The organism is Coleofasciculus sp. FACHB-542 (assembly GCF_014695825.1).
Taxonomy (GTDB): domain Bacteria; phylum Cyanobacteriota; class Cyanobacteriia; order Cyanobacteriales; family FACHB-T130; genus FACHB-T130.
The window spans coordinates 57,672-154,502 of sequence record NZ_JACJPB010000012.1 but is presented as its reverse complement, the minus strand read 5'-3'; the positions used below and the strand labels follow the sequence as shown (position 1 = coordinate 154,502).

Genomic DNA, 96,831 nt, shown 5'->3' with positions numbered 1-96,831 from the left:
GCGCAGGGGAATAGCAGTAGGCCGGACCAGCCGACAAATACGAAGCGATCGCGCTTGAGCCAGTCGTCAATGGCGTCAAACCACCCTCTTGAACTTGGCGCGCGTCCGACTGCAATGGTCATTTCAAATCCTCTTACTATTGCGTCAAATCGTCTGAACTTGAGCAATTAACATTATTTATTTGACACGACCCACGTCAGACAGTAGTGGGATTATTTTGGAGAAGTTTGCCGGGTTCTGTCTTCAATAGACACACTCGCTTGATTCCCCTGCGTGTCAATTTCCACTAACCTGTCGCCCTGATACCGGGTTTCAGGCTACTGTTATTTGGGAATGGGGCGCTTTTTGTCCCCAAAGTAAAACCCTAGGGTTCTAGCACGTGTCCTCTATGATAAGAAAATATCAGAATTTTTACAATCTGACACGTACTTCTCATTAATCTCTAGCTCAGTTAGATTGCTAAATCAATAGCATAAATCCCTGGGAAGCTAGATAATCTGAATCAGTCCGATCTTAAAAATTTTCCTTAACAACTTTGGCGAACACAGAGTTTTCTTTCATGGCTGCACCGACAACATCCACAAGTAACCGCGTTCTCCGTCAAGAGGTTTTAGGCTCTCGTCGTTTGAGTAACTATTGGTGGGCAACCGTAGTCTCCTTGGGAGCTACAGGCTTTTTATTGGCTGGAATTTCAAGTTACCTAAAAGTCAATCTTCTCCCTTTTGCTGACCCCACCAAGTTACTTTTTATCCCTCAAGGGATAGTCATGGGACTTTACGGGTTAGCTGGGTTACTCGTAGCGCTCTATCTATGGATGATGATTCTTTTAAACGTAGGGGGCGGTTACAACGAGTTTAATCAAGAAACCGGATATATTCGGATCTTTAGATGGGGCTTTCTCGGCAAAAACCGCCAAATTGAAGTCGGCTGTCGCATACAAGATGTCCAAGCGATTCGGGTGGAAATTAAAGAAGGTCTCAACCCACGCCGGTCGATTTACCTGCGCGTCAAAGGACGCCGCGATATTCCCCTGACGCGAGTTGGGGAACCTCTACCCTTGTCAGAGCTGGAAAATCAGGGTGCCCAACTGGCTCGCTTCTTGGAAGTGCCCATTGAAGGTCTCTAACAATTCTTGGTTGAGCCTCCCAATATCTGCATAAGATGATTCAGTAGCTCTGGCTACCAATTAGGTGAAATGAAAATGCAGATACAAATCCGGCACTGGTTTATATTACTTTTTGCGATCGCAGGACTGATGTTGGGGGGATGTACCACCGAGCAGGCTACTTCCTCGGATACCAGCCCCTCAGCAACTGAAACAACCTCAGCATCTGCCACTCCAGCGAGTAGTCCCAAAACAAGCAGTTTGCCCCGCCTAGAAGGTAAAGCCACCGTAGACATGACGGTTAAAGGCTCGCTAATTACGATTGAAGTCGATGGCACTAATGCCCCGATTACATCTGGGAATTTCGTCGATTTAGTTCAAAGAGGTGTCTATAACGGACTGGTCTTTCACCGCGTAGTGCGGCAACCGCAACCCTTTGTTGCTCAGGGTGGCGATCCGCAAAGTAAAGACCCGAATGTGCCCACAGAACGTCTGGGGATGGGTGGTTTTATCGATCCAGCGACGGGTCAAGCGCGTTACATTCCCCTCGAAATTAAGCCCAAAGGGGCGGAAAAACCCGTTCTCAGCGAAACGCTCAAAAGTGCGGGTGTTTCTCAACCCCCGCAGTTGCGACATACTCGTGGCGCTGTCGCAATGGCTCGCTCATCTTTACCCGACTCGGCTTCGTCGCAGTTTTACATTGCTTTAGCCGATTTGCCGTTCTTGGATGGTGACTATGCTGTTTTTGGCTATGTAACCAAAGGGATGGAGGTCGTTGACAAGATTCAGCAGGGCGATCGCATTGAATCGGCTAAGGTGACCAAAGGTGCGGAAAATCTCAAGAAATAGCAATTGGCGATTCGCTGGGTAATCGGTGGAGATTGTCGTTACTGGGATTGGTTTAGTCTCGGCTTTGGGTAACAGCTTGCAGACGAGCTGGCAACGTTTAATCGCCGGTCAATCTGGCATTCAGTTGCATCAACCCTTTCCAGAACTTGCCCCCCGACCCTTAGGATTGATAGGGAAACAACCCGCTGAGTTAGCAACCCTGACTCAGCGGGTTGTCGCTATGGCGCAGGAAGATGCTGGTTTGGTTTCGCCTTTGCCCGATTGTGGAGTCGTCATTGGTTCGAGTCGCTCTTATCAGGCATCTTGGGAGAAATTGGCGCGGGAGTTCTATCGGGATGCCGAACCAGTAAAATCGCCGCTATACAAACACCTGCCAACCCAGGCTTTTTTGGAGACGCTGCCCCACATGAATGCGATCGCAGCCGCTCGTCAAATCGGGGCAACTGGGTCAGTCTTGGCACCAATGGCGGCTTGTGCAACTGGAATTTGGGCGATCGCGCAAGCAGCGTCGCTCTTGGAAACTGGGCACTGTCAGCAAGTCATTGCTGGAGCCGTGGAATCATCGATTACACCGCTGACCCTGGCAGGGTTTCAGCAGATGGGCGCTTTAGCTCAAACGGGCGCTTATCCTTTTGATCGGTGGCGGGAAGGCTTAGCCTTGGGAGAGGGGGGAGCCGTCTTGGTACTGGAATCCGCAGAATTGGCAAAGCGTCGCTCAGCACGGATTTATGGTCAAGTGCTGGGATTTGGCTTGACATCGGACGCTTATCATACGAATACCCCTGAGCCAGGAAGTCGGAGTGCGATCGCGGCGGTCAAACAATGTTGCGATCGCAGCAACCTTTTCCCTGCGGACATCCATTACATCCACGCTCACGGTACCGCTACCCAGCTCAACGACCAAAATGAGGCGCACTTAATTCAGTATCTCTTTCCCCAAACGGTGCCAGTCAGTTCTACTAAGGGAGCCACAGGTCATACATTGGGAGCATCTGGAGCCTTAGGTGTCGCTTTCTCCCTAATGGCATTGAAGCATCAAATCTTGCCACCGTGTGTGGGGTTAAAGGAACCAGAATTTGATTTAGATTTAGTTAAAGTCCCGCGTCAAGGTGAAATTAAACAGGTGCTTTGTTTCAGCTTTGGTTTCGGAGGGCAGAATGCAGTGGTAGCTTTGGGGAAAATGTAGCCGAACGCCTTCAGGCGTTATGCCACCTAAAAAAATAGAGTGGTATATACCACTCTACAAACTCTCTACTAATTTTTAACTGGCGACTACTTCCCAAACAAGCTGTCTTGCTTGTAATTCTTTCCAGGAAGCCTTTAACTAGCCAAACGCTCGGTTGATTGAGGTTGCAACAGCGATACCAACTGCTCAACTCCTCTTTGAAGATGCCGTGTCACCGTCATCGGGCTGACACCAATTCGCTTAGCCGCTTCTTTCCGAGGAAGATCTCGTACCAACACCAACTCAATTGCTGCTTGAGTTTTGTTGTCCAAATAACTCATTGCCCCTTCCAGCTCTTGCCGTTCTTCTTCTTGACTTTGCCAAGATTGATAGCGAGGGTCAGGGAGTGTTTCCGCCAACGTCACCTGAAAGTCAGACTGCTCAAAAACGACACTATCTAAACTTAATGGTCGGCAGTTTTGAGCCGCAACCTTGCTTTCGCTCCACTCTTCTAGAGATACTTTAATTGCTTGGGCAATTTCAGCTTCTTTTGGCGATCGCCCTAAAGTTTGTGCCAACTCTTTTCGCGCCTTTTGTCCTTCCTGCTGGATTTCCTGCCACCGACGAGGCATTTTCATTACGCCGCTTCTGTCGCGTAAATAATGCAGCATCTCGCCGCGAATGTAAGGAACCGCAAAGGAACTAAAAGCATAACCTTGATGGGGATTGAATCGCTCAATCGCCCGAATCAAACCGAGATAGCCGAGTTGTTCCAAATCTTCATAAGGTTCCGCACACTGATAGCTGACTCGATGAGCCATCTTCCGAACCAGTCCAGCATTCAACTGCACCAGTTGATTGCGAACTTCAACTGATGGATTTTTATAGTAAGCAATCAAAAGTTCCATCGAATCGGAGCTGCAAGAAGATTGAGTCGCCATTGTCAAAGCCTCTGTAAAACCACCCCGTTTGGGAGATTGGGAAATCGCTATCTCTTCATTTCGTCTAACTGAATTCATTTTCTGTATAGGCGCTTTCAACAACCATCGTTGGAATACGGAACTCACAGAGAGCCTCTCCCGGAATGTCAGCATATATACGTAAGTTGCAGTTTGATGTAGCCAAAAACTAATCCTTACTTCAAAAACAAACCGTAAGCGTTTGCTTCGTGAAACCCACCCTTCTAAGGACTCCGGCTCTACGTCACAATTGAATTAGACTGGCGATCGCATAAATGTAAATGACTCGTAATATTTCTGAGGAAGCTTCATGAGTAACACCAGTAACTTCCGTCAAGCGATGCGTGAGGCTAAAAATCACGCACTCGTTGGCCCCAATGTTATTGCCAAAGCCCTTCCCTACGTAGGCGCTGGACTTGTCTTAACCGCACTTGGCACCTATGGGGGTCTTGGCGTTCTCCGCTCCAACCCAGGGCTATTCATGCCAACCTTCTGGGTTGCCCTGATTGCAGAATTCGCCCTTTTCTTCGTTGCCCAAAAAGTTGCCATTAATGGTAAGAAAAGCGTTGCTCTGCCCCTTCTGGCTACCTACAGTCTGTTGTCAGGCTATACCCTAAGCGGATTGATATTTGTGGCTCTGAGGACGCCAGGGGTCGGTGTGGCAGGAATTGGTTTTGCCGCCCTCGGCTGTGGCGTTACCTTTATTGCTGCACGACAGATTGGCTCCAATCTGTCGGAGCAAGACGGCATGGCTCTAACTAAAACAGTACAGCTAGGTATTATTGCCCTAGTTGTGGTGCTAGTGGGTCAGCTGCTGTTGTCTTTGTTTGGTGTCTATACACCCACCTGGCTAGAAATTGCCATTTCTGGTATTGGCGTGTTTTTGTTTGCCGGAGCTGCTGTGGTGGATTTCTATATCCTGCCCCGCGCTTACCGCGATGACCAATATCTGCCTGCTGCTTTGTCGATGTATCTGACTTACATCAATTTGTTCATTTTTATCCTGCGGTTGCTGATCGCTTTTAATAGCCGCGACTAACAGGCAAAAGTTTCATTAAGCGCACACATCTTGAAGCCGTGGTTTCCCACGGCTTTTTTTGGGACTGGACATTTAGCAAGAAACTTAGATAAATTTGATTGCAGTGCAATATGAGCAGCGATCAAGAAAAAGCGCTAAAGCAATGCTGGAAATCATAGACATCCAACGTGAAGTAGAAACGTTGTCTTAGCATCTGGATCAAGATCAAGACTATCTTTAACTTTCAGCAGTTACTCCACAAATTCAATCTTAATGGGGTAATGGGTAAAAGATAATTGGTAACTTCCCCTGTTCCTCTCCTTCGCTTTCTTTGTTCAGGTCTTAGTGATTGGGAGAGAGACTCCAGCTAAGATCGAAAAGAGTGCAACTTTACTACCAAGCGCTCATCGGAAAAAGCTCAAAACAATGATTGAACTCCTAGACATTAAACGCGAAGTCGAAACGTTGTGCGATCGCCTGGGTAAAACCCAGGACTATCTTTGACGTTCCTGCTCTAACTGCCAAAATTCAAGACTTGGAGCAAGTCGCGGCGCAACCGGATTTTTGGGACGACCAAACGAGTGCCCAACAAACCCTCCAAGAACTCAATGACCTCAAATCCCACTTGGAACAATTTCACCAGTGGAAAAACAGCCTAGAAGACGCCAGGGCGGTTGTGGAACTGCTGGAATTAGAAGCCGACGAGTCACTGCTTTTGGAAGCTGAAAGCAACATCACCAAGCTCAATCAGGAACTTGAGCGATGGGAATTGCAACAGATGCTTTCCGGTACTTATGACCAAAGCGGAGCCGTTTTAACCATTAACGCCGGTGCAGGTGGCACAGACGCCCAAGACTGGGCGGAAATGTTGCTGCGGATGTACACTCGCTGGGCAGAAAACCACGGTTACAAAGTTACCTTAGCGGAAATCTCCAAAGGAGAAGAAGCGGGGCTTAAGTCAGCCACCTTAGAGATTGAAGGGCGTTATGCTTATGGCTACCTGAAGGCAGAAAAAGGAACCCACCGGCTGGTGCGGATATCGCCTTTCAACGCCAACGACAAGCGCCAAACAAGCTTTGCTGGAGTGGAAGTAATGCCAACTCTGGATAGATCCGTGACTCTGGACATTCCAGATAAGGATTTAGAAATCACCACCTCTAGGGCTGGTGGTAAAGGTGGACAAAATGTCAACAAAGTGGAAACAGCGGTGCGGATTGTTCATATTCCCACCGGGCTTGCCGTGCGCTGTACTGAAGAGCGAAGTCAGCTGCAAAACAAAGAAAAAGGTCTTGCCATCCTCAAAGCTAAGTTGCTGATTGTCGCCCAAGAGCAACGCGCCAAGGAAATTGCGGACATTCGAGGGGATATGGTAGAGGCAGCTTGGGGCAACCAAATTCGTAACTACGTTTTCCACCCGTACCAGATGGTCAAGGATCTGCGGACAGGTGTAGAAACGACTGCCATTAACGATGTGATGAATGGCGACCTCGATTCGTTCATTGAAGCCTATCTGCGCCAAGAAAATCAGCTTACCTAAAAGCTGCGCCGTTGGGTCTTTAGGGTAGCCTCTGTGAGAGGGTTACTTAGCCACCAAGACACCAAGAAATTAGTAACATCGGGTGGACAAAGGAGCGATCGCTCCTTTGTCCTTTACTTGCTGATTCGGTGATTTGCCATCAATTGCGAAACAAACTGTTACATTGTTGGAAGAAAAGTTTATCCCTGGCTTATCATCAGCTGGAAAAACCACTTTTGAGTCTTCAGTAATTATCCTTATGAGTAACTCCTCGTCAACGCCACAAGCGGCATCACAAACTCCAGAACCCATTTCTGAATCGACACCCGCCTCGACAGAGCCTCAACCCAGCTACGTGAAGCTGGCAATGCGAAACATGGTACGAAAAGGAGGCACTTCGTTAAAACATTTTGCCCTGTCAACCATTGGTCTTGTGGCGCTGCTGATCGGTCTTTCTTACCTGACTCGTTAATCCGGAACCCGGTTGTATGGGCATAAACATAGAAGTTAGCATCCAAGACTATTTCTTCTCGTCCAATCCAGCAGATGCCAGTGCCCAAGAAGAAATTTCACCTGAAACTTGGGAAACTTGGTTCCATCGTTGGATGGAAACGCTGCATCTAGATATTCCTCAAGCGGATGCCTATGAACTGAGTTTGCGCCTCACGGACGATAAAGAAATACAGACCCTCAACGCCCAGTATCGTCATCAAAATAAACCGACAGATGTATTAGCTTTTGCATCCTTAGAGGTAGACTGTCCTCAGCCGATGGATTTTTTAGAGGATACACCTCTGTATCTTGGTGATATCGTCATCTCCGTTGAGACTGCGACTCGGCAGGCTCAACAACAGGAACATCCTTTAAAAACAGAGCTAGCCTGGTTAGCGGCTCACGGTTTGCTTCATCTACTCGGCTGGGATCATCCCGATGAAGATAGCCTGACTAAAATGTTGAACCAGCAGGAAACTTTACTCCAGGTTATTGGTCTTACTATCTAGCCTAGCTATACCCAATAGCCTTCATCTGTACTTAGATTCAAGTTTCGCCCACGCGCCAGCCGGAGCGATGGTTCATGCCCTTCAGCCCCGTAAAACCCTTGCCATGTCTCAAGAAATTTCCACACCTTCTTTGAACCACTCAGATGTAGTGAAACCAAACCGGGATTTAGCTTGGCGAATTGCGCCGAACTTAATAATTAGTTTTAAATATGCTTGGGCCGGACTTCGATATGCCTTTATTACCCAACGCAACTTTCGCATCCATGTAGTTATAGGCACCCTAGCTATTGGTTTGGGTGTCTTTTTGCAGTTGAAGGCAGTCGAAATGGCGGTGATTGGAATAACAATTGGGCTAGTGTTGGCGCTGGAGTTATTGAATACGGCAATTGAGTCAGTTGTTGACTTAACGGTTAAGCAGGCTTACCATGAGCTTGCCAAAATTGCTAAAGACTGTGCTGCTGGTGCCGTTCTGGTTTCGGCACTCGTGTCGGTATTGGTCGCTGGTTCGCTGCTTTTGCCACCCCTTGTAATTCGGATTCAGTCGATGCTGCGCTAAGTAGTTTTGAGTTTTGAGTTGAAGGCTTCTGACTCACAAGGAGTTTACATTTGATTCTGGTTATTGATAATTACGACAGTTTTACCTATAACTTGGTGCAGTATCTGGGAGAACTTGGCGCTGAACTGCCCGTAGCATCTGAAATTCAGGTGTATCGCAATGACCAAATCTCCCTTGAGCAAATCGAAAAGCTTAAACCCGATGGAATTGTGATTTCGCCGGGACCAGGGCGTCCAGAAGATGCCGGAATTTCCCTGGAGTTAATTCAAAAGATGGGTTCCGGGGTACCCATTTTGGGCGTTTGCCTGGGACATCAAGGCATTGGTCAAGTATTCGGCGGTGAAATTGTTTCTGCACCCATGTTGATGCATGGCAAAACTTCTCCAATTCATCACACAGGTGTCGGCGTATTTCGAGGATTAGACAATCCCTTTACCGCTACCCGGTATCATAGTTTGGTGATTGACCGACACAGCTGCCCAGATGTCCTGGAAATTACGGCTTGGGTAGACGACGGAACCATCATGGGCGTCCGGCATCGGAACTATCCGCATATTGAGGGCGTCCAATTCCATCCGGAGAGTATTCTGACGGCTTCAGGAAAGCAATTGCTGCGAAACTTCCTGGAATCGCTTTAGTGCTAATGGCTAATGGCTAATTGTTCATCGCTCAATTAAGCATTAGCGATTAGCAAAGGACTAATGACTAATGACTGAGGACTAAATTCTGATGAAACGGCGACAGTTGATGCGCTATGCTGGGGCGGGTTTGCTTACAGCATTAGGAACAGGCTTGGCTTCTGGATTTCAGACTTATCAGGCGGCAACACCTGGTGGATCTGTCTCTGTGAAATGGCTGGGGCATACCAGCTTTTTGTTTACTGGAAGTGGTAAACGAGTCTTGGCGAATCCCTTTCAGAAGCTGGGCTGTACGGCTGGGTATCGTTCATCGAAGGTGCCGGCGGATTTAGTGCTAGTCAGCAGCCTATTACTTGATGAAGGGGCGGTGGAAGGGTTGCCAGGGAATCCCCAGTTTTTATATAAACCGGGAGTTTACCAAGTTGACAACCTAAAAATTCAAGGAATGAGCATTAACCACGATCGCAACGGTGGACGCCGATTTGGCACGAACGTGGCTTGGCGTTGGACGCAAGGAGGAATCAATATTCTGCATTTAGGCGGTGCTGCTGCACCGATTGATATTGAGCAAAAAATCCTGATGGGACGTCCCGATGTATTGTTAGTACCCGTAGGCGGAAGTGACAAAGCCTACACGCCTCAGGAAGCCATGCAGGCAGTACAAGTCCTCAATCCCAAATTGGTGATTCCCACGCATTACCGTACCCAAGCCGCCGATGCTGCGAGTTGCGATATTGTCTCCGTGGATGAATTTTTGGCATTGATGGATGGGATGCCGGTGCGTCGGGTCAATAGTGATACTTTGACGGTTAAATCAACGGATTTGCCAGAAAATGGCACTGCGATCGCAGTGATGAGTTATAAGTTTTAAACAATCATGCGTGATGAGTCCCTAGTTATTATTTAGTGAATGGCTAATGACTAATCAGGATGCCCCGATTGGATTGCCGCATAAAGTTGATTAAAATCCTCATTGGGTAACAATCCGGTGGGGTCTAGGGAAAAGCATTTTTTGAGGCGGGTGACAAGATACATATCAATGTCACCCTTATTTTTTGCATTGACTTTTCCCCGATATTCACAATCAAAAAAATTTTTCACTAACTCAAACGTGGCTTTTGAAATATTAATGTTGCCACAAACTCCACAGGATTCCATTCTGGAGGCAGTATTAACCGTATCGCCCCAAACATCATAGGAAAATTTATTATGACCGATCGCACCCGCTAGCAAGGGTCCTGAGTGGATGCCGATGCGGACTTCCCAATAGGGATGATTATTTTTGATTTTTTCGAGCCGCCGCCATTGCATAAAGGCTTGAATTTGTAAGGCGGCTAGTACAGCATCAATTGCATGAGTGCGGTTAGGAGTGGGAATTCCTCCAACACACATATAACTGTCACCAATTGTTTTTAATTTCTCTAACTTGTGGGTTTCAATGAGCATATCGAAGCAAGAAAAGCAATAATCTAATTCATTGACTAAATCTTCGGGAGTGAGTTGTTCGGCTAATTGAGTGAAATCTTTAAAGTCGGTAAACAATACTGAGGCAGAGTCATAATGCACGGGTTTAACTCTGCCAGTGCGTTTTAATTCATCGGCTACACGTACAGGAAGTACGTTCAGTAACAGTTGCTCAGATTTGCGTTTTTCTGCCTCTAGTTGGGCATATAGCTGATTTAATTGGGCGAAGCCACTGGCGTTGCGAATTGCTGCCGATACTTGCAAGGCTAGTAAATAACTAATGCGTAAATCTTCCAGTGTGTAAGCGTGGGCTTGGGTAGTCGCAAAGTTGATAGTACCAATGACTTGGCGATCGCTCTGTAGGGGGACGAATATTTGGGAAGCATAAGAGTGCAGAAAAACAGATAGAGAGCCTTCTCGAATCAGTTGCGATTGACCTGTTTTCATTGCACGACCTAAAGGGCTGTCCTCTGCGACAATCGTGGCAGTCAACTCTACAGGATCGCCAAATAGGGTTACGAGGCGGCAAGAACTGGTATCGGTGCAGATATAGACGCTACAATGCTCGAAATCCAAGAGCCATTTAGCTTGTTTACCAACAACCCGCAAAATCTCGTCTATATCCAGGGTACGGTTAATCGCTGTCGCAATTTCATTGACAGCGGCGATGCGGCTGGAAAGAGCTTGGGCTTCCGCAAGCAGACGGCGGGCTATCAGCAGTAGTGGTTCGCGAGCTTGTTTTTCTAGCTCATTGCTACTATCAAACGGAGGGAAAGAGTCATGGGTATTGCCCATTATTGGGATGATTCTGTTTTTCCTGAAATTTAACGAACGACATTCTCAAGAAAATACGGACTCACGAGAAAACTGGCAATTTACAATTGGTCAATTTCGAGAGCGATCGCGTCTGTGTATCGATTTATGCTGGTAAATAAGTCAGCAGTGGAAATAATCTCGAAGATTTCTGAGTCATCTAGCCCCAACTCTCGTAGATTTTGGTAATCTTTTGCGGTCAGTTCGTGGGGTTTAGTCCCGGCAAGTAAGCCAAAACGAATGACCGCTTTTTCGCGCTTGGGAAGCGGACAGGCAGCAAAGTCTGAAACCAGTGTCCGGAGAACTTCTTCACTCATTCCTAGCGCTGATAATCCATGCAAGTGAACGTTGAGGGCATAGGGACTGTTGTGAGCCTGAGAGATGGCAACTCCCACCATTTCCTTCAGGGTGCGGGGCACATCTCCTTGCAGGATGGTAGCGCGGAATTTTTTCCAATTCGCTTCCAGCACACCGGGATTTATCGCCATTGATTTGAAAATGTTGGGAATGATCCCAAACCCTAATTCAGACAAAATTTCGTTATATACTGTTTTGACCTTTAAATCTGTGACTTCATCTTGTTCTTGAAGGGGGAAGCGAGTCATAGTTGCCTCTATCATTCGTTTGTAAAATTGCTAAGCGAGATGGAAGCGGTTTTTTTGTTATTTGAAATATTTTTGTTCTCATTTAATAGATGCAAGAGTCGATCGGGAGTATCGTTCCGTCGAATCCAGTCATTAGCGATCGCGCAGCCAATCCCCTGAAAAAATCGCTAACGATTCAGAAAATTTTAATTTGAGTTGTATTCGAGTACACCCTATAAAGATTTGTTACCAAATCTCTCATAGTATAACCTTGAAAATATATTGGTCAATTCGACTGACTCGACCACCTAGAAAAACAAAGATACGTAGTTGAGATTATGCAAGCAGAATACGCAGCGCGTCGCGAGCAGTTGATGGCGAAAATTGGCAACGGCACTGCCATCTTTCGGAGTGCCCCAGTGGCTGTCATGCACAACGATGTTGAGTACACTTTTCGGCAAGATAGTGATTTTTATTACTTAACTGGATTTAACGAACCAGAGGCGGTGGCAGTTTTAGCGCCCCACCATGCAGAACACCGATTTGTATTGTTTGTCCAGCCGAAGGAACGAGAGAAGGAAGTTTGGACAGGATATCGGGTCGGGGTGGAAAAGGCAAAAGAATTCTATGGGGCGGATGAAGCTTACCCGATTGCAGAACTAAATGAGAAACTACCTCAGTATTTAGAAAAAGCCGACCGGATTTATTATCATTTGGGACGCGATCGCGCTTTCAATGAGACTATCCTCACCCACTGGCAGCGGTTGATGGCGGGTTATCCCAAGCGGGGTACGGGACCCATTGCGATTGAAGACACCAATCCGGTGCTTCACGGGATGCGACTGGTGAAGAGTCCAGCCGAGATAGAATTGATGCGTCGTGCGGCTGACATCTCAGCAGAAGCTCACAACTGGGCGCGAGAATTCGCTCAACCGGGGCGTTACGAGTACGAAGTGCAGGCGGAGATAGAACACATCTTCCGAAAACGGGGTGGAATGGGGCCAGCTTATCCCTCAATTGTTGCCTCTGGCGCGAATGCTTGCGTGCTGCACTACATTGAGAATAATCGGCAGATGCAGGATAACGAGTTACTGCTAATTGATGCGGGTTGTTGCTACGACTACTACAACGGCGACATCACGCGCACATTTCCGGTCGGGGGCAAGTTTACGACAGAGCAGAAGACGCTTTACGACATTGTATTAGAAGCGCAGTTACAGGCGATCGCGCAAGTTCAACCCGGAAATCCCTACAACTTAGGTCACGACACGGCAGTGCGCGTTTTGGTCGAAGGTTTAATCGATGTGGGACTCCTGGCGGGTGATATTGAAGAAATTATCAAAGAGGAGAAATATAAACCCTTTTATATGCACCGCACCGGACATTGGCTGGGTTTAGATGTCCACGATGCTGGTGTTTATAAGTACGGGGAAGAAGTTTGGCAGAGTTTGCAACCCGGTCATGTGCTAACAGTGGAACCGGGTCTATATATTGGACTGGATGTAGAACCAGCCGAGGGGCAACCTGCAATTGATGACAGGTGGCGTGGGATTGGTATCCGCATTGAGGATGATGTGTTAGTTACTGAATCAGGACATGAGGTACTGACGGCGGGGGTTCCCAAGTAGATTGGATTAAACTTTAAACTTCATCAAAATCCCTCATTATCCTCAAATCTACGGGTTTAGTGAGGGTATCTTTTTTTTGGAAACAGCCGAGGCGGAATCTGTTTGTTTCCAACTCGCGCCATCAGTCAAGCAGAATTACAGTTTTGTGTCGCAAAGCCCATATTTTCCCCCTGATCTGGGTAAAATCGCTGATAGGGGCAGCGTTGGGAGCAAGGCGGAGGTCTATGGTAATGCAAGGTGTAGAGAATTCCTCTAAGCAGGCGGAGCAGTTTCAACTGCTTCAAGCCCAACTGCGCGATCGCTGGCAGGGAGTCGATTTGTTCGACAGCGATGACTACGATATTTTAGTGATTCCTTCGGTCAGCCTTGACCAGCGGGAACTACTTAAAATTCAGGGCTTTCTCAATTATGAAGAGCGGCTGCTCTTTTCTTTAATTCGCCTGCGACACCCGCGCACGCGGCTGATTTATGTAACTTCACAGCCGTTACCGCCAATTGTGATTGATTACTACTTGCAGCTGTTGCCAGGAATTCCGTTTTCTCATGCTCGCGATCGCTTGTTACTATTTTCTACCTACGATTCCTCAGCCAAACCTCTGACTCAGAAGATTTTAGAGCGCCCTCGCTTGATGGAGCGGATGCGGCAAGCCTTGCGCCCCGAAAAATCTTACATGATCTGCTATAACTCGACCTTGCTAGAGCGAGATTTGGCAGTACAGATGGGCATTCCCCTTCTGGCGCTCGACCCCGATTTACTCACCTGGGGCACCAAAAGCGGCAGCCGGAAAATCTTTGCCGAGTGTGGGGTTCCTCATCCCGATGGCAGCGACAGTGTCTGGAATGCAGAAGACTTGGGCGTAGCAGCAGCCGAATTGTGGGAACGCCAACCGCAGTTAAAGCGGATGGTTGTCAAACTCAATGAAGGATTTTCCGGCGAGGGGAATGCGCTACTGGATCTCAGACCAATCAAAAATGTGGCACCCGGAGAAGCCTCCCATGCCGAAAGGGTTGCCGCGATTAGCGATCGCTTTTCCTCCTTAAGCTTTCAAGCCAAGGCAGAAACTTGGGAAAATTTTTCCAGCCGTATCCCAGAGTTAGGGGCAATTGTAGAAGCTTTTATTGAAGGAGAGCATAAGCGATCGCCTAGCGTTCAAGGTCGCATTGACCCCAATGGAGAGGTAGAAATTCTCTCCACGCACGACCAAATTCTGGGTGGCCCAGATGGTCAGATTTATCTCGGTTGCAACTTCCCCGCCGATGAAGCTTACCGCCTGCGCTTGCAGGACTTAGGATTGCGTGTGGGGCGAAATTTGGCAAAAAAAGGAGCTTTAGAACGCTTTGGGGTGGACTTTATCGCCTGTCATCACCCCGAAAAATCTGGCGAGCAGTGGGACATCCAAGCGATTGAAATCAATTTGCGGAAGGGCGGGACGACCCACCCGTTTATGACCCTCAAGTTTTTAACCAACGGTCGCTATGACAGTTCCACGGGTTTGTTCTACAGCCAACAAGGTCGCCCAAAATACTATGTTGCTACCGACAACCTCCAAAAAGAACGTTATGTAGGGCTGTTGCCGAATGATTTGATGGATATTATTGCCCACCAACGGCTGCACTTTGATACCAGTACAGAAACCGGCACCGTTTTCCATCTCATGGGTTGTCTTTCCGAGTTCGGCAAGCTGGGATTAACCAGTATTGGTGATTCTCTGCAACAGGCAGAAGAAATTTACAACAAAGTTGTGAAAGTCCTAGACGAAGAAACGAAAACTCGCCCTAGTGCTTCTTATTCGGCATCCTATCCCAGCCCTCCGATTGCTTGGAGTGGAAAGAGTTAAAGAGTTTGGAGCTAGCGCAACGCTTGACTGACTCAGATAAAAGTGATGTTAAGCGTTGCAGTGCAAAGCAAGGACTAAGTATATTTCCTTAACGCCATTGAGACTGGAAATAATCACACGAGAATTTCTTTGGGCTGCGCCAGAATAGAAACAACTCTTTTTTCTTGATCGCTAAATAATAGTGCTTTAAACGATTAGTTACTCAGTCCTCAGTCCTCAACCCTCAGCCCTATTTTAAGCGGCAAAAACTGAGCGCCAAAAGCCTATACTAAACATCGCTCAATCGTTGATAGAACAGATTTCGCTAATGATGAGAGGTCATAACCGCCCTCAAGACCAAAAACAATGCGACGAGTTACTTGCAGACAATAATCGGTAAATAACCCATAATCTTGCGGTTGCAGGTTAATACTAGCTAATGGGTCATCTGCATTCGCGTCATAACCAGCACTGACTATCAGCAAATCTGGCTGAAAATTGGTTAAAAAGGGTACAATCTTCTGCTCAAAAAGCGGTTGGTATTCAGTGATTGTGCTGCCAGGAAACATGGGGAAATTCAGCACATTGTTGTGGATACCGCGTTCGGAAGCTTGTCCGGTGCCGGGATAGCAAGGAGATTGATGCAAGGAACAGTAGGCAATTTGGGGGTGGGTTTCTACAATATTTTGCGTGCCGTTGCCGTGATGAACATCCCAGTCGAGGATAGCAACGCGATTGATGCTGGGTTGTTCGAGGGCATAGTAGGCTGCGATCGCTGCATTGGAAAATAAGCAAAACCCCATGCCATAATTGCGTTCTGCATGGTGTCCGGGAGGACGTGCCAGCACAAAAGCTGGGTTATTAGTGGCAAGGACGCAATCTACCCCATCCAGCCACGCGCTGGCTGCAAGCATTGCCACCTCGTAACTCCGAGGAGAAACAAGGGTATCGCCACCATCCAAATATCCGCCACCTTTTTGGGCAATCTGTCGGACTTTCTCAATGTGTTGTTGAGTGTGGACTTGTTGTAAAATCGGCGCGATCGCTCGGTTCTCTACCGGCGTTGGCAGCTGCCATTCAATTTGATCTGCCCAAGGCGCAGCTTTTAAAGCGTTCACAATTGCCGTCAGGCGTGCGGGTCGTTCTGGGTGGGATCGACCCGTGTCGTGATCGAGAAACTCATCTGAGTAGATTACAGGCAGCATAGTCCGAGAAAGGTTGGCAACACCAGGATCAATCATAGGCAGCATCAATGCTTTCTGGCATTATCTGCACCTTGCTTAATCCCGTTTCAAATCATCCCTCAAATCTTCACCTTCGTTGTACATTTGAGGTGCCACCGCCGGGTTATTCTTCAGTTCACCTGGCTCTACATTCAACAGAGTTTCGTTGATTGACGGAGGCTGTTTGATCTTAGCGATCGCTTCTTTCACTTCTGGGTCTAGTGCTTCTTGTTGTTCGTTCATCTCTTCATCTTGAGAAACTTGTTCAGCGCTCATATATATTTACCCAAATAGGTTTAACTGTCCGTGACTCAGCTTAAACTCCTCCGTGGGGAGACATACACTGTCTTGAGGCTTAAATTTTAAAATGCCGTCTGCCTTATCCGTTCTCTCTCGCTTCTCCTGGATCATCCAACAGAAACTTATCGCGTAGATAAGTTGTTCATAACTAACCTCAAAATTTTGTATCTTATGATTCAATTTATGAATAAAAAAGTATAACTTTTACGCCCGATTGCGGAGTCTGGGCGGAGGAGAAAACTCTTTTACCTGCAATAGCGAGGAAATAGCAGTGTCACCAAAAAAGCCCAACCCCCCCGATCGCACTCAACGCTGGAGATTTCCTCAACTTTTTGGCTTGGCAAAGCGAAATCCTCTGATGATTTCACGCTGGGTCTTACGCTGGACGGTTCTCGGTACTGCTTGTGGCTTATTCGCTGGGTTGTACTGGAACGTTCTGGAGTTCTTGATTCACATCCTTAACCGGGTTGAAGGGCCGACTCTACTGCTGGTGATGCCACTTGCCGGGTTGCTAATCGGCTTGGTGATTTATTTTCTAGGGAATCCCGGTGAAATTGCCGTACTTGTTGATAATATCCACTTTCGCGGCGGACGCCTGGATGCGACCAAAAATCCCTCGATGATTCTGGCGTCCCTATTGAGCATCTCGGCTGGGGGCAGTGCTGGCCCAGAAGCACCGCTGGTACAAGTCACTGGCTCCTTGGGAACTTGGGTCGCTGACCGCTTGAATTTGCAGGGGGAAGACCTGCGATCGATGAGTTTAGCGGCGATGGCGGCGGGCTTCACTGCTTTATTTGGCGCACCTCTGGGCGGTGCCATGTTCGCCTTAGAGATTTTGCACCATCAACACGTTTTGGAGTATTACGAAGCAATCCTGCCAGCGATTGTGGCGAGTTGCGCGAGTTATCTAGTTTTTGCGGCAATTACCAAACTGGGGATTGCCCCAACTTGGCATTTTCCCCAGTACACTCTCGACAACATTGATGATTTTGCGATGGCGATCCTGTACGGAGTGATTGGAGCCGTAGCCGGATGGCTGTTCATGAGCATTTTTCGAGGATGCGATCGCCTTTTGGCTCGAATTCCCGGCCCCATTTATGTACGGACGACTTTTGCTGGTTTAGGATTGGGCATTTTAGCGACTCTTTTCCCCCTCACCCGTTATTTTGGACACGAAGAGTTAGCAGAAGTCCTCGATCGTGATTTTTCAATCGCTTTCTTGTTAACCCTAGCGATTGCCAAAATGGTGGCGATTTCCATTACGGTTACAGGTGGTTGGCGGGGTGGGTTTATCATCCCGATCTTTTTCACGGGTGCTTGTATCGGCAAAGCGATCGCTCTATTGATTCCGGGACTGAATCCTGCCCTTGCCATGATTTGCGTTATGGCGGCTTTTAATGCATCGGTAACGCGGACGCCCGTAAGTACAACTTTACTGTTGACAAAACTAACGAACATAAGTCCGTTAACGCCTGTCTTGTTTGCCAGTTTGATTGGCTTTTTTCTGGCTCCCAAAGCACCTCTGATTACGGCTCAACTCAAAACGCAGCAAGAAGCGATCGCCGAGTAACCAGAGTCAGTTAAAAGATGATTAATTACGGATGGTTTGGGGCGCATGGCAAAACGCATTACTAGCCACAAACGATTCGCCATTAATCATTAGGAATTAAGCCTGAACTAACGACCCAGAAAGACCAAAATATGATAAAATTTTAATAGAATTTGTCATTATTTGGAATTAAGGCGGAAGTTATTGCAAGCCTTTGCAGATTATCTGCCATTTTTCTATACTTTTGGAGCTTTTTCACAGTATGACCACTTCCCCGGAGCGGATTATCCCCACGGATTTAGGGAGCGAGATGTCCCGGTCTTACCTGGAATACGCGATGAGCGTAATTGTTGGTAGGGCACTCCCAGACGCTAGGGATGGTCTGAAACCCGTACACCGGCGGATTCTCTACGCCATGAATGAGCTGGGTCTTACCCACGATCGACCTTTCCGCAAATGTGCCCGTGTGGTGGGGGAAGTGCTGGGTAAATACCATCCTCACGGTGATACAGCGGTATACGACGCCCTAGTGCGGATGGCGCAGGATTTTTCCATGCGCGACCCGCTGATTAACGGACACGGCAACTTCGGCTCGGTGGACAACGATCCACCAGCGGCAATGCGATACACCGAATGCCGCTTGCAAGCCCTCACAGGGGTTGCCCTCCTCCAGGATATTGAAGCGGAAACAGTAGATTTTGGGGATAACTTCGATGGTTCCCAGCAAGAACCGCTGGTATTACCCGCACGCATTCCCCAGATGTTGCTCAATGGTTCTTCGGGGATTGCCGTGGGAATGGCAACGAACATTCCCCCGCACAATCTGGGAGAGTTAATCTCTGGATTGATCGCCTTGATCCACAATCCAGAGATTACTGACCTGGAGTTGATGCAGTATATTCCTGGCCCAGACTTTCCGACAGGGGGGCAAATCCTGGGAGTTTCTGGGATTAAGGAAGCCTATACGACTGGGCGCGGTTCGATTACAATGCGGGGTGTTGCCCAGATAGAAACCATTGAACATCGGGGGCGTCCTGACCGGGAAGCAATCATTATCACTCAGTTGCCTTACCAAACGAATAAGGCGGCGCTGATTGAGAAAATTGCCGAAATGGTGAATGAGAAGAGGCTGGAGGGAATTGCTGATATTCGGGATGAAAGCGATCGCGATGGAATGCGGATTGTCGTAGAACTCCGGCGAGACGCTTATCCCCGCGTTGTCCTGAATAACCTCTACAAGCAAACCCCCATCCAAGCAAACTTTGGGGCGAATATGCTGGCGCTGGTAAATGGGGAACCCCAGTTACTCAGTATCAAGAAATTCCTCACCGTTTTCCTAGATTTCCGGATTGAGTGCATCACCCGTCGCACCCGCTACGAATTGCGGAAAGCAGAAGAGCGAGACCATATGCTGCAAGGGCTGCTGATTGCCCTGTTGCACCTGGATGCAATGATTGAGCTAATCCGCAGAGCCGCCGACACCCCAACCGCTAAAGCGGAAATGATGGAGACTTACGGGTTGTCTGAGTCGCAAGCGGATGCGATTTTGCAGATGCAGTTGCGACGCCTGACAGCACTGGAAGCTGAAAAAATTCGCTTAGAACACGAAGAGTTACAAGCGCAAATTGCTGATTTGCAGGATATTTTGGCGAACAAAAGTCGCATCCTGGAAATCATTGAAAATGAAGTGTCGCAAATCAAAACCACCTTCGCAACACCGCGACGAACCACCATCGAACACGCGGAAGGTGAGATTGATGACACCGATTTAATTGCCAACGAAAAAGCCTTAATTCTGCTAACAGAGCAGGGTTATATCAAACGGATGCCAGTCAACACTTTCGAGGCGCAAAGCCGCAATACGAGAGGGAAGAAAGGCACTGGCATGAAAGAGGATGATGGCGTTGAGCATTTCCTCACCTGCTGCGACCACGATAGCGTTCTATTTTTTAGCGATCGCGGTGTCGTTTACTGCCTCAAGGCGTACCAAATCCCAGCTTCGTCTCGCACGGCGCGGGGTATCCCGATTGTGCAAATGCTGCCCATCCCGCGAGACGAAAAAATCACCTCCATCGTGCCGGTTACAGAGTTTACCAGCGATGAATATCTGGTGATGCTGACCAAGGGTGGTTACATCAAAAAGACAGAACTGTCTGCTTTCGGCAATATTCGGGCAAATGGCTTGATTGCGATTTCCCTGGAAGAAGGCGACCAGTTGCGGTGGGTGCGAAGAGCGAGAGCCGATGATAGCATCATCATCGGATCGCGACAAGGAATGGCAATTCACTTTAGAACCAATCACGAGCAACTGCGTCCCCTCGGTCGCGCCACGCGAGGCGTCCGGGCAATGGCTCTCCGCAATGCGGATGAACTGATTAGCATGGATATCTTGCCAAGTCAAGTGGTTGCGAAGATCGTCGAGAGTGAGGAGTCGGAAGCATCGGAAGCATTGGAAGCAACCAGTGAAGACGCCCCCATCACCAATGGTCAAGGGCCGTGGGTGTTAGCGATTACAATGGGTGGATACGGTAAGCGAATCCCGGTTTCTCAATTCCGCCTGCAAAATCGCGCCGGGATGGGGTTAGTGGCGACGAAGTTCCGGAAGTCGAAGGATCGACTCGCCGCATTGCGGGTGATCAATGAAGGCGATGAGCTAATGATGGTGACGAACCGAGGCATTATCATCCGTCAAGCAACCGATGCGATTTCCCTGCAATCCCGGATGGCAACTGGAGTCCGGGTGCAACGCCTGGATGAAGATGATGCGATCGCTGCTGTTGCATTAGTACCCCCCTCGACTGACTCGACTGACTCGACTGATGATGAGGAAGAAGTAGAGAATTAAACATTAAAAATGCAAAATTAAAAATGAAGAAACTACTTTTAATTTTTAATTCTGCATCTTTAATTTCTCTGCTAGGTGGCATCTTGATGGGGGTGACAACAGCTCCCATCCAAGCATGGCCTCTCGCTTGGATTGCCTTAACTCCTCTATGGATTTTAATCGTTAAAAAGGGAGAATTAAAGCTTAAAAAAGGAGGAGAAACTTCTTCATTTTTAAGTTTTAATTCTCCCTTTTTAATTGGTTTAGCGTGGGGGATTGGCTATCACGGCGTTGCTTTATCTTGGATTACCGGGATTCACCCGATGACATGGTTGGGGGTTCCCTGGCTGGCAAGTTTAGCGATCGCATTCTTCTGTTGGACTTTCATCACCCTTTGGGGAGCCGGATTAGTTGCAATTTGGGCGGCTGTTCTGGCTTTCCTCTGCAAGCCAGCAAGCAAAACATCTTCATCCTTGCTTCGTCTTTTGATTGGCATTGTTTTGTGGTGCGAACTTGAAAGCCTTTGGGGTTCTGGATCGCTATGGTGGACTTCCCTTTCTTATACCCAAAGTCCTCACAATCTAGCTATTTTGCACCTTGGTCAAATCTCTGGCCCGAACACAGTAACCGCAGCAATTGTAGCCGTTAATGGCTTAATTGCCGAAGCATGGATTAACCGCAAACAACACATAAGACATAGAGAAGAAACAGATTTTTCCACTCCTTCCTCTGCGTCCTCTGCGCCTAAAGCGCTAACGCGCATGGCTTCGCTAAGGCGGTTCGTTCTTCATCCAGGTTATTTAAGCATTGCGGCTGGGTTATTAGTAGCGTTACATCTAATCGGATTTGGGCTGTATAGCCGTCCCTTAATGCAACCTCCACAAACCGCATTAAAAGTAGGAATTATTCAAGGCAATATTCCCAATAAACTCAAATTCGATCCCATAGGCTGGCGTCGCGCAATCGAAGGTTATACCAGTGGCTACAAAACTTTAGCTAACGAGGGAGTTGATGCTGTTTTAATACCAGAAACAGCCTTGCCAGTCCAGTGGACGCAACCAAGTTGGATTGGAGATTCTGTCTTACAAGCAATTTTGGATAAAGGTGTAGTTGCTTGGATAGGCACCTTTGGGGAAGCGGGAAATGATTATACAAATAGTCTTTATACGATTACTGGTACTGGTGAAACTTTTAGCCGCTACGACAAAACCAAGCTAGTGCCTTTAGGGGAATTTATTCCCTTTGAAAAAGTTTTAGGGAAACTGATTGACAAACTTTCTCCTCTTGATGCTCACCTAATTCCTGGCAAAACAAATCAAATATTTGATACACCTTTTGGACGTGCCATTGTGGGTATTTGCTATGATTCCGCCTTTCCCGAACTGTTCCGTCGTCAGGCGGCTGCGGGTGGGCAATTTATTCTTACAGCCTCGAACGATGCTCATTACACCTCATCGATGATGGCTCAACATCACGCTCAAGATTTGATGCGGGCAATTGAAAGCGATCGCTGGGCTGTCCGCGCTACGAATACTGGATTTTCTGGCGTGATAGATCCTCATGGGAGAACCTTGTGGATATCTAAAATGAATACTTACCAGCTACACGTAGCCACAATTTATCGACGACAAACACAGACTTTATATGTGCGTTGGGGCGATTGGTTAACACCCGTTTTGTTGGTGTTGGGAGCGATCGCTTGGTTCTTCACTATCTTCTGGCGAGATAATCAGCGTGGAAGATGATGGCAACCCTACCGCTACCCGTTTATTTTTCGCTTAGTGTAGTCATAAAGAATAGCGATCTCTCGGTGTAGATCCAGATTTACTAGCTTAACAAAAGACTTTTGGTGAAACGCGATCGCTTACTTCACTCAACTTTATCTATTACTGTTAATAGAATTTCCTTGAGCATCCGCCATCTGCTGCACATCAGCAATGATTTGCCTAACCTTCTCTACAACTGGAGACGTGAGTTGTTGAAAAACTGCTAAAGATTCCTGCAAGTAGGTTAGCGCTGTGGTGAAATCTCCCTGTTTATATGCCAATAACAACCCAATCATCAACAACGTTACTGCCTGGGTTTGATGATTATCGAGTAATTTGCACAGTTTGAGAGACTGCTGATAACACTCAATTGCTTGCTGGTACTGCTCTAGGTCAGCGTAAATACCGCCCAGATCATTCAGAGTTATGACTTCAAATTCACGATCGCCGATTTCCCGTACAATTGCCAAGCACTGCTGATAAAACTCAATTGCCTGCTGGTACTGCTCTAGAGCAGCGAAAACACCGCCGAGATCATTGAGAGTTATACCTTCAATTTCGCGAGTACCAATTTCCCTTGCAATTGCCAAGCACTGCTGATAAAACTCAATTGCCTGCTGGTACTGCTCTAGAGCCGTGAAAACACCGCCGAGATCATTGAGAGTTATACCTTCAATTTTGCGAGTACCGATTTCCCTTGCAATTGCCAAGCACTGCTGATAAGACTCAATAGCTTGCTGATACTGCTCTACCAAAGAGTAAGCCTTGCCCAGATTATACAGAATTATGACTTCAAGCAGGCGATTGCCAGCTTCCCTGGCAATTAAGAGTGACTGTTCTATAAGGGCGAGCGCTTGCTCATTTTGATTATGAAGGGCGTAGACAGCTCCTAATTCATACAGAACAGTAGCTTTTTCATTCTTGAAATCCTCATTTTTATTTACTAACTTAAGTGCTTTTTCTAAGTATTCTGTCGCTATTGTGAATTCACCTCGGCTGCGATAAACCTTTCCTAACTGAGTCAAAATCTGAATTTGTGTCTGTAAATATTCTTCTTTTTCATGACAGCCGGAAGGGCTGTATTCCATCAAAAGTCTCTGTAACAAATCAATTCGCTCTTGCTTTTCAGTGAACTCTAACTCATGGAGTATTTTGTCAGACTGGAGAGTTTTGGAAAGGGCATCATCTTTAGTAGATTGAACTGTATTAAAATGAAAAATGCCTGATTTCCACGCCCAAAAATCAGGTGCAAATTTAGCTAGACGAGTAATCGCATAATCTGGTAAGCAAAAAAGAATAGGATGAGGGACGCTCTTAGTAAAGGAATCCCGAACAAAGTTAAGATCCTGTAGCACGGGTGGGTATTCCCCAAACATCCCAATTGATTTTTCCAACCCTTGCAGGATTAAAACTAATTTTTTATCAGGGTCAATATTTATATTTGGAAGTCTTTGGATTATTGCATCCCTCAAAAAGCGCAGTTCCGGGTCGTTAAAATTTAGCAACTCAAACTGAATATCTTTGCATTTAGGATGCTTCTTGAGTGCTTCAATCAAAGTATCTAAATCTTTTGAAAAGTTAATTTCTATAAACCCAATTATAAAACCTTCTGCAAAATCTATAAATGTTATTAGTTCAGATAATTGCTGCTGATTTATAGAAATAAAACTATTGAAATTTGAAGCTAATTCAGATAGCTTCAGGTAAGCATTAAGGATATTGGAGACCTTGTTTAAGAGCTTTTTGGAAGGCATCTATTTGCTTAATCACTGGGTTAACGTAGTTCCACCGATTGTTGCCGTTATATTCTAAAACAGATGTATTAAACAGCATCAATTGTCCTATTTCGTCTTTATTAATATCTTTATTTATGCAGACTTGTGCTAAAAGAGGATAGTGTTCTGTAGGAATAACCCGCTCAAAATTGAATTGTTCCTGTTTAACTGCATAGGTGACATCTTCAACCGTAATTTTATTGTGACCGCGAGTGCTAGCAGTTTGGCAAGCAGTTCGCATCATCTGCATTAACTGACGGACATGACCACCGCTGGCTTTTGCCAAATCTAGCAAGGGTTCGCGCGATTCAAATACACCCTCAATTTCGACCCGATGCTCAATCAAACTGGCAACCGCGTCTAGTGCTTTTTGGTTATAGTCTAAATCTACGCGATCGCGCTCAAATTCATAAATATTTACCATCGGCACAATATTGGGTTTATCAAAAACATTATTTAGGTTTTTTTCTGAATAAAGTATAGAAATAGGTACCGTGTAGATAATCGTGCAGTGTAGTTCTTGCAACTGTGCTGCATAGTCAAAAAACAAATGATTGCCAACATTCGGTGGCACTCGATCTAAATTGTCAAAAATTATCAAAAACCCTTTGGAATGCGGAAATTTAGTCTGTAATTTTTTATAGCCATCACTCACCAAAAGATTAATATCACTTTTGAGGCGGGAAATATCCCTTTCTAGAGCTTCTCTAATTGATATTTTTTTCTTTTCAGAACCTTTGATTTGAGCAGTTACTTTAGCTAATAGTTTAGCAATAAAAGGAATTTCTGCACCTGCTTCTGCTGTTGTTTCTATACCAACAGAGTTTTCTATAGTTGTTTCCGTCTCTTCAGTAATATCTTTAAACCACGACTCAAAGCTATTTAGAAGTTGAGTATCAAACTTTAAACCCAAAGTGCGTAATTCATACTCAACAAGCTTGATAATCACCAAATACAAATCTGTATAACGAGCATCGTTAATATCAATTTCTTCATCTGATTCTAAGTAAATTACCCGGTAATCAGATTCCCATCGGCTCTTAATGCGTCTCAGCTCTGTACTCTTCCCACAGCCTCTATGTCCTGTAAACAAAAGTGTGGTAAATTCTCCAGCTTCTTGAAAGTCTAAAATAGTGCTAACATCTTCAACCGCCTGAGTTTTCCGTACCGTTGATAGGTGAACATAGTATCGCTGGATATTTTCACCTTCTAGCGGGCGTACATCACAAACCCGATACGCAGCTTTAAGAGTCGTAGCACGATTGGGAGGAAGTGGAGCCATCGAATTAGCCTAATTATTGTAGTAACTGAATAGAGCTATAAAAATTCATATAGCAAAATTCTAGGCGATTTGCTGTGCCATCTCAAACTCTATTGTGTCTTGCGGCAAAATCTACAAAAGCGATGGCGAAGCGCTTGAATCCATACGCTTCGCCATCGCTTCTTTTCAAAAGAGAGCAAAGAGCGATCGCACTCTCCCGTAGGAAAATGCGATCGCTCTATAGTATTGCCCGATGTTACTGGTTCAATGTTACTGGTTCATCTGCGTCCCACGGTTCATCTGCATTGGGGTCGTCTGTGTTCCAGGAGTCATCTGTGTCCCAGGAGTTGTCTGCATTCCCCGGTTCATCTGCATATTCGGGGTTGTCTGCGTCCCCTGGTTCATCTGCATCCCCCGGTTCATCTGCGTCCCCCGGTTCATCTGCATCCCAGACATTCCAGGCATTCCAGGCATCGCATTGTCTGTCTCAGCCACCTTGGCACCTGTCATCGAAGCAGCCATTTCTAAATGACCCTGCACCCTTGGCAAGATTCTGCCAGCAAACGCTTTCAGATCGGGATCTTGTCCCAGTCCAACTTGACGCTGGTACACTGCGGCACTTTCCAAGTGACCGTTCAGCCCACCCTCCATCATATAGGCTTGGTCGAAGCTCTTTCCAGACAACTGCTGAAGCCGCATCATTGCCGCTTCATACTTTGGCCCCGGAGTGGTTGGAGGCGTGACTCCCTTCTGAGCTGCTAACTGCATCAGCTCTTGGTTCGCCCGTGTATGCTCCTGAATCATCTGCTGCGCGAACTGCTTTACATTCGGGTCGGTTGACTTTTCTAACGCCAGTTGCCCAAGTTGTACTTCTGCCATTCCCCCGTGGGCGGCGTCCATAATAAACTGCCTATCTAGGGCAGTCAACTGGCTGTTGCGTGACGGCGTTGCCTGTCGGTTTGACGGCGTTGCCGGTCGGGTTGATGGCGTTACGGGGCGGGTGGTCTGAGCTACGGCTGAGAAGCCCAGAGACGTAAATAATCCAACTGCTACAAGGGCAGCAGTTGCTGTTGTTCGTTTCATCATGGTTAAATCTCCAGGAAATACTTTTGTTTGCTAGGGCTGACCGTAGGTTCGTTAGCCAAAAAAGAGCTAACAAATTCAGGAAAGTCTTGATGCACTAAATTTTTTTTCTCAACTCAGCGATCATTTACATCTGAGCAGGTATACATCTACTAATACTGCTTAATCTTTCTTCAACTACCTCTCTCTTTAGATATGTTTGCTTACCGAGAGAGCTAATCGTATCAATTCATTCTTTAAAACCATACTTGCTGCTAAAAATTACTTTGTAGCTTCACTGGAAATTCCAAAAAACATATTGTAGCGCCGTGTCTATCAGATGCGATCTCTAGCTTGCTCTAAATTTCAACTAAATCTCGATCGATATTTGTTTTTTAGAATAAAAATGAATGCAATCTATTTTTGTTCGGTTTTATACAGGATAATGAAATTAAAAACTAGGCTAAAGTAAGGGATTTTCAGAACTAAAAACATCTCATTAGGTAGAGGCTTATTCAGCGAGTCATTAGGAAATTAGGGTTTATTCGCAGCGCTACTGCAATCAAAATCCGAAGCACTACCAATAGCGGGAATTAGCTGCACTGCTAGCTAAATAGAAAAGTGCAACTGCTGACTTGAATCGCCATCTAATTCAACAGGGGGATTCGAGTAGAGTAATATTTATCGCCTCTTCGGGATAGGCTAGAGCGATCGCTTGTTCTGACTGCCGCCAGAAAAGCTTGCAATGAACAATTTGAGAGTGGTAGCGTCGGAGAGCTAGCTAGATATACGTAGAAGCTGAAACGTCTAAACATGAAGCGATCGCTCCTTAGCCTAACTCTAGGCTTAACATTGCTAGAAGCATTCACTCCACTTGCTTTGGCAGCACCCCCTAGAAACCCCGATCAAACGGTGGAGTGTGAAATTTTGGTCGTTGGAGGGGGACTCTCCGGTGCGGCAACTGCCTACGAAGGCTTATTGGCGGGGCGAACCGTTTGCCTCACGGAAATTACCGACTGGGTAGGAGGACAAATTTCCGCACAGGGAACTTCCGCACTGGATGAACGCCCTACCCAACGGCAAAAGCTGTTATATTCTCGCGGCTACCTGGACTTGCGACAGCGAATCAATCGCAAATATGGAGAACTCAATCCTGGCGATTGTTGGGTTAGTGAATCCTGCTTTCTTCCCCGCGATGCTCACAAACTGCTGTACGACCAATTGCAAGATGCTGCCAAAAGAGGCAGAGGCAAGCTGAAATGGTTTCCCTCGACAGTAATCAAAGAACTGAACATCGACCAAGCGGGCAATTTGATTCAAGGCGCGATCGCTATCCAGCATCGCCCAGCCAAAGGCGCATCCCCTCTCAACACCTTGCCGCTATCGCAAACGATTGAGGATTCTTATCGCTACGAGAACTCGCCTCAGTTTGAAAAAAGCATTGTGCGCTTTGTACCCCAGCCAGCGAAAAAGCCAGCACCCGCAGCCCCAAATTGGTACGTGGTTGACGCCTCAGAGACCGGCGAACTGATTGCCCTGGCTGACGTTCCTTACCGGCTAGGGATTGACCCCCGTTCTTACCTCGAACCTTCTTCGTCGAGTGAAAAGGGCGATCGCTACTGCACCCAAGGCTTTACCTACACCTTTGCAATGGAGGCAACCCAACAACCGCAAACTCATACCCCGCCACCCTTCTATTCTCAATATGAACCCTACTACAGTTATGAATTAAAGCGGCTGGCGGACTTTGGCCTAGTCTTCACCTACCGACGCATTTGGAGTCCTAAAGCTGGAGAAACGACCAAATTTGGGGGCCTCTCCTATACGGGACCCACTCCCGGCGACATCTCCATGCAGAACTGGACTTGGGGCAACGACTACCGCCCAGGAACCGCCGAAGATAACTTAGTTTACACTCGCGACCAGTTGCAAGCCGCCGGACAGCTACAGCCTGGAGAATGGATGGGAGGATTGCGGACAGAAACCCTCCGCAAAGGCGAGGAAAACGCACTCGGATATTTCCACTGGCTGGTTGCTGGAACTACCGACTCTCAACTCGGCCCAGGAGTTAAGCAGGCGAAACCCAATAACCGCTACCTGAGTGGGCTAGATTCTCCGATGGGAACGGCGCATGGGTTATCCAAGTATCCCTATATGCGGGAAGGACGGCGAATTATTGGACGCCCCACCTTGGCTTATCCTCAAGGTTTTAGCATTTGGGAAATTGATATTTCTCGCCGTAACTACAAAGACGACTACTACCGTCAAACATTGTCACCAGATACCTATCGGAGACTACAGGCATCGCTTGCAGGACTGGAAGTAGCGTCTGTACTGAGCGGCACCAAGCCGCCGGAACAAGTCATGCGGCGCACTCGTTCCACCATCTATCCCGACGCTGTGGGGATTGGTCACTATGCCATCGACTTCCATCCTTGCATGACCCAAAGCCCCGCAGAAGCTCCAGGAAACACCGAACGGGAAGGTGAACGACGGGGTGCAGGTCAAGCATATCCGTTCCAAATCCCTCTCAGAGCGATGATTCCCCAAAAAATCAACAATATGCTAGTGGCAGGGAAAAGTATTGCGACCAGTCATATTGCCGCCGCTGCCTATCGAGTGCATTCCTTTGAATGGTCAGCGGGGGCTGCTGCTGGAACGACAGCCGCTTTTGCCTTAGAAAATGCGATCGCGCCTTATCAGCTAGTGGATGAACTGCCACGCGCCGAACCACAACTAGAAGCGCTGAAACGTCGATTGGATAAGAATAACAATCCGACTGTCTTTCCAGACACCTCAATTTTCAACCAGAATTGGGAAGATTGGAAATGATATTTGCGAATCGGGAATGGCTAATTGGAATAGCCATTCCCGATTCGCAATGACTACTTTGCTGGCTTCTCTAGCGACCAAATAGGAAGTTTATTCACCTCTTGGAGGGTTAACTCTACATAAGTCATGTCCTCCGGCTTAGCAACTTCTAGACCAAAATAACCTTCAGGGCCATCGTGAGCGTGGGAGCCACTGCTCCGGGCTGAATAATGCCCTTGCAAACGAGCTTGATTAAATTGGGAACTCACGTTCCACAGCCACCGAGAGGGGAAGACAATACCGCCGAGATCCTCAACCCAGTCTCGACGACCTCGCAGGTGATAGAAACGAGCCGCCTGAAAGCCCGACCTCCCATTAAAGACCCCACCCACAGAGACGATAGTGATTTTTGTATCTAGCCATTGGTTAAGATAGGGAGCCGCACCCAAGGCAACTTGTACACCACCACTCGTTCCAACGAGAATGATGTCAAGCGGTTTACTCTCTGTGCGGGAAATCGGCTTCCCACCATTCATTCGCTCGATGATGGCATTGGCAATCCCCTGATTATAAATAGAGCCATAGCGAGGATCGGCGGAAATCGCAAATCGCCAGAGATTGCGGATTTTGATCAACACGCTGGCGATTCCCATCCCACCATTTCGATTCGCAAAGTGCCATACGGGACTTAATAACCGCTGTCCTCCTAGACCCTTGTTCTCCGCTGAGTATGGGAAAACATCTCCTACAGCTACGCAGTTAGGATGACTCTCAACAATCCGGTCTAAAAAGACTTCTTCCCCCGGTGTTAATTCATTGGCAGAAAAATCTCCTACTCCTGTCAAAAACACAATGTAACAATTGATTGGGGAGGATTTGGCATCAGGATTTGAGTCATTGTTGGGTGGCAAGATCAAGCTTTGGTTTTTCTTCAAACCTAAAGTTTCTGCTCCTTGTTCCAGCCACCATACTACAGTCCCGACTGGCGAAGTAATACCCCAGATTATGAGTATAAAGACCGCTAGGAGCAACAGCTTCAAGGTTCCCCCTCGAAGCCATACAAGTATCCGCCAAATCAATCGCAGCATTCAAGAATATCTAGTTGCTTACTGTTACTGTCTTAACGTCAATTAATTTCGGTCAGGAAGTGAATTTTTTTGGTGATTGGCTCCCTGGGGCATCCCTGACGCAGTATCCTATCCAAAGTTGTCATCAATCGTGAGTAGTAAGGATTCAACGTGAGCAGCGAGGAATCAAAAGTAAGCTTGGGCACGACCCTTTGGAATGCACTTGCTTTAGATGGAAATTTTTATGAAAATGCTCGAAATACGCCTAAAACCTATCGAATTGCCCAAACTATTGTGATTTTAGCAGCACTGTCCCATGCTTTGGGTAGTGCTGTTATTTTATTAATTAACCTGGCAACGCTGCCCGTAATGCTGCTGGCGCTTCTGATTGATGGGATGAGCATTGTGGGAGGCTACTATTTCTGGACGCTTACCATTTGGAAGATTGGGGAGTGGCGAAAACCAAATCACGTTACCTATAGGGATTTGATGATTCCGATTGGCTTTGCCTATGCTCCGCAAGTGCTGAATTTCTTAACGCTGATTCCTTTGTTCGGACAACCACTTGAGCGGGTGCTAGCCGTTTGGAGTTTGCTGGCTGTGATTGTAGCAGTCCGCCAAGGGTTAGATATCAGCACTCGCAATTCGGCGTTAATTTGTTTGGTAGGATGGCCTTTGGTACAGCTGGCGGTTGGATTTATACAACGCTTTGAACAATTCCTGGTAGAGGGTTTCTAGGTTTTGTTGACATTTCGCCAAAACTTTGCACCAAATCCCGCTCTGGTTTTGCTTGGTTGTCACAGGAAACGAAGATGATTCTGACTTAACCTGTTACTTTCGGGGATTCAGGATTGTTAAAATAGAGCAAAATACTTGTAAATTAATTTTGTTAAGGTCTTTTCGCAATCTGCCTTATGACTAGGAGACTTTCAGCCGCTGTTGGCGCGATCGCCTCCGGTATAACTTTACCGACCGCCGCTGCACCGATTCAAGCTCCTGTTCAGACTCCTGAACGATCTAGTCAAGTTGTCCGCAAGTTATATCCTAATTACAAAGTGATCGTGTTGGACGATGATTTCAATACGTTTGAACACGTTCACGAGTGTTTGGTGAAGTATATCCCTGACATGACAAGCGATCTCGCTTGGGAACACACCTATCAAATCCACTTTGAAGGTCAAGCGATTGTTTGGGTGGGTCCCCAAGAGCAGGCAGAACTTTACCACGAGCAACTCAGCCGCGCTGGGTTGACAATGGCTCCTCTAGAGGCGGCTTAAAAGAGTTATGAGTTTGAGTTAGCATTCTTAGTTCAAAACTCAACACTCATAACTCAAAACTTTCCGATTTCCTACGCGGTTACGGTTGCCATTGCCCGTTCAACGGCTTGCAGCGCTTGGTTTACCTCTTCAGCAGAGACAATCAGCGGCGGCACAAATCGAATCACTTTGGGACCAGCAGGTACCAACAATAGGCCGTCGGCGATCGCTGCTTTCACAACATCTGCTGAAGTTAAATCAATCTCTGCCTTCAACTCCATCCCATTGATTAAACCCCAGCCACGCACTTCACTAATTTGGTCGGGATATTTAGATGCGATCGCGCTCAATCCAGCGCGTAATTGTTCGCCCCGATCTTGTACATTTTGCAGAATATTGTCCCGTTCTAGCGTCTGACACACGGTTAACGCAGCCGCACAGGCAAAAGGATTGCCGCCATAAGTGCTAGCATGATCTCCCGGCTGAAAAACATCACAATGTTTCTTGCACAAGGTTGCACCGATGGGAATGCCACCACCTAATCCCTTGGCAGACGTGAAGATATCCGGCTCAATTCCCAAATGCTCGTATCCCCAGAACTTGCCGCTGCGACCCATGCCAACTTGCACTTCATCTAAAATTAGCAAGATGTCGTTCTCATCGCAGATTTTCCGCAATTCTTGGAAGTATTTGACATCGCCGGGACGCACGCCACCTTCTCCCTGCAAGGCTTCCAGCATAATTGCGGTGACACCTTGATCGCCTTCGTCGAGGGTAGCGATCGCATTCTTGATCGCCCCAATATCGTTGTAAGGCACATAGTAAAAACCAGGCATCAACGGGGCAAAATTTTTCTGGTACTTCGGTTGACCTGTAGCGGTAATCGTCGCCAACGTGCGCCCGTGGAAGCTGGCGTGAGCCGTCAAAATAATCGGCTTTTCGATCCCTTTGACCGTGTGGGCATATTTCCGAGCCAGTTTGATTGCCCCTTCATTCGCCTCAGCACCGGAATTGCAGAAAAACGCCCGATCCGCGCAGGAATGGTCGATCAACCATTTTGCTAATTCCCCTTGTACCGGGATGTAATACAAGTTAGAGACATGGTGCAGCGTCTGGATTTGGCGAGTTACGGTTTCCACCAAAGCTGGGTGAGCGTGTCCGAGGGTACAAGTGGCAATCCCGGCAACAAAGTCCAGATATTCGCGCCCCTCGCTATCCCACAGGCGGCAACCCGCACCCCGTTCTAAAGCTAGGGGATAGCGCCCGTAGGTACTCATCACCGAGGCGTCAAAGCCTTCTGGGTCATACGGAACGGACACGCCTGACTCTGCCGGAATTGAGGAATTTTCAACCAGAGTTTCTAGACTCACTGCTTACTCCTGAAATTTTTTATCCTTATTTGGCAATCTTAAAGGGAATTTTCAAAAAGTTCTGTTTAAAGGGAACTATAAACCCTGAGAAAACAGAAACAGCCTTACTTGCGAAAGGTTAGCTGAGGCGGTTAACATCGTCCACGCGACTCCAGGTTGAGTCTAAGATTGACCGCGAGCATTGCACTTGATCCAATCGGCTCGTCTGACAGGATGATTTTGGGAAAGTTTAAGTTGCGATCGCTCCTCATTTTTGTTTGTCCCAATCAGCTAAATCAGATGATGCATCTTTTGTCCTTAGCAAAACTCCCCGTCTGGTGCTTTCCGCAGCCGTTTGTTCTCGGTAATCTTAACCAAACAAACCAGCAGCCTCAAGCAAACATTGCAGAGTTAGTCCCAATTCTGATTATTCTCCTGCTAATTGCCACAGTTGTTGCCCTGGTGACACAGCGGCTTCGCGTTCCCTATGTCACGGGTTTAGTGTTGGCGGGTTTACCAATCACGGAACTATTTTCTCGCCGGATTGGACTCGATCCTTCCTTAGTATTGAATCTTTTCCTGCCAATTCTCATCTTTGAAGCTGGCATCAATACAGATGTTAGCCGTCTCCGAAGCACGTTTAAACCAATTGCCCTTTTAGCGGGTCCAGGGGCGGTACTTTCCTCGGCGATTATTGCCGTTCTGTTGAAATTTGGGCTAGGGCTAGATTGGATACCGGCACTACTAATTGGAGTTATTCTCGCAAACACTGATACGGTTTCCATGATTGCCGTTTTTAAGGAGATACCTGTACCCTCCCGGCTTTCCACGATCGTTGAAGGAGAAACCCTCTTCAACGATGCTGCCGCCCTAGTTTCATTTAACCTGATTCTGACAGTGTATTCGACAGGTTCGCTCACAGTATTAGAAGGAATCCAACAACTATTATTTGTTGCCGTGGGAGGCAGTCTCGTTGGCTTAGTCTTGGGCTATTTAAGCATCCCTGTATTTCTTCGTTTACACGATCCCCTTAGCAGTCTCTTGCTAACCGTTGCAGTTGCATTAGGAACCTTTCAAATCGGGCAATCTTTAGGGGTATCCGGTGCTGTGGCTGTGGTTGTAGCTGGATTAATTTTCGGGAACGTTGGGCTTTCTCGCAGCACGTCTGCTTCCGATCGGATCGCGTTGTTAAGTTTTTGGGACTATGCCAGTTTTGCAGTCAATACCTTTATTTTTCTGCTGATTGGTGTAGAAATAAACCCGGTGACATTCTGGAGGACTTTGCCAGCGGTTCTGCTTGCCGTTTTGGCTTACCAAATTGCGCGAGTCCTCACTGTCTATCCGCTGTTGGCTGGAGTGCGTTGGTTTGACCGTCCGATTCCATTGCGCTGGCAGCACGTCCTGTTTTTAGGTAATATCAAAGGCTCTCTTTCAATGGCTCTTGCCCTTAGCTTACCTACAACACTACCGGGGCGAGAGCAGTTGATCGCTTTAGTGTTTGGTGCGGTGTTGTTATCTCTCGTAGGGCAGGGCGTAAGTTTACCTTGGTTTGTACGCCGGTTGCAACTCTCTCGCTTTTCAGATTCTCGCCAACAAATTGAGGAATTGCAGGCTCAGTTAATTGCTTCTAAGGCAGCTCAAGATGAATTGGATAGTCTATTGAAAAAAGGGGTTTTGCCAAAAAGTGTTTATGAAGAAATGCGAGCCGTTTATCAGGTGCAAGTTGCCGGGGCAGAAAAAGCGCTGCGGAATCTTTATAATCGTCGTCCGGGACAATTAGTTGAAGGCGATCGCTCAAAACTTGACGCCATTCGACGACGATTACTCTTGGCAGAAAAAGGGGCGCTAAATGAGGCGATCCGGCAGCGAATTCTCTCTGAGGAAATTGTGCAAGGGCGAATAAAAACAATTGATGAACAACTGATGAAACTAGAAGATGATTAGGCACAACCATTAATAAAATCAATGGCTTGATGTAATGACCCTGGCTTCGTCACCATTAATATCGTCGCTCCTGGCTCTAATACTGTACTTCCGTTGGGAATTTCTAAATCCATGTGGGGATGGGATTGATAACCAATAATTAAAGAGCCTGTAGGAAATTGGGGTTCTTGAGCGATTTCAGCAACGGTAAGACCGACAACATAGCACTTTTGGGGAATCGAGAGTTTTAAAACTTCAATTTGACCCTGCTCAAAATGCATCATTGATTCTACTTGCGGATACTCAATCGCATTCACCATTGTAGAAACTCCCAAATCAACGGTACTGATGATATGAGAAGCCCCAACAATGCGTAGGGGTTCGGCAAAATCCCGGTGGCGCACTCGACTCACAATATGGGAAACGCCGTAGTGTTTAGCAAGCGTGACCATTGCTAGATTTAAGGCATCATGACGGAGAACGGCTGCGACGGCATCAGCTTTGTGAATCCCGGCTTCTAGCAGCACCTCGGTACTGACAGCACTGCCTTCAAATGCCATTGCGCCGACTTGTTCGCGGACATACCGGCAAGCACTTGGATCGATATCAATTACGGCGACGGTATGCCCCAGGTCTACCAGCCGTTGCGCTAAATCCAACCCAACAAGTCCGGCTCCACCAATGAGTACAAACATAGCTGTCTCTCTAAGAATATTGACTCTGTGCTTCACTTTACAAGTCGAGAGCGGTTATCCTGCGAGGGTATCCTCCACATTTTTTTCTAAAATTGACTTAGGTGACTACAGGCAGTGTAAGCAACGATCGGACAGCACTTGAGCAAAAATATGAACGCCTTCGTCAAGAGTTGATTGGCGGTGCGATCGCACTCTTTGGTGTCGCCCTGCTCGGCACTTTATGGTACAAGCTGGTGGAGGGTTGGTCGTGGTCAGATGCCGCCTATATGACTGTGATCACGCTAGCAACTGTGGGGTATGGAGAAACTAATCCGCTGGGTAATCGCGGTCGCTTGTTTACGATCGCCCTGATTTTAACAGGTGTGGTCAGCATCGGTTACATCGTCAATCGGTTTACAGAAGCCCTGATTCAAGGCTACTTTCAAGAGGGAGGACGACTGAGGCAGCGGCGGCGTTTGGTAGATTCTTTAAACGAACACTATATCCTTTGTGGATTTGGACGCACCGGGCGTCAGATTGCTAAAGAGTTTAAGGCGGAAGGCATTTCGTTTGTAACAATAGATTCTCAGGTGGAGCCGGTAGAGGAGGCGCTACAGTTGGGTTATATCGCGGTGCAAGGCGATGCGACACTGGATGACACGCTTCACAGGGTAGCGATTGAACGGGCGATTTGTCTGGTGGCGGCGCTGCCTTCGGATGCAGAAAATCTCTATACGGTGATTTCGGCGAAAACGCTCAATCCAAACATTCGAGCGATCGCGCGGGCAAGTACAGAAGAAGCGGTGCAAAAAATGCAACGTGCCGGTGCTGATGCGGTGGTTTCCCCCTATATTACCGGCGGTAGGCGCATGGCAGCAGCGGCGCTTAGACCCCAAGTGATGGACTTTGTGGATGGTATCCTGACGGGAACCGATCGAGCTTTTTATATGGAAGAGTTCCTGATCGATCCTCAAAGTTGTCCCGTTGTGAGACAAAGCCTAAGAGAAGCCCGGTTGCGATCGCAATCGGGCGCTTTAGTTCTCGCCATTCGTCGCGCCGATGGCACCCTCATCGGGGGTCCCACGGGAGAAACTCAATTACTGGCGGGAGATTTGCTCATTTGCATGGGTACAGCAGAACAACTGCGAATCCTCAGCCAAATCCTCATTCCCATTAGTTCTGGGAAGCTGCGTCCGCCCAAGCATACCTAATAAAATGCTTATAGCCAGAATTGGCGATCGGCTTCCATCACACTAGGACGAATACCTTGTCAACGCAGATAAGCCATGCGGTCAAAGCAAAAAGTGGCATAGGCAATTAAGTTGTCCGTATCCCTCTATGAGCTGGAATAAACAGCAAACTATCTACATCTATCCACATCTATTCAACATATGTCCTGCCTAGAATTTCAGCATATAAAAAACTTTTTTGTAATAAATCGGGATAATGTATTCGATCTTGATGACGGCTTGACTTACGAAAATATTGTAAATCAGCAACTCCTTAAAAAGTTAGTCAAAACTTTAGGAAAACAAGAAAGTAGAAAGAAAAATCAAAAAAAGGATGATCTAATACAACTTGAGAAAATTTTTGAGAAAGAAAATTTCAAAAAGACTCTTATCCACTTTCCCATAAGTATTAGCACAGAATGTCAGAGCATCTCGAAGGAAAATAGACCTTTAAATGATCATGAATATCCATCAAAGCTTTTAAGCCTTCAAATGCGCTTAGTAAGCATGAAAGATGCCAATGATACCTTAGTTTATACACCAATACATAAACCTGAAGCACCTGAAGCAAAATTGATAGATTCCAATGTAGACTTCATTCCGCTTCAGGTGCTAATTGATTATTTCGGTTTCACAGTCCAAGTCTTGCAAGGCAGACGTTGGTATGATGTGAAAAATAAAAACTATCCTACTATTAACATTGTTTTATACTGCTTTTCCGGAAGAAAAAATATATTTAAACTTTTTCATAGATATACATTTGATCAAGTAAAGCGTGAACATAAGCTAGGTGGGGCTGGTCTTCAGGAGCTACTAAAGAAAGTAAAAAGTGGATTTATTGATGATACTAAATCTTTTCGTGCAGGCAAATATTTTAGCAAGAACTACAGAATTGAGTTGCCTTATCTTTTAATAGGTCCTCCTTCAACTTTGGAATCTTCAGATCAAAAACATGAATTCATACCAAAGTTTAAAGTTAGCCTTAAAGTCATAGATATTTGTGCTATTCATGGTGATGCAAGTTTAGCAGAAATTGCATCTAACGTTGGGTTAAGCTATGAAGACGACATCAAAGATGAAGAAAAAGATGATATTGCATCTATGTATGAGAATAACTGGGGAAAATTTACTAAATGTGCTAAAGGAAAATGTATTAGTCATGAAATAATTGTGAGTTATTATAATCTTATAAAAGAAATTTATGGGGAGCTAGGACTAAAAGATTTTTTAAAAGTACCTATCTTAACAATTGGTGCCACTGTTAGAAATCTTCTTGAGTCAGCAATTGTTGCAAAAGTCAAAGAAAAAATTCCAAATACAGAAGAAAAAAATATTAAGAGTTATTTAAAGCTAGGTTCATCAAGAAGCCTACTTGCGGCAGGTATCATCAAAAATTTAAAAAAGGAGATAGCTGGTGTTGATGAAGAAAGTATTGAAAATTTCTTGCAGTCACCAGCAGCTAAGAAGTTAAAGGACAAATTCATTGTTGACCATGAAATGCGCCTTTTAACAAAGGTAATTGGTGGTAGAACTTACTGTGCCCAGCCTTTACACATATCCAGCAAAAATTTGATCTGCGACTCAGATATTAGTGGAGCATATGCTACAGCACTTTCATACAGTAAGATACCTTTGGGTTCTTGGACAAGTGTCCCGAAAATGAGTTTTAAAGAATATTTAGAAAATCACCATTTATATGCTGCCGAAGGGCTAGAGCTAATTTATGTAACTGTTATGGAGGATGAACAGTCAGAGTCTATTAGTGAATTGCCAGAGTCACAAAACTTCATTCCCTCATTCACAGCCCCAAAAAGTTTCACTGAAGCGGATAGCAACGAACAGGGCGAAACCCGTGTTTACACTCATGAAATCTATCAGGCTCCATTTACCAGTTCAACATTCCTATGGCTAGATAATATCGCGACCAAAAATCTAAGAAACCACATTATTGATAAAGGAATAGTAGTTGCTGGCGGTTACTACAACACAAGAAAATTTAAATCATTAGAGGATTTAGATGGGAATCTTGATAACCTGAATAAAAAGGAGGAATGGACCGCAGTTGACTTGAAACCAATGATCGACCGATTGCGGGAAATGCGGAAGAGTAATCAAAAAAAAGACCAAGAGGGTTGGACACACAAATCATCTGCTATGAATACGTTGTTAAAACTAATGATTAATAACGTATACGGTGTACTTTCTAGCAGCCATTTTGATGTGGGTAACTCCATTGTGGCTAATAATGTAACAGGTGATGTACGGTTACTAGCCTGGTGCATGGAAACTGCTTTAGGTGCTTTTCAAACCATTACTGATGGAGTATCTTGGTGTCTAAACAAGGTGGTAGTGGGAAGAGACAAGAATGGTAGCTTCCAACCCCTGAATTCAAGCCATCATTTGCTTCATAGAACACTCTCTCCAACTCGTACAAACCGTAGAGATCGCCATAGTAAAGGTTGGGATTTAGTAGCTATTGGCGAGGCAGAACGTTATGACTGGGATGGTGAAGATGTTTTGGAATACCGTCCCGGTGAGTCCGAGGCACACCGCCACGATAAATCCGCTCTAATTAAGTACATAGATAATGAGCTAATTCACCAGCATCTTAAAAAGTATTTCCCATCAGAGGAGTTAGCAAAATTTCTAGATCGCTTTGAAATTGAGTCAAAAGGTTTGTACACTGGCATAGTTACTGATGGGGTAGCAAACTATGTCTTAGTACCTCCTGAGCCGTACCAAGACACTGAATTAGTCATCAAACGACGAAGCCACAAAATTAAGCAAGGTGAAGCGAGAAAAGTTTTCAGGCAGTATTACTTAGAAGAGTTGGCTCTAAGTCCAGAGCGCGTCAAGATTCCAATGCCATACATTGATTGTTACATGGTTTCCTGCGGAAGCTACAGACAGCGCTACGAATCGCACTTTCAATATTCAACCCTTATACCTGGAGACTACGAGCCAAAAGTTCGTAGTTTTCACGCATTCAATCTATCCCAGTTTACATTCCGCACGCAAGACCAGTTCCAAGCTAAGAGAAAAGAGCATGAGAGCGCACAGAAGAAATGTGGACTATCCACTGAACGCTACCACCGAATTACTACTAAAGGTGAGGTAGACGATGACCATATTAATTACAAAGAAATGTTGAAACATTATGAGGAAGCAATTTATAAGAAAGAACACTTCTATCTTAAATATCAAGACTATCAGAACATAAAAAACTACCAACGGAAGTATGGGTCTATCCAATTGGAATATCCAAACAAAATCCGCAAAGAGGGATTATTCCGTGAATGTCGTGAGATTTTTGATTACGAATCATCAGAGGTTAAGCAAGTTCCACAAGGATGCAGTAACCACTTAGAAGAAGAAGCATAGTGCAGGGAATTTAAGAAACTTGCTAAGTGTCAGGGGTTAGTTATCGCCTGCAATGTAGCATACGCAAGGGTTACAGTGATTAGCTAACCTCCGTTTGACTAGCAAATACCATAGTTTTTTTGGGTTCCGTATATGATGAACGGGGCAACCTCCGAGCCTCCCTCAATTCTTCCGTGAGGTTCAGTGCATCCACCCCGTACACATCTGCCCTTATCGACTGGGGAATAGCAGAGGATTTGCTCAAGCTTTCCCATCAGGCACCACTATTTGCAGCTTGGTACTACAGCTACGATGACCTAGTTTATCTTTTTCGCCTTGATGAGCATGGGTGTATCAACTCAAAAGCCCAAGTGGTTATCAAACATACCCCAAGAACTTATTTCGATAAGACCAGTGTGGCTAAGAAAGTAGTGGAGTGTCCGTTCCGCTCCTGCTACTCTTACCGTTATCAAGATGGTGTCTTAACTCATTTGAGTAACCCATTGATTTAGTATCACTATCAACAGAGGCAATAGTATATGTCCCACAAAATAAACTCCCCCTCTGACTACAAAGAAATCATTGCGATGAACTTTCAATTCGTGACAGATTTAGCAACGCACATCAACCCTCACTACCATGTTGTTTTTCCCAGCAAGCTCTTTGCCAGACAGTTAACTGCTTTCAACAGTTCCGTATATGATGAACGGGGCAACCTCCGAGCCTCCCTCAATTCTTCCGTGAGGTTCAGTGCATCCACCCCGTACACATCTGCCATAATCGACTGGGTAATAGCAGAGGATTTGCTCAAGCTTTCCCATCAGGCACCACTATTTGCAGCTTGGTACTACAGCTACGATGACCCCAAAAAAAGCCGTAATTACCAGTCACAATCCTTATATATATGTCTGTAAGCCTTGCCTAGTAAACATTTCAGTAGCCTTACTACCTGTGACACGGCTATCGCTATCAAATTTTTGATTGTCTATTGATAATTTTTAGGTTCCCCATGACTAATGCAACGAGTGTAGATTTGTGCGAGTCTAGAGGGCGATCGCTAGTAGAGGAGCTTGGTGTAACGATATCTAACTTGACAAATTGCCTACAAAACCTTGGCTGGATTCACATTACTCCAGGGTGCCGCCAAATTTGTCTGGGGAAGGCTGCGCCAAGTAGGAATAAACGGGCGATTGGGTAGGGAGCGATCACCCCACCCAATCGGTTTTTTTACCCAGCGATCGCTTTAATTAATCCAGCTTCAGGGAATTCACTGGCACCTCATCCCAAGAATCAACCGTTCGCAATCTGGCGATCCAACCGGACTCCTTTTGGAAATCGGTTAAATTTTGCTGGTAGGACTCATGACAATCTTTTGCCTGCGCTTCATCACAACAGGCAATACAGGCATGGATCATCCCAGACGGATCGATCTGTTCGTTTACCCAAATCGTCATAGGGCATTCTCCCTGAATTTTAAATGCATGGACTGCTTGCAACTCGACAAAAACGCTTACCTCTGGGCTGCGATCGCGTTACCGAAGCGAGGCGTTAGCCTAGCGCTGACTTGTCAGTTCGCGCTGGGAAAGAGCAATCTGTTGATTGGTGCTGATTTAATACTTATACCAAGTTGCGTTGTCACATCCTTCAAATCCAATGGCAACGCCAAGGTGTTTTACATTTGTTGGCTCTCTAGCGCTAAGGAATCGACCCGCTTCGATCCCCACACCCTCCACTAAAGATATAGAACAGATGGTGAAAACCCGAAGAAAATCGGGAATTCTAAGAAGGGTACTGATGCAAACTCTGATTATTGCAGGTCTTCCTTTTGGGCGATCGCTCAACTCCTGAGTTAGCGAGAGAAAAACCAACGATGACAAGGCTTTGAGCCAATAGAAGCCCAAGAGTTGGGATCGAACATTCGTAAAGCTGTCAATCGGTTCAGCGATAAAAGGCAGCATAACCCCAGTTAAGTCACAAAAATAGTTTCTATGAAATCTCGACTTTTCCGCTTCGTGTCTCTTTTTTTGCTCAGCATTGTGCTGATCGCAGCTTGTAATAGCACGACAACGGTGACTTCCCAGAAAGAGACTCAGCCCCTTACCGTCGGCTACAATCTATGGCCTGGACTGTTTCCGATCGCGATCGCTCAAGAAAAAGAATTCTTCACAGCTCAAGGGGTCAAAGTCAAACCCGTCTATGTCCAAAACTTTCTAGAATCGGTGTCTGAATTCAGTGCTGGACAATATGATGGAGTTGCCATCACAGTAAGTAGCTTGATGAGCATCATTGAGAAAAACCCGGATTTACAGATTGCGATGGCAACTGATGAATCGGCTGGTTCTGACTCAATAGTAGTTCGCCCAGAGGTTAAAAGTGTCGCTGACTTGAAGGGCAAGCGCCTCGGAGTCAGGTTAGGCGATGGAGAATTATTTGTCAGCGAAATGCTCCAGAAACATGGTTTGACTAGCGATAATTTGACCCTAGTCAACGTAGAAGGAGAAGCGGTTCCAGCACGTTTTAGGAGCGGGGATATTCAAGCGGGACATACTTGGGAACCGTACTTATCTGAAGTAACCAAATCTGGAGGGCGAGTATTATTCACCAGTAAGGACACACCAGGCTTAATTTCGAGTGTAATCGTGTTTCGTTCCTCAGTAGTACGCGATCGCCCAAAAGACATTCAAGCATTTATTCGCGCCTGGTTTCAAGCACAAGATTACTGGCAGGCAAATCCCGAAGAAAGTAAAGCACTGATTGCGAAAACGCTCTCCATCAAACCTGAAGAAATTTCCACTGAGGGTGTCAAGTTGTACACCTTAAAAGACAACTTAAAAGCATTTACTCCTGGTTCTACAACCGAGTCGTTGTACCATACCGCCAAATTGTACGCCGACTTCTATATTCGCACCGGAGGATTAAGCACCGCGCCAGATATTCAAAAAATGATTAATCCTTCTTTTGTGCAGATGTCGCAGGCAGGAAATTAACGAGAAAAAAAGCGTTATTCCATGCAGTTAAACATCAACAGTTTTTCAAGATGAAATCTCGATTTCTCCGCTTCGCGTCTCTTTTTTTGCTCAGCCTTTTCCTAGTTACAGCCTGCAATGGCAGAACCTTTATAACCTCTAAACCTGAGCTTCCACCACTGCGAATTGCCTACAATCTGTGGCCTGGATATTTCCCAATGGAGATTGCTTCAGAACAAGGATTTTTCGCAGAACAGGGGGTGGAAGTTGAACCTGTGTATTCAGAAAACTATTTAGGAGTTGTTTCTGATTTTAGTGCAGGTAAATATGATGGCATCATCGTAACATTGGGTGGTGTGATGAGCATCATTGGGAAAAACTCAGATATCCACATTGTCTTGGAAACCGATCAATCGGCTGGTGCTGATACCGTAGTGGTGCAACGTGATATTAAAAGTGTGGTTGACTTGAAGGGCAAGCGACTCGGCGTGAAGTTAGGCGACTACGGAGAATTGTTTGTTGTCAAGATGCTGGAGAGCAATGGTCTTACTACCGATGACGTGACGCTAGTCGATATAGAAGGGGAAGCAATTCCAGCACACATAAAAAGCGGTGATATTCAAGCCGGACAAACTTGGTATCCCTACACATTAGAGGCAGTGAAAGCCGGAGCGCAGGTACTATTTACCAGTAAGCAAACACCTAGGTTGATTCCGAATGTCATCTTGTTTCGCAGCAATGTAATACGCGATCGCCCTGGACAGATAAAAGCATTTGTCCGAGCTTGGTTCCAAGCCCAAGATTACTGGAAAGCAAATCCCCAAGCAAGCAAATCACTGATTGCTAAGCGGCTGAAGATTAAACCGGAGAGCGTTTCAACCGATAACATTCAGCTGTCCACCTTAAAAGAAAACTTAAAAGCGTTTACTCCAGATTCCACAGAAGAGTCGTTGTACCATACCGCCAAATTGTACGCCGATTTCTCGATTCGTACTGGAGGATTAACCGCTGCGCCAGATATTCAAAAACTGATCGATCCGTCTTTTGTGCAGCAGTTGCAGCCAGGAAGTTGACCGTATTCAGTCACACACATCAACAGGTTTTAGCATGAAATCTCGATTGCTACGCTTTGTATCTCTTGTATTACTCAGCATTGTGCTAATCACCGCCTGCAATGGCACGACAACCGTAACTTCCAGCCCACAGTCTTTGCCTCTTAGGGTCAGCTATAATCTTTGGGCTGGACAGTTTCCGATGGCGATCGCCCAAGAAAAAGGATTCTTCCAAGCGCAGGGTGTTAAAGTCGAACCCATTTTTTCAGAAAACTATCTCCTACCCCTGTCTAACTTCAGTGCTAATAAAAATGATGGGGTTGCGCTGCCATTAGGTAGCGTTATGAGTAGGCTTGGGCAAAACCCAGATGCAAAAATCGTTTTAGTCACCGATCAATCAGCGGGTGCTGACGCAATGGTAGCTCAGCGCCATATAAAAAGCGTGGCTGATTTGAAGGGTAAGCGGATCGGCACTAAGTTAAATGATTTTGGAGAACTGTTTGTCACTAAGATACTAGAAACGAAAGGTCTTTCTACTCAAGATGTCAGCTTAGTCAATATAGAAGCGGAAGCAATTCCAGCTTTCTTAAAAAGTGGTGAAATTCAAGCAGGACAAACCTGGGGACCCCATTTGTCTCAAGCAGTCAAATCTGGGGCTAAAGTGCTATTCACCAGTAAGCAGACTCCTGGGTTAATTCCAGATGTCATCGTGTTTCACAGCAATGTGCTACGCGATCGCCCTCAAGATATAAAGGCATTTATTCGCGCTTGGTTCCAAGCCCAAGACTACTGGAAAGCGAATCCAGAAGAAAGCAAAGCAATAATTGCCAAAACCCTCAATATCAAACCTGAAATTATTTCAACAGATGGCATCCAGTTGTCTAATTTGCAAGACAACTTAAAGGCATTTACTCCAGGTTCAACAACAGAGTCGCTGTATCATACAGCCAAATTGTACGCCGACTTTTATACTCGTACCGGAGGGCTAAGCGCTGCGCCGGATATTCAAAAACTAATCGATCCGTCCTTTGTGCAGCAGTTACAAAAGGTAAATTGACTGTGAAACAGCTCCAACTTTATACCCTACGCACTAAGCTGATTTTTTCTTTCCTGGGTGTGGCACTCCTCCCCTTAGCATTACTAGCCTTCTTGAATCAGCGAGCCACACAAAAGACGCTGACGAACAATGCTAACCAAACCCTCTTAACATCTGCTTCTCAAACTGCCCTGAGTATAGATGCTTTTATAAACTCGAATCTGGATGCTGTCCGGGTTGAAGCTCAGTTGCCAGTCTTCGCCAAGTACTTAAGTTTACCTGCTAACCAGAGACAAAGTATCGCTTCAGAAGTCGAGGGCGCTTTACGTTCGCTCAGCCGTAAAGATACTTTGAATATCTCGTCCTACGCGCTGCTCGATAGTCAGGGGCGAGATGTAATTGATACCTATACACCAGATATCGGTACAGATAAATCTGACCAGAATTACTTTCAGCGACCGTTTAAAACTGGCTTACCCTATGTCTCGCCCATTGTGTTTTCTCCAAGTACTAATGAGATCGGTTTGTACTTCAGTAGTCCGGTACGAAATGCGTCGGGAAATACTATCGGTGTCTTACGTATCCGTTATAACGCTGCTGCTGTCCAGCGATTGGTTAGTCAAAATACCGACCTAGTGAGAGGAAGCGCTTCCTTTGCGATTTTGCTAGACGAAAACCATATTCGTTTAGCTCACGGGAACTCACCTGAGTTAAATTTTAAATCGGTTACACCGCTCCCACCGGCTAAAGTGAAGGCTCTGCAAGCAGAAGGACGGTTGCCCAAGGGGAAAACGGCAGACTTTTCGACAAATTTGCCTGATTTTGAGCAAGGTCTAGATAACGCTGCAACATCCCCTTACTTTACAACCGCCTTATCCTCTACAAACAACGAGCCGAACGCAGCAGCAGTTACCAAGCTAAAGACGCGACCGTGGTTTGTGGTTTTTGTCCAACCGAAAGCGGTATTTCTAGCGCCTATCGAAGCCCAAGCCCGCGACACGCTGTTACTGGCTGCGATTATTGCAGGTGTAGTCATTATCGCGGCGATTACGATCGGAGAACTACTGGCTAAGCCACTGATTAATCTCGCTGGAACAGTGACTCAATTCACTGCTGGCAACCTCAATGCTCGTACTTCTATCCAATCAAAGGATGAAATTGGGGTGCTAGCGTTGAGTTTCAATGGGATGGCAGAACAAGTCGGTAAATTGCTTCAAGGCCTAGAAGAGCGTACCCGCGAACTGGAAGTTAGTCAGCACGTTACGGTTGCCGTCAGCGAGCTGTCGAAAGCGATTATAGACCCGGAAAAGCTGTTGCGCGAAGCGATCGCCCTCATGCAGAATCGCTTCGGCTTGCACTACGTGCAAATTTATCTGTTGGATCAAACCACGAATCAACTCATCCGGCGGGCTGACTCTGGCAATCAGGGTATGCTTGGGCATGATGAAAGCGCCTGTCTGTCTCTTGACGATCGCAGCTTAGTCGCCCTTGCTGCCCGAAAGCAGCAAACGATCTGGGTGGATAAACAGGACAGTGCAGGGCTAGCAGGAGACTTGAAACCCATCCAAATGGGTTCTTCCGCAGTGGTGCCCTTAGTTGCTCGTGGGGCGCTACTAGGAGTGCTGGACATTCAAGACAAGGAAAGCGATCGCTTCAGTCAAACGGATCTAGAGACGTTCAACACCCTCGCCGGACAAATCGCCACGGCTTTAGAAAATGCCCGCTTGTTTGAAGAAATTCAAAAGGCTGAAACCCAATACCGAGACAAAGCTCAAGAGTTACAACAAACTCTATCTGAGTTGAGACAAACTCAAACTCAATTAATTCAAACTGAAAAAATGTCTAGTTTGGGTCAACTGGTGGCTGGAGTTGCACATGAAATTAACAATCCAGTCAACTTCATTTATGGCAACATCACTCCTGCCAATGAATATCTGGAAGATTTGCTCAAACTCTTAAAGTTGTACCAACAATGCTACCCCAATCCTACCCCGGAAATTCAAGACTATATCGAAGAAGTCGAACTCGACTTCCTGCTCCTTGATTTTCAGAAAATTCTATCTTCCATGAAGTTTGGAGCCGAACGGATTCGTCAAATTGTTCTATCTCTAAGAAACTTCTCCCGTTTAGATGAAGCGGAGATGAAAGCCGTTGACATTCATGAGGGTCTTGAGAATACGCTAGTAATTTTACAGAATCAATTAAAAGATAAGCCGGGACATCCGGAGATTCAGGTGATTAAAGAGTATGGCAATTTACCTTTAGTAGAATGTTATGCCGGACAACTAAATCAAGTGTTTATGAATTTACTTACAAATGCAATTGATTCTCTCGATGAGTTTAATCATAAACGCTCGATCGAAGAAATTAAAGGCAATCCCGCTACCATCTTGATTCGCACCAAAGTCGCAGGGAACAATCAAGTAGAAATCCGAATAATTGACAATGGTTCAGGGATTTCAACTGAGGTTCAGTCAAGACTTTTCGATCCTTTCTTCACAACGAAAAACGTTGGCAAAGGGACTGGGCTGGGTCTAGCGATTAGCTACCAAATTGTAACCGAAAAACATGGGGGACAGTTGGAGTGTACTTCAACACCCGGGCAAGGGGCTGAGTTTGCTATCAAGATTCCAATTAGAGTTTAAGCTAACAAATCTTCATCAAGCGCGATCGCACTGACGAGAAAGTTAGAAACCTTAGCTGGATAGAATTTTAGCAACTCATTTTCTAAAAAATCCCTAAATCTACAGCATTATTTTAAAACCCGATTTCAAAATCGCTCGAAAACATATATATAGCAATCCTATTTTAGTTGTGAGACAAACCTTCAGATCCTAACTTCTTTCTCGAAGTCGGGAATCGCACCTTCACGAATCATTTTAGATTGGTATAGAAACTAATTTTTAAAAAAAGTTCCATATTTTCACGTATGGCTGAACTTAGTCAGTACACCGAAAATAGATACAGTGCGGAAAAAGGCACAAATATTATAAGCGTAGTGGATGAAAAAATGACCATCAGTAAAAATACGCAAGTTTTAAAGCCAGAATTACAGTCAGAATTAGAGCGGGAAGGATTGCTGCACCGAATCACTAACCGGATTCGTCAATCCTTGGAATTACAAGAAATTTTAATCGCAACGGTGGCAGAAGTCAGTTCGTTACTAGAAGCAGACCGAGTCATGGTCTATCGGTTTCATGCTGATGAAAGTGGAGAAGTGATTGCCGAATTTATTTATAAAAATCGCCTTCCGTCTTTAAAAGGTTTGAACTTTCCAGCGGATGACATTCCTCCCCAAGCACGCGAACTCTATCAGAAAGTGCGTCTGCGTTCGATTGTGAATGTTGCGTCAGGACTCATTGGTTTATCGCTAATGGATTCTCCAGAAACCGGAGAATCCCTAGAAACCAGAAAGATCCACTATCGCCCTATAGACCCTTGCCATGTGGCATATCTCAAAGCAATGGGCGTGCAGTCTTCTCTGGTGGTGCCGATTCTGCATGGCGATCGCTTGTGGGGGCTTTTAGTCGGTCACTACTCGCAACCGCAAGTAATCTCAGAACGGGAACTGGAAATTGTCCAGATGGTAGCCGATCAAGTGTCGATTGCGATCGCTCAATCTACTTTACTCACCCAAACCCGCGAAAAAGCTCAGCGGGAAGTCACGCTTAACCGTGTCGCTACCCTGCTGCATACACTCCCTACCATTGAGCTGCAATCCGCCCTGGAGGAAACCGTTAGGGCGCTGCAAGGTTCGGGTGGCAGACTGTACATCGCCCCAGAAACTACTGGCTTGTCAGCGATAGTGTACACCTGTGGCGATCAATTGAAGCTCGTAGAACCGGGAGTGGTAGCAGTACCTGCCTCATCCGTTTTAATTGAGCAGCATCCTCTGTGGCAAGAATGGTTAAAAGGCGGAGCAAATTTAAACCCTGTCGCTACCGCAAATGCTAGGGGTAGCAGTGGCATCATTGCGATCGCTGACTTGTATAAACAAACGTATTTACAATCGATTGAAACTGTATTTCAATCTACTTTGATTCGAGGCGTGTTGATTGTACCCCTCCAACACCGTCAACAGTTGGTCGGATACTTGACAATTTTTCGAGATGAAATTGACACAGAAACCTTATGGGCTGGGCATTTTGACCCGGATGCGCGACAAATTCATCCCCGGAAATCTTTTGAACTTTGGCGACAGCTAAAAAGAGGCCAATCGCGCCAATGGACTCCGGAAGAGATTGAACTCGCTGATACTTTAGGCGATTGCTTCTCAATGGCGATTGAGCAGTATGGACTGTACCAAAAGGTGCAGCGTCTGAATGCCAACCTCGATTGTCAAGTCCAAGAGCGTACAGTCAAGTTACAACAATCTTTGGAGTGGGCAAGCGTTCTTAAGCAAGTCATCGACCAAATCCGCAGCACTTTGGAGCTAAAAACAATCCTGCAAACCATCGTGCGCGAAGTCCGAAACCTGTTAGATACAGATCGAGTGATCGTTTACCAGTTCACCCGGCGTTGGCAAGGCCAGGTGGTTGTCGAAGAGGTCACTGGCAAAACAAAATCGATTCTGGGGCAGGTATATGACGAGAACTGCTTTCCCTTAGAGTACGCAATCTTATACCAGGGGGGACGGGTTCGGGCAATGAACGACGTGCATCAAGCTTCTTTGCAAGCTTGTCATGTCGAATTCTTGGAACAGATTCAGGTGAAAGCCAATTTAGTCGTCCCGATTCGCAGAGGGGAGCAATTGTGGGGGCTACTGGTTGCCCATGAGTGTCATGCGCCAAGAGTTTGGAAGGCGGAGGAAGTCGATCTGCTACAACAACTTGCCGATCAAGCTGCGATCGCGATTCAGCAAGCCGAACTCTACCAACAGCAAGCGGAATTCCTCGCGCAAACCCAGCAGCAAGCAGAACAACTCTCTAGTGCCCTCCAAGAGTTACAGAAAACCCAAAGCCAGCTAATTCAAACCGAAAAAATGTCGAGTTTGGGTCAACTGGTTGCCGGTGTCGCTCACGAAATTAATAATCCGGTTAATTTTATCTACGGCAATATCAGCCACGTTGATGAGTATACCCAAGATATGCTCAAACTCATGGAACTCTACCAACGTCATTACCCGAATCCCCATCCTGAAATTGTGGATCGAGCAGAGGCGATTGACATCGAGTTCCTGACTTCGGATCTTCCGCAGATGCTCTCATCAATGAAGGTTGGAGCTGATCGCATCCGCCAGATCGTTCTGTCTTTACGCAATTTCTCCCGGCTGGATGAGGCTGAGCGGAAACCTGTCGATATCCACACGGGCATCGACAGCACTCTGTTAATCTTGCAACATCGACTCAAAGCCAAGCCAGACCATGCCGAGATCGACGTGGTGAAAGAGTATGGAGACTTACCGCCTATCGAGTGCTACGCCGGTCAGATGAATCAAGTTTTTATGAACGTGATCGGTAACGCCATTGACGCTCTAGAGCAACGCGATGAAACGCGATCGCTGGAGGAAATTAAAAACTTACCCAGTCAGATTACCATTCGTACTTTTCTGATGCAGGACAACCCAGCTGGTGTCTCCCGCGTTGTTATTCAGATTCGTGACAATGGCCCTGGCATGAGTCCAGGCGTGCAGTGCCAAGTTTTCGATCCCTTTTTCACCACGAAGCCAGTTGGCAAAGGCACAGGTCTGGGACTTTCCATTAGCTACCAGATTGTGGTCGAAAAACACGGCGGTTTCTTTAAATGTATGTCCCAACCCGGTCAGGGTACTGAGTTCTGGATAGAAATTCCCCTGAAGAGCCAGTTAGCACAAAGCGGCTCTAGCAATCCTATTTGAGTTTTAAGATGCCAGCTCTTGAGACCCCCGACTTCTCTCCCGAAGTCGGGGGTCTCGCCTTTAGGAATCATTTAGGAGTGCTATAGAACAGCTTGCACTTGGGAACCTCTCCTTGGGAAGGAGGTTAGGTTTTTCAGGTAAAAATCTAAATTTTCCCCACAACCTCAGCATCGATTAAGAAAAAATTAAGCTGGTATTAATAAAAGATTATTGATATAAATATAGGTTGATATCAATCCAGGTCAAGCCTGGGTTAATTCCCAACTTCACACAGGTGAATCCATGAGTACCCAAAAAGTCTCATCGCAGTCCTTTTGTGCCCAAAAACTGAAAACTTTGGCAGATTCAACGCGGCTTGAGGTTTTAGAACTGCTGATGAGTGGCCCTAAGCACGTTGGCGAGATGAATGCGGTGCTGGGGTTGCAACAGAGTTTGCTATCGCATCATCTAAAAGTTTTGCGAGAAGAGGGTTTTGTGACGGCGACGCGAGATGGCAAGGCGGTGCTTTATCAGCTAGATCCTGCAATCCAGAGGACAAATGCTGGTCGGGCGATTGACTTGGGATGTTGCCTGGTTTCGTTTGATTCCAACACCTAAAAAACTTCAATTACATAACTGATGAAGAATCTAAGAATGCTTGCGCCGCTTTCTCTAGGGTTAGCTGCCTGCTTTTGGCTGCAATCTTGCGGGAAGCCTCCAGAAGGGGCAACCCAATCATCCGATAAGTTACAAGGCAAGCTGGTTTTGACGGGATCGAGTACGGTAGCACCTCTGGCGGCTGAGATGGCCAAGCGCTATGAAACTCAACATCCGGGAGTCCGGATTGACGTGCAAACGGGCGGATCTTCGCGGGGAGTCGCAGATGCCCGCCAGGGGGTGGCGGATATTGGGATGGTTTCCCGAAGCCTCAAAGACAGCGAGAAGGATTTGCAAGCTTTTATGATTGCTAACGATGGCGTCTCGGTCATTCTCAATCAAGACAATCCAGTTAAAAATCTGACGGACAAGCAAATTGTCGATATCTACACCGACAAAATCAATAATTGGAAACAAGTCGGCGGGAAAGATGCCCCAATTACGGTGGTCAATAAAGCTGAGGGTCGATCCACGCTGGAACTGTTTGCCGACCACTTCAAATTAAAGACAACCGATATTCGTGCCGATGTGGTGATTGGCGATAACGAACAAGGAATCAAAACCGTAGCAGGGAATCCCAACGCGATCGCTTATGTCTCTATTGGTTCAGGCGAATATGGTGCTACTCACAATACTCCAATCAAACTGTTGCCAATAGAAGGAGTAGACGCCTCTATTGCTAACGTCAGCAACGGTAAATTTCCGATTTCTCGCCCTCTTAATTTGGTAACAAAAACCACACCCGCCGGATTGCAAAAAGAATTTATTGATTTTGCCCGTTCTCAAGATGTGCAAGACATTGTGAAGGAGCAGTATTTTGTCCCAGTCGCGAAATGAAGCCATCCTCGTCTGGATGTTGCGGGGAATGGCGATTATTTCGGGCGCGATCGCGCTTTTAATCCTGCTATTCCTGATTTGGGAAACCTTACCCATCCTGCAAAATATCGGACTGACACGCTTCTTCAAAGACCCCTCCTGGCATCCAGTTAGCGAAGAATTTAACCTAATGCCGATGTTGTGGGGGTCGCTATTTGTGACGGCGGGATCTGTGCTAATCGCAACCCCTTTAGGGATTCTCTCAGCAGTTTTTTGCCACTATTATGCACCTCCCGCATTAGCCAAAATTTACCGAGGCTTAATTGAGCTTTTAGCAGGGATTCCCTCAGTCGTTTATGGCTTTTGGGGTTTAGTCGTACTGGTGCCAATTATTGGGCGGATGCACCCACCGGGACCAAGTTTATTGGCCGGGATTTTAATCTTAACCCTGATGATTTTGCCCACCATTGCCTTAGTAGCCGATGCCACCTTTACCAACGTGCCCGCACATTATCTGCGGGGTGCGGCGGCGCTGGGATTGGGACGCTGGGCAATGGTGCGTGGTGTGGTTTTTCCAGCAGCAAAATCAGGGCTATTAACGGGGATTATCTTGGAAACGGGACGGGCGATTGGCGAAACAATGGCGGTGCTAATGGTTTGTGGTAACGTCGTGCAGGTGCCAAAGGGTGTATTTGAGCCAGTGCGGACGTTGACAGCAAATATTGCTTTAGAGATGGCTTATGCCGTGGGAAATCACCGCGCCGCCTTGTTTGTCAGCGGGTTGATATTGATGGCGATGATTGTGGTTTTAGTCGTTGCTGCCGAAATGATTAATCAAGGGCATCTTTATGAGTGAATCCTTTGAGAAGACAAACTTACAAAAACAAAAGGTGCAAGAAAAAAACAATTTTTCGCCTTTTAATTGTTTGCCTTATTCCGAATTTATTTCCACAGCAATCGTCTGGGGATCTGTCGCTTTAATAACAGCTTCGCTATTGTGGCTATTAAGCGATATTTTTATTTCTGGTATCGGTCAAATTAGCTGGGACTTTTTGACAACCGCACCGCGTAATGCTGGACGAGATGGAGGAATCGCATCTATTTTAGTCTCGACAGCGCTAATTGTAGGAGTATGCATGGCGGTTTCAATTCCGTTGGGAGTAGGGACTGCGATATTGCTGGCTGAATTTACCTCAAACCAGAGTATTTTAGGGCGGTTAGTGCGACTGAGTTTGGATGTTTTAGCAGGCATCCCTTCAATTGTTTTTGCTCTTTTTGGGAACGCTTTCTTCTGCAAAACTTTGGGAATGGGCTTTTCGATTCTTTCCGGTGGGTTGACGCTGGCGTGTATGGTGCTGCCGATTTTGATTCGCTCAACCCAGGAAGGTTTCCGAGGCGTACCAGATGACTATCGACGTTCGGCGGCGGCGCTGGGACTCTCGCGTACAGCAACATTATGGGAGTTACTGCTACCAGCCGCAATGCCTGGATTAGTTGTGGGGTTGCTGTTAGGTTTGGGAAGAGCGATCGCTGAAACGGCTGCTTTAATCTTTACCAGCGGTTATGTCGATCGGATGCCAGAGTCGTTGTGGGATTCCGGGCGATCGCTCTCGGTTCACATTTACGATCTCGCTATGAACGTCTCTGGCGGCGAACCAAATGCCTACGCCTCTGCTCTCGTATTAGTCAGCTTTCTATTACTCATTAATGCTGCAATCTCTTGGCTAGCAGAACGGTTTCGGCAATCCCGAATTTGGGTAGCGTAAACCAAGCTTACCTCGCGTTCTTTTTTTGCGTACTTCGCGTCTTTACAGTTTAAATTCTTCATGAAACACACGACAAGCGAAATTAGAATTCAAGAGAAAACTTCAGCCTCACTTCCCAGTAATGCCCCAGAAATCAAAACCGAGAATTTAAGCCTTTCTTACGCGAATAAACCCGCATTTAAAGATGTCACTCTCTCTATTAAATCGGGTGAAATTACAGCCCTAATTGGCCCTTCCGGTTGTGGCAAAACAAGCTTTCTCACTTGTCTAAACCGCCTTACCGATTTAACCAACAACTGTCGGTTAACAGGGCGGATTCTGCTGGGGGAGCGAGATGTGCAAGAAATCGATGTGATTTCATTGCGTCGCCGAATAGGAATGCTATTTCAAAAACCCAATCCCTTCCCACTTTCCATTATCAGAAATCTTGAATTTCCGCTTAGAGAACATGGAGTGAGGAATCGAGAAAAAATCGATGAAATTGTCGAAGATGCCTTGCGCGATGTCGGCTTGTGGGATGAGGTGAAGGACAGGCTGAAATCTCCTGCCCTTTCCCTTTCTGGCGGACAACAACAACGGCTATGTCTCGCCAGAGCGATCACCCTCAAACCCGATGTTCTCCTGATGGATGAGCCTTGCAGCGCCCTCGATCCCCTTTCTAGTGAAGTCGTAGAGGATTTAATCGTCAATCTGCGCGGCAAATATACAGTCCTCGTCGTCACTCACAATCTGGCACAGGCAAAACGGATTGCGGATGATGTGGCGCTGTTTTGGGTTCAGGATGGTGCTGGACAATTGATCGAATCTGGTTCGGTTGAGCAGATTTTTGAATCGCCCCAGCACCCTCTAACGGCTGCCTACGTCACTGGCAGAAGGGGTTAGTGCAGCCATACTCACGAGAGAATCGCCCGTAACGCGGCAAATCCGCCAGTCGGGCAAAACGTCAGCACCCATGCGTTCGTAAAATGCGATCGCGGGTTCATTCCAATCTAAAACGCTCCACTCCAATCTCCCGCAGCCGCGAGATACAGCCAACTGAGCAAGGTGGGTGAGAATCGCCTTCCCGATCCCCTGACGCCGATATTCTGGGAGTACAAACAAGTCTTCCAGATAAATTCCCGGCTTAGTGAGAAAGGTGGAATAGTTATGAAAAAACAGGGCAAACCCCACGGCTTGCCCCGCATATTCTGCTAGAATTGCCTCTACATAAGGCTTAGAACCGAACAGATGCTCTTTCAGGGCGTCCGTATTGCCTGTGACAGCGTCAGAGAGTTTCTCATACTCCGCGAGTGCTTTAATTAGCCCAAATAGCACCGACGCATCTCCAGGCTCTGCTGGACGTAAAATCAATTCAGTAGTCATTCGTCATCAGTCAGCGATCGTTTGGTCAATCATAAAACGAATGACTAATTACCGATCGCCAACAACTTTTAGGTGAGCCATCCTTTCAAGCGTTTGGCAACCTGGGGACGCCGCAGTTTCCGCATCGCTTTACTTTGAATTTGACGCACTCGTTCGCGGGACAAATTAAATAGACAGCCCACTTCTTCTAACGTGTAGGGTTCGCTGCTGGTTAAACCATACCGCAGAGAGATAACATCTTTTTCCCGATCGGTGAGAACGTCGCCTAACACTTCCCAAATTTCCTGGCGCATCATGGCTTCGCTCATCTGCTCTTCAGGAGATTGATTATCACCATCTTCGAGCAGATCCATCAGTTCCGTCTCTTCTCCCTTCCCGATGCGATGGTTGAGAGAAAGCGATCGCCTTCTAAGCTGCAACAACTGACGCAACTGCGAAGCCTCAATATCTAAAGATTGCGCCAGTTCCTCTTCTGTCGGATTGCGATGCAGTTCTTGCTTGAGTTCTCGCTGCGCTTTTTTGAGCTTATTTAACTTCTCGACAATGTGAATCGGCAATCGAATCGTGCGCGCATCGTTAGCGATTGTCCGCGTGATTGCTTGCCGAATCCACCAATAGGCATAGGTAGAAAACTTATAACCTTTGTCGGGATCAAACTTTTCTGTAGCGCGATTTAATCCCAGCGCCCCTTCCTGAATTAAATCGAGGAATTGAACACCTCGGTTCAAATATCGTTTAGCAATAGAAACAACTAATCTCAGGTTCGAGCGAATCATCTTCCGTTTCGCCACCCGTCCGCGATACAGTTGATGTTCCATCTGCCGTTCCGAAAGCCCATCTGCTGCTGCCAGTTCTGCTTTCGTGGGAGCGCGATCCAACTCTTTTTGTAATTTTTCTTGGAGCGCTTCTATCTTGACTAAATATTGGACGCGATGGGCTAACTCGACTTCTTCATCTGGTTTCAGAAGGGGATAGCGTGCCATCTCCTTAAAAAACGCTCCTACAGTATCATCGGAGACAGTTTTGCGGTATTCAGAGGGGCGACCACCGGCTAATTTATCAATTTCGTCTGAAATTTCATCTTCAACACTGACGATTTCTATTTCAGTGGTTTCTTCCATTTGCTGGTCGGTAATATCTACAAAATCCCGATCGGATGTAGATTCCACGTCGCTTCGGTTCAAGTCAGCAATATTCATAGCAAGGTCTGAGTCGGTATTGGATAAAGCGAGTTGATGGGAACGGATGCTCTCTTTGTACATATCCATGACGGACTGAAGACAGGCTCTACGAGCATAGACTCAAGGGTCAACTTTATTTTTACTGTCTGCATTCTTTGCTAATTTTGAGCTTCATTTATCCGCTCGTGGCAACACCAGATCGGGTACCCGCTTTGGAACACTCAAAATTTATTCAACCTTTCAATTTACAAATAGCTTTTTAAGGCTACCAGAAAATAGTTTTTTGATTGTTTTCCTGATTACATTTCTCGATTACAGAATCTAGAAGCGCTTTAGATTGGGTATGCGTCTTAAGAAAAAATCAGGAAACATGAAGGTGATGCCCTAGTCTATTAGAAGCTTGCCGTCAGCTGTGATGCCGTAGATAAATTTCAATTAAATTAAACTTAAATCAATGCCAAGTCTGGGGTTTCTTTCCATTTTTTCTGGCTCCTAATTAAGGAAAGTTTAAAGTTTTTTAAATTTCCCATGCTATTCACACAGGATCTCATATACTTGTGAGCTTTCCTCTCTATCGATAGGGAGAAAGTAGGCATCCGCGCTCTGCACAATAGATAGAGGATAGCAAGTATACTCACATACAAGCATCCAAGCGAGACATTTGTATCCTAACTTCTATTCTCTTGGTTGCGACCTCGGATGTTGTTGAATTTCAAGTCTCTCAAGCGTCTACAGCCAGCTAAAATTAACAGGTTTACAATAAGCGACAAGCATGGCGGTCTGGAAAGCTGGCTGTAGTATCCGGCTGCCAAGGGAGAGGGGGAATATGTCGTCAAATCCCAATGTCGGGCGTTCGGGCATTGTGCTGGAGAGTAGAGCATCCTACGACCAGTCTGATTCTGGACAGAATCGATGGATAGAAGTGCTGGTGGATTGTCCAGAAGCAGAAGCGCAGAAGCGGTTGTATACCTATCGGTTGCCTGCCCAGTTGCAAGTGCAGCCGGGGGATATTCTGAGCGTACCGTTTGGGGCGCAAGTTTTGGGAGCGATCGCGATTCGGATTTGCGATGCACCGCCGCCAGATTTGAACCCAGCCAAAATTCGGGATGTGGAGGATGTGGTCAGTGCTGGGTTTTTCCCGCCGACCTACTGGCAACTGCTGAACCAAGTCGCCCAATACTACTACACCCAGCTGATTCAGGTGATTCGAGTCGCGCTACCGCCGGGATTACTGGGGCGATCGCAGCGTCGCCTCCGGCTTGCCCAAGGCGAAGGCGAAAGCGGGGGACAAGCGGGAAGTGCCCATTACCTGAGTCCCGCTGCCTGTCAGATTCTGGAACTTTTGAAAGCTCAACCCTCTGGAGACTACAGCTTCGTCTACCTCCAGCGTCAAGTTAAAGGAGCCTATCGATCGATCCGGGAGCTATTGCGGCTCAAGTTAGTCGAAAGTTACCTGGAACCGCCCAGAACCCAGCGACCGAAGTTACAGAAAGCCGTGACGCTGGTTGTCGATGTTTTTCCCCTCGACTTGACGCAGCGCCAACGGGAAATTTTGGAAGTGCTGCGGCGGCGCGGCGGCGATTTGTTGTTGACAGAGTTGCTGCAAATCTGCAACGCCAGTTCATCCACCATCAAGACGCTGGAGCAAAAAGGCTGCGTGGTTATTCAAGAACGGGAGATGTTGCGGACTTCCGCAGAACCGCTCTTGGCTGGGGATCAACCGAAAGCGTTAACACCTGCTCAATCTGAGGCGTTAGAAGCGATCGCGTCTTTATCCGGTTTTGCGAAGGTGCTGTTGCACGGAGTCACGGGTTCCGGGAAGACAGAGGTGTATTTACAAGCGATCGCCCCCATCTTAGAACGGGGACAATCCGCCCTCGTCCTCGTCCCGGAAATTGGTTTGACACCCCAACTAACCGACCGATTCCGCGCCCGTTTTGGCAACAAAGTCTGCGTCTATCACAGCGCCCTTTCCGATGGCGAACGCTACGATACCTGGCGGCAAATGCTGGCGGGTGCAGCTCAAGTCGTCATTGGCACCCGTTCCGCTATCTTTGCCCCACTGCCACGCCTAGGGCTAATCGTGTTGGATGAGGAACACGACTCCAGCTTCAAGCAAGACCAACCCGCACCCACTTATCACGCCCGTACTGTCGCTACTTGGCGTGCCGAGTTGGAAAACTGTCCCCTCGTCTTAGGTTCCGCCACCCCTTCCCTAGAAACCTGGCTAAACATTACGAGTCCGGAGTTAACCGCTTCAACTCAAAACTCAGACGCGATGAATCGCGTCTCTCCAACTCAAAACGCGCTTACCCATTACCTCTCATTGCCAGAACGCATCCAATCTCGCCCTCTACCGCCGGTAGAAGTGGTGGATATGCGCCAAGAGTTGCAGCAAGGGAATCGCTCGATTTTTAGCCGGTCGCTTCAGGAAGGCTTGCAGCAGCTGCAAGATCAGGGGAAACAGGGAATTTTATTTATCCATCGGCGGGGACATAGTACTTTTGTTTCTTGCCGTAGCTGTGGGTATGTAATTGAGTGTCCTCACTGCGATGTTTCGCTGTCGTATCACCACACCCATGAAGAAGCCGCGGAATTATTGAGGTGTCATTACTGTAATTTTGTGCGATCGCATCCTCAATCTTGTCCCGAATGCGGTTCCCCATACCTGAAATTTTTTGGCAGTGGCACCCAGCGAGTCGCCCAAGAATTAGCGCAGCAGTTCCCTCAGTTGCGCTATATCCGGTTTGATAGCGACACCACCCGCACCAAAGGCGCTCATCGCACGCTACTGACACGCTTTACCAACGGAGAAGCCGACTTATTAATTGGGACTCAAATGCTCACCAAAGGGCTAGATATATCCCAAGTGACACTAGTGGGAGTGGTTGCTGCGGATGGGTTGCTGCATCTACCCGACTATCGGGCATCCGAGCGAGCCTTTCAAACCCTAACTCAGGTTGCGGGTCGTGCCGGTCGCGGCAACGATCCCGGTCAAGTGATTATTCAAACTTACTCCCCGGAACACGCCGTCATTCAAGCAGTACGGCGTCATCAGTATCAATCTTTCATTGAGACAGAGTTAGAACAACGAGAGGCGCTGAATTATCCCCCCTACGGGCGTCTCATTTTGTTGCGGCTAAGCAGCACCGATGCCGCTGAAGTTCAGGAAACTGCCGAGATGCTAGCAGCGGGGCTGGCTTCAAATGCACCCCAGGGGGATAGCAGTTCAGATACCTCTTCCACCAACCCGATGTATGAGGTATTAGGGCCAGCACCAGCGAGTATCTTACGGGTGGCGAATCGATATCGATGGCAGATTATGCTCAAGTTTGCGCCTGATTCGCTGCCAGAATTACCGGATTTCAACGAGTTGCGCCTCCTCTGCCCGTCCTCAGTTAGCTTGACAATAGATGTTGACCCGCTGAATTTGATGTAATCCCCAAGCCAGAAACCCGGTTTCCGATCTCACACTAATTCATCGAGGGTTGATGCCATTGCTCGTAACCGTTCTGCCAAGCGTTCAGCGCGTTCTTCTGCCAGCTGTGCGATTTCCGTACCTTATAATTTTTAATTTCTCTGAATTATGCGTGTAATTGGTTTAATTAGCGGCACGTCGGTAGATGGCATTGATGCCGCTTTTGTAGAGATTACTGGTAAAGACTTGGATATAAAAGTGACTCTACTAGCAGGAGCCACCTATCCTTATCCAGATGCGCTCTCAAAGCAAATTCTAGAAGTTTGTGGCGGGTCATCCTTGTCAATGGAAGAATTTGCCCAATTAGATGATGCGATCGCTTACACCTTCGCACAAGCAGCCCAAAACATTCAAAACGGCAACCCCCCAGCCGAGTTAATTGGCTCTCACGGACAAACTGTTTTTCATCGCCCGCCCACAGAGCAGGGGAGAGAGGGAAAAGAAGAGACTTCATCTTTTATCCTCAATTCTTCACTCAGTCCTCAGTCCTCAGTCCTCGACCCTTCACTCAGTCCTCAGTCATCCGTCCTCAGCACTCCTTTAGGTTACAGTCTGCAATTAGGTCGGGGTGCCTTAATTGCCCATCTGACAGGTATTCCCACAGTAAGTAATTTCCGGGCGGCGGATATTGCCGCCGGTGGACAAGGTGCGCCTATGGTGCCAGCAGTAGATGCTTATTTATTGAGCCACCCTGACAAGTACCGATGTGTCCAAAATATTGGCGGTATCGGGAATGTCACTTACCTACCGGCGCGTCGGGGCAGCTGGCTAGAAAATATTCGAGGCTGGGACACCGGGCCGGGAAATGCGCTTCTAGACCTGGCGGTGCAGTATTTAACAAATGGAGCCAAAACCTACGATCAAGATGGAGCATGGGCCGCAGCAGGCACAATCTGCAACGATTTAGTAGAGCGATGGCTCCAGCAAGACTACTTCCAGCAGCAACCGCCCAAATCAACGGGTCGAGAGCTATTTAGCTACACCTATCTCCGGCAGTGTATCGCAGATGCCTCTGCTTATGAGTTGAGTAGCGCTGATCTGCTGGCAACGCTGACTGAACTCACTGCTGCGTCAATTGTTCATAGCTACCGCACTTTCCTGCCGCAGATGCCTGACGAGGTGTTATTGTGTGGCGGTGGCAGTCGCAATCTCTATTTAAAACAGCGCCTACAAGCGACTTTACAACCCGTGCCAGTGTTGACGACGGATGAAGCGGGTGTGAATGCTGATTTCAAAGAAGCGATCGCGTTCGCTGTTTTGGCATATTGGCGTCAGTTAGGCATCCCTGGCAATCTTCCCCAAGTTACCGGCGCAACTTCTGCCGTACTACTTGGAGAAGTTTATCTTCCTACAAAGCTCAAAACCTTGCGCTGAGAGCGTTTCTAGCCGATTCTTCATATTAATTTTAGAAATGAAATGGCTAGAATGGCGTGAACGGTTTTGAAAAAGGGCTGCTATGACGACCTTCCCGCCTCAAAAAAGCACAGCTCACGATCGACGTCGGTGTTATTGCCTGAATCCTAATTGTAAGCAGCCAGAAAATCCTGGAAATGCCGCAATCTGCGAAAGTTGCGGATCGCAATTACTGCTAAGCGATCGCTATCTTGCGCTTAAACCGATTGGTCAAGGAGGTATGGGGAGAACTTTCCTGGCTGTGGATATATCCCAGCCATCGGAACCGCGCTGTGTCATTAAACAGTTTTTTCCGCAACAACAAGGAACTAACAATCACCAAAAAGCAGCAGAGTTATTCCGTCAAGAAGCAACTCGCTTAGAGGTTGTTGGGAAACATCATCAAATTCCCGAACTGCTGGCATATTTTGAGCAAGATGACCATCAGTATTTAGTGCAACAGTTTATCGATGGAGAAAACTTAGCTCAAGAATTAGCCAAAAAAGGGCCGTTTAAAGAAGTAGAAATTCGGCAACTCCTGCAAAGTTTGCTGCCAGTGTTGCAATTTGTCCACAGTCAACAGATGATTCACCGGGATATTAAACCCGAAAATATCATCCGCAACCGTCGAGATGGCAAACTCGTGTTAGTCGATTTTGGCGCAGCAAAGTATGCGACTGAGACGATGCTAGGCAGAACCGGAACGGTCATCGGTTCTGCTGCGTATACGGCTCCCGAACAAGTAAAAGGGAAAGCGATTTTTGCCAGCGATGTGTATAGTTTGGGTGTTACTTGTATCCATTTGCTTACCCAAATTCCTCCTTTCGATCTGAGCGATACCAGTGAAGATACCTGGGTTTGGCGGGATTTCTTGAAGACGCCAGTCAGTAAACAGTTTGGTAGCATTCTCGACAAAATGCTGCAAACAGGTACGAAGCGGCGCTATCAATCAGCAGATGAAGTGTTGCAAGATTTGAATGGGCGATCGCTCCCAACTACTAAACGTAATTCTAAGAAAAAATGGCTGATAGCCGGTGCCTTCCTATTGTTTGGATATGCGGGAGTGCGGTACTTAGCTTCGCCTGTGGTAGAGATGGTGACTCAGGAAGTTGAGAGGCAAGCATCTCTGACGGAAGGCAGCTTATTCACGATTGTGGATGGACAGGAGCGAGTGTTTCCGTTGAAACATACGGAAGTTGTGGCGAAAGTCACAGGGAATGTGTCGCGGGTGGAGGTAACGCAGACCTTTGAAAATCCCTTTAACAATCCCTTAGAAGCGGTCTATAAATTTCCACTCCCCGATGAAGCGGCGGTGGATGACATGGAAATAAAAGTAGGCAATCGCATCATCCGAGGCGTTATCAAAAAACGCGAAGAAGCAAAGCAAATTTACGAACAAGCCAAACAAGAAGGCAAAACTGCTGCCTTATTAGACCAAGAACGAGACAATATTTTTACTCAGTCCTTGGCTAACATCAAACCAGGCGAAAAAATCGATGTCACAATTCGCTACAGTGAAAGCCTGAAGTTTGAAAAAGGTAGCTATGAATTTGTCTTTCCTATGGTGGTAGGGCCACGCTATATCTCAGGACCTTCAACGAATAGCAACAGCAATACAAACTCAGTTACCGACACTTCGCAAATCAATCCGCCGACTTTACCAGCCGGAAGCCGTTCTGGACAAAATATTGGCGTAACCGTTGAAATCGAAGCCGGGGTGCCAGTCAAAGAAGTGCGATCGCCTTCTCATCAAATCCGTACCACTCAAGATGGTCGCATCATGCGGGTTGAATTGAGCAAGGAAAACGCAATTCCGAATAAAGACCTGATTTTACGTTATCAGGTATCGAGTGCCCAAACCCAGTCCACAGTATTATCAGAGGCGGATGAACGCGGCGGTCACTTTGCCACCTATTTAATTCCAGCCGTGGAATATCAAAGTAATGAGATTGTACCCAAAGATGTGGTATTTCTCATGGATACTTCTGGCTCTCAGAGTGGACCGCCAATTGAGCAATCAAAGGAACTGATGCGCCGGTTTATCAATGGACTCAATCCCGGCGATACCTTTAATGTTGTTGACTTTTCCGATAGTGCGACGCAGCTATCTCCTATACCTTTACCGAATACGCCGCAAAACCGTGAGAAAGCCCTAAATTATATCAATCGCCTAGATGCTAACGGTGGCACCGAGTTATTTAATGGCATTCAAACTGTGTTGAATTTCCCCGCCGCGCCAGAAGGACGCCTGCGGAGTATTGTCTTGATTACTGACGGTTTGATCGATCAAGACCAGCAAGCGATCGCAGAAATTAAAAAGCGGCTGAAGCCTGGAAATCGGCTTTATAGTTTCGGTGTTGGCCCTTCAGTGAACCGCTTCTTGATCGATCGTTTGGCAGAGGAAGGACGGGGCACTTCAGAAGTCGTTCCCCCTAGGGAATCCGCCCAAAAAGTTGTCGAAAAGTTCTCCCAACAAATCAATAATCCCGTACTAACGAATATTGAAGTGAACTGGGAAGGGGCTGGAAAAGCACCGCAAATCTATCCGATCAAACCCCCTGATTTATTTGCCAATCAGCCATTAGTATTATTTGGACGCAAAGGCGATCGCGCTAAGGGAACTTTGCGAATTACTGGAATCGTCGCGGGTGGCAAACGCTATGAGAAGAAGTTACCGATTGAATTTGATGGCGGTGGCAATAGCGCGATCGCTCAACTTTGGGGACGCGCCCGGATTAAAGATTTGATGAATGAAATCTATGCTGGTGAAAACCCAAATAATGTCAAAGCCGTTACTGATACCGCGCTCGCTTATCGGTTGTTGTCGCAATACACCTCCTTTGTCGCTGTCACGGAAGAAGTGCGAGTCGATCCCAAGAAAACTCAGCAGGTGCAAGTGCCGGTAGAAACGCCAGAGGGTATGAACGCCGAAGCAACGTCTCGGCAAAACGGTAACGTGCCGCTACTCAGCCAAGCGCCACCACCTAGTAAAGCGTTAGTAGCTAGCAAACCTACTGCTAGCAAAATGCCGTCAGCACCGTCAGCACCGTCAGCAGCGAACAGCCAGCTGCCATCTAGCGCAGCACAGCCATCCAGCCAATCGTTAGATCCCGATCCAGTGCCCGAACCCAGCCAAATCTTAGGCAACATCTTGGCTGTTCTCTTGCTGGGAATGTACTTTGCCTGGAAGCGGTTGAAGGGTTTGAAAAGCACTCCGCCTCGAAACTAATCCCAGTCCACTTTTTTGCCGCTATATTAAGCTTCATCAGTCAAAAATATAGCAATCCTGTTTTAGTTGTGAGCTTCCAGCCTTTCCCCTCCCCGACTTCGTAAAAGTTGTCGGGGAGCTTGCTTTCACGCATCCTTTAAGAGTGCTATAGGTGCAATTAAAATTCTACGGAATTCTCATTTTTGCTGCCTGGTTTTAACAGCCAAAATCGACAAATTAATCCGAAAATAAATACAGAAATCATAGAAAAGATTACAGAACCATCACCAAGATGCCAATATTCAAAAGCTTCTTTATTTGATAACCCTGCCAAAACCGTCATCAAAGCCACCCGTATCCCATTTAGCGTAAAGGCTACGATGACAGCAACGAATGGTAATAAAATCTTTTCCTTTAATTTAGTTGGAAAAATGAGTAAAACAACTAAAGCTAACCCCAATAGCTGAAGGATAGTACCTACACCGGCACAAGCTCCGCCAATTTGTACAGACCCAGTTGGCAAACTTAAAATCTCCCCTTGCTGCACAACGGGGAATCCTAAAAACCAAAGAATAACAGATGTAAGTTTAGCGGTTAATAAAGATACATTCAAAAATTTCAATATTAATTCTTGATTTAAGACGAAAAAAGCCAGTAGCAGCAATTCCCGCCAATACTGCTTTAATCCTTTAACCCCAGAGGCAATTAAACCCAAGCCCAGCATTGAAATCAAAGGTGTAACGTGAAGGGTAAAACCATAGCCGGGGTAAAGACTTTTAAAGAGTACCAAACTAATCAGTGCGAACCCAAAAATGCTAGAAAAATCATCGCTTTTCAGCTCTAATCCGTCCCGTTTCTGCCAAAGCAGGGATGATACCGCAGCCCAAAATAAGAAGCTTGTACTCAGCAGTTCAGTATTGCCACTCCTCCAAGTCAAAGTAAGATGAATCGTAATCAATCCAGCCGCGATCGCTAACAACCAGAATTTCAAGTCTTTAACAAGTTTTAGCCTGTTCATGATTCGAGAAGAGTTTGCTCAGTAGGAGTCACCCGCTGCCTGCGGCTATACTAAAGAACACCGACGCTGCAACGCTTTCCGTAACAAGACTTGATATTGTGGATCGTCAATGATGTAAGCACCAAAGCGCTCTAAATGGGGGTTCATCATTTGAGCGTCAAAGAAAGCAAAATTGCGCGATCGCAATCTTTCCACCAACTTCACCATCGCCACCTTTGACCCCTCTGGAATCCGGTAGAACATAGATTCCCCAATAAACGCACCCCCGATGACAAGTCCTAAAATTCCTCCAGCCAGTTCCTCTCCCTGCCAAGTCTCGAAGCTATAAGCCCAACCCTCTTCATAGAGTGCCAAATAAATCTCTTGTAGTTCTGGGGAAATCCACGTTGTTTCTCGATCCGCACACCCAGCCACCACACCCTGGAAATCCCGATTGACAGCAACAGTAAAGCGTTCTTGGTTGAGAACACGCCGCAGTGACTTCGGGTAGCGAAACTGCCCATCGAGGGGAACGAGTGTTCTCTGACGGCTGGAATACCATCCCAAGCCATTGTCGTCATCCGCCATCAGGAAGTAGCCTTGGGCATACCCCTGAATAATGGTGGGAATATCAAACTCCATGCACTCAATCCAAGCGGGTTAATGACGTATTATCCGATCTATGTATATCTCTAACAGCCACAAATGGCTGCATAGATGTCCTGATGAGATAGAACCACCTTAATATCTAAAATACTGCCCCAACTTTTAGAATCATTGAGTCGGCGTCTGAAATTTAAAAGCTGAGAAGCGAAAAGCTGATACGTGAAAATGTCTCAACCTATCCCACCGATCACCTTACCACCAGCCGAAAATCCTCAACAGGAAGGCAAATGGCTGCAAAGCGCATTACACAAGTGGCTCGATGAAGAGTTTATTCCAGAGGCTGTCAATCAAGAGATTGCCCAACGAGCTTCCCAGATTTATGTCCGCCAGCGGATGGAAGGGGAAAACGACCTGGGTTCCCTGGTGATTGCCATTCTGACAGAGATGCAGGCGTTTGATTTTTCCAGAAGTTTTTATAGCGAGTTTGCGATCGCGAATGCGGTCAGTGAATTGCTCTTAGACAGTCTTGGCATCGACCGCTGTTGCGGTCAATAGTCAATAGTCAATAGTCATTGGTCAAACGCAATCAACTAAAGACTAAAGACTAAAGACTAAAGACTACCAGCTAGACTTGACAACTCCCGGCAACAGGCCTTGGTGTGCCCATTCCCGCATAACGTTGCGAGACAGACCAAAATCCCGGTATACGCCTCTAGGACGCCCAGTCACCCAGCAGCGATTCCGCAGTCGTGTGGGCGCACTGTTGCGCGGCAGTTGCTGTATCTGCCGATGAATCGTCAGCTTCTGTTGTTGGGTTGTTGCATTCTCAAATGCTTCCTGCAACGTTTCACGCTTAGCGGCATACTTATCTACCAGCTTCTGGCGTTTTTTCTCCCGCTCAATCATGCTCTTTTTAGCCATGAATTATCCTACTTTGTTCCAGCAATAAAGACACCATTCTCCATTCTAGCGGATGGTATCAATTAGAAGCTTCCACAATTTGAGGAGATGTGGCGAGGCTAATATTCACAGAATCTGAGGGCGACAAATTAGCAGAAGGACACAAATCCGCAAGGACACAAGCATGGCACACCGGATTTTTGGCTTTACAAATTGCCCGACCATGATAGACCAACCGAATTGACCAGTTTTCCCAATCCTCTAGGGGCAATAGTCTCATTAAATCTCGCTCTATCCGCACTGGGTCTGTATATTCTGTCAAACCCAATCGGTAGCTGAGCCGCTTCACATGAGTATCCACTGTTACGCCTTGATTGATGCCGTAAGCGTGAGCCAGAACGACATTCGCCGTCTTTCGCGCTACTCCTGGTAATTCCAGCAACAATTCCATTCGTTTTGGCACCTGTCCTTTAAATTTCTCCACAATCAGGACGCAGGCACCTTGAATATTTTTAGCTTTATTGCGATAAAAGCCGGTTGAACGGATCAGGGTTTCCAACTCGGCAATATCAGCGTTTGCCAAAGCTGGGGCGTCGGGAAACCGAGAAAATAAGGAGGGGGTTACTTGATTCACCCGTTCATCGGTACATTGAGCGGAGAGAATGGTTGCGACCAATAACTGTACCGGCGTCTCGTAGTTCAGCGTACAGGGTGCATCTGGATACAATCGCTTCAGGCGAATCAAAATCTCCAAAGCACGCTGCTGCTTAGCTGACCATGTACGGGTAATGTTCATAAATCGTCAATTGTCTAGTTGGTAGGGGCGCATGACCCTGCGCCCGTACAGGTCAGTTATCCATTGTTAAAAACGATAGACAACTGCGTTCATTGCAAGAGTTTTTGAACCCACTCCAGGTTAGCAGTGTCTCGAACAATCAAGAAAATTCCCAAACCCAGAAGCAACATCAAACCAGTTTGCATAATGCCATCTTGGATTTGAGTCGGCAAAGGTTTACCCCGCAAGCCTTCAATCAATAAGAAAGCTAGTTGACCACCATCGAGAGCCGGTAGCGGCAATATGTTGATAATCGCAAGGTTAATGCTGATCAAGGCAGCAAACTGAAACAGATTCGCTGCGTCTGACTTGGCAATACTGGCACCAAGTTCCACAATTTTAACCGGCCCAGCAACCTGATCGGCTGTTTCGCCAAAGTTACTGATCAGTTGTACAAAGCCCTGAGCCGTTAAAACGACAAATTCTTGGTACTTTGTAGCCGCAGTGGTCAAAACTTCTACAGGATTCTTGAGGTGCCGACGCACTACTTTGCCGCTAGGAGCTAGCTGGACACCGATGCGACCTTTCCCGTCGCTTCCGGGTTGCGGTGTCACGGTCAGGGAAATGATTTGACCTTGACGTTCAACGCTCAGGGGGACCGGCTGGTTGGGATTATTTTGAATTACCTCCATAAGCTTTGGAATGGCTTCCTTGGAGGCTTTCAGTGGTTGACCGTCTGCTAAGAGAATAATGTCTCCTGCTTTGATGCCAGCCTTGAGTGCAGCCGAACTTACGTCTGAGGCGACTTGGGGAACCAGGACACCAGGCTGATAATTAAATTCCTGAACGCCTACGAGACCCAGTTGAGTCGCTAGCAGCAAGTAAGCAAATAGCAAGTTGGCGATGACACCAGCGCTAATGACAATGGCTCTGTCGAGAATGGGTCGGTTGCGTAATAGATTGGGGTCTTCTGGAGGAATATCACTGTCGGGGTCATCATCAGGGAAACCGACAAATCCGCCTAAGGGAAAAGCCCGGATGGCATATTCGGTTTCCGGTCCCTGGTACTTCCAGAGGATCGGTCCAAAGCCGAGGGAGAAGCGGTTGACGTGAATTCCTTGAAGACGAGCTGCCATGAAATGACCCAGCTCATGTACCACAATCAAAAGCGCCAAGACTGCGATCGCCGCAAAAACAGGCATATTAATAATTAATTCAACTAACTACATACTTCTTCATTCTACGGTGTTGCGTCCGGAAGCTGGGTGAGTTCAGGGAAGAGGAGCCGGAAAGCATCAAAATACAGAGTCAGGAATTCCTTCCTCGCCTCCCCGCAGAAATCGCTTCACCAAGCGCTCCCACTCTCGCCAACTTCAAATTTCATTGGGTGGTTAATGAAATGATTAAAAAAGATAGTTGACAGATGCTGAAAATTTTGAGAATCTAGATAAAGATAAAGTTTTGCGGGTATAGCTCAGTGGTAGAGCGTCACCTTGCCAAGGTGAATGTCGCGCGTTCGAATCGCGTTACCCGCTCTTCTGGTTAAAATCATATAAGAAGTAGCTCTTTCTCCAGGCGTAGGTCTTCAGAGGTAGAGAGGAAATATCTGATTATCTATAAGTCGGAGCATTTCTAGGCAAAGGTTTACAGTGTTAAAATTCGCCTAGATTGTCTGTGGATTTAAAGGCATTCAGTGGTACCTAGTCCGAAGAAAGGCGGCTACTAGGTGCAAACTAAAAAAAGTCTAACAGACGAACCCGGTTCCGAAAATCTTAAGTTAACACTTTCATATCTTTGTTTAAATAGCGCTTGTGCCATCTCAGAAAGATCAGAAGATTGACTTAAATAACGATTACCCGTGCCCATGCCGACGTAGAGGGCGTTTAGTACCGATTACGCTGACAGAAGCGTTTGGCTGCGATCGCTGTCAGCAAATCTTCGTGGTTGAAGAGAGTGGGTATGCGATCGAACAACTGTCTACAAGCTATCCCTACAAGCGCTCGTGGCGGTGGACGGGTCATCGCTGGAGTACTGCTCATCCAGGGCTTGGGGACAGCTACCTACCTGTTTCCTTAGGAATCATTGCGGTGGTACTGATCGCAGGGCTTTGCTTAGCTCAGATTTCACCTCCCGCCCCTCCTGGTATCATTATTGTGCTGTGTGCGATGGTGAGCGTGTTGGCGCTATTGGTGCCAGCGCTGATCATCTGGCTGACTCACCGACGTTAGCCCAATGGCAATCAACGATATTACTCCGACCCCCGACCCAATGAACGCTGTTCGTCGCGCTTATGAAGCTTCCCTGGAATTGGCAACTACCAAGGGAGTAGAGCGCAGCCGTGCTGTCGCCGCAATGGCGCAGGCACTTCAGAGATCCTTAGACGATATTTTGGAAGCAAACACCCTGGATCTGGAAGCCAGTCGCGAAATGGCAGCACATGAGCTGATTTTAGATTGGCTGAAGCTGACACCTGAGCGGCTGCAAACCACCATCCACATTTTGCAACGGTTAGCTGAGTTGTCCGATCCGATCCGGCGGGTGATGAACGCGACTTATCAGCTAGAACACTCGCAAACTTACTCTCAGCTAATGCCGCTGGGGGTCATTGCATTGATTTACGAAGCCTTTCCGGAGCTAGGAGCGATCGCTGCCGGGATGTGTCTGAAAACTGGCAACAGCCTGATTCTCCGAGGTGGAAGTGAAGCTAGCCACTCTAATACGGTCATTGCCCAAGTTTTACAATCAGCCTTAGAACGAGCAGGTATGCCACCGGGTTGTCTGGAGCTACTACCATCAGAGCAAGGCGCTTCCATTCGGGATTTAGTCATTCAAGACCGATACATTAATTTGGTGATTCCCTATGGTCGCCCTAGTTTAGTCCAAAAAGTGATCCAGCTCTCAACTGCACCCGTCTTGAAGTCGGCGATGGGAAACTGCTACCTCTATTGGTCGCCTACGGGTAGCTTAGAGATGGCTCGGAACGCAATTTTAGACAGTCATCAAAGCGAGCCAGACCCTGTTAATGCGATTGAAAAGGTTTTGATTCATCCAGCTTGCAAACCTTCTTCTCTAACAATGCTTTGGAACAGTCTTAAGGAAAAAGGGTTTCAACTCAGAGGAGATAGGGATTTGGTGACACAATTTCCAGATTTGAAACTAGCTGATGAATTAGAGTGGAGTCAAGCCTATCTTGATAAGATTGTGGCTTTTAAACTGGTAGAGAGTATCGAGGAAGCCATTATTTGTATTAATCAATACAGCAGCGGTCACGCCGACTGTCTAGTTTCTGAATCCTATCAAGAAAGCCGCCAATTTGCTCTCGGCGTTAATAGTGCCTCAGTCTATCTCAATTCTTCTCCCCGATTTTCGCGTAACCCCAAGGGCGGAGACTCCTTATTTCTGGGAATGTCTAACCAAAAAGGACATCGCCGAGGGCCGATTGGCTTAGAATCTTTTACCACCGTTAAGCACGTCGTGCAGGGACACAACTAAAAAGGCAAAAGAGAGAAGGATGAAGGGAAAAACTGCTTCATCCTTTATCCTTCTCTCCGCTTTCTTTTGCCTTTTTACTGTTTATTGTTTACTTTCTTCGACCAGTTTTACCTTTGAGGCTAAACCGAGCGACTGAAGAAATTGAATGGTCATCCACGTTAGGTCAATTTCCCACCACTTTAAGCCATGTCGAGCGGAATATTGAAAAGCATGGTGGTTGTTGTGCCAACCTTCGCCATAGGTGAGTAAAGCCACCCACCAACAATTAGTCGAGCGATCCTCAGATTCGTAAGTGCGATAGCCAAATTTATGCGTTGCACTGTTGACAAACCAAGTGCAGTGAAACACTGCAACGATCCGAACAAAAATTCCCCAAACCACAAAAGGCCAACCGCCCAAGGCGTAAAGAATTAAACCTAAGACAACCTGAATGGGAATGAAATATTTTTGTAAAAACTGATAAACCGGATCGCCAGAAATATCTTTAGTAACCCGAGGGATGTCTGTATCCGCAGGGTTTTGATAAAGCATCCAGCCCATGTGACTCCACCAAAAACCTTTGTTGGAATCATGAGGATCTAAGTTTTCATCCGAGTGCAAATGATGGAGGCGATGTATGCCTATCCAGTTAATCGGACCTCCTTGGCAGGAAAGGGTGCCGCAGAGAACAAAGAAGTATTCTAACCACTTAGGGGTTTGGAAACTACGATGCGTTACCAGACGATGAAATCCCAGCGTAATTCCCAAGCCACCCGTTACCCAGTGGAAAAAGACGGCGACACCAACCGCAGCCCAACTGAAGTTACTGGGAAATAGGGCGAAAAGCGCTGCGATGTGTAACGCAGCCATGTAGATAATAATGACCCAATCAGGACGGAGAGGCGAGTCTTGTCTCACCTGTTCTTGATCTTTAGTTGTGGTCGCAACAGTCATGCAGTAACCTTGATAAAAATTGTGCAGCCCAATCTGCTATTGGATTTGGGATTTTGATCTTGGTCTTGTAAGGGCGGCTTGTTTGCCCCGCTTTTACTGGAAATGCAAATTTTTACATTGCCAAAAGCTCCAAAATCTAAAATAAATAAGAAATCTCTTTCTCCAGGTATTGATGAACAGCTTTCAACAGCTACAGGAAGCAGAAAAGGTACTGTTTCCGATTTTTTCCGCAATTGACGCAACAGTCAAGCAAAATCTTAAACGAGTGCTGGAAGCCTTTCGTCACCATCGGGTGGGGGCGCACCATTTTGCTGGTGTCACCGGCTACGGTCACGATGATTTAGGGCGTCAGACGCTCGATCGGGTATTTGCGGACGTGATGGGTGCCGAAGCTGCTGCGGTTCGAGTGCAGTTTGTGTCCGGTACTCATGCGATCGCCTGTGCCTTATTTGGCGTTCTTCGTCCTGGAGATGAAATGCTGGCAGTGGTCGGTGCCCCCTATGACACGCTAGAAGAAGTTATTGGTTTGCGTGGGCAAGGCCAAGGCTCCTTACTTGATTTTGGCGTTAGTTACAAAGAATTGGCTCTTACGGAAGAAGGAATTATTGATTGGCAAGCGCTGGCGACAGGAGTTAGCGATCGCACTCGTCTCGTGTTAATCCAGCGTTCCTGCGGCTATTCCTGGCGTCCCAGTCTTTCCATTACCGACATCGAAAAAATTGTTTTCCTGGTCAAACAACAAAATCCCAACACAGTTTGCTTTGTCGATAATTGTTATGGGGAATTTATTGAAGAACAGGAACCTACCGCTGTCGGTGCCGATCTAATGGCTGGCTCTTTGATTAAAAATCCTGGTGGTACTATCGTAACCGCTGGCGGCTATGTTGCGGGGCGGGCAGACTTAGTAGAAGCCGCCGCCTGTCGTTTGACGGCACCAGGAATTGGCAGTAGTGGTGGTGCCAGTTTCGATCAACATCGCCTGATGTTCCAAGGATTGTTCCTCGCACCACAAATGGTCGGGGAAGCCATGAAAGGGAATCACCTGACGGCTTACGTTTTCGATCAATTGGGTTATGCAGTGAATCCTTTACCAATGGCACCCCGCCGCGACGTGATTCAAGCCATCAAATTGGGTTCGCGTGAGAAGATGATTGCCTTTTGTCAAGCCATTCAACAGCACTCGCCTATCGATTCCTATGTCGAGCCGATACCCGGTGATATGCCGGGATATGAGAGCCAGCTAGTGATGGCTGGAGGTACCTTTATTGAAGGCAGCACCTCTGAATTGTCATCCGATGGACCACTACGAGAGCCATACGTTGTATTTTGTCAAGGGGGAACCCATTGGACTCATGTAGCGATCGCGCTAGAAGCCGCAATTGAAGCTGTGGGGCCAGCTTAGAATAATTTCGCGCCAAGACGCCAAGAAAAACTTTGCGCTTTTGCGTCTTGGCGCGAAACCTTCAAGATTCCGGCAATTTATACTGCCCGACAATTCGCTTGGCATATTCTGGTACGTGCGCCTCTAACTTCTCCGGATGATTGCGCTTCACATACAAATAATTGCGGGTGAAGTGGGAATCAATTGAGAAACGGGCATACTCTAAACCTTTGGGGCCAATTTTTTCAATCACGACTCCCATCAGCTTTGCCGCCCACATCGGGAGAGTAACGCCTTTATCGTAAGCGGGAATACTTTGTTGTACCGCTTCTTTGCGGTTTCCGTGGGACATCACTGGCTGCGTGTCTATCTGATCTTGCACCAAATCCAGCATTTCTTTGCCAGTGTCATTCCGCACCACAATCCACTGCCAGCCAAAGGGTGCGCCCATGTAGCCTACGACTAAATCTGCCAGAGAATTCACATAATCAAAGCAGCTCATACAAGAAGGAGCGAAAACATCCTTTAACTGGTTTGTCTTCAGTCCAAAGAAAGGCACCATTTCCGTAGAGCCATCTTCGTGCTTGAAGTGAACCCGGAAATCTTGCATAAACTCGTAATGCACCACTGTATCCGGGGAACGGCTAGTGGTTTCCAAGAATTTTTGCAACCCGGCGCGGTTAACATTATCGACACAGGGCGTACCCAAAACGTAAAGCTTTTCTAATCCCAGTTCCTTCTCAACGGCTCGTAATGCTTGAATTTGGCAACCAACACCAATTACCAACAGCCGCTTCATCCCAGATTGCTCAATTTGCTCCAATACCGAAAGATTAGGCGACAGCGTTGGTTTATTCACCCGCGCTGCCAGAATTTCTTCTGGCGTGCGAGCGATTATCGGCATCGGCTGAAATCTGTCTTCCTTCGTATTCTGGACGCAGACAACGCCCTCAACCATGCCGCGATTGAGCATTTCAATGGCAATGGTGCTGACAATTCCCGTCCACTGCGCCCCCTCGATTGGCTCAGTTTTCCGCGCCGCCATCATCTCTTGACTAACCCCAAAATACCAATCATCGGGATTATCCAGATTGCGGCTTCTTCCGTGGATTTCTTCTTCTAGTTCCGCTATCTGCTGATTAAGAAATGCACACGCTTCCTTGACATAGTGAATATAGTATGTGTCGCATAGCCCACACTCGCTACAGAGTTCTTTAGCAGGGCGACGACTAGAAGGTTTGAGGGCTTTGGCTTTATCGTGAGGGCGCACCGAAGTCATAATTAAGGGCAGTTTATTAACTAAAAACATCTATCTGAGCAAGATAGCTCAAAGCTTACTTTTACATAAAAACTGAGAGAGGTGATAAGGATTTCAGTAATTATTACGAAGACGCAACAAGTAACTTTTTCTATGCTTATGAGGGTGCAGACTGCTTAATAGAAAGTTAATAAGCAAACGGGAACATATAGCTATGGGATTATTTGAGCGCATCAGCCGCATAGTCAGAGCTGAGATTAACCATATTAACCGTGAAAACTATACAGGTAACTTCGGAGATGGTACAGCATTTGCGGCTGGAGGGGCTACATCTGGTGCTGCCATCGGCAAAATTGGAATAGTCGCAAAAGGCGGTGGTTTTAGCGTTGGCGCAGTTCCCTTAGGTGCGGCTGGAGCATTAACTGGTCTTGCCCTTTATGAAGCAATAAGAGCAATAGCAGAGCGAAATACTCGGTCTCTTGGTGCGGCAGCAGCAGGAGCAGCAGCAGGTGCGGGTATTTCAGGTGCTATTGGCGGCGTAGGAGTAGCTGCTGGGGGAACTGCATTTGCTGTTGGTATGGCTCCTATGGCAGCTGCTGGAGCTGTAGCTGGCCTTGGTATCGCTAGCTTGGCTCGGCTCATTCAACAAGGAATTGACCCCGAAAAGCTGCTAGAGCTAGCTATTGAGGATATGCACGAAGACTTGGTGAAGTTGCGTAAAGCTGTTGTTCCAGTCATAGTCGCTCAAAAACGCCTCCTGCAACAGTACAACCAAGCTCAAACCGAAGTGAACAACTGGCATCAACGCGCTCAGTTGGCTCTCCAAAAAGAGGATGAGAATTTGGCTCGTGAAGCGATCTTGAGGAAAAAGATTCACGCTGAAACCGCAAGCACTCTAAAAGCCCAAATAGACCAGGGAACAGCTCAGGTAGATACGCTCAAGCGCAATTTAGCTGTTTTTGAAAGTAAGGTTTCTGAAGCCAAAGCGTACAAGCCCATCCTTAAGGCACGAATACAAGCTGCCAAGGCTCAAGAGCAGCTGCAAAACACAGTCGGTCGGCTGAATACCAGCAGATCGATGGCAGCCTTTGAGCGGATGGAAGAAAAAGTGTTGGAACTAGAAGCTCGTTCCACAGCAGCAGCCGAGCTTACTGGCAATAATTTAGATCAGCAATTTGCCATGCTCGAATCCGGCAATGACGTTGATGATGAATTGGCAGCAATGAAAGCGCAGTTGACTGGTTCTTCCACCACCCAAGCGCAACTACCGGCAGCTAACCCAACTACTACTTCCTCTAAATCTAATTTAGCAGTTGATAACGAATTAGAAGACTTAAAAAAGCAACTAGATAACCTTTAAAAGGCAGACTGTCGCATAGGAAATAGACTCGCTTACCCTGCTTCATTATTTAGGGCAGACGGGGAAAGGAAAAAGCGCGATCGCTCTTTCTTTCTCTTCCTTCGTGTTCTTTGCGTCTTCGTGGTTCCACTTCTTCCGTGCAGATAGGTAATGTAGGAGCGCGATCGCTCTCCCACCTTCCACTAAAACGCGAAACCCAGCTAGTTTTGGTAGCTGGGTTAACAAATTTACACTAAAACCCTATCAACCAGGGCGAACATCAAGACAGCCTTCTGCATAATTAACTTCTGGAACTTTACCAGCAATCATGCGCGATACAGTCTCGCCATTCGGAGAGACAAAAACGAGACGGAAGTCTTTGTTAGCAAAGCTGCTTGGTTGAACGACCCAGGCTTTACCTTTTTCGCTGTTGAGAAGACGACTTACCTGAATTTGTCCGGGATAGGCAGACTTAATCGTGCTTTCTGTATCGTCAACTTTGATACCATGAACAGTGGTAATTTTATTGGTTTCAACTTCTACCGTAGCGATACGACCTTGAGTGACCATGAAAGTAACACCCTCAGGCCCATTTGCTGGCTTGTAATAGTCACAGACGCGATTGGGATTTTGCCGGGATGGCACGATTGGAGTCCCAGCAACGCCTGATGCCTCAGCAACAGTCATGTTAATTTTAACTGACCCAATGCCGTTAATCGACAGTCCCGATTCGGTTGTCAGTTTTTCGGCTTTCTTGAGGCAAGTATTCTCGCCACTTTGATCGTTTAAGCATTTGCCGTTTCTATCCAGAATAATAACTGAGTTGACAGTTGGAAATTGCTTAAGGGTGGTATTAATAGAGAATTTTTGACGAGCATCATCTCCAGTACCTCCTGAAATTACCGACTTACAGAATTTCAGTTTAGCAATTCCATTCGTGATGGAAATCGTAAAATCTTTGCCGCAGTTGGAACTGCCCTTGAATTCAATAGGGTCGATTAAACCACGAGCTTTTTCCTGACTTGTAGGCCCTGCGATTAATTGCTCAATGGCAAACTGGGCTGTACTCGGACTGTTTGTTGTTCGCCAAACTGGCTCAACATAAGTGAAATCTTGCCCGCTTTGGGGGTTTTTAGGAAAAAAGACTTTTACCTTTTTTGGAGTTGCTTTCACCGGCTCGAAGCTGCTTTGAACAGCTTGTTTAGTTTGAGCGGTTTTTTCTGAAGAAGATACTTCTAAGCTTGATTGGGGTTGAGTTGGTTCCGTCGAGGGTTTAATTGATGATTCGGTTACGAGTTTGGGTGTTTCTGAGGAGGGTGCGGCATCTGTAACTTGAGTGTCACAAGCACTGATACCCGAAACTATTAATAACAAGCCAAAAGAAAATAAAGCTGATTTACGGATGCGGTACATTTTGTTTCTGAGATGGATGAATGACTAATTACTTACGTTCTCTACTGTAGAAAGCCGTCAGCAGAAAACTGGTGAGGTGGTGTGTCAATACTTGGAGTGACATTAAGTGGAAACAAGCCCTTGTGAGTTGTTTCCAGAAAAAGCAGAGACGTTCTGTCTGAGAAAAAATGGGGTTTGAAGGCTAACAGGGGTTTTCTGCGTCTCCTGAAGCCTTGTGGCGGTCGCTGGGACAATCAAGAGAGTGACACAGACAGTTGAAGGGAACGTGTAAATCGTTGTTTTAATGAAAACATAAAGAGAAACCGGCTGAGTCAAAGTGAGACAGCAATGCTTCCAAATGTATCTGCTAACGCATACTATTTAGTATGCAAAATCCTCGTCAAATAGCATTTCTGGCACTTCGAGATGTCCACCGTAAAGGCGCTTTTGCTGACGTGGCACTCGACCGACTGCTGCGCCAAGCAGACTTAAGTGCTACCGATCGGCGCTTAGTGACAGAGTTAGTTTATGGGAGTGTGAGAAGACAGCGATCGCTCGATGCACTCATCGACCATCTAGGTAAAAAGAAAGCCCACCAACAACCCCTAGACCTCCGCGCAATTCTGCATCTAGGCTTATATCAACTTCGTTATCAAGACCGAATCCCTGTGTCGGCAGCTGTGAATACTACCGTGCAATTAGCCAAAGAAAACGGATTTTCTGGGCTTTCCGGCTTTGTCAATGGTCTATTGCGACAGTATATTCGTCTAGCGGAAAGCAAAAAGCCGGGGAACCGGGGAGGAGAAGTTCAGAACTTAGAATCTGACCCGCTACATCTGCCAAAAAACCCAGTTGAACGATTAGGCATCTTACACAGCTATCCCGACTGGATTATCGAAGTATGGCTAGAACGTCTGGGTTTAGAAGAAACAGAACAGCTGTGTGAATGGATGAACCAAACACCAGCAATTGACTTGCGGGTAAATCCCCTCTGCGCTGAGATAGAGAAAGTTGAGGCAGCACTGCAAGCTGCGGATATCTCAGTTAGTCGGGTGCCCCATCTACCGCAAGCTTTGAGGCTAACTGGTGGCACAGGTGCAATTCAAAATTTACCTGGTTTTAGCGAAGGTTGGTGGACGGTGCAAGATAGTAGTGCCCAGCTAGTCAGTTATCTGCTAGATGCCCAACCGGGCGAAGTAGTCATTGATGCCTGTGCAGCACCAGGGGGAAAGACAACGCACATCGCAGAATTAATGGAAGATCGGGGAACTGTTTGGGCGTGTGACAAGACTGCTTCCCGTCTTCGGAAACTGCAAGAAAATGCCAAACGGTTAAGTTTGCACTCGATTCAAATTCAGGAGGGGGACAGCCGCAACCTACCCCAGTTTATCAATCAAGCTGATAGGGTATTACTCGATGCCCCCTGCTCTGGACTGGGGACGCTACATCGTCATGCTGACGCCCGTTGGCGGCAAACTCTACAGACAGTTCAGGAACTTTCAATTCTGCAAGGCGAACTATTAGATCGAGTGGCTACCTGGGTTAAACCGAATGGCATTCTGGTTTATGCAACTTGTACCTTGCATCCATTGGAGAATGAAGGTGTTGTTCGCGCCTTTTTAGAGCGTTACCCCCAGTGGCAGATTTTGCCCCCCAACCCCAATTCACCAGCGGCAGCTTATATTACCCCTGCTGGATGGATCGAAGTCTGGCCCCACCGGCATCAAATGGATGGATTCTTTATGGTGCGGCTACAGAAGAAAAATAGCTAAACCTCTATGGTAGTTGTGGTTGCAGAAATCTGTTGATGGATTAATCTGTTAGGGGAAATAAGGGAAAAGCCAATGGTAGCCAATTCTAGTGTTAAACAGCTTGTTAAAATTCTCATCGGCGCAGCTTGGATTGATGGCAAAATTCAGTCAGAGGAACGGCAATATCTTCAGCGAGTGGCGAAGGAAAAGGGCATTGCTGACGATCCAGAGATTCAGCCTTTGTTGTATGAACTCGTAGCTGTAAGCCCAAGCGAGGTCTACAATTGGGTGCAAGATTATTTAGGCGATCGCCCCAGCACCGACGATTACCAGCGCCTCATCGAAGCCCTCAGCGCTTTAATTTATAGCGATGGCGAGGTAGCGATTGAGGAAGCTAAACTCCTGACTCGATTACAGCTTCTAGATCCCAACAGTGCCTCTCAGAAGTCAGCCCCTAGTCCTGTCCTCAAAGCGATTCAAAAACTCTACCGTCGGTGGGTTGACCATCAGAACTAGCTTTAAGACTAATAGATAAAGACCCGAATTTTGACATCATCATTCCACAAGTTAGGGCACGCTACACATAGCGTGCCTTTTTTTTGCATTCCCAATCTATATTGTGATCGGCTTCTAGAGGCTCCGGAAGCCAATTTTTTCTACAACAAGCAACTATTTTTGCAAAATATGCGTCTTTCCTTCTTAGGCAGTCCAGAACTTTCCGCTGAAACTGTCTATATCTCTATAATCTGTCACGGCAGTAAATAAATTTGTTGAGATTGAAATTTCTAGGAACCTATCAGGTAATCTTAGGTCTAAATAATCAAAGGAATGCGAAAAGTGGAGAAGTTCTCAATGTCTAACTTAAAGCGCTTGAAATCTGGAACAGCTTTACTACTAATGCTGGGAATGTCGGCAGGTTCGATGGCTCCCCTAGTAGAAACAATTATGTCACCGGCACCAGCTGTTGCTCAAGCTATCAATTTTAGTGATGTATCCTCAAGCTACTGGGCTGCTAGTTTTATTCAAGAACTGGCACAACGTGATGTAATTGCCGGGTTCCCCGATGGTACGTTTCGACCCAACGATCCGGTGACTCGTGCCCAATTCGCGGCGATGGTTCGTAAGGCCTTCAACAAGAATAAAATCCGCAATGCTGTTAATTTTGTGGATCTTTCATCGACCTACTGGGCATACTCGGCTATCCGTGAAGCTTACGAAATGGGATTTTTGTCGGGTTATCCCGGTAACGTCTTTAGACCTACACAAAATATTCCCCGCGAACAAGTTCTAGTTTCCTTGGCGAATGGCTTGAATTACACTGCCAGCAATCCCGTATCGGCTGATTTGCAAGTGTATAACGATGCTTCTTCCATCTCTACCTATGCTCGCAGTAGCATTGCTGCGGCAACAGAAAAGAGCATTGTGGTGAACTATCCGACTCTCCAGACGCTGAATCCAACTCGGAATGCCACCAGAGCGGAGGTAGCAGCTTTCATCTATCAGGCATTGGTGAGTTCTGGACAAGTAGCGGCAATTAACTCGCCCTATATTGTCTCTCTCAACGACACACCGCCAGAGGACACGACAGTCGCGATTCCGGCTGGAACCACCATCCCAGTTAGGTACGAGAAAGAAAAAATTCTGGTTACAAAGGACGAAAGGGCACCGCTGACGCTAACGGTGGCAGCAAATATCACCACATCTGATGGAACGGTGCTAATCCCCTCTGGAAGCCAAGTGGTCGGTGAACTGCAACCGGCTCAGGGAGGCTCTCAGTTTGTGGCGAAGGAACTGGTTTTCACGAACGGTCAACGGGTGGCTATCGATGCTACTTCTCAAACCATTACCAAAACCGAATCCGTTACCAAGGGTACTAGCGTTGGTGGGATCCTCAAGAATGCCGCATTAGGTGCTGCTGCTGCTGCTGCGGTTTCTGCTGTGACGGGTGACAAAGCGATCGCTACCGAAGAAGTCTTGGGCGGTCTGGGAATTGGTGGACTCATTGGACTGTTCCTCGGTCGGGATAGAGTCGATCTGATTGCGATTGACCCGGATACGGATCTGAATCTGCGGTTAAATGACGAGTTAGTGCTAGAGCAGTAATATTTGCAGAATGAAGCGTGCAATTCTATTTGACTGCTGATTGCTTCATTCTTTAAGCAGATAGGCACAAAGAAATAAGTATTTTCTAAACCCGGTTTCTTCTAGAAACCGGGTTTTTAATTCTAAATGGCGTCTTATCGCAATCCTATTTAAGTTGTGAGATGCCAGCAGTTCAGATGCCCAACTTCTCCAGGAAGTCGGGCATCTCGTCTTCACGAATCATTGATGAGTGCTATACCATGCAGACCCATCGCCCCAGATAAGTAATCGTATTACCAATTACCAGCTCAAATACAAATAAATGGAAGAGCAACTTATCAAACTTCATCCTCGCCCTTTAAGGCTTCAGTTGGTAACCAGACAATAAAGGTCGTTCCGGGTCCTTGAGTGTGGGGAATACTCCGATCGAGCCAGTTGCGTTCGGCGGGGCTAATGACTTCAATTTCGCCCTGCATTTGTTCTACCAAATCTCGCGCGATCGCTAAACCCAATCCACTCCCCGGAATCTCAGTTTCTGCCTGGACGCCTCGGTAATGTCGCTCAAACAAATGCTCTTTATCTTGCACGGGAATGCCAGGGCCAGTATCGCTAATTGCGATCGCCTGAAAATCTCCTTGAGAAGTATGTCGTCGATTTCCTGCCTGAATGTAAACTTGCCCACCCGCCGGGGTATATTTCAAAGCATTGTCAATCAGATTGCTTAGCACTTCGCGCAGCACTTTGGCATTGGCTTGTACTGGCGGCAAATTCGGAGGAATTTCTGCTAATAAAGCCAGATTTTTTTCTTGGGCGATCGCGCTGGATGTCACCACTAGCGGTTCCAAAACTTTCGCCACCGAGCAGGATTCCAATGCCAGCGCTCTCGTCGGAATTGTTTGAGGCTCCAATCCCAAGGGAGAGTACAGATTTCCTAAATCCTCATCTTTTGGGGGAAGCGGGCAAGACGGGGCAATCGGCACGGGAACTGCATCGTAAGAACGATCCGCGATTTGCCCGTACAAAGGCACTAACTCTCCTTCGTCCATATCCACTGCCCGATCGAACTGTAGAAGCAACTCTTGCAAGCGATCGCTTTCACGCACGATGCTGTTGGCAACTTCGCGGTTCGCATCTCCAGGTACCAATCGTCTGAGGAGCAACTTGCCAAACGTCCGTAAGGCGGTCATGGGATTGCGAAACTGATGTATCAGATCGTCCATGAGATCGCGCTGTTGAGCCTGAAGATGACGCTGCTGACTCAGCTGTTGCTCAAACCATTGGGAACGCCGATCCAGAATACAAGCGCTCGCCAGTGTATCGGCAATCCGTTCAATCGCGGTTCGTTCCCGCTGGTTCCAAGGTCTATCTTCACGAGCTGTCACCAGCAGCCCCATCACCACACCTTCATGCAACAGAGGCACCACAATTTGGCGCGAGGAGCTACTCAAGTCAGCATCGGCGAAGAGCGCTCGCTGGAGGGGCGATGTCCCCGTCTTTGCCTGCAATTCATCAATCGTTTCTTCTTTCCCGACTTCAGCCGGCGATTCCGTTGAACCCGTCTCAGAAACCGCATCGGACTCCTGAGGAACCGGAGATGCCGCTGACAATAACCGAGGAATGGATGCCAACGGTCGATCGGAAAATCCCAAAGCCGAAATCTCATCCGTTTCCCATTCCACCGCTGTCTGTGGGTAAGCAACAACCGGCCTTAGCTTAGTTGGGACGCCCTCTACCAGTTCTTCCGTTAAATACACAACACTCAAGGCAGCTTCCAGTCCTTGAGTTAATAGTGCTACTTGTGATTGGCACAAAGTTATGAATTCTGAACTGGTAGACATAGACACATTCGCTTATACTTGGGTACTTGACAGCGAGGAAAATTGCATTCAGGGGATCGGGTTTTCTTCCGTCGATCCTGACACGCAATTGCGCTGAAGCGGCAAAGGTCGTGCAAAGACCTCATTTTTGTTTCTTTTTATTACAAAAATTTTAGCGAGCTTTCATGATAGTTTGGTTACAAAACTGCTTCCAAACTGGCTAAATTTTGTCAAGGTCGAATAAATATAGCCCTTTATACGCTATATCTAGGCTCTAGTTTGGACAAGCTTGCATATATAGCGTCTATTGCCCGTTCTGCTGCTGTCGATTTTAATTTCTGAGGGCTGTAATGTTTGTATCAATCGGTAAAAAGCGGTTGATATTTTGAACTCAAACCGATATACTTGCGACGGTTTTTGTATCTATCATTACAACTGTCAGAATTAAAGGGGAGGTAAGGAGGTTGGCTAGAAGACGCAAGCGGAAAAGTCGCCGTCGCCAGGAAGGACGTAGAATTTTAGAGCATGTCCCTCAGTATAGTATTGAAAGTGGCGAAGATAAACCAGTCACCGCCGCGCGAAAGTTTATTCAAACCGAAGGAATCCTTCCGCCTGCTTTGCTGCTCGTGAAGCGGAACGAACACACCACAGATCGGTACTTTTGGGCGGAAAAGGGGCTATTTGGTGCCCAATATGTTGAAGAAAATCATTTTCTGTTTCCTAGCCTTAGGATAATCGACAATCCTGTGGAAAAGCCTACCCTCGCCGCTGTTCGTAGCAGCTGAAGTTTTAGGCATTAAACGTGAAAACTCGGTTATAGGGGCGGTTTGCGAACCGCCCCTATTGTTTTATAGGAGGAATTTTGAATCTTTCCTTCTAATTAAAATTCTTTTGGGTTCACAAACTGACCAGGTTTTGGAATTTTTTAAGGTTTTCAGCGAGAGAGTTGTCATTCGCAAGGCTTTAATTGGAGTTCCTGTTGCAATTGAGCCAATTCATCACGATGGGCGATGACAGTTATTAAACTTCTGGTCTCTTTTTCGACACCTGCAAATGTTTCCACCTTCAGGGAAACTTGTTCGCTGCGTCCAGCTTTTTTCCAGTAAAAAACGCCCGCGGCTGGTGAAAGGAGAACCAAACCTAGAAAAATTTTAGCGAATGGGGGAAATAAAATTGCTAAAACTAACGCCAAACAAAGAAAGCCACAAAAAGCTAATAAGCTCAGAAAAATTGCCAAAAACCAGCTGGGACGGACAAAGCCTTGGAATGTAACTTGATTTTGCTTTGCATCCACCGCCGCAATCCGGTAAGCACGCCGATCGAAATATTGTTGCAATTGAATTAAAATTGATTCTTCTGGTTGCTCCGCAATCAGTTTCACTTGTTGCGTTCGATCCTTAGCGGAGGCTCGAATAAAGAAAAATAGACCGACTGCTAACAACAGTGTTAGCAGAAATGTTGAAAAGAGAATTGTCGTATTCACGAATTTCTAGATAGGACAATGGAAAATAGGCTCTTGTCCAAGAGATACAAGATCGCCTATAACCTATAGCCTATCGCAAGAGAGCTTCTTTGGGATTGGCTCAGATGGCTTGAGATTCTCTCATTGTGTATTCATCCCAAAGGCGAGCCAGGTCATGAGCCTGTTCCAGACACTCTGGGCGAATTTGATACATTCGACGAGGTCTTCCTCTGCCTTCCACTTTTTTCCAATACCCTGTGATAGCGGCTTGTTCTTCCAGAAATTTTAAGGCGCTGTATAAAACGGTATCAGAAAGCCGATAGGTAGGATATTCACTCTCTAGTCGCCCGATGAGTTCTGTTCCATAGGATTCTCCGCTCATCAAAACTGAAAGGACATAACACACCGCTAGTTCCTTGTTGAGATAAGTGGGAGGAGGGTCTTGAAAAAACTGATAAATATCCTCAAATTTCATCTGCATAATTCACTGAACTCCCAGCCAAATAAATTGGATTAGGATCGGTTTCCCCAATCTAACGATGCCTTTATCAATCAGAAAACACACCCCAAACAAGGCTGCTATCACTGGTGTATTAAGACCGCGAACGATCAAAAGCAGCGCGTGATGTCAGCTGGCAAAATGACAGAACGATACCATCAATTTTAGACACTCAATTCTGGGTTGGCCTGCCAGACTTCACGGATGATTTTGCCATCCTTATCAAATTGCACCTGGTAGGAAAGCGACAAAACAACAGGGGTTCCGTGCTTGGACTTGGCATAGATCGTGATGACTGCTTCGACAGCGCGATCGCGCTGCTGTTGTCTAACAACCTGGAAATCTTGAATTTTGTACTTTGAGAAGAATTCTTCCCAGGCTGGGTAGATGGATTTCCCCTGATAGACTTCGTCCAGAACACCATAGGAGCGCATTAAAATGGCATTGTCACTGTATTGCGTGACTGTTCGCTCCGGGTTTTCCGTAGCGATCGCTGCCCAATGTTTTTGCGCTACCGAAAGCGGTTTCGGCATCACCGTCCTTTGATAGGCTGCCAAACTACCTACCAAAGCAACTGCATAAGCGACGGAGAGTAAATGCTTCCTGAGATTTGGTTGCAGGAATTTCATCATGCTGCTTCCACTTCGAGAGGGCTGCTCTGGAAATGGCAGGCCGTCATCAAAGCCAAGTAAATTAGAAGCCTGCTCTCGAAAGAAAGACGGCTCCATTGGGTTAAAAGTTCTCCAGAGGTTAAACATCTTTGAATTTTGCTGCCCCATTGCCTCAAACTGGTGGTTAGGAAGATTACCGTATAAATTTGGGATTGCATTACTTGTTCAACAAAACGCTCTGTTTATAGATAAATCCGGAATTAAACCGATTTAAAATCAATTTATGCGAGAACAGTTCGATTCATCTCCCGTTCCTTCAGCTCTACAGCGAATCGCTGGCTCTTTTCGGATCGCTGGCTGGGCTGGCTTCTGGGTTCAGTTAGTCCTAGCCGTTGTTTCGAGCATAATTTTCTTGTTTGCCATCCCCGCCGCCCAGCCGCGTGCCAGTGGCGCTGCCGCTGCTAGCCCAGGGACGGGTGGCAGTATCTTTTTTGCAGTTTGCGGTCTTTTAGTGCTGTATTTCAGTGTTTATCAAGCTTGGCGTTACACCCGTTTGGGCATACAGCTAAAAGATTCTAATCCCAACCTCCGCCCGAAAAAGGCAGATACGATTAAAGTTTTAAGGTTTGGATTACTCGTTAGTTTAGGAGGATTATTATTAGCAGTTCTGGGCGCAGAAGCGATTACCGGCACTCTGCTGGCAAAGTCGCTGGCTCAGGCTCAAGGTGGGGTAGCCATCTACGATCCCCAATTTATTAATCGGTTGATTCAACCTTTAGATATTTTTGTGGTGCTGGCGAATACACATACAATTACCGCTCATTTTGCCGGGATTGTTGTTTCCTTGTGGTTGTATAGTCGCATCAACCGACAGTAATGGAGGCAAGGGGTCGAATTGCGGCATCAGCAAGTAAAGAAGGCTGAGAGCGCATACAGACTCTCGGCTGTATCATCGCGATCGCGCGATCGCAGTGTATCCTGATTAATTGGCAAAAAAAGCTGGAAAAAATCTGTGCTAGACCTCAAGCAGATACGGGAAAATTCAGAAGGTGTACAAGAGTGCCTGAATCGTCGCGGGATCGGGCAATATGACATACAGCCGATTTTGCAGCGCGACCAGCAGCAACGAGAACTGGAAGCAAAGCGAAGTCAGCTCCAAGCTCGTGGGAACGAAATCGGCAAATTAGTTGGTCAAAAAATTAAATCGGGTAGCGATCCCAACGGCTCAGAAATCCAAGCATTGCGGGAAGAAGGCAACCAAATCAAAAACCAGATTGCCGAACTTGAACCCCAGGAAAGAACCCTGAAAGCCGAGTTAGAAGCGCTCTTGTTATCGTTTCCTAACTTACCCAGTGAGTCCACACCGATTGGTAAAACTGAAGAAGAGAATGTAGAAGTCCGCCGTTGGGGGGATGAATACTTACCTAAAAATTCCGAAGTTCTTCCCCACTGGGAAATCGGCGAACAACTAGGAATTCTCAACTTTGAGCGCTCTGCGAAAGTTGCACAAAGTCGTTTTGTCACACTAATTGGTGCTGGTGCTGCCTTAGAAAGAGCTTTAATTAGCTTCATGCTCGACCGGCAAATCGCGGCTGGATATGTAGAAGTCATTCCCCCCTTTCTGATCAACAGCGAATCGCTTACCGCCACAAGTCAGCTGCCCAAATTTGCCGACGAAAGCTTCAAATGCGCTCAAGATGACTTGTGGCTGGCTCCTACCGCTGAAGTGCCGGTGACGAATCTCTATCGAGATGAAATCTTGGAGGTGTCGCAGCTGCCTATCTATCACTGCGCCTATACTCCCTGTTTTCGACGGGAAGCGGGTAGCTACGGACGAGACACGCGGGGGCTAATTCGACTGCACCAGTTTAATAAAGTCGAGTTGGTGAAACTTGTCCATCCCAACAATTCAGCCGCAGAGCATGAATCGTTGGTACAAAATGCCGAGGCAATTTTACAGGCGTTGAAGTTGCCTTATCGCGTCATTGAGTTATGCACTGGGGATTTAGGGTTTGGGGCAGCAAAGTGCTATGACCTAGAGGTATGGCTGCCTTCGGCTGGGAAATACCGCGAAATTTCTAGCTGCTCCAACTTTATGGATTTTCAGGCGCGGCGCGGCAGCATTCGTTTCAAAGAAGCTGGAAAAAAAGGAACCCAATTTGTCCACACGCTGAATGGTTCCGGATTGGCAATCGGGCGCACGATGGCAGCGATTCTGGAAAACTATCAACAACCAGATGGCACCGTCAAGATACCAGAAGCGCTGCAACCTTACCTGGGACGAGAAGTGCTAGGGCAAGGATGAAGGATGTCGGGGTTTGCCCTTCCCGAAGGGTGGGATGAAAGACGAGAGATCAATCTTTCTAAATTCGCGGCCTAAATTCGCAGCTCTGGGCGGGAAAACCCCGCCCCAGCTCTCAGCGCACCCGACTCACAGTGCAACGATCAAAGAGAATCAGATGCGTTGCGCTCAACTGCTGACTCTGGAGAAATCGCCAGGTTCGGCGAAACTGGCAGTGCTTGAGTAGTCACTGTATGAACCGCATTGTTACCGTAGGATGCGCCACCGGCATTCCCTTTGAGCTGCTGCATCAAGCTTGCCATCTCAAGAGCATTCATCGCATAGCCCCAGCCGTTGTTACTCTTGATGCCAGCTCTTTCCAAGGCTTGTTGCATCGTATCTACTGTCAAAATGCCAAAAATGATCGGCACACCCGTTTGAAACCCAGCATTGGCAATCCCCTTGGAGACTTCCGAGGCGACATAATCAAAATGGGGAGTTTGACCCCGAATGACTGCACCCAGGCAAATTACAGCATCATATCGGCGCGTGAGTGCCAACTGGTGAGCCACCAAAGGCACCTCAAAACTCCCAGGAACCCAAGCATAGTCCACTTGAGTGCCTTGAGGATTGACATCGATGCCGTGGCGTTTCAGACAATCTTGACACCCCTCCAATAGTTTAGTCGTCACCAAATCGTTGAAGCGACCGATGACGATCGCAAACCGTAGGGGTTGAGTCTGAGTAAACGTTCCCTCGAAAACTGCCATGATTTTAGATATAAGAAGCTTTTTGTCAGTTGTTTTGAGTCATCAGTCATTTGTCTTTAGTCCTGAGTCGGGTGCAGTGGACTGATGACCATCGAACCCTGACCGATGACTGACTCTGACTATCCTTAAACTACCAAATAGCTTAGGGCACCTGTCAGAAATACCAGAGCAATCCAAACTCCAGATCCTAAAAGAAGGAGGCGCTTAGACTGATCCCAGTTCTGAGGAGTGGCATAGGCAACTGGAACCCCAATGACCATGACGAATGATAAAAAGACTAAAGCACCTAGTACCAACTGAAATAAAATTGTCATTTTCTCTTCTCCCAAGACAGCAATGGGCTGGATAGAAATAGTTCAGCCGCAATTCTATACAGTAGTACCGTATCAAAAATCGACACTCATTGGTCATTCGTCATGGGTCATTGGTTATGGGTCATGGGCAAAGGACTAATGACTAAGGACTCATGATGATGAATGTGATTTTGTGCCATACAACAGCGGACTTTGACACCTTGGGAGCGGCGGTGGGGCTAACCCGTCTCCAGCCGGGATCTAGGGTCGTGCTGACCGGCGGTTGCCATCCAGCAGTGCGGGATTTTTTGGCGTTGCACCGAGATGAGTATGCGCTGATTGAGCGTCGCGCTGTGAACCCAGAGCAGATTCGGTCGATTGCCGTTGTGGATACTCAAAAACGCGATCGCGTGGGAAAGGCGTCTGAATGGCTGGATTTACCGGATTTATGGGAAGTTGTCGTCTACGACCATCACCCAGATGGGGACGGAGATATCCCCGCTACCCGCACCCAAGTTGAGCCTGTCGGTGCAACCACTACTCTGATTGCCGAGCAACTCCAGCAAGAAGGCATCCAGTTGACACCTTCTGAGGCAACCGTGATGGCGTTGGGAATCCATGTGGATACAGGATCGTTAACTTATGAAGGGGCGACGGCAAGAGATGCGATCGCGTTGGCTTGGTTAATGGAACAGGGGGCAAGCTTGCGCTTAATTGCCGATTATGTTGAGCCGGGTTTATCGCCTCAATTGCAGGAACTGTTGACGGAAGCCCTGGACAACTTGCAAAGAGCGACAACGTGCGGCTATACCGTTTCTTGGGTGCTGCTCAAAACCTCTGACTACGTTCCCGGCTTGTCAACGCTTGCGACTCGACTTCTGGATCTGGGCGAAAGCGATGCTTTGCTACTCGCTACGGCGTATCCAGTGGGGGATGGAGGTGAAGAGCGATTTACGGTCATTGGGCGATCGCGTATTGAAGGCACCAATCTCAATGAATTATTTCAACCGCTGGGTGGCGGGGGGCATTCCCAGGCGGCGTCGGTGACACTTCGCGGCGTCGATTCCCAGGCAACCCTGGAGCAGCTCGTCAGTCAGCTAAAACATCAAATTCCCCAGCCGCTGACAGCTCGGGAATTGATGTCATCGCCAGTGCGAACAATTCGCCCGGACACGACCATTGAGCAAGCCCAGAGAATTTTATTACGTTATGGGCATTCTGGTCTTTCGGTCGTGAATTCCGAAGACCAACTGGTGGGGATTGTTTCCCGGCGGGATATCGATCTGGCATTGCATCATGGCTTTAGTCATGCGCCGGTAAAAGGCTACATGGCTAACAATCTGAAGACGATTACCCCGGATACGTCCTTGCCAGAGATTGAATCGATTATGGTGACTTACGATATCGGGCGGTTGCCAGTATTGCAAGATGGGCAACTTGTCGGAATGGTGACGCGCACCGATGTTTTGCGGCAGTTGCATCAGGGAAGAGGGAATGGAGGATATGTTACAGATGACGAGAGAAAAAATCCCCTTCCCAATTCCCGATTATCAATTCCAAATGCTCATCAAACCCTAACCGATATTTTGCGCGATCGCCTTGCTCCTCCCTTGTGGGAATTCCTCACTAGAGCCTCCCAGCAGGCAGAACAACGCGGCTGGCATCTCTATTTGGTCGGCGGAGGGGTGCGGGATTTACTGCTCGCCAATCCCCATGAAACCCTGATGCTTTCAGATATTGACTTGGTAGTAGATGGCTTTCACCGCTCGGCGGATGTCGGAGCTGGGGTAGAACTAGCGAAAGCACTTCAACAAACCTATCCAAATGCTCGTCTGGAAGTTCACGGTCAATTTCAAACAGCCGCGCTACTGTGGCACAATGACCCAGTTTTAGACTCTCTTTGGGTAGATATTGCGACGGCTCGAACTGAGTTTTATCCTTACCCAGCGGCGAATCCAGAAGTCGAAGCAAGTTCGATTCGCCAAGATTTGTATCGGCGAGATTTCACTATTAACGCCTTGGCGATGCGACTGACGCCACCCCGTGCGGGTGAATTATTAGATTTCTTTGGCGGAATGCTAGATTTGCGAGCGCGCCAAATCCGCGTCCTCCATGCCAATAGCTTTATCGAAGATCCGACGCGCATTTATCGCGCCGTGCGGTTTGCAGTGCGCCTGGGATTTCAGATTGAGCCACAGACGGAAGGATATATCCGCTATGCGCTAGAGAGTGGAATTTACGAGCGATCGCTCTCTGAAAATAGCAAAGCTCCGGCGCTACAAACACGGCTGAAAGCAGAACTCAAATACATCCTCCAAGCGCCCTACTGGAAACCCGCGTTGCAGTTACTTGACGATCTGGGGGCGTTGCGTTGCCTCCATCCCACGCTAAAGTTAGATGAGCAATTATGGAAGCAGGTGCGTTTACTAGATCGGTGTCTGCGCCGATTTGATCCCCAGAAAACCCTCGATCATTGGCAGATGCGGCTAGAAATTTTAATTGCCTACCTCGCTTGCGAATATCGCGCGAAAGTGGCAATCAATCTTCAATTACCGACAGACAGTATCGAACGATTAGAGCAACTCGATCGGCATCAAGCGGATCTGGTGAAATTTTTGCCTGAATGTCAGCGACCTAGTCAAATTGTCGTCTTGCTGAGGCGGTACGAATTGCCTACGTTGATTTTGATTGCTGTCAAAAATTCGCGTTTGATTCGGCGGCTAATTTGGCGATATCTCACCATCTGGGCGAATATTCAACCAATATTAAACGGCAATGATTTGAAAGCATTGGGCTACAAACCTGGGCGTGAATTCAAACCCATGTTAGATCGTCTATTGGCGGTAACACTGGATGGAGAAATCCGCGATCGCGCTGATGCTGAAAAATTTTTGGCAGAGTATTATCCACTTTGAAGCGGCTAAGAGTCAAATCCAGGAGCGGAAACACCCGCCCTAAGCAAGCCCGGTAATCAACCGCCGCTTCCCTCCCTCCTGGGACTCAAAATTTGTACCAAGACGGTAGCATAGTTGGGAAAACTGTAACAAATCTTTAATGAACTTAACGGCTGGAGCAGTCCTGAAGAACGGCAAATACGTCCTCGACGCCCCACTGGGTCAAGGTATCTTTGGGATCACCTACCGGGCGACTCATACTCAGTTGGGGAAAGCGGTCGTCATCAAAACCCTCAACGACAGTCTGCGGACTCATCCCGATTTTGAGCGGTTTGGGCAGCAATTTCTCACCCAGGCACGTCGCCTTGCTCGCTGCAAGCATCCTCACCTGGTTCGGATTCTCGACTTGTTTGAGGAATCTCGGCGATATTTCATCGTCATGGAGTTCATACCGGGGCAGACCCTAGCTGAATCGCTGCCAGCGGGTCAGATTTTGCCAGAAGCCCAAGCCCTTGGCTATATTCGTCAAATTGGCAGTGCCTTAACGGTTATCCACAAGGCAGGGTTACTGCACCGAGATGTCAAACCCCAAAACATCATCCGGCGTCAAGGAACTGATGATGTTGTGCTGATTGACGTTGGTTTTTGTGCTGAATTGACGCCGGGAGTGACGCAAACCCAAGCCAGTTTGCTGAGTCCCGGATATGCCCCAATCGAACAATATCTTTCCCCGAAACAACTCACCCCAGCGACAGATGTCTATGCTTTAGCAGCAAGTTTGTATTGCTTGCTGAAAGGTCAACCGCCGGTTCCGGCACCGCTACGCGATCGCATCCCTCTGCCAAATTTACGGGAAATTCAACCCAAACTCAGCCCGACTGCGATCGCTGCGATTTTGTGTGGCTTAGAAATCAAAGCCGAGAAGCGTCCCCAAAAAGTAGAAGATTGGCTCTCCCTGTTGCCCGCCTCCAAGGCTCCACAGGCTCCCCGCGCGACCCAAACGGCTCGTCGCCCTGTAATCCCCAAATCTCAGCCTGCGCCCCAAAAGCCGCAACCAGCCAGCAACACGAAACCGAAGATATCGCTTGCTAGCGGAGTGAACTGGAATCTTAGCCAGGATGTGAAGCGACCGGGCAAAACCCGCCCCTACAAAACTCGACTAGCCAAAGTGAGTGCTGCCCCGAAAAAACTCAAAACAGCGATACGGGCAAACTTCCCGATTGCCTTTGCCAAACTGAAAATCTCGCTAGAGAGTTTCAAGATTCCAGAGGCGATGAATCGCGTCTCTACAAAGCTTGGCTCGTCAGCGAACCTTCCTAGCTTACAAAACTTAAAGTTTCCCAAACTGACACTAGGCAGAGGGCTGATGATGACCGCTGCGATCGCTACCTGTACGGGTGCTGGATTCGGCTTGGCAGTTCGCTTGAACGGAGCAATGGGACCGGGATCTTCTATCCTGCATACCGAACAATCCTTTCCACCCCGCGACGACTGGCCCATCTCAGACACCCCCGATCCCACGTCCAACGCTAACCTGCTATCACCCCCCGCTGCTGTTGTCGCACCCGTACCACCTTCCTCAGGTACACTGCCAAAGCCTAAGCTGTAACCTAGGCTGTATGTAGTATCGAGAGCAAGCAAGTTATAATTTGTTTCGGACGCACAAATAGATTTTTTCATGACGAATCCTGTAGTTCATGCCTTTTTTGTCGGCAGAGCGGTTGCAGAAGCTCTCAATGAACAGGTAGAAAACGCCGTCACCAATGCTCTCTCGGAACTCGGCAAATTTGATGCTGAACAACGAGAGTCTTTGCGGCACTTCACCTCACGAGTAACCGAACGCTCTAACGCCCAAGCTGAAACGGTGATGCGGGGGCGAACCACTACCAGCATTGTGCCTCAAGGCACCCAAACAACAGATTTGCAAGCGACGATTGATGAACTTCGGGCAGAAGTCGCTCGCTTTCGCGCCGAATTACAACGCTATCGCAGCAGCTCAGTATAAATCCTGAGAGCGCAGCGCTCTGTTCGCGTGCTGAGGGGGAATTCAGTTAAAAGTTCAGTTGTGAGTTGTTAGTTATCCAAAACTCACACACTCAACTGCGATCGCGCCAACTACTTGAAAAAACAGACTTAGGAATCCGAGTGTCAGCCTATCCTAATGACTCTAAACTGAAGCGATACGCGGCTAGCACGCCGAGTGCCCAGCGTGCCGCTGATAAAGCCCGTAAGGATAAGGCTTATCGGTGGAACCGCGAAAGTTACTCCCATCAACGGCGCTTCGTAGATATTTGGGGGTTTGTTTTAACCTTATTGTTTAAGCTCTGGCGCTACAACAAATCTTGGAGCTATCCGGGCGGAGTTACAGAGGAAAAACAAGCCCACAGACGCAGAGCACAAGCGATTTGGATTCGAGAGACGTTCTTAGACCTAGGGCCGACTTTTATTAAAGTTGGGCAGCTGTTCTCCACCCGTGCCGATTTATTCCCTGTGGAGTATGTGGAGGAACTTTCTAAGCTGCAAGACAAAGTGCCTGCTTTTAGCTACGAACAAGCTGAGGTGTTGATTGAGAAGGACTTCAGCAAGAAAGTTTCGCAGCTTTACCGCACTTTTGACCCGATTCCCCTGGCGGCTGCTAGCTTGGGACAGGTACATAAAGCAACTCTCCACAGCGGCGAAGAAGTCGTGGTCAAGGTACAACGACCCGGACTGCGGCAGCTGTTTACGGTTGATTTGCAAATTCTTAGAGGAATTGCCCGTTTCTTTCAAAACCATCCCGACTGGGGTCGGGGTCGTGACTGGCTGGGAATCTATGAGGAGTGCAGCCGAATTCTTTGGGAAGAAATTGATTACCTGAATGAAGGCAGCAATGCCGATACGTTTCGCCGCAACTTCCGCGCCTATGATTGGGTAAAAGTGCCGCGTGTCTACTGGCGATATACGTCGCCACGGGTTGTCACTCTTGAGTACATTCCGGGCATCAAAATTAGTCACTATGAAGCGCTAGAAGCAGCAGGGCTAGATCGAAAGGAACTGGCTCATCTGGGTGCTAAAGCTTACCTGCAACAATTGCTCAACGATGGCTTCTTCCACGCCGACCCGCATCCTGGCAATATCGCAGTCAGTCCCGAAGGTGCCCTAATTTTCTATGATTTCGGCATGATGGGGCGGATCAAGTCCAACATCCGCGAGCAACTAATGGAAACGCTGTTTGGCATTGCCCAAAAAGATGGCGACCGAGTGATGCATTCGCTCGTCGAAATGGGAGCGCTGGCAGCGGTTGATGATATGGGACCCGTACGGCGATCGATTCAGTATATGCTGGATCACTTTATGGACAAGCCGTTTGAAAACCAATCGGTGAGTCAGATTAGTGAAGACCTTTATGAAATTGCTTACGACCAACCTTTTCGGTTTCCGGCGACTTTTACCTTTGTGATGCGAGCCTTCTCAACTTTAGAAGGGGTTGGAAAAGGCTTAGACCCGGAATTTAACTTTATGGAGGTTGCAAAACCCTTTGCAATGCAGCTTATGGCAGATAGTAATGGCAGTAATAGTAGTAGTAGCTTCTTGAATGAATTAGGACGGCAAGCGGCTCAAGTTAGCAGTACGGCTTTGAGTTTGCCCAGGCGGATTGAGGATACGATTGAGAAATTAGAGCAGGGCGACCTGCGAATTCGAGTGCGCTCTATTGAGAGCGATCGCATTCTTCGGCGAATGAGCAGTATTCAGTTAGGAACCAACTATACTTTGCTCATCAGTGCCTTCACTCTGTCAGCCACCATCCTCTTCGTTCAGGGTTATGTCGGGTTGGCAGTCGTGGTTGCTCTGGGGGCATCTGCCATCGCGTTTGTCCTCATTCGCTTGCTCATGCGCCTCGACCGATTTGATCGGATGTTTTGATTCGGGTAAAGTAAAGTTGCTGTTGCCAGCAGACAATATATGATTCCTCGCTCCACGGGCCTCTCTGATGCGGGACTTCTTCGTTCCGTCAACCAAGATGACTACCATATCGACCCTGATGGGC

At 47.1% G+C, this 96,831-nt stretch carries 80 protein-coding genes, 1 tRNA gene and 3 pseudogenes (1 of these 84 cut by a window edge); 54 read left to right on the top strand and 30 right to left on the bottom strand.

What is annotated here, in order from left to right; translation table 11 throughout:
- Window positions 1-122: pseudogene (locus H6F52_RS02815) on the bottom strand (photosystem II D2 protein (photosystem q(a) protein)); the annotation flags it as partial.
- 437 nt (window positions 123-559) lie between these two features.
- Here H6F52_RS02815 and H6F52_RS02810 point away from each other — a divergent pair.
- The 3 genes from H6F52_RS02810 to H6F52_RS02800 all read left to right on the top strand — a co-directional run bounded on the left by H6F52_RS02810 (window position 560) and on the right by H6F52_RS02800 (window position 3,140).
- Window positions 560-1,126: a photosystem I assembly protein Ycf4 gene (locus H6F52_RS02810; RefSeq protein ID WP_190531757.1), complete on the top strand. Its 567-nt coding sequence runs from the start codon at window positions 560-562 to the stop codon at window positions 1,124-1,126.
- Window positions 1,127-1,201: 75 nt separating this feature from the next.
- Window positions 1,202-1,954: a peptidylprolyl isomerase gene (locus tag H6F52_RS02805; protein ID WP_190414474.1), complete on the top strand. Its 753-nt coding sequence runs from the start codon at window positions 1,202-1,204 to the stop codon at window positions 1,952-1,954.
- Window positions 1,955-1,979: 25 nt separating this feature from the next.
- Window positions 1,980-3,140, top strand: coding sequence for a beta-ketoacyl-ACP synthase (locus tag H6F52_RS02800; protein ID WP_190531756.1), 1,161 nt, complete (start codon window positions 1,980-1,982; stop codon window positions 3,138-3,140).
- 134 nt (window positions 3,141-3,274) lie between these two features.
- Here the strand turns inward: H6F52_RS02800 and H6F52_RS02795 are convergent, their stop codons facing one another.
- Window positions 3,275-4,060, bottom strand: coding sequence for an RNA polymerase sigma factor SigF (locus H6F52_RS02795; protein ID WP_190414495.1), 786 nt, complete (start codon window positions 4,058-4,060; stop codon window positions 3,275-3,277).
- Window positions 4,061-4,388: 328 nt separating this feature from the next.
- Between H6F52_RS02795 and H6F52_RS02790 the strand changes: the two genes are divergently transcribed.
- The 7 genes from H6F52_RS02790 to H6F52_RS02760 all read left to right on the top strand — a co-directional run bounded on the left by H6F52_RS02790 (window position 4,389) and on the right by H6F52_RS02760 (window position 9,678).
- Entirely contained in the window at window positions 4,389-5,117 is a 729-nt protein-coding gene (locus tag H6F52_RS02790) for a Bax inhibitor-1 family protein (protein ID WP_190531755.1), read from the top strand.
- A gap of 408 nt (window positions 5,118-5,525) precedes the next feature.
- Window positions 5,526-6,633 (top strand): peptide chain release factor 2 gene (gene prfB, locus H6F52_RS02785; RefSeq protein ID WP_190414494.1). Its coding sequence is split into 2 segments (ribosomal slippage): window positions 5,526-5,597 and window positions 5,599-6,633, totalling 1,107 coding nucleotides; the frame shifts between segments, so codons are not numbered across the junction.
- 289 nt (window positions 6,634-6,922) lie between these two features.
- Complete coding sequence (locus tag H6F52_RS02780; RefSeq protein ID WP_347275892.1) at window positions 6,923-7,084, top strand: DUF3285 domain-containing protein; 162 nt, start codon at window positions 6,923-6,925, stop codon at window positions 7,082-7,084.
- A 22-nt stretch (window positions 7,085-7,106) separates the two neighbouring features.
- A complete protein-coding gene (gene ybeY, locus H6F52_RS02775) occupies window positions 7,107-7,613 on the top strand; it encodes an rRNA maturation RNase YbeY (protein ID WP_190430612.1) in 507 nt (168 codons plus the stop codon).
- A gap of 103 nt (window positions 7,614-7,716) precedes the next feature.
- The gene (locus H6F52_RS02770) at window positions 7,717-8,169 is read left to right on the top strand and encodes a diacylglycerol kinase family protein (protein ID WP_190414492.1); all 453 of its coding nucleotides are present in this window, start codon (window positions 7,717-7,719) and stop codon (window positions 8,167-8,169) included.
- Window positions 8,170-8,219: 50 nt separating this feature from the next.
- The gene (locus H6F52_RS02765; RefSeq protein ID WP_190414470.1) at window positions 8,220-8,807 is read left to right on the top strand and encodes an aminodeoxychorismate/anthranilate synthase component II; all 588 of its coding nucleotides are present in this window, start codon (window positions 8,220-8,222) and stop codon (window positions 8,805-8,807) included.
- A 91-nt stretch (window positions 8,808-8,898) separates the two neighbouring features.
- On the top strand, window positions 8,899-9,678 hold the full coding sequence (locus H6F52_RS02760; RefSeq protein WP_190414469.1) for an MBL fold metallo-hydrolase: 780 nt from the start codon (window positions 8,899-8,901) through the stop codon (window positions 9,676-9,678).
- Window positions 9,679-9,728: 50 nt separating this feature from the next.
- On the opposite strand, the gene H6F52_RS02755 is transcribed toward H6F52_RS02760, so the two are convergent.
- Window positions 9,729-11,066 carry an adenylate/guanylate cyclase domain-containing protein gene (locus H6F52_RS02755; protein WP_190531754.1) on the bottom strand — a complete coding sequence of 446 codons (1,338 nt, stop codon included), beginning with the start codon at window positions 11,064-11,066 and terminating at the stop codon, window positions 9,729-9,731.
- Between the two features lie 80 nt (window positions 11,067-11,146).
- Entirely contained in the window at window positions 11,147-11,689 is a 543-nt protein-coding gene (locus tag H6F52_RS02750) for a carboxymuconolactone decarboxylase family protein (protein ID WP_190526194.1), read from the bottom strand.
- A 317-nt stretch (window positions 11,690-12,006) separates the two neighbouring features.
- Here H6F52_RS02750 and H6F52_RS02745 point away from each other — a divergent pair, with 317 nt between their 5' ends.
- Window positions 12,007-13,296, top strand: coding sequence for an aminopeptidase P N-terminal domain-containing protein (locus H6F52_RS02745; RefSeq protein ID WP_190531753.1), 1,290 nt, complete (start codon window positions 12,007-12,009; stop codon window positions 13,294-13,296).
- A gap of 230 nt (window positions 13,297-13,526) precedes the next feature.
- Complete coding sequence (locus tag H6F52_RS02740) at window positions 13,527-15,134, top strand: peptide ligase PGM1-related protein (RefSeq protein ID WP_190430613.1); 1,608 nt, start codon at window positions 13,527-13,529, stop codon at window positions 15,132-15,134.
- A gap of 263 nt (window positions 15,135-15,397) precedes the next feature.
- Here the strand turns inward: H6F52_RS02740 and H6F52_RS02735 are convergent, their stop codons facing one another.
- Both H6F52_RS02735 and H6F52_RS02730 read right to left on the bottom strand, forming a co-directional pair.
- Window positions 15,398-16,318: a histone deacetylase gene (locus H6F52_RS02735; RefSeq protein ID WP_190433460.1), complete on the bottom strand. Its 921-nt coding sequence runs from the start codon at window positions 16,316-16,318 to the stop codon at window positions 15,398-15,400.
- 75 nt (window positions 16,319-16,393) lie between these two features.
- Window positions 16,394-16,612 carry a hypothetical protein gene (locus H6F52_RS02730; RefSeq protein ID WP_190531752.1) on the bottom strand — a complete coding sequence of 73 codons (219 nt, stop codon included), beginning with the start codon at window positions 16,610-16,612 and terminating at the stop codon, window positions 16,394-16,396.
- Between the two features lie 295 nt (window positions 16,613-16,907).
- Between H6F52_RS02730 and H6F52_RS02725 the strand changes: the two genes are divergently transcribed.
- The 3 genes from H6F52_RS02725 (at window position 16,908) to lnt (ending at window position 22,754) form a co-directional block, all read left to right on the top strand.
- Complete coding sequence (locus H6F52_RS02725) at window positions 16,908-18,206, top strand: chloride channel protein (RefSeq protein WP_347276179.1); 1,299 nt, start codon at window positions 16,908-16,910, stop codon at window positions 18,204-18,206.
- A gap of 241 nt (window positions 18,207-18,447) precedes the next feature.
- Complete coding sequence (gene gyrA / locus H6F52_RS02720) at window positions 18,448-21,030, top strand: DNA gyrase subunit A (protein WP_190531751.1); 2,583 nt, start codon at window positions 18,448-18,450, stop codon at window positions 21,028-21,030.
- A 23-nt stretch (window positions 21,031-21,053) separates the two neighbouring features.
- A complete protein-coding gene (lnt, locus tag H6F52_RS02715; RefSeq protein WP_190531749.1) occupies window positions 21,054-22,754 on the top strand; it encodes an apolipoprotein N-acyltransferase in 1,701 nt (566 codons plus the stop codon).
- A gap of 134 nt (window positions 22,755-22,888) precedes the next feature.
- Here lnt and H6F52_RS02710 read toward each other — a convergent pair whose 3' ends face one another.
- The 3 genes from H6F52_RS02710 to H6F52_RS02700 all read right to left on the bottom strand — a co-directional run bounded on the left by H6F52_RS02710 (window position 22,889) and on the right by H6F52_RS02700 (window position 26,897).
- Window positions 22,889-24,331 carry a tetratricopeptide repeat protein gene (locus H6F52_RS02710; protein ID WP_190531747.1) on the bottom strand — a complete coding sequence of 481 codons (1,443 nt, stop codon included), beginning with the start codon at window positions 24,329-24,331 and terminating at the stop codon, window positions 22,889-22,891.
- A 154-nt stretch (window positions 24,332-24,485) separates the two neighbouring features.
- The gene (locus H6F52_RS02705) at window positions 24,486-25,832 is read right to left on the bottom strand and encodes an AAA family ATPase (RefSeq protein ID WP_190531744.1); all 1,347 of its coding nucleotides are present in this window, start codon (window positions 25,830-25,832) and stop codon (window positions 24,486-24,488) included.
- Window positions 25,833-26,081: 249 nt separating this feature from the next.
- Window positions 26,082-26,897, bottom strand: a complete 816-nt coding sequence (locus H6F52_RS02700; RefSeq protein WP_242032506.1) for a DUF4142 domain-containing protein — start codon at window positions 26,895-26,897, stop codon at window positions 26,082-26,084.
- Window positions 26,898-27,686: 789 nt separating this feature from the next.
- On the opposite strand from H6F52_RS02700, the gene H6F52_RS02695 reads away from it, so the two are divergent.
- Window positions 27,687-29,705: an FAD-dependent oxidoreductase gene (locus H6F52_RS02695; protein WP_190531742.1), complete on the top strand. Its 2,019-nt coding sequence runs from the start codon at window positions 27,687-27,689 to the stop codon at window positions 29,703-29,705.
- A gap of 53 nt (window positions 29,706-29,758) precedes the next feature.
- Here H6F52_RS02695 and H6F52_RS02690 read toward each other — a convergent pair whose 3' ends face one another.
- On the bottom strand, window positions 29,759-30,772 hold the full coding sequence (locus H6F52_RS02690) for a hypothetical protein (RefSeq protein ID WP_190531740.1): 1,014 nt from the start codon (window positions 30,770-30,772) through the stop codon (window positions 29,759-29,761).
- 150 nt (window positions 30,773-30,922) lie between these two features.
- On the opposite strand from H6F52_RS02690, the gene H6F52_RS02685 reads away from it, so the two are divergent.
- Both H6F52_RS02685 and clpS read left to right on the top strand, forming a co-directional pair.
- Window positions 30,923-31,489, top strand: a complete 567-nt coding sequence (locus H6F52_RS02685; RefSeq protein WP_190414457.1) for a hypothetical protein — start codon at window positions 30,923-30,925, stop codon at window positions 31,487-31,489.
- 176 nt (window positions 31,490-31,665) lie between these two features.
- A complete protein-coding gene (gene clpS, locus H6F52_RS02680; RefSeq protein ID WP_190414456.1) occupies window positions 31,666-32,028 on the top strand; it encodes an ATP-dependent Clp protease adapter ClpS in 363 nt (120 codons plus the stop codon).
- 71 nt (window positions 32,029-32,099) lie between these two features.
- Here clpS and H6F52_RS02675 read toward each other — a convergent pair whose 3' ends face one another.
- The gene (locus H6F52_RS02675; RefSeq protein WP_190531738.1) at window positions 32,100-33,377 is read right to left on the bottom strand and encodes an acetylornithine/succinylornithine family transaminase; all 1,278 of its coding nucleotides are present in this window, start codon (window positions 33,375-33,377) and stop codon (window positions 32,100-32,102) included.
- Between the two features lie 282 nt (window positions 33,378-33,659).
- On the opposite strand from H6F52_RS02675, the gene H6F52_RS02670 reads away from it, so the two are divergent.
- Window positions 33,660-35,300, top strand: a complete 1,641-nt coding sequence (locus tag H6F52_RS02670) for a sodium:proton antiporter (RefSeq protein WP_190531769.1) — start codon at window positions 33,660-33,662, stop codon at window positions 35,298-35,300.
- Here the strand turns inward: H6F52_RS02670 and H6F52_RS02665 are convergent.
- Entirely contained in the window at window positions 35,297-35,974 is a 678-nt protein-coding gene (locus H6F52_RS02665; protein ID WP_190414454.1) for a TrkA family potassium uptake protein, read from the bottom strand. The two genes, H6F52_RS02670 and H6F52_RS02665, sit on opposite strands and share 4 nt — an antisense overlap.
- Before the next feature lie 101 nt (window positions 35,975-36,075).
- On the opposite strand from H6F52_RS02665, the gene H6F52_RS02660 reads away from it, so the two are divergent.
- From H6F52_RS02660 to H6F52_RS02645, 3 genes are all read left to right on the top strand, one after another.
- Complete coding sequence (locus H6F52_RS02660; RefSeq protein ID WP_190429967.1) at window positions 36,076-37,164, top strand: NAD-binding protein; 1,089 nt, start codon at window positions 36,076-36,078, stop codon at window positions 37,162-37,164.
- 180 nt (window positions 37,165-37,344) lie between these two features.
- A complete protein-coding gene (locus H6F52_RS02655; protein WP_206754022.1) occupies window positions 37,345-40,563 on the top strand; it encodes a hypothetical protein in 3,219 nt (1,072 codons plus the stop codon).
- Window positions 40,564-41,129: 566 nt separating this feature from the next.
- The gene (locus tag H6F52_RS02645; protein ID WP_190531732.1) at window positions 41,130-41,456 is read left to right on the top strand and encodes a hypothetical protein; all 327 of its coding nucleotides are present in this window, start codon (window positions 41,130-41,132) and stop codon (window positions 41,454-41,456) included.
- A 333-nt stretch (window positions 41,457-41,789) separates the two neighbouring features.
- On the opposite strand, the gene H6F52_RS02640 is transcribed toward H6F52_RS02645, so the two are convergent.
- Window positions 41,790-41,996 carry a glycogen debranching protein gene (locus H6F52_RS02640; RefSeq protein ID WP_190526217.1) on the bottom strand — a complete coding sequence of 69 codons (207 nt, stop codon included), beginning with the start codon at window positions 41,994-41,996 and terminating at the stop codon, window positions 41,790-41,792.
- 27 nt (window positions 41,997-42,023) lie between these two features.
- On the opposite strand from H6F52_RS02640, the gene H6F52_RS02635 reads away from it, so the two are divergent.
- The 11 genes from H6F52_RS02635 to H6F52_RS02585 all read left to right on the top strand — a co-directional run bounded on the left by H6F52_RS02635 (window position 42,024) and on the right by H6F52_RS02585 (window position 55,532).
- Complete coding sequence (locus H6F52_RS02635) at window positions 42,024-42,278, top strand: hypothetical protein (protein ID WP_190531729.1); 255 nt, start codon at window positions 42,024-42,026, stop codon at window positions 42,276-42,278.
- Between the two features lie 252 nt (window positions 42,279-42,530).
- Window positions 42,531-43,529, top strand: coding sequence for an ABC transporter substrate-binding protein (locus H6F52_RS02630; protein WP_190531727.1), 999 nt, complete (start codon window positions 42,531-42,533; stop codon window positions 43,527-43,529).
- Between the two features lie 50 nt (window positions 43,530-43,579).
- Window positions 43,580-44,581, top strand: coding sequence for an ABC transporter substrate-binding protein (locus H6F52_RS02625; protein WP_190531725.1), 1,002 nt, complete (start codon window positions 43,580-43,582; stop codon window positions 44,579-44,581).
- A gap of 34 nt (window positions 44,582-44,615) precedes the next feature.
- A complete protein-coding gene (locus H6F52_RS02620; RefSeq protein WP_190414449.1) occupies window positions 44,616-45,617 on the top strand; it encodes an ABC transporter substrate-binding protein in 1,002 nt (333 codons plus the stop codon).
- A gap of 2 nt (window positions 45,618-45,619) precedes the next feature.
- Window positions 45,620-48,241, top strand: coding sequence for an ATP-binding protein (locus H6F52_RS26310; protein ID WP_190531723.1), 2,622 nt, complete (start codon window positions 45,620-45,622; stop codon window positions 48,239-48,241).
- A 365-nt stretch (window positions 48,242-48,606) separates the two neighbouring features.
- Window positions 48,607-51,432 carry a GAF domain-containing protein gene (locus H6F52_RS02610; protein ID WP_190531720.1) on the top strand — a complete coding sequence of 942 codons (2,826 nt, stop codon included), beginning with the start codon at window positions 48,607-48,609 and terminating at the stop codon, window positions 51,430-51,432.
- A 282-nt stretch (window positions 51,433-51,714) separates the two neighbouring features.
- On the top strand, window positions 51,715-52,029 hold the full coding sequence (locus tag H6F52_RS02605) for a metalloregulator ArsR/SmtB family transcription factor (protein WP_190414447.1): 315 nt from the start codon (window positions 51,715-51,717) through the stop codon (window positions 52,027-52,029).
- A 36-nt stretch (window positions 52,030-52,065) separates the two neighbouring features.
- Window positions 52,066-52,905: a phosphate ABC transporter substrate-binding protein gene (locus tag H6F52_RS02600; RefSeq protein ID WP_242033827.1), complete on the top strand. Its 840-nt coding sequence runs from the start codon at window positions 52,066-52,068 to the stop codon at window positions 52,903-52,905.
- Window positions 52,886-53,740 (top strand): phosphate ABC transporter permease subunit PstC, encoded by an 855-nt coding sequence (gene pstC, locus H6F52_RS02595; protein ID WP_242033826.1) that lies wholly within the window; start codon window positions 52,886-52,888, stop codon window positions 53,738-53,740. The genes H6F52_RS02600 and pstC overlap by 20 nt, the downstream gene beginning before the upstream one ends.
- On the top strand, window positions 53,733-54,650 hold the full coding sequence (gene pstA, locus H6F52_RS02590) for a phosphate ABC transporter permease PstA (RefSeq protein WP_190531718.1): 918 nt from the start codon (window positions 53,733-53,735) through the stop codon (window positions 54,648-54,650). Before pstC ends, pstA begins: the two co-directional genes overlap by 8 nt.
- A gap of 60 nt (window positions 54,651-54,710) precedes the next feature.
- Window positions 54,711-55,532 (top strand): phosphate ABC transporter ATP-binding protein, encoded by an 822-nt coding sequence (locus tag H6F52_RS02585; RefSeq protein WP_190531716.1) that lies wholly within the window; start codon window positions 54,711-54,713, stop codon window positions 55,530-55,532.
- Here the strand turns inward: H6F52_RS02585 and H6F52_RS02580 are convergent.
- Window positions 55,497-56,012 carry a GNAT family N-acetyltransferase gene (locus tag H6F52_RS02580; RefSeq protein WP_190427168.1) on the bottom strand — a complete coding sequence of 172 codons (516 nt, stop codon included), beginning with the start codon at window positions 56,010-56,012 and terminating at the stop codon, window positions 55,497-55,499. The two genes, H6F52_RS02585 and H6F52_RS02580, sit on opposite strands and share 36 nt — an antisense overlap.
- A 68-nt stretch (window positions 56,013-56,080) precedes the next feature.
- Window positions 56,081-57,211, bottom strand: coding sequence for an RNA polymerase sigma factor, RpoD/SigA family (locus H6F52_RS02575; protein ID WP_190414486.1), 1,131 nt, complete (start codon window positions 57,209-57,211; stop codon window positions 56,081-56,083).
- Window positions 57,212-58,019: 808 nt separating this feature from the next.
- On the opposite strand from H6F52_RS02575, the gene priA reads away from it, so the two are divergent.
- From priA to H6F52_RS02560, 4 genes and pseudogenes are all read left to right on the top strand, one after another.
- On the top strand, window positions 58,020-60,632 hold the full coding sequence (gene priA, locus H6F52_RS02570; RefSeq protein ID WP_190531714.1) for a primosomal protein N': 2,613 nt from the start codon (window positions 58,020-58,022) through the stop codon (window positions 60,630-60,632).
- Between the two features lie 147 nt (window positions 60,633-60,779).
- The gene (locus H6F52_RS02565; protein WP_190531712.1) at window positions 60,780-62,045 is read left to right on the top strand and encodes an anhydro-N-acetylmuramic acid kinase; all 1,266 of its coding nucleotides are present in this window, start codon (window positions 60,780-60,782) and stop codon (window positions 62,043-62,045) included.
- An 82-nt stretch (window positions 62,046-62,127) separates the two neighbouring features.
- Window positions 62,128-63,021 (top strand): annotated as a pseudogene (locus H6F52_RS26305) (serine/threonine-protein kinase); the annotation flags it as partial.
- A gap of 135 nt (window positions 63,022-63,156) precedes the next feature.
- Window positions 63,157-65,292 (top strand): VIT domain-containing protein, encoded by a 2,136-nt coding sequence (locus tag H6F52_RS02560; RefSeq protein WP_347276180.1) that lies wholly within the window; start codon window positions 63,157-63,159, stop codon window positions 65,290-65,292.
- Between the two features lie 157 nt (window positions 65,293-65,449).
- Here H6F52_RS02560 and crtA read toward each other — a convergent pair whose 3' ends face one another.
- Window positions 65,450-66,289: a cyanoexosortase A gene (gene crtA / locus H6F52_RS02555; RefSeq protein WP_190531708.1), complete on the bottom strand. Its 840-nt coding sequence runs from the start codon at window positions 66,287-66,289 to the stop codon at window positions 65,450-65,452.
- Between the two features lie 45 nt (window positions 66,290-66,334).
- Window positions 66,335-66,910 (bottom strand): leucyl/phenylalanyl-tRNA--protein transferase, encoded by a 576-nt coding sequence (gene aat / locus H6F52_RS02550; RefSeq protein ID WP_190429330.1) that lies wholly within the window; start codon window positions 66,908-66,910, stop codon window positions 66,335-66,337.
- A 189-nt stretch (window positions 66,911-67,099) separates the two neighbouring features.
- On the opposite strand from aat, the gene H6F52_RS02545 reads away from it, so the two are divergent.
- Window positions 67,100-67,429, top strand: a complete 330-nt coding sequence (locus H6F52_RS02545; protein WP_190414429.1) for a hypothetical protein — start codon at window positions 67,100-67,102, stop codon at window positions 67,427-67,429.
- 63 nt (window positions 67,430-67,492) lie between these two features.
- Here H6F52_RS02545 and rpsN read toward each other — a convergent pair whose 3' ends face one another.
- The 3 genes from rpsN to rseP all read right to left on the bottom strand — a co-directional run bounded on the left by rpsN (window position 67,493) and on the right by rseP (window position 69,751).
- Window positions 67,493-67,795 (bottom strand): 30S ribosomal protein S14, encoded by a 303-nt coding sequence (gene rpsN, locus H6F52_RS02540; protein WP_190414428.1) that lies wholly within the window; start codon window positions 67,793-67,795, stop codon window positions 67,493-67,495.
- Between the two features lie 58 nt (window positions 67,796-67,853).
- The gene (nth, locus tag H6F52_RS02535; RefSeq protein WP_190414427.1) at window positions 67,854-68,570 is read right to left on the bottom strand and encodes an endonuclease III; all 717 of its coding nucleotides are present in this window, start codon (window positions 68,568-68,570) and stop codon (window positions 67,854-67,856) included.
- 89 nt (window positions 68,571-68,659) lie between these two features.
- Window positions 68,660-69,751 carry an RIP metalloprotease RseP gene (gene rseP, locus H6F52_RS02530; RefSeq protein ID WP_190526257.1) on the bottom strand — a complete coding sequence of 364 codons (1,092 nt, stop codon included), beginning with the start codon at window positions 69,749-69,751 and terminating at the stop codon, window positions 68,660-68,662.
- A gap of 261 nt (window positions 69,752-70,012) precedes the next feature.
- Between rseP and H6F52_RS02525 the strand changes: the two genes are divergently transcribed.
- The 3 genes from H6F52_RS02525 to H6F52_RS02515 all read left to right on the top strand — a co-directional run bounded on the left by H6F52_RS02525 (window position 70,013) and on the right by H6F52_RS02515 (window position 72,041).
- Window positions 70,013-70,084, top strand: a tRNA-Gly gene (locus H6F52_RS02525).
- A 276-nt stretch (window positions 70,085-70,360) separates the two neighbouring features.
- On the top strand, window positions 70,361-70,777 hold the full coding sequence (locus tag H6F52_RS02520) for a hypothetical protein (protein ID WP_190414425.1): 417 nt from the start codon (window positions 70,361-70,363) through the stop codon (window positions 70,775-70,777).
- 4 nt (window positions 70,778-70,781) lie between these two features.
- Window positions 70,782-72,041: a glutamate-5-semialdehyde dehydrogenase gene (locus H6F52_RS02515; RefSeq protein ID WP_190414424.1), complete on the top strand. Its 1,260-nt coding sequence runs from the start codon at window positions 70,782-70,784 to the stop codon at window positions 72,039-72,041.
- 81 nt (window positions 72,042-72,122) lie between these two features.
- Here the strand turns inward: H6F52_RS02515 and H6F52_RS02510 are convergent, their stop codons facing one another.
- Window positions 72,123-72,974, bottom strand: coding sequence for an acyl-CoA desaturase (locus tag H6F52_RS02510; RefSeq protein ID WP_190414423.1), 852 nt, complete (start codon window positions 72,972-72,974; stop codon window positions 72,123-72,125).
- A 172-nt stretch (window positions 72,975-73,146) separates the two neighbouring features.
- Here H6F52_RS02510 and H6F52_RS02505 point away from each other — a divergent pair, with 172 nt between their 5' ends.
- Complete coding sequence (locus H6F52_RS02505; protein ID WP_190531706.1) at window positions 73,147-74,376, top strand: methionine gamma-lyase family protein; 1,230 nt, start codon at window positions 73,147-73,149, stop codon at window positions 74,374-74,376.
- Window positions 74,377-74,437: 61 nt separating this feature from the next.
- Here H6F52_RS02505 and H6F52_RS02500 read toward each other — a convergent pair whose 3' ends face one another.
- Window positions 74,438-75,634 (bottom strand): Coenzyme F420 hydrogenase/dehydrogenase, beta subunit C-terminal domain, encoded by a 1,197-nt coding sequence (locus H6F52_RS02500; protein WP_190414421.1) that lies wholly within the window; start codon window positions 75,632-75,634, stop codon window positions 74,438-74,440.
- Between the two features lie 193 nt (window positions 75,635-75,827).
- Between H6F52_RS02500 and H6F52_RS02495 the strand changes: the two genes are divergently transcribed.
- Window positions 75,828-76,973 (top strand): PspA/IM30 family protein, encoded by a 1,146-nt coding sequence (locus H6F52_RS02495; protein ID WP_190414420.1) that lies wholly within the window; start codon window positions 75,828-75,830, stop codon window positions 76,971-76,973.
- 45 nt (window positions 76,974-77,018) lie between these two features.
- Here H6F52_RS02495 and H6F52_RS02490 read toward each other — a convergent pair whose 3' ends face one another.
- Both H6F52_RS02490 and H6F52_RS02485 read right to left on the bottom strand, forming a co-directional pair.
- On the bottom strand, window positions 77,019-77,198 hold the full coding sequence (locus tag H6F52_RS02490) for a hypothetical protein (RefSeq protein ID WP_190414419.1): 180 nt from the start codon (window positions 77,196-77,198) through the stop codon (window positions 77,019-77,021).
- A gap of 18 nt (window positions 77,199-77,216) precedes the next feature.
- Entirely contained in the window at window positions 77,217-78,365 is a 1,149-nt protein-coding gene (locus H6F52_RS02485) for a GerMN domain-containing protein (RefSeq protein WP_190414418.1), read from the bottom strand.
- Between the two features lie 365 nt (window positions 78,366-78,730).
- On the opposite strand from H6F52_RS02485, the gene H6F52_RS02480 reads away from it, so the two are divergent.
- The 3 genes from H6F52_RS02480 to H6F52_RS02470 all read left to right on the top strand — a co-directional run bounded on the left by H6F52_RS02480 (window position 78,731) and on the right by H6F52_RS02470 (window position 82,198).
- Window positions 78,731-80,116: a 16S rRNA (cytosine(967)-C(5))-methyltransferase gene (locus H6F52_RS02480; protein ID WP_190531704.1), complete on the top strand. Its 1,386-nt coding sequence runs from the start codon at window positions 78,731-78,733 to the stop codon at window positions 80,114-80,116.
- A gap of 72 nt (window positions 80,117-80,188) precedes the next feature.
- Window positions 80,189-80,611, top strand: coding sequence for a TerB family tellurite resistance protein (locus H6F52_RS02475; protein WP_190414416.1), 423 nt, complete (start codon window positions 80,189-80,191; stop codon window positions 80,609-80,611).
- 336 nt (window positions 80,612-80,947) lie between these two features.
- Window positions 80,948-82,198, top strand: coding sequence for an S-layer homology domain-containing protein (locus H6F52_RS02470; RefSeq protein ID WP_190414415.1), 1,251 nt, complete (start codon window positions 80,948-80,950; stop codon window positions 82,196-82,198).
- A 317-nt stretch (window positions 82,199-82,515) separates the two neighbouring features.
- Here H6F52_RS02470 and H6F52_RS02465 read toward each other — a convergent pair whose 3' ends face one another.
- Window positions 82,516-84,015 carry a GAF domain-containing sensor histidine kinase gene (locus tag H6F52_RS02465; protein ID WP_190531701.1) on the bottom strand — a complete coding sequence of 500 codons (1,500 nt, stop codon included), beginning with the start codon at window positions 84,013-84,015 and terminating at the stop codon, window positions 82,516-82,518.
- A gap of 443 nt (window positions 84,016-84,458) precedes the next feature.
- On the opposite strand from H6F52_RS02465, the gene H6F52_RS02460 reads away from it, so the two are divergent.
- On the top strand, window positions 84,459-84,779 hold the full coding sequence (locus H6F52_RS02460) for a DUF3155 domain-containing protein (protein WP_190414413.1): 321 nt from the start codon (window positions 84,459-84,461) through the stop codon (window positions 84,777-84,779).
- 164 nt (window positions 84,780-84,943) lie between these two features.
- Here the strand turns inward: H6F52_RS02460 and H6F52_RS02455 are convergent, their stop codons facing one another.
- The 3 genes from H6F52_RS02455 to H6F52_RS02445 all read right to left on the bottom strand — a co-directional run bounded on the left by H6F52_RS02455 (window position 84,944) and on the right by H6F52_RS02445 (window position 86,713).
- Window positions 84,944-85,477, bottom strand: coding sequence for a cofactor assembly of complex C subunit B (locus H6F52_RS02455; RefSeq protein ID WP_190414412.1), 534 nt, complete (start codon window positions 85,475-85,477; stop codon window positions 84,944-84,946).
- A gap of 100 nt (window positions 85,478-85,577) precedes the next feature.
- Window positions 85,578-85,931 (bottom strand): PadR family transcriptional regulator, encoded by a 354-nt coding sequence (locus H6F52_RS02450; RefSeq protein WP_190531767.1) that lies wholly within the window; start codon window positions 85,929-85,931, stop codon window positions 85,578-85,580.
- 188 nt (window positions 85,932-86,119) lie between these two features.
- Window positions 86,120-86,713 (bottom strand): hypothetical protein, encoded by a 594-nt coding sequence (locus H6F52_RS02445; RefSeq protein ID WP_242033824.1) that lies wholly within the window; start codon window positions 86,711-86,713, stop codon window positions 86,120-86,122.
- 136 nt (window positions 86,714-86,849) lie between these two features.
- Here H6F52_RS02445 and H6F52_RS02440 point away from each other — a divergent pair, with 136 nt between their 5' ends.
- Entirely contained in the window at window positions 86,850-87,443 is a 594-nt protein-coding gene (locus tag H6F52_RS02440; protein ID WP_190414411.1) for a DUF3611 family protein, read from the top strand.
- A 135-nt stretch (window positions 87,444-87,578) separates the two neighbouring features.
- Window positions 87,579-88,871, top strand: a complete 1,293-nt coding sequence (gene serS / locus H6F52_RS02435) for a serine--tRNA ligase (RefSeq protein WP_190531699.1) — start codon at window positions 87,579-87,581, stop codon at window positions 88,869-88,871.
- A 272-nt stretch (window positions 88,872-89,143) separates the two neighbouring features.
- Here the strand turns inward: serS and ribH are convergent.
- Together ribH and psbZ are read right to left on the bottom strand one after the other, a co-directional pair.
- Window positions 89,144-89,617 (bottom strand): annotated as a pseudogene (gene ribH, locus H6F52_RS02430) (6,7-dimethyl-8-ribityllumazine synthase); the annotation flags it as partial.
- 125 nt (window positions 89,618-89,742) lie between these two features.
- Window positions 89,743-89,931 (bottom strand): photosystem II reaction center protein PsbZ, encoded by a 189-nt coding sequence (gene psbZ, locus H6F52_RS02425; protein WP_190414408.1) that lies wholly within the window; start codon window positions 89,929-89,931, stop codon window positions 89,743-89,745.
- A 158-nt stretch (window positions 89,932-90,089) separates the two neighbouring features.
- On the opposite strand from psbZ, the gene H6F52_RS02420 reads away from it, so the two are divergent.
- The 5 genes from H6F52_RS02420 to H6F52_RS02400 all read left to right on the top strand — a co-directional run.
- Window positions 90,090-92,825 (top strand): CBS domain-containing protein, encoded by a 2,736-nt coding sequence (locus H6F52_RS02420; RefSeq protein WP_190531765.1) that lies wholly within the window; start codon window positions 90,090-90,092, stop codon window positions 92,823-92,825.
- Window positions 92,826-92,964: 139 nt separating this feature from the next.
- The gene (locus H6F52_RS02415) at window positions 92,965-94,413 is read left to right on the top strand and encodes a serine/threonine-protein kinase (RefSeq protein WP_190531696.1); all 1,449 of its coding nucleotides are present in this window, start codon (window positions 92,965-92,967) and stop codon (window positions 94,411-94,413) included.
- A gap of 69 nt (window positions 94,414-94,482) precedes the next feature.
- Window positions 94,483-94,809, top strand: a complete 327-nt coding sequence (locus H6F52_RS02410; protein WP_190414406.1) for a DUF6825 family protein — start codon at window positions 94,483-94,485, stop codon at window positions 94,807-94,809.
- A 140-nt stretch (window positions 94,810-94,949) separates the two neighbouring features.
- Window positions 94,950-96,707 (top strand): AarF/UbiB family protein, encoded by a 1,758-nt coding sequence (locus H6F52_RS02405; RefSeq protein ID WP_190414482.1) that lies wholly within the window; start codon window positions 94,950-94,952, stop codon window positions 96,705-96,707.
- Between the two features lie 39 nt (window positions 96,708-96,746).
- Window positions 96,747-96,831: the start of a PP2C family serine/threonine-protein phosphatase gene (locus H6F52_RS02400; protein ID WP_190414405.1), read on the top strand. 644 nt of this gene lie beyond the right edge of the window; the window shows 85 of its 729 coding nt (coding positions 1-85); the start codon lies at window positions 96,747-96,749; the stop codon falls past the right edge of the window.

What these genes read in the sequence shown, in the direction of transcription:
- H6F52_RS02810 (WP_190531757.1), top strand. Translation starts at nt 560, where the DNA reads ATGGCTGCACCGACAACATCCACAAGTAACCGCGTTCTCCGTCAAGAG.
- H6F52_RS02805 (WP_190414474.1), top strand. Translation starts at nt 1,202, where the DNA reads ATGCAGATACAAATCCGGCACTGGTTTATATTACTTTTTGCGATCGCA.
- H6F52_RS02795 (WP_190414495.1), bottom strand. Translation starts at nt 4,060, where the DNA reads ATGGCGACTCAATCTTCTTGCAGCTCCGATTCGATGGAACTTTTGATT.
- H6F52_RS02790 (WP_190531755.1), top strand. Translation starts at nt 4,389, where the DNA reads ATGAGTAACACCAGTAACTTCCGTCAAGCGATGCGTGAGGCTAAAAAT.
- H6F52_RS02770 (WP_190414492.1), top strand. Translation starts at nt 7,717, where the DNA reads ATGTCTCAAGAAATTTCCACACCTTCTTTGAACCACTCAGATGTAGTG.
- H6F52_RS02760 (WP_190414469.1), top strand. Translation starts at nt 8,899, where the DNA reads ATGAAACGGCGACAGTTGATGCGCTATGCTGGGGCGGGTTTGCTTACA.
- H6F52_RS02755 (WP_190531754.1), bottom strand. Translation starts at nt 11,066, where the DNA reads ATGGGCAATACCCATGACTCTTTCCCTCCGTTTGATAGTAGCAATGAG.
- H6F52_RS02750 (WP_190526194.1), bottom strand. Translation starts at nt 11,689, where the DNA reads ATGACTCGCTTCCCCCTTCAAGAACAAGATGAAGTCACAGATTTAAAG.
- H6F52_RS02745 (WP_190531753.1), top strand. Translation starts at nt 12,007, where the DNA reads ATGCAAGCAGAATACGCAGCGCGTCGCGAGCAGTTGATGGCGAAAATT.
- H6F52_RS02740 (WP_190430613.1), top strand. Translation starts at nt 13,527, where the DNA reads ATGCAAGGTGTAGAGAATTCCTCTAAGCAGGCGGAGCAGTTTCAACTG.
- H6F52_RS02735 (WP_190433460.1), bottom strand. Translation starts at nt 16,318, where the DNA reads ATGCTGCCTGTAATCTACTCAGATGAGTTTCTCGATCACGACACGGGT.
- H6F52_RS02730 (WP_190531752.1), bottom strand. Translation starts at nt 16,612, where the DNA reads ATGAGCGCTGAACAAGTTTCTCAAGATGAAGAGATGAACGAACAACAA.
- gyrA (WP_190531751.1), top strand. Translation starts at nt 18,448, where the DNA reads ATGACCACTTCCCCGGAGCGGATTATCCCCACGGATTTAGGGAGCGAG.
- lnt (WP_190531749.1), top strand. Translation starts at nt 21,054, where the DNA reads ATGAAGAAACTACTTTTAATTTTTAATTCTGCATCTTTAATTTCTCTG.
- H6F52_RS02705 (WP_190531744.1), bottom strand. Translation starts at nt 25,832, where the DNA reads ATGGCTCCACTTCCTCCCAATCGTGCTACGACTCTTAAAGCTGCGTAT.
- H6F52_RS02700 (WP_242032506.1), bottom strand. Translation starts at nt 26,897, where the DNA reads ATGATGAAACGAACAACAGCAACTGCTGCCCTTGTAGCAGTTGGATTA.
- H6F52_RS02695 (WP_190531742.1), top strand. Translation starts at nt 27,687, where the DNA reads ATGAAGCGATCGCTCCTTAGCCTAACTCTAGGCTTAACATTGCTAGAA.
- H6F52_RS02690 (WP_190531740.1), bottom strand. Translation starts at nt 30,772, where the DNA reads ATGCTGCGATTGATTTGGCGGATACTTGTATGGCTTCGAGGGGGAACC.
- clpS (WP_190414456.1), top strand. Translation starts at nt 31,666, where the DNA reads ATGACTAGGAGACTTTCAGCCGCTGTTGGCGCGATCGCCTCCGGTATA.
- H6F52_RS02670 (WP_190531769.1), top strand. Translation starts at nt 33,660, where the DNA reads ATGCATCTTTTGTCCTTAGCAAAACTCCCCGTCTGGTGCTTTCCGCAG.
- H6F52_RS02665 (WP_190414454.1), bottom strand. Translation starts at nt 35,974, where the DNA reads ATGTTTGTACTCATTGGTGGAGCCGGACTTGTTGGGTTGGATTTAGCG.
- H6F52_RS02655 (WP_206754022.1), top strand. Translation starts at nt 37,345, where the DNA reads ATGTCCTGCCTAGAATTTCAGCATATAAAAAACTTTTTTGTAATAAAT.
- H6F52_RS02645 (WP_190531732.1), top strand. Translation starts at nt 41,130, where the DNA reads ATGAACTTTCAATTCGTGACAGATTTAGCAACGCACATCAACCCTCAC.
- H6F52_RS02640 (WP_190526217.1), bottom strand. Translation starts at nt 41,996, where the DNA reads ATGACGATTTGGGTAAACGAACAGATCGATCCGTCTGGGATGATCCAT.
- H6F52_RS02635 (WP_190531729.1), top strand. Translation starts at nt 42,024, where the DNA reads ATGGACTGCTTGCAACTCGACAAAAACGCTTACCTCTGGGCTGCGATC.
- H6F52_RS02630 (WP_190531727.1), top strand. Translation starts at nt 42,531, where the DNA reads ATGAAATCTCGACTTTTCCGCTTCGTGTCTCTTTTTTTGCTCAGCATT.
- H6F52_RS02625 (WP_190531725.1), top strand. Translation starts at nt 43,580, where the DNA reads ATGAAATCTCGATTTCTCCGCTTCGCGTCTCTTTTTTTGCTCAGCCTT.
- H6F52_RS02620 (WP_190414449.1), top strand. Translation starts at nt 44,616, where the DNA reads ATGAAATCTCGATTGCTACGCTTTGTATCTCTTGTATTACTCAGCATT.
- H6F52_RS02610 (WP_190531720.1), top strand. Translation starts at nt 48,607, where the DNA reads ATGACCATCAGTAAAAATACGCAAGTTTTAAAGCCAGAATTACAGTCA.
- H6F52_RS02605 (WP_190414447.1), top strand. Translation starts at nt 51,715, where the DNA reads ATGAGTACCCAAAAAGTCTCATCGCAGTCCTTTTGTGCCCAAAAACTG.
- H6F52_RS02600 (WP_242033827.1), top strand. Translation starts at nt 52,066, where the DNA reads ATGCTTGCGCCGCTTTCTCTAGGGTTAGCTGCCTGCTTTTGGCTGCAA.
- pstA (WP_190531718.1), top strand. Translation starts at nt 53,733, where the DNA reads ATGAGTGAATCCTTTGAGAAGACAAACTTACAAAAACAAAAGGTGCAA.
- H6F52_RS02585 (WP_190531716.1), top strand. Translation starts at nt 54,711, where the DNA reads ATGAAACACACGACAAGCGAAATTAGAATTCAAGAGAAAACTTCAGCC.
- H6F52_RS02580 (WP_190427168.1), bottom strand. Translation starts at nt 56,012, where the DNA reads ATGACTACTGAATTGATTTTACGTCCAGCAGAGCCTGGAGATGCGTCG.
- H6F52_RS02575 (WP_190414486.1), bottom strand. Translation starts at nt 57,211, where the DNA reads ATGAATATTGCTGACTTGAACCGAAGCGACGTGGAATCTACATCCGAT.
- priA (WP_190531714.1), top strand. Translation starts at nt 58,020, where the DNA reads ATGTCGTCAAATCCCAATGTCGGGCGTTCGGGCATTGTGCTGGAGAGT.
- H6F52_RS02565 (WP_190531712.1), top strand. Translation starts at nt 60,780, where the DNA reads ATGCGTGTAATTGGTTTAATTAGCGGCACGTCGGTAGATGGCATTGAT.
- H6F52_RS02560 (WP_347276180.1), top strand. Translation starts at nt 63,157, where the DNA reads ATGGTGACTCAGGAAGTTGAGAGGCAAGCATCTCTGACGGAAGGCAGC.
- crtA (WP_190531708.1), bottom strand. Translation starts at nt 66,289, where the DNA reads ATGAACAGGCTAAAACTTGTTAAAGACTTGAAATTCTGGTTGTTAGCG.
- aat (WP_190429330.1), bottom strand. Translation starts at nt 66,910, where the DNA reads ATGGAGTTTGATATTCCCACCATTATTCAGGGGTATGCCCAAGGCTAC.
- H6F52_RS02545 (WP_190414429.1), top strand. Translation starts at nt 67,100, where the DNA reads ATGTCTCAACCTATCCCACCGATCACCTTACCACCAGCCGAAAATCCT.
- rpsN (WP_190414428.1), bottom strand. Translation starts at nt 67,795, where the DNA reads ATGGCTAAAAAGAGCATGATTGAGCGGGAGAAAAAACGCCAGAAGCTG.
- nth (WP_190414427.1), bottom strand. Translation starts at nt 68,570, where the DNA reads ATGAACATTACCCGTACATGGTCAGCTAAGCAGCAGCGTGCTTTGGAG.
- rseP (WP_190526257.1), bottom strand. Translation starts at nt 69,751, where the DNA reads ATGCCTGTTTTTGCGGCGATCGCAGTCTTGGCGCTTTTGATTGTGGTA.
- H6F52_RS02515 (WP_190414424.1), top strand. Translation starts at nt 70,782, where the DNA reads ATGGCAATCAACGATATTACTCCGACCCCCGACCCAATGAACGCTGTT.
- H6F52_RS02510 (WP_190414423.1), bottom strand. Translation starts at nt 72,974, where the DNA reads ATGACTGTTGCGACCACAACTAAAGATCAAGAACAGGTGAGACAAGAC.
- H6F52_RS02505 (WP_190531706.1), top strand. Translation starts at nt 73,147, where the DNA reads ATGAACAGCTTTCAACAGCTACAGGAAGCAGAAAAGGTACTGTTTCCG.
- H6F52_RS02500 (WP_190414421.1), bottom strand. Translation starts at nt 75,634, where the DNA reads ATGACTTCGGTGCGCCCTCACGATAAAGCCAAAGCCCTCAAACCTTCT.
- H6F52_RS02495 (WP_190414420.1), top strand. Translation starts at nt 75,828, where the DNA reads ATGGGATTATTTGAGCGCATCAGCCGCATAGTCAGAGCTGAGATTAAC.
- H6F52_RS02485 (WP_190414418.1), bottom strand. Translation starts at nt 78,365, where the DNA reads ATGTACCGCATCCGTAAATCAGCTTTATTTTCTTTTGGCTTGTTATTA.
- H6F52_RS02480 (WP_190531704.1), top strand. Translation starts at nt 78,731, where the DNA reads ATGCAAAATCCTCGTCAAATAGCATTTCTGGCACTTCGAGATGTCCAC.
- H6F52_RS02475 (WP_190414416.1), top strand. Translation starts at nt 80,189, where the DNA reads ATGGTAGCCAATTCTAGTGTTAAACAGCTTGTTAAAATTCTCATCGGC.
- H6F52_RS02470 (WP_190414415.1), top strand. Translation starts at nt 80,948, where the DNA reads ATGTCTAACTTAAAGCGCTTGAAATCTGGAACAGCTTTACTACTAATG.
- H6F52_RS02465 (WP_190531701.1), bottom strand. Translation starts at nt 84,015, where the DNA reads ATGTCTACCAGTTCAGAATTCATAACTTTGTGCCAATCACAAGTAGCA.
- H6F52_RS02450 (WP_190531767.1), bottom strand. Translation starts at nt 85,931, where the DNA reads ATGAAATTTGAGGATATTTATCAGTTTTTTCAAGACCCTCCTCCCACT.
- H6F52_RS02445 (WP_242033824.1), bottom strand. Translation starts at nt 86,713, where the DNA reads ATGTTTAACCTCTGGAGAACTTTTAACCCAATGGAGCCGTCTTTCTTT.
- H6F52_RS02440 (WP_190414411.1), top strand. Translation starts at nt 86,850, where the DNA reads ATGCGAGAACAGTTCGATTCATCTCCCGTTCCTTCAGCTCTACAGCGA.
- psbZ (WP_190414408.1), bottom strand. Translation starts at nt 89,931, where the DNA reads ATGACAATTTTATTTCAGTTGGTACTAGGTGCTTTAGTCTTTTTATCA.
- H6F52_RS02420 (WP_190531765.1), top strand. Translation starts at nt 90,090, where the DNA reads ATGAATGTGATTTTGTGCCATACAACAGCGGACTTTGACACCTTGGGA.
- H6F52_RS02415 (WP_190531696.1), top strand. Translation starts at nt 92,965, where the DNA reads ATGAACTTAACGGCTGGAGCAGTCCTGAAGAACGGCAAATACGTCCTC.
- H6F52_RS02410 (WP_190414406.1), top strand. Translation starts at nt 94,483, where the DNA reads ATGACGAATCCTGTAGTTCATGCCTTTTTTGTCGGCAGAGCGGTTGCA.